The following is a 115343-nucleotide window of genomic DNA, read 5'->3' on the forward strand; positions in this document are numbered from 1 at the left end:
GGCATCATCGGCTTCTGCCTCGGCGGCAGCATCGCCTTTGTCGCGGCGACGCGGCTGAACGGCCTGAAGGCCGCGATCGGCTATTACGGCGGCGCCGTCGTGCGCTTTGCGGATGAGACCCCGAAGGTGCCGACGCAACTGCATTTCGGCGAGAAGGATCAGGGCATCCCGCTCACCGACGTCGAGACCGTCAAGACGAAGCGGCCCGACGTCGAAGTGTTTACCTATCCGGGCGCGCAGCATGGCTTCCATTGCGACGAGCGGCCGAGCTACGACAAGGCGAGTTCCGACATCGCCTGGCCGCGCAGCATGGCGTTCTTTGCCAAGCATTTGAAGTGACGCCACAGGCGTCATCCCGCGAGCGGAAATCGGGTGGCTGCATCACGGCGCGCGGCGATAGAGCTGGCTGACCAAGCCAGTTCACGCCGGGAGATCGTCATGCAGCAGCCCAACACCAACCTCGTCATCCGCAACCCGTTCGGCACCATGGACGTGCCTGATCCCGGCGACGCCGAAGTCATGCACTACGCGGTATCAGCTGCGTTGGCCGGCGATGCCGACGACGTCAATGCGGCGCATTGGGCATCCCTTCCGGCGCTGTCCGACCCGCTCGAGGGCACCTGGGCGAGCCGCTGGAACGGCGGTGCCGATCCGACCATTGCCGGCGATACGCCGGAGAGATGGAAGCAGGGCCGCGCGGAGGTCCGTGTCGTCGGCGAAAGGATCCATCTGCGCTTCGATTGGGACGAGGGCCGACGCCACGGACTGATCGATGCCGTGCGCGACGGCGGCAATGGCCTGATCGGGAAATACATCAACCTGACCAATCCCGCGATCGTCAGGCCATGGATCGGTCTCGTGGTCGATGCCACGCGCATTGACGGCTGCTTTCCGAACGGCCGGCTTGATTTCAGACGCTGAACGAGGCGCGGAAAGCGTCTAGAACCAGCGCTCGCCCACGAACACGGTGTCGCCGGGGCTGACGGGCGTGCCGAGCGGCACGACAGCGCGCATGGCGCCACCGGCTTCGGTGTGAGTCACGGTGACCACGTCGCGCTTGGCGCGCGGCGAGAAGCCGCCGGCGATCGCGACCGCGCTCTCGACCGTCATGTTGGGCACGTAAGGGATATTGGCCGGGCGCTGCGACCTCGCCGAGAATGAAGAACGGGCGATAGGACTCGATCTCCACGGCGACCGACGGCTCGCGGATATAGCCGTTGCGCAGGCGCGCGGCGATTTCACCGGCGAGCCCCGCCGTGGTGCGGCCACGCGCCGGCACCGCGCCGATCAGCGGCATGGTGATGGAACCGCCGGCATCGATGGCGTAGCTGTTGGTGAGACCTTCCTGGCCGTAGACCACCACGCGCAGCTTGTCGCCGGCATCGAGATGATAGGAGGCGTCGTAGCGCACGGGTGCAGCGACCATCGGCGCGGCATAAGCGACCGGCACCGGCGCGGGACCCGCGGCAAAGGAGTTGGCGAGCGCATCGATGGCGCCGCCGCCATTGTTGGCAACCACGGCCGGCTGCGGCGCGCTGTAGGGCTGGCCGTAAGCCATGGTGTCGAGATCGGGACGGGGCGGCATGTACGCGACGGAGCCGGTTGTCTGCATGCAGCCGCCCAGGTTCAGCGCGGCGGACGCTGCCAAGATCGACCATCGAAACGCGCGTGCAACCGGCACCGGACCATCCCTACCGACGAGACGGCTCCAGTGATGCACCGGTTATGGTTAATAAAGGGTTGAAGGGCAGACCGCGGCCGCACCCTCCATGGGAGGGTAAGCACGACGTCGCTTCGACGACTTGCAATTACGCGCTCACGCCCACGCCGATGGGACACGACACGCCGGTGCCGCCAAGGCCGCAATAGCCGGCGGGATTCTTCGCCAGATATTGCTGGTGGTAGTCCTCGGCGAAATAGAACGGACCCGCGGGCGCGATCTCGGTGGTGATGGCGCCGAGGCCCTTTGCGGCGAGCGCTTTCTGATAGAGCGCCTTGGATTCGTCAGCCGCCTTCTTCTGTGCACCGGAATAGGTGTAGATCGCACTTCGGTATTGCGTGCCGACGTCGTTGCCCTGGCGCATGCCCTGCGTCGGGTTGTGGTTCTCCCAGAACGTCTTCAGCAGCTTCTCGTAGGAAATCTTCTTCGGATCGAACACGACCAGCACCACTTCGGTGTGGCCGGTGCGGCCCGAGCAGGTCTCTTCATAGGTCGGGTTCGGCGTATGACCGCCGGCATAGCCGACGGCAGTGGTATGGATCCCCTCGCCAAGCTCCCAGAATTTCCGTTCGGCGCCCCAGAAGCAGCCGAGCCCGAACACCGCCTGCTCAAGGCCATCGGGGTAAGGCGGCTGCAACTTGCTGCCGTTGACGAAATGGAAGCTCGCAGTCGGAATCGGCTGCGTTCGGCCGGGCAGCGCGTCGGCCGCGCTCGGCAACGTGGTGGACTTGCGCATGAACAGCATGATGGGATCTCCGAGAAACGAGCTGGCGCGCGCCTGAACCAGGTGTTCAGGCGGCGTTCTCGCGATCGAGTGGGAATATAGGTCTCTACGGAGGAAGCGGCAGTCTTGTTACGCCGCCATTCGCGAGATCAATCCCGGCGGGAATTGAAGAGATCAATCCCGGCGGGAATTGAGCAGATCAATCCCGGCGGGAATTGAGCAGATCAATCCCGGCGGGAATTGAGCAGATCAATCCCGGGAATAGCCGATCAGCGGCTTGCGCGGGCGGAACACGATCATCAACACGATGCCCAGAATGCCCAGAACGGCGAAAACCGGCTGGTCGAGCACCAGGCGGATCACCGAGGTCCAGAGCCAGGGCGCCTTGGCCTCGACCCAGGTCCGGAAGGCGGATTGGCTGGCCTGGTTGATGTCGTTCCAGAACTGGCCGAACCGGGTGAAGCGCAGGGTCTGGTCGGCCACCCAGCGGGCGCCGTCATAGACCACGAAGAAGAACCCGCAGGCCAGCAGCAACAAGCCAATCAGACGGAAAAAGCCGCGGATCATGCCTCACCCTATATGCCCGCCCGACCGGACGAGCCCTTGGAAATGCCGTCAGCCAATAGCCGGGAGACGGCAGAAATTCAACCTCATCAGGGCGTTACGGCCGCCCTTGGCACGCCCTCGGACCTGCTTTTCCAGCCCCTAAAGCGTTGACGGTGCCAAAGACGCCCTCTATAAGGGCGCCAACTGGCGGTGGGCGCAATCCTGCCGCCGCTGTTCTTTGAGCAGTTGCAGGCTCTTTTGAGCCTCAGAGATGGCCGCAAAGCCATCGCTCATGTTCCGGGGACGGCCCAGCAACCGAACACCCTAAATCCGAGCGTCGATTCCGCGGTCAAGCTGCCGGCGCTATCAGACCAAGACGCGACCGGTACCCGCAAAGGACATTGAGACCATGGCCAACACCACCTCCGCCAAGAAAGCGACGCGCAAGATCGCCCGCCGCACCGCTGTCAACAAGTCGCGCCGCACCCAGATGCGCGGCGCCGTGCGTAACGTCGAGGAAGCGATCAAGACCGGCGATCGCGCCGCCGCCGTCAAGGCGCTCGCCAGTGCCGAGCCCGCGCTGATGCGTGCTGCCCAGCGCAACATCATTCACAAGAACAACGCCAGCCGCAAAGTCTCGCGCCTCACGGCGCAGATCGCCAAGCTCGCGAAGTAAATTCGCGAAGCAAGTTGTTCGCGCGAAGCCGATCTTCATTCGATCGGTTGATGCGAACATCGCGTTCGGCAATCAGCCCGGCTTCGCGCCGGGCTTTTTGTTGCCTGTCACAATTCACGGCTTCTGTCTTTTCGCCAACACGTCATTCCCTCGAAGACTCCTCTCGTCTCCGCCGAGCGGTATCCGTATTTTACCTGTTGCTGTTTTTGCAACACCGGAAACTTCTCATCGCGGTGCAAAAAACCCCTGCGGGGCGGCCTCAAAGTTGAATTCATGCGCGCGCGGTTCTGCACACCGTAGTTTCACCGGATCAGCTTTCGCGCTCGGGTTACCCTTCCAAACGAGACTCAAAAAACGATGGCTCGCTAATCACTTATCGACATAGCAGCGACAAGCATTTGGAAAATTCGCGCGCGCGGCGCGTGCGTGACGATTTTGTAAAAATTTTTTGGCGTGAGGGGAGTCGTTGTCACACGATGCGTGCGATTTTCGATTCTGTGCACGAATCCAAAAACTTGGTCTCAAGCCTGTGAACAACTCGTGCGCGACGTTAACGCTGGTCAAGTTTTTTGACGCCTCAAGTGTGAATCAATTTCGTTGCGAGTCTTTCCGCTTAGTGTATTCCTTAAGTCGTTCGCGGCGCCCACGATCTTGAGACCAGCGCGGTTTAAGAAACGAGGCGAGCGTGCAAATCGGCGGCGGTGTGCACGTAGGCGACGCTTCAACAAGCGATTGTCGGATCAAACCCATAGGAATATGGGAACGGTAGCTCTTTGTCTTGATGTCTCCAAGCGAGATCCTGGTGATCCCGCTCGCGCCTTGTGCAGAAGAGACACATTGGGGCTGCCCCGACACGCGTGATGGCGAAGCCGAACGGACAACGTGTGCAGACGGGCAGGACATCCGCGACTGGAGTACGGCGCGGGAGTTCTTTTACGCAGGACCTTGCCGTGAGCAATCACGGCAGGACGGGGAGGTATCATGTCCTACGGACTCAACGCGGTGTTGACTGAAGTATCATCGTCCAACGGTGCCGTTTCCAATCCGTCCTGCGATCATCCCCCCATTTGTGAGAGCGCGCACAGTACGCGCTGACCTCGCGACCCCTCCATCCCTGACATCGCTGATCTGACCGACGGCGTTCCCGCCGGATCGTTGAGCTATGCCTGAGGATGGACTCGCTCGAGGTCGCGTCACCGCAGAGGTCCTCTTGGGAACTCTGGGTGGCGTCCACCACGCAACCTTATCTCTCAAGAAAAGTTTTCAAATGATGACGACATCGGAACAGGATCGCTGGTCGCGCGTGAAGAATCGCCTGCGCACGAACGTTGGCGAAGACGTCTATACGAGCTGGTTTGCGCGCATGGATCTCGAGGGCGTGCAGGATGAGAGCGTGCGGCTCTCGGTGCCCACCCGCTTCCTGAAGAGCTGGATCCAGGCCCATTATGCCGAGCGCGTGCTGTCGTGCTGGCAGGCCGAGATGCCGGAAGTGCATCGCATCGATCTCACCGTTCGCTCCGCCGTGCGCCCCGTGGTGCAGCCGAAGGAAGCGCCGGCCCCCGTCGAGATGCGCCGCGCGCCTGCGCCGGAGCTGCGTTCGACCGCGACCGCGCCGGTGTCCGCCAATCACGATGCGCTCGGCGGCTCGCCGCTCGATCCGCGCCTGACGTTTGCAAGCTTCGTCGTCGGCCGCTCCAACACGCTGGCGCATGCCGCCGCACGTCAGGTCGCCGAAGGTCGGCGCGGCGATCCCGTGATGTTCAACCCGCTCTACATTCATGCGGGCGTCGGCCTCGGCAAGACGCATCTGCTGCAGGCGGTGACCTGGGCCGGCAATTCCGGCAACGAGCGCAAGGTGCTCTATCTCACCGCGGAAAAATTCATGTACGGCTTCGTCGCTGCGCTGAAGACGCAGACGGCGCTGGCCTTCAAGGAAGCGCTGCGCGGCATCGACGTGCTCGTGATCGACGACCTGCAGTTCCTGCAGGGCAAGTCGACGCAGGCCGAGTTCTGCCACACGCTGAATGCGCTGATCGATGCCGGGCGCCAGGTCGTGATCGCGGCCGACCGTCCGCCGTCCGATCTCGAAAGCCTGGACGATCGCGTCCGCTCGCGCCTCGCCGGCGGCCTCGTGGTCGAGATGGGCTCGCTCGGCGAGGAGCTGCGCCACGGCATTCTCCAGTCGCGCGTCGCAGCCGCCCGCACTCACCATGCGACGTTCGAAGTGCCCGAGGAGGTGCTGACCTATCTGGCGCGCGCCATCACGCATAACGGCCGCGACCTCGAAGGCGCGATCAACCGCCTCTTGGCGCATTCGAAGCTCAACAACCGGCCGGTGACGCTGGAAATGGCCGAGCACGAGGTGCGCGACCTGATCCGCCCCTCGGAGCCGAAGCGGATCAAGATCGAGGACATCCAGCGCGTGGTGGCGCGGCAGTATAACGTCAGCCGCTCCGACTTGCTGTCGTCGCGCCGGACCGCGAATGTGGTGCGGCCGCGCCAGGTGGCGATGTACCTCGCCAAGACGCTGACCCTGCGCTCGCTGCCGGAGATCGGCCGCCGCTTCGGTGGCCGCGACCACACCACCGTGCTGCACGCCGTCCGCAAGATCGAGGCGCTGGTTTCCAAGGACAACGCGCTGTCCGAGGAGGTCGAGTCGCTCAAGCGCCAGCTGCAGGAATAAACGGCCGAGGAATAAACGCCTAAGGCTCCCGCCAATCTGCCGCCGCTCCGGCCACGCCGGGGCGGCGGTGGTGTTTTTGGCTGTAAATCGTGGGGAACCAGCCCCCAATCCCTTGAAACGGATGGCTTTCCGCGCCACTTTACGCGGCCCCGACGGCTTTTCGATCCTCTCCGCGATGATCCAGCTTTTGGGGCCTTCGGTGCCGTGGCGCGCTCTCCTCCGCCCGGCTTTTTCATCTTTGGGGATCGGGCGAGTAGTGCAATGAAGGTTACGGTCGAACGCGCGCAACTCCTGAAATCGCTGGGCCATGTCCACCGCGTGGTGGAGCGCCGCAACACGATTCCGATCCTGGGCAACGTGCTGGTCCGCGCCGAGAACGCGAAATTGTCGCTGAAGGCGACCGACCTCGACCTCGAGGTGACGGAGACGTTTGCAGCGGAAACCGCGACCGCCGGCTCCACCACCGTGCCGGCGCACATGTTCTACGACATCGTGCGCAAGTTGCCTGACGGCTCGCAGATCGTGCTGGAGGCCGACGGCGACCGCGCGGTGCTGGCGATCCGCGCCGGCCGCTCGCGCTTCACGCTGCAGACCCTGCCGGAGAATGATTTCCCCGATCTCGCCGCCGGCGACCTCTCGCACTCGTTCAGCCTCGCCGCCAAGGACGTCAAGCGGCTGATCGACCGCACCCAGTTCGCGATCTCCACCGAGGAGACGCGCTATTACCTCAACGGCATCTATCTGCATGCCGCCGGCACGGCGAAGGCCGCGACCCTGCGCGGCGTCGCCACCGACGGCCACCGCCTCGCCCAGCTCGACCTGGTGCAGCCCAAGGGCGCCGAAGGCATGCCCGGCGTGATCGTGCCGCGCAAGACCGTCGGCGAGGTGCAGCGCCTGATCGAGGACACCGAAGCCGAAATGACGATCGAGCTGTCGCAGGCCAAGATCCGCTTCACGATCGGCAATGTGGTGCTGACCTCCAAGCTGATCGACGGCACCTTCCCCGACTACGGCCGCGTCATCCCGCAGGGCAATGACAAGGAGCTCGTCGTCGACAAGAAGGATTTCGAGAACGCGGTCGACCGCGTCTCCACCATCTCCAGCGAGCGCGGCCGCGCGGTGAAATTGTCGCTGTCGCCAGGCAAGCTGGTGCTGTCGGTGACCAATCCGGATTCCGGCAGCGCCACCGAAGAGATCGAGGTCGAGTACGCCTCCGACGCGCTCGATATCGGCTTCAACTCCCGTTACCTCCTCGACATCGCCGCCCAGATCGAAGGCGACGTCGCAGTGCTCCGCCTCGCCGACCCCGGCTCGCCGACCCTGGTGCAGGACAAGGACGACAAGAGCGCATTGTATGTGCTGATGCCGATGCGGGTCTGAGGGGGGGTGGTCCCTCGCCAGATCCACACCATCGGCCGACCGCCAAGCATCTTCGCCAATTCGCGAAGAACATGCGGCACGAGCCGACAGGTGCGGAAGCAGCTATGTGGCGTCTGCCGGGGGATCGTCGGCTATCCGCCTCCAAGTTTCGCCGACAAGTTCCGATCGAGAATTACGTTCTTGATTTCGTCTGTTTCGACGAGCGCCTCGTGATCGAGTTCGACGGCAGTCAGCATGCGGAATCGCAACGCAGCTCGGCATGCCGTACTTTTCGGTGAGGATTTCTCAATCGCCCGCTATTGGAACAACGACGTGTTGCAGCAACCCGCTTCCGTGTTGGAGGACATTCCTGCAAAGCTTGCCGGGCGGTAAGATACCCCTCGCCCGTCGCCTCACTACGTGAGGCGCCACCCTCCCCCACAAGGGGGGAGAAAAGCAAAGCCCGGCAATGACGAGCCAACATGACCCCCTCCCGCATCCATCGCCTGACGTTGACGCATTTTCGCAATTATCGGGCGGCGGGGCTCGAGACGGCGGCTGACATGGTGGCGCTGGTCGGGCCGAATGGGGCAGGCAAGACCAATTGCATCGAGGCGATCTCGTTCCTGTCGCCGGGACGCGGCTTGCGGCGCGCCACGCTGGAGGATGTCGCCGACAACCAGGGCGATGGCTCCTGGGCCGTGTCGGCTCAGGTCGAGGGCGCGCTGGGGCTGGCCACGCTCGGCACCGGCCTCGAGCCGCCGCGCGCAGATGCCGCGATGAGCCGGCGCTGCCGCATCGACCGCGAACCGGTCAATTCCGCCTCCGCCTTCGGCGACCACATCCGCATGGTGTGGCTGACGCCGGCGATGGACGGCCTGTTCATGGGCGCCGCGTCCGAGCGGCGGCGCTTCTTCGACCGCCTGGTGCTCGCGATCGACGTCGAGCACTCCAGCCGCATCAACGCGCTGGAACGTTCGCTGCGCTCGCGCAACCGCCTGCTCGAGACGCGCAATTACGACGACCATTGGTGTGACGCGATCGAGCGCGAGACCGCCGAGCTCGCCGTCGCGGTCGCAGCAACACGCGGCCAGACCGCAGCGCGCCTCACCGGCATGCTGAATACGCGCGCGCAAGCCTCTGTCTTTCCCTCCGCGCAAATCGCACTCGACGGCTGGATGGAGAATGCGCTGCTGAGCGAGACTGCGACCTCGGTCGAGGACCGCTACCGCCAGATCCTGCGCGACAACCGCCCGCGCGATGCGATCGCCGGCCGCACCACCGACGGCCCGCATCTCACCGATCTTCAGGTGATTTACGCGCCGAAAAGCATGCCCGCGCGCGACGCCTCAACCGGCGAGCAGAAGGCGCTGCTGATCGGGCTGGTGCTGGCGCACGCGACGCTGGTTGCCGAGATGACCGGCATCGTGCCGCTGCTCTTGCTCGACGAGGTCGTCGCCCATCTCGATCCCAACAGGCGCGCCGCGCTGTTCGACGAGCTGCGCAAGCTCGGCGCGCAGGTGTGGCTGACCGGCGCGGATCCGGCTGCGTTTGCCGAGATCGGCGCAGGCGGCGAAGTCTTTGACGTCGAGAGCGGACGCGTTTCCGCGCGGCGATAGCCTGATGCCTTGAACCCCGCTTATTCGGGCCGCGACTAGGACTTTGAGGCCGCTGCCTACGGTGTGGCAGCCGTTGCAATCGCGCGATCGACACGCGCGATATCCCTGGAGAAGAACCATGATGACGGTCAGGCCCGGGACCAAGGTCCCGGCGCGATGGCGGCTGTTCGTGTGCGGCCTCGCTCTGCTCGCGTGCAGCCTCGCCGCGGCAACCACGACCGGATGGATGCCGCATCTGCCGCCGCTGTTCTCGTCCGAGCTCGCGCCGGATCCCGATGCCGCGTTACCCGCGCCGACGAGGACCAGCTATCGCGAGATCGGCACCACAAAGATGCTCGGCAGCGCGACTCCGCTGCGCACCAAGCTCACGGCCCGCATCCCCGCAGGACTTGACGAGGTGCTCGCGTTCTACCGCAGCGAGCTCGGCAAGCTCGGCTGGCAGGAGCAGCACGATGACGCCGTGATCGCCAGCGATCACGTCAGGCTCGCCTTCGTCACGCCGCTGGGACCGGCGGCGCTGGAGCTGGACCGCAAGGAGAGCAGCACCCTGGTCAATCTGGTGCAGCGAAACAAGGAGGCTGCCGCCATGGCGCATGTGATGCCGACGCCCGGCCGCGCGGCGCTGATGTTCACCAATCTCGGCGACAAGGAGGCCGTGCTCACGCTCGACAACCACACCGTCACGCTTCCGCCTCGTGCCGGCAGGGAGCGCCCCGAGGCGCCGCTGTTCAACATGCCGCCGGGCAAATATTCATACGCGTTGAAGGTCGACGGCCGCTCGAACCGCGACACGACGATCGAGCTCGCGGCCGGCGATGCCTGGGAAGTCACGGTCGGTCCCGAAGGCGATTTGTGGTCGCCGCTCCAGCTCTATTGAACCTGCGCCGTTCCCGCCGCGACCAGCTGTCTGGGCCGGGCATGGCGACCGGTACCATCACAGTGGCCGCAGGCGAGGCTTGGTCCCTCAGATTGGGGGAGGACGACAGGAAGCCTGATCAGATCTCCTGAACCAGAGGACCGTTCCCCGCGCCAAGGCGCCTCGGAACAGGCCTCCGGACCCCGTACAAATCCACGCCTTCCAAGGACCGAAAACGGGGTCTCGAATCGGGCTTTTGGCGAGGCTCGGAATCGGCCTTCGCGGGCCTTGAAACCGGGCCCAAAAACCCTATCTGCTCAAAGGGTTGCCGGGAGATACTTTGCGCTAGGCGCAAGCCCTCTTTCATGGCACAAATAGCTTCCAAATCAGCGCCTTTTGCGCCGCTGATTCGGGCGACATTTCGAAGGCCTCTCATGACAGAACCTGCTCGGCAGCCTGCTGCCGAAAACGAGCCCTCCACCGCGAGCGAATACGGCGCGGAATCAATCCGCGTGCTCAAAGGGCTCGATGCCGTCCGCAAGCGTCCCGGCATGTATATCGGCGACACCGATGACGGCTCGGGCCTGCACCACATGGTGTACGAAGTCGTCGACAACGCGATTGACGAGGCGTTGGCGGGCCACGCCACGCGCGTTGACGTGATCCTCAATGCCGACAATTCCGTCACCGTGCGTGACGATGGCCGCGGCATTCCGGTCGACATCCACAAGGGCGAAGGCATCTCGGCGGCCGAGGTCATCATGACCCAGCTGCACGCCGGCGGAAAGTTCGACCAGAACTCCTACAAGGTGTCCGGCGGCCTGCACGGCGTCGGCGTCTCCGTCGTCAACGCGCTGTCGAGCAAGCTTGGCCTGCGGATCTGGCGCGACGACAAGGAGCACTACATCGAGTTCGCCCATGGCGATGCGGTCGCGCCGCTGAAGGTGGTCGGTGATGCGCCGGGCCGGCGCGGCACCGAGGTGACGTTCCTCGCCTCGCTCGAAACCTTCAAGAACGTCGAATATGATTTCGCCACGCTCGAGCACCGGCTGCGCGAACTCGCCTTCCTCAATTCCGGCGTCAACATCGCCCTCTCCGACATGCGTCATGCGGTCGAGAAGCGCGAGGAGATGTACTATTCCGGCGGCGTCGAGGAGTTCGTCAAATATCTCGACCGCAACAAGAAGGCCCTGGTGCCCACGCCGATCATGGTGCGTTCGGAGGCCAACGGCATCGGCGTCGAGGCCGCACTGTGGTGGAACGACAGCTACCATGAGAACGTGCTGTGCTTCACCAACAACATCCCGCAGCGTGACGGCGGCACTCATCTCGCCGGTTTCCGCGGCGCGCTGACGCGCCAGGTCAACGGCTATGCCGAGGCCAATGCCAAGAAGGAAAAGATCGCGCTCACCGGCGACGACTGCCGCGAAGGCCTCACGGCCGTGCTGTCGGTGAAGGTGCCCGATCCGAAGTTCTCGTCGCAGACCAAGGACAAGCTGGTGTCCTCGGAAGTGCGTCCCGTGGTCGAGAACGTCCTCAACGAGGCGCTCCAGGCCTGGTTCGAGGAGCACCCGTCCGAGGCCAAGATGATCGTCGGCAAGGTGATCCAGGCCGCCGCGGCCCGCGAGGCCGCGCGAAAGGCGCGCGAATTGACGCGCAAAAGCCCGCTCTCGGTCTCCTCGCTGCCCGGCAAGCTTGCCGACTGCCAGGAAAAGGACCCGGCCAAATCAGAGCTCTTCATCGTCGAGGGTGACTCGGCAGGCGGCAGCGCCAAGCAGGGCCGCAACCGCGAATTCCAGGCCGTCTTGCCGCTGCGCGGCAAGATCCTCAACGTGGAACGCGTTCGTCCCGACAAGATGCTGTCGTCCGAACAGATCGGCACGCTGATCACCGCACTCGGCACCGGCATCAGCGACGAGTTCTCGATCGAGAAGCTGCGCTACCACAAGATCATCGTGATGACCGACGCCGACGTCGACGGCGCCCATATCCGCACGCTCCTGCTCACCTTCTTCTACCGGCAGATGCGCGACATCATCGACGGCGGCTATCTCTATATCGCCCAGCCGCCGCTCTATAAGGTCAGCAAAGGCAAGTCCGAGCAGTATCTGAAGGACGAGCGCGCGCTGGAGGATTATCTGATCGACGCCGGCCTCGACGACTGCATCTACGTTCCCGGGAGCGGCGGCGACCGCTCGGGACGCGACCTGCGTCAGCTGGTCGACGATGCCCGCGTGGTCCGCAGCATCCTGCGCAACCTCCACAGCCGCTATAACCGCAAGGTTGTCGAGCAGGCTGCCATCACGGGCGTGCTCAACAAGCAGGTCTACGGCAACCCCGAGAACGCCACGGCCGCGGCGCAATACATCGCGACCCGGCTGGACAGCCAGGCCGAGGAGGTCGAGCGCGGCTGGGTCGGGCAGTTCGTCGAGGGCCAGGGCTTCGTGTTCGAGCGCACCGTGCGCGGCGTCAAGGAAGCAGCCGTGATCGACGACGCCCTGCTCGGCTCGGCCGAAGCCCGCAAGCTCGACGAATACGCGCCCAAACTCCAGGACGTCTACGCTCGCTCCGGCAAGCTGCGCCGCAAGGACAGCGAGCATGTGGTGCACGGCCCAACCGATCTGTTCGAGGCGGTCACCGAAGCCGGCCGCAAGGGCATCACGCTGCAGCGCTACAAAGGCCTGGGCGAGATGAACCCGGAACAGCTCTGGGAGACCACGCTCGACACCGACGTGCGCTCGCTGCTGCAGGTGAAGGTCAAGGAGGTCGACGAGGCCGACGACATCTTCACCAAGCTGATGGGCGACGTGGTCGAACCGCGCCGCGACTTCATCCAGGAACATTCGCTCAGCGCGACGATCGACATTTGAGGCTTGCTTGGCCTCTCCCGCTTGCGGGAGAGGCGAAGCGCTCGGCAGCGCAATTGCGCGCCTGAGCGCGGCGGGTGAGGGTTCTTTCCTCCCGGGAATTGTCCCATTGCGGAGACACCCTCTCCCCGGCCCACTCCCGCAAGCGGGAGAGGGAGCCGCACCGTCGCCGTTGCAACCATCACGCTCGAATTGATACCCCGATCAATTCGCTATAGTTTCCGCCTCCAAAGCAGCCCGCCCCACCACACCAGGACGGAGAGATCCACGTGGCGCCCATCCAATACATCGTCGAGGGCGGTCACCGGCTCTCGGGCTCGATCGAGCCGGCCGGCAACAAGAATTCGGCGCTGCCGATCATCGCGGCCGCGCTGCTCACCGAGCATCCGGTGACGCTTCAGAACGTGCCGCGGATTCGCGACACGGAGACGCTGGTCGAGTTGATCCGCTCGGTTGGTGCATCCGCGGAATGGACGGAGCGCAACACGCTTCACATCCACGCCAAGAGCATCCGCGCCGCCGATCTCGATCCCGAGCTCTGCGTCCGCATCCGCGCCTCGATCCTGCTTGCCGGCCCCCTGCTCGCGCGCTGCGGCGAGGTGATGCTGCCGCCGCCGGGCGGCGACGTCATCGGCCGGCGTCGGCTCGACACCCACGTGCTCGCACTGGAACAGCTCGGGGCCAAGGTCACCGCAACCGACCGGCTCGAATTCCGCGCGCCAAAACTCACGGGCGCCGACGTGTTCCTGGACGAGCCGAGCGTCACCGCGACCGAGAACGCGCTGATCGCCGCCGTTGCGGCCAACGGCGTCACTTATCTTCGCAACGCGGCTTCCGAACCGCATGTGCAGGACCTCGCCAATTTCCTGGTCGCGCTCGGCGCGAAGATCGAGGGTATCGGCACCAACACCATGGTGATCCACGGTCCGGCGACGCTGGGGGAAGCAAGCTATTCGATCCAGCCGGACCATATCGAGGTGGGCTCGCTGATCGGACTTGCCGCCGTGACGCGCTCGCCACTTCGGATCGTCCGCGCCGGCGTCGAGCATCTGCGTTCGATCCGCATGGGTTTCGAGCGGCTCGGCATCGTCTGCCGCGTCGAGGGCGACGATCTCATCGTGCCGTCGAACCAGACGCTGAAGATCCAGGACGATTTCGGCGGCCACGTGCCGAAGCTCGAGGACCAGCCCTGGCCGGCCTTCCCCGCCGATTTGATGTCGATCGCGATCGTGACCGCCACGCAATGCGAGGGCGTGATCCTGATGTTCGAGAAGATGTTCGAGTCCAGGATGTTCTTCGTCGACAAGCTGATCGGCATGGGCGCGCGCATCGTGCTCTGCGATCCGCATCGCGCCATCATCGCCGGGCCCAGCCGGCTGCACGGCGCAACGCTGAGCTCGCCCGACATCCGCGCGGGCATGGCGATGCTGCTCGCAGCCGCGTGCGCCGAGGGCACCTCCACCATCAACAACGCCGACCAGATCGAACGCGGCTACGAGCGCATCGACGAACGGCTGAACGCGCTCGGCGCGAAGATCCGGCGCGTCCCGGAACGCAAGGGCTGAGCGCTTTCTTGCTTCTCCCCTCGTGGGAGAAGGTCGAAAGCTGAGCCATGTTTTCGACGCCTGGTCGTGCTATCTCAACCCGCCATGCTCGACAGCGTCCAATCACAACAGCCGCCGCAAGCCGGCGTGCACAGCAGCCATCTCGCGCAGGAATTCGTCGAGACGCTGCGGCTGGCCGTGCCGATGATGCTGACGCAGCTCGGGCAGATCGCGATGATCACGAGCGATCTCGTGCTGATCGGAAGGCTCGGCGAGGATTCGGTGGCGGCTGCGGCACTTGCGCACACCGTCTATTTCGTCAGCTTCACCTTCGGGCTTGGATTGATGGCCGCGGTGTCGCCGCTGGCGGCCCAGGCGTTCGGCGCCGGTGACGGCAGACGCATCCGCCTCTCCTTGCGCGTCGGCCTCTGGGCGGCGTTGCTGATCTCGCTGCCTATGATGGCCTCGCCACTCTATGGCGAGCACATCCTGACGGCGCTCGGACAGGCGCCGCATTCGGCCGCGCTCGCACAGCGCTACCTGAATGGCCTCGCCTGGGGCATCGCGCCGGCGCTCGGCTTCATCGCGATCCGCAGCATGATGAGCGCGGTGAACCGGCCGCAGGCGCCGCTGTGGATCACGCTCGCGGCGATCCCCGCGAATTTCGCGCTGGTCTATTGCCTGATCCATGGCCTGTTCGGCCTGCCGGAGCTCGGCCTGTTCGGCGCGGGGCTTGCGACCACGCTGGTCAATCTGGGCACCTTCGTGGCCGCGCTCGCCATCGCCGCCTGGCGCAAGCCGTTCGCAAACTATCATCCGCTCGCGCATCTGTGGCGGATCGACTGGCCCTTGATGCGCCGGCTGATCGTGATCGGGGCGCCGATCTCGTTTTCACTGCTGCTGGAATACGGCCTATTCTCTTCGGCGGCGCTGTTGACGGGACTGATCTCGACCACCGCGCTTGCCGCGCACCAGATCGCGCTCCAGGTCACGGCCGTGCTGTTCATGGTCCCGCTCGGCATCGGCATGGCTGCAACCGTTCGGGTCGGCCACGCGTTCGGCCGCAACGAGCCGGCCGGCGTCCGACGCGCGGGCCTCGTCGCAGCGGTGCTCGGCATCACGTTCGTCGCAGGCCTGACGATCGCCATCATCCTCGGCCGCTATGAAATCGGCCGGCTGTTCCTCGGCAGCAGCGAGGCCAGCGCGCCGACGGTCGCGTTGACCGCAACGCTGCTCCTGGTCGGCGCAACCTTCTTCGTGGCCGATGCGCTCCAGACCATCATGGGCGGCGCGCTGCGCGGCATCAATGACACAACGATGACGCTGGTGTTCGCGGCGATCGGATATTGGTGCGTCGGCTTCCCGATCGCCTGGATGCTTGCCTTCCATGCCGACCTTGGCGCGGTCGGCGTCTGGATCGGACTGTCGATCGGATCGTTCGTTTATGCCGGACTCCTGATCTTGCGTTTCCGGACGCTGACGCGCAAGATCGCGGGATGACGGGCCCTGTTCGCGAAATCACGCCTGATGTCGAGGCCGGCACCGTGCTGGCAGGCGCGCAATTCATCGACGCGTTTCGCGTCGATATCGGCAAAGCGGCGGTGAACGCCCGCGAAGCCTGCACGAGGATGGTCCTGAACGGGCCGCGCTGGGTCGATGCGCTGGTGCGGCTGCGCAACGTTCTCGTGACGCCGTTCGGGCTCAAGACATCGGGCGAAGGCGCGCCGGCGCCCGGCGGCGTTATCGGCCTGTTTCCGGTGTTGAGCGAGACACCGGAGCGGCTGATCGCCGGCTTCGATGATTCTCACCTCGATTTCCGCATTGTGGTCGATGTGGCCGGGAATGCAGCGAGCCGCCAGGTCACGTTGACCACCCTGGTGAAAACAAACAATCTGCTCGGCCGGATCTATCTCGCGCTGATCACCCCGTTCCACAAGCTCGTGGCCCGCGGCATGATGGCGAGGATCGAGCAGCCGGCGCGATGAGCCGGCTTCTTTGCTGCCGCTAACTCACTTCGCGACCTTCACCGGCCCATCCGCCGCGGCTTCCGACCATTCGCCGACGACGCGATCGAGATCGCACAGGTTCTGGTGCATCTGCTCCAGCGAGAAACCGAGTGCGAAAAAGCGCTCCGCGGTCTCGGCGGGCTGGCCGCGGATCAGGCCGTCCCGGCGCACGGCCGCAACCGCCTCGGAATAATGCCGGAGCGCGAGATGCACGGGATGGATCGGCGGCGCGCCGGCGCCCTCGCGGATGGCTTCGGCGGCCGATTTCAGGAACCGTACGATCGCCGCGCTGACTTCCGCCAGCGGCGCGGCGAGCCTGACCTGCACCTCGACCGGCAGCGGCACCACGGTGGCGCGGCCGATCATCACCACGTCATGGCGTAGCCGCAGGATCGTGCGCAGCAAGGGACCGGTATCAGGGCCGCTCGACAGCCGCGCCGAACGCTCGCGCTCGGCCTCGGTACCGATCGCATTCATGCCCACCATGGCGGTGCCGATGCCGTCCTGGATCCGGTGCAGCGCATCGTTGTCGCGGCCCCGCGTGAGGCCAGCAAGCAATTCGTTGAAAGCCTCCGCGATCAGCTCGAGCAGCTTCGCCGCGCTGGCGCGGATCTGCCTGACGGCGCGCGAGGGCAGTACCAGGAACGAGACCAGCAGTCCGGTGATGGCGCCGACGCCGACCTCGCAGACGCGATCGATCGCCGACGCCATGGGATCGGCATGATGCATGGTCGGAACCAGCAGCACGATCACGGCGGTCACGGTGGCGGTGCTCAGGTTCGGATAGATCGCAGCGACGAAGGCGAGCGGCGCGACGGCCAGCACCAGCAGCCCCAGCAGGCCCGCTTCGCTGGAGTAGGAAAGCGTGATCGCGATGGTGCCGCCATAGATGGCGCCGCCGATCGTGCCGAGCATGTAGTCGCGCGTCGCCTTCAGCGAGCGGCCGACGCTCATCTGGGTCACGATCAGCGAGGTCAGCACCGCCCAGAGCGGCAGCAACAGATGCAGCGCGGTCGCGATCGCATAGGCCGCCACCGCCGCGACCGTGACCCGGATCGCCAGCCCCAATTGTGTTCGCCGCGACCGGATCCGGTCGACCAGCTCCTTTGCGCCTGCCATCGTCTGATGTCCCGATCCTCTCCAAAGCCAGCCGAAAGCATAGCTGATGCCCGCAGCCCCGAGGCCGCTTGAAAGGCAAAATCACCCCGCCTAACTTGCCGGCCAAAACGAGGAAACACGATGGCCCACGAAACCGCAACGCTCGCAACGTATGTCGCCAAGCTGAAATTCGCCGATATTCCGGCGGAGGTGCTGGAGCGCGCCAAGGTGCTGACGCTGGATTTCCTGGGCAGCGCCATCCGCGCGAGGAGCGAAGCCGAATCCACGCCTTCGCTGCTGAAGATGCTGGAAGCGCTGGCGCTCGACACCAAGGGCGACTCCACCGTGTTCGGCGACAGCAAGACCTGGACGCCGGCGATCGCCGCCCTGCTCAATGGCGCGCTCGGCCATTCCCTCGATTTCGACGACACGCATGCGGATTCCTCGCTGCATCCGAGCGCACCGGTGGTTCCAGCCGCCTTCGCCGTCGGCGAGATGGTCGGCGCCTCCGGCCGCGATGTGCTGACGGCTGTCGTCGCGGGCTATGAGGTCTGCTGCCGGCTCGGCAATGCGCTGGATCCGACCTCGCATTATGCGCGCGGCTTCCATCCGACCGCGACCGCCGGCACCTATGGCGCCGCCGCGGCGGCGGCAAAATTGTTTGCCCTCTCCGAGGCGCAGATCATCGCCGCCTTCGGCGTTGCCGGCAGCCAGGCCGCGGGCTCGCTGCAATTCCTCGTCAACGGCGCCTGGAACAAGCGCTACCAGGTCGGCGCCGCCGCGATGAACGGCGTGATCGCAGCGACGCTGGCGCGCAATGATTTCGTCGGCGCGACGGAATCGGTCGAAGGCAAGCACGGCCTGCTCGCCGGCTACACCGATGACGCGCATCCCGACAAGGCGGTGGCCGGGCTCGGCGACACCTACGAGACCATGAAGATCGGGGTGAAGCCCTATCCGAGCTGCCGCTACACCCATGCCGCGATCGACGCGCTGATCGCGATGCGGCGCGAGCACAATCTGACGCCCGACCAGGTCAAGCGGGTCGAGATCGGCCTGCACCGCAACGGCATCACCCTGACCGGCGATGCCGCGACCAAGCGGCATCCGACCTCGATCGTCGGCGGCCAGTTCTCGATGTTCTTCACCGGCGCGCTCGCACTCGACCAGGGCTCGTTCGGCTGGGACGATTACAGGCGCTTGGGCGATGCCGCCATCGACGCCCTCGCCGACAGGTTCGACGTCGTGCAGGACGACCGGTTAGAGGTTGGCCGCACGCATCCTTTCGGCGCGCGCGTCAGCATCACGACTGATGACGGCGTGCACGAGCGGCTCTATGCCGATCCCTCCGGCGAGCCGACCTCTTTCCCCGATGCGCAGACGATGCAGCAGAAATTTCTGACGCTGGCGCGGCCCGTGCTGAATGCGCGGGCCGACAAGTTCGCCGACGCGATCATGACGCTGGAGCGTTTCGATCGCGTGGCGAAGGCGACGGAGCTGGGGCGGCAGTAGAGGCCTAATTCACGTCCGCCAGCTTCGCCTTCTCGCGCGTTGTCGCCACGACCTCGCGCACGAGATCGAACACGCCGTCCGCACCCGGCGGGAAGTTCGGCGAACGGCCGAGGCGCACGATCACCAGCTGCTCCGACGGAATCACGATCGTGTATTGCCCGATCGTGCCCTTGGCAAAGAACGCATCGCGCGGCCAGCCGTGCTCCAGCCGAAACTTCGCGCCAAAGCTGTTGCCCTGATTGGTCCAGAAACCGGCCCCGATGCCGACCCACGCATTTGGCGTGGCTGAAGCCGAGTAGTTCACCCATCCCTCCGGCAGGATCCGCTTGCCGCCAACGACGCCGTCGTTCAGGTAGAGCTGGCCGAAGCGGGCCCAGTCGCGCGCGGAGGCCATCATCTCGCCGGAGCCCTCGATCGTGCCCGAAGCATCGAGCTGAAGCGTGACATGGTGCATGCCGAGCGGCGCGAACAATTCGCGACGCGCGAAGGCCAGCGCATCGGCCGGCTTGCCGCCGGCGGCGCGACGGATCAGATCCGCGAGAATGATGCTGTTGCCGTCGTGATAATTCCACGCCGTGCCCGGTGCCGTCGCAAGCGACGCACGCTCGGCAAAGCTCGCCATATCGTCCTCGGCGTATTTCATGGTGTTGACAGGCTCGAGCACCGAGCCCAGCGAGGCCTGCAACGAGCTTCCAAGCGCAATGCCGGCGGTATGCCGCAGCAATTGGTCGACGGTGATGGCATGACGCGGATCATCAGGATTTTGCCAGGCGGCGACGGGCGCGGGCCCATCGAGCTTCACCCTGCCCTGGCGCACCAGGATGCCTGTCAACGCCGAGGTCACCGACTTGGTCATGGAGAAGCCGAGCAGCTGCGTCTGCGGGCCGATGCCGTCGGCATAGCGCTCGGCAATGATGCGGCCATTCTTCATGACGACAATCGCGCGGGTACGGCGATAAGGCGGCTGGGTTGGCTCGGCGAAGGCGCGGTCGAGCGCCGCCGACAAGCCCTTGCTTTGCGGCGTCACAAGTCCCGGACCGGCGATCTCGGGCAGCAATGCCGGCTGCTTGTCGTCAGGCGGCAGCGCGACGTCGGCGATCCCCTGGCCGTGCTCGAGCGTGCAGCCGAGCCCCTCGCGATAGACGGCATGGCTGCGGCCGATGCCGAACAACGTCACCGTGACGTCCTTGCGGGCGCGATCGATCCGGAGATTCATCGCCCAGGTGAGCAGATCGGCACCCGGCATCGCATCGGTGGTCTCGGCAAGGTCGCGCTTGGGATCGAGCCCGGAGACGAACGTCTCCGAGCAGAGCGTATGCGCGATGAAGCCGGTGGCAATCTTGGGCACGTCACGCGCCCGCGCCGCGCCGAGCGCGAGGCCGGCACAGGCGATGGCGGTCGTAGCGAGCATGATCTTACGGCGACGGGTCACGGGCTTTCTCCAGCTGCGGGGCGAGTGCGGGAGAGCAGGCCGGAAGCGGGCGACACGCGCTCGCCGGATTTGGAAAATGACCTGGTTGAAACTGGTCGAGGCTGGTCGATTCTGGAATTCTTCCGTGATTTCAAAGGGCTGAATATCTAGGCCGCATCGACCTTGAGGCGCCGGTATTCCGTCGGCGTCACGCCCGTGACCGCCTTGAAGGCGCGATTGAAAGGGCCAAGGGACTGGAAGCCGGCGTCCATCGCAATGGTGATGACGGGAACCTCGGCCTGAGAGGGATCAGCGAGCGCGGTCTTGGCTTCCTCGATCCGGTGGTTGTTGAGGAAGACATTGAAGTTGCGATAGCCGAGCCGCTGGTTGATCAACCGCCGGAGCCGGTATTCCGGAATTTTCAGCCGGGTGGCCAGGGCGCCGATGGTGATGTTCTCCTGACGATAGATCCGCTCGTCCGCCATCAGCCGCATCAGGGCTTCGATGAGCTTTTGATCGGCGGAATCATCGGTCGCGGGCCGACTGAAAACATGGGGTGGCGCGGGCTCCGCCTCGGCCGGAAACAAATCCGTCCCGTCGATGCGCATCATGGCATAGACGATCGCCGCGACGGTGCAGGCCAGCACGCCAGCATTGATGGTTTCGGCTGCAGCCCCGACGTGGTGGCCGGCGGTGGCGATCTGGAGCACCGCGTTCAGCCCGCCATAGAGTGCGATGGCGCAGACGATGAAAACGCGAACGCGGCGGCGGCGCTCGACCAGATCGGCCGGCCAGGACGCGATCATCTGCCCGACCGCAAGCGCGATGAAGCCGAGCGAGATCAGATTGACCACTGTCACCGAGAACCGCACATGGCCGCTGGGTGCAATCCAGACGCAGCCCGCGAAGCTGAAACCCGCTACCGGCGCCCAGATCAGGCCGTGCCACCAGCGCAGGCGAAACTCGTCGTGGAACAGGGCGCGGGTGAACAGCCAGAACACCACGATGGTGCCGGTCGATATTGCGACCAGCGGCGCATGCCAGAGCGGGATCGGCGACGTGACATCCAGCGAATAGCTTACAACATGCGCGACCGAGCTCAGCGCGAAGGCCGCACCCAGGCGGGCCGCCGGCACGTTGCGAAAATCCTGCAGCAGCGACGCCGCCAGCACCAGCAGCAGCGCGACGCTGGCGGCGCGAAAGGCGAGGTCGAGGGCGGCGAGGGACATCGAAGACTGCGCGAGTGGGTTTGAGCGGACCGAACATCGTCCGTCAGAACAATTTTTTCAAGCACCCGGGCGCTGTCAGGGTTAGCGGCGCCTCATCACGCGCCTGCGATGGTCTGTCAGGACGACGGCGATGCGAAATCCTGCTACGATCTGACCCACCAATAAAGAAGGAGCCCACCATGAGCTGGCAGCCCTCCAACGATCCCGTGCTCGGCGATCCCATGTCCTGCGATGCGCTCGATCTCGTCATCGTGCCGCGCACCCGCGATCTCGGCGACGGATTCGTCGTCCGCCGCGCGCTGCCGCACGGCAGGCGGCAGATGGTCGGGCCGTTCATCTTCTTCGATCATTTCGGCCCGGTGCAGTTCGTCTCCGGCAAGGGCATGGACGTGCGGCCGCATCCGCATATCGGGCTCGCCACCGTCACCTATCTGTTCGACGGCTCGATCATGCATCGCGACAGCGAGGGCAACGTGCAGGAGATCGCGCCGGGCGCGATGAATTTGATGACCGCGGGCCGCGGCATCGCGCATTCCGAGCGCACCCCGGATGCGCAACGTGCCTCGGGCCAGCAGATGCTCGGCCTGCAAAGCTGGATCGCGCTGCCTGAAGCCTCCGAAGAGATCGATCCCTCATTCCAGCATTATGCGGCGGGCGATCTGCCGATGATCTCCGAGCGCGACTTCACCGCGCGGGTGATTGCCGGCTCCGCCTTCGGCATCACCTCGCCGGTCAAGATGGTCTCGCCCTGGTTCTACACCGAGGTCACCGCCGCCGCCGGCGCGAGCGTGCCGCTCGACCCCGACCACGAGGAGCGAGCGATCTATGTGGTCGACGGCGAGGTCGAGATCGCGAACGAACGTTACGAGGGGCCGCGGTTGCTGATCTTCCGCCCCGGCGACCGCATCACCGTGAAGGCGCTGAAGGCGACGCGGATGATGTTTCTCGGCGGCGATGCCCTGGAGGGCCCGCGCCACATCTGGTGGAATTTCGTCTCCTCCAGCAAGGAGCGGATCGAGCAGGCCAAGCAGGACTGGAAAACCGGCCGCTTCGCGGCGGTTCCGCAGGAACATGAGTTCATTCCGCTGCCGGAATAGGCTAATCCGGTTTTCGGCCGTGCCATCGGGTGCGGCCGGATATCCTTTCCGAAAGCTCTGCCGATGACCACGATGCTCTCCAGCGACCTCCCCCTGACCAAGATCGGCCGCGGCAAGGTGCGCGATGTCTACGCCGTCGACGACGACCGCCTGCTGCTCCTCACCACCGATCGCATCAGCGCCTTCGACGTCGTGATGGGCGAGACCATCCCGATGAAGGGCGCAGTGCTGACCCAGATCAGTGCATACTGGTTCAATAAGCTCGAAGGCATCGTGCCGCATCACATGATCAGCGCCGACACCGACGAGATCATCGCGGCCGTCCCGGCGCTCAAAGCCCATCGCAACGAAATCCTCGGCCGTGCCATGCTGTCGCGCCGCACCACCGTATTCCCGATCGAATGCGTGATCCGCGGCTATCTCTCCGGTTCGGCCTGGAAGGAATATGCGACGAGTGGAACGCTGGCCGGCGAGACGCTGAAACCCGGCCTCGTCGAGAGCGAGAAGCTCGACCCTTCGATCTTCAGCCCGGCGACCAAGGCGGAGACCGGGCATGACGAGAACATCACCATCGCGAAGATGCGCCAGGTCGTCGGCGATGACGTCGCCACCACGCTCGAAAGCATGACGCGTGCGATCTACACGCTCGGCGAGGAACTGGCGCGCGAGCAAGGCATCATCATCGCCGACACCAAGTTCGAGTTCGGCCGCGACAAGGACGGCCGCATCATCCTGATCGACGAAGTGATGACGCCGGACTCGTCGCGCTTCTGGGCCGTCGATGCCTATAAACCCGGCCGGCCGCAAGCGAGCTTCGACAAGCAACCCTTGCGCGACTATCTCGACGTCGAGCGCCGCGCCGGCCGCTGGAACGGCGACGCGCCGCCGCCGCCATTACCGGCGAGCGTGGTGGACGCCACCAGCAAGCGGTACCTGGAAGCGTATCGGCGGGTGACGGGTCGCGAACTCAAGATCTAGGCTCGCATTGCCTCTCGCTCCGACGTTGCGAGCGAAGCGGAGAAATCCAGGATCTTACCTCGGAGACGGTCTGGTTAATTCGCAACGGCGTGGGAAGAGCCCTGTCGTCGTCCTGGACAAGCGAAGCGCATATCCGGACCCACCCATCCAGGCCGAGGTCGACAGCGTGCTCTATGTCTGAACACGGATCAGTTCGATGCGATCTGAGAAAAGCCCCCACGCTCAGCCACAAGCTGCTGATTTCGGCTGACCTTTGCGAACCTGACAATCGCGGCGGCCCTGACGGCTTGTGCCGATAAAGCCTCTGATAGGGCAATTGGCGTGACCCATTGCGCCGCCCTTGGGACAATAGCTCCTGGCCCCGCTTTCCAATATGATCCGGTGTGCCATTGGCACTCGAGCACGACCGGGCGTGCCTCCAATGAACCTTTGCTTGTCAGAATTGCAAGTGCGGCCGCCTGCGCCGAAGGCAAATGGCTTCGGTTGCCGTCGCTCCTGAACCAGCGCGAAGAAGACCGCCAGGGACCGCGCAACGGCCCCTGGACATCGGAAGCGTATTTGGAAGACAGCAATGGAGACGAAACATGACACGTACACGTGCGACAAGAATTGCAATAGCAGTCTCGACGTTCACCTGCGCGGCGCTGTTCTCCTTCGGCTGGTCCGGGGAGCGCGGCGTCTCGGTATCGGTCGACAGCGCACAGGCGCGCGTCGGTCGCCCGCTGACTCCCGTGAGCGTTGCCGGCGTGGCGCGTCGACAGGCGCGGCGAGCCGCGTACGGATACGGTGCCGCCGCAGTCGGGGCGGGCGCCGTAGCCGCTGGCACGGCCGCCGCGATGGCCGCGACGTCACCGGGATGGGGGACCGGCCCCTACACGGGCACGGACTATTATGCGAATAGCGGTCCCTACGCCTCTTACGCCTACTCGCCGGACGAATGGCGCAGGCGAAACGGCATGGTCTGCGAACCCGGGACGATAACCAAGATGGACGACGGCCACATGTATCGCTGTCAGTAAAGGCACAAACGAGAGGAGCAGGAGGCGGCTTTCGGGCCGCCTCCCGCCGATTTAAACCCCCGCCATCATCACGTATTTGATCTCGACATATTCTTCCATGCCGTGGCGCGAGCCTTCGCGCCCGAGACCGCTTTCCTTGACGCCGCCGAAGGGCGCCACTTCCGTCGTGATCAGGCCGGTGTTGACGCCGACCATGCCTGACTCCAGCGCTTCGGCGACGCGCCAGACGCGGCCGATATCACGGGAGTAGAAGTAGGACGCGAGGCCGAACGGCGAGGCATTGCACATCGCGATCACGTCCGCTTCGTCCTTGAATCGGATCACCGGCGCCAGCGGGCCGAAGGTTTCTTCCTGCGATACCAGCGAGTCGGGCTTCACATCAGCCAGCACGGTCGGCTCGAAGAAGGACCGCCCGAGCTCGCTGCGCTTGCCGCCGGTCACGACCTTGGCGCCGCGCTTGACGGCATCCGCAATGTGGCGCTCGACCTTGTCGATTGCCTTCATGTTGATCAGCGGGCCTTGCGTGACACCGGCTTCCGTGCCGTCGCCGATCTTCATCGCCGCGACCTTTGCGGACAGTTTCTTGACGAACTCGTCGTAGATCTTGTCCTGGGCGTAGATGCGATTGGCGCAGACGCAGGTCTGGCCCATGTTGCGGTATTTCGAGACGATCGCGCCCTCGACCGCGGCGTCGATGTCGGCATCGTCGAACACCACGAACGGCGCATTGCCGCCGAGCTCGAGGCCGAGCCGCTTCACACCGACGGAAGCCTGCCGGTAGAGGATCTTGCCGACGGCGGTCGAGCCGGTGAAGCCGACGAAGCGCACTGCCGGATGCTCGCACAGCACCTTGCCGATCGGCGGAGCGTCGCCCGTGATGATGTTGAGCACGCCCTTCGGGACACCGGCTCTCTCGGCGAGCACGGCCAGCGCCAGCGCCGACAGCGGCGTCTCGTTGGCAGGCTTCAGCACCACGGTGCAGCCCGCAGCGAGCGCGGGCGAGACCTTGCGCGTGATCATCGAGTTCGGGAAATTCCACGGCGTGATGGCGCCGCAGACGCCGATCGGCTGCTTGATCGCGAGCAGCCGTGCATCGGGGCGCTGCGTCGGAATGGTCTCGCCATAGACGCGCCTCGCTTCCTCGGCGAAGAACTCGATATAGGCGGCGCCGATATCGACCTCGCCGAGCGCCTCGGACAGCGGCTTGCCCTGCTCGGAGGTGAGGATCAGCGCGAGGTCCTCGCGGCTGGCGACGATCAGCTCGAACCATTTGCGCAGAATGTTGGAGCGCTGCTTGGCGGTATGCCTGGCCCAAGCGGGAAAGGCGCGCTGGGCGGCTTCGACCGCCTTGGTCGTCTCGTCCGCGCCAAGCTGCGGAACTTTCGCGATCTCGACACCGGTCGCGGGATTATTCACGGCAAACACGGGCGTCCCGACCCAGGCTCCGTCGATGTAGCAGGCCTCCTTCAGCAGCGACGGGTCCTTCAACCGGTCACGCAGGGTGGCTGTGGCATGCTGGGCGCGTGCGGCGGTCGGCGTCATGGCGTACTCCTCGGACGATCAGGATCGGCCCGGAATATAGGGACATCGGGTGCACAATGCAGGGTCCCGCAACGCACATCTGCTGAGAGTAAAAATGGCAGCGCTGCCTCTTGCCTCTCCCCGCCGGGCATTGCGGACGCGTGAGCAAATGCCAGCAGCAACTACGCTGCGCCGTTCAGATAGGTCTCGCGCCGGCCGATCATGCGCTCGGCGGCCGCCTTGGCACCGGCCTTCGAGGAGGTCGCGCAGGTCCGGTATTCGAGATCAGGCGCGTCGGAGGTATCGCGGCGGCCGAACCAGGACTTCGATCCCACCGGCAGCAGCGCCAGCGATTGCGCCAGATTGTCGACCGCGCCGAACGAATAAAGCGCACCGGTGCCTGCGATGCGGACCTCGTAAATACCGGGCGAGATCGGCGCTTCCAGATTGTCGCCCCGTCCGGGACGGGGATAGCGCTTCCATTCGCTCCAAGTCGAAATCATCTCAGGTCCCCCGCGGCCGCCAGGCGGTCGCCAAATTTGCTTCAAGTCTTAACGTCAGCCGCCGATCGGGCCATCAGCTCAACGCCGCATCGCACAAAACGTTTCAAGTGCTTCAAACACCCGAAACATACCGCCTGAGCCCATCCAAGGTCATGGTGAGCTGCAGCGATCCACCGCAGATTGTGAAGAAGTGTTGCAGATCAGTCGTCCCGCGCGGAGCGCAGGCGGTCAAGTCACGACATCGCGACCGCAGGATGCATATCGCCACGCTTGCCGCGCAGCGGATGCGGGAGGACAATCGATCACTTCCAACGATAATCAAACCGGAGGAAACGCGATGCAAAGCAAAGCTGAGATCGATCAGATTCTGAGCAAGGCAAGCGACGCCAAGGACATTCCCGGCGTCGTTGCGATCGCCGCCAGCGGCAGCGATGTTCTGTATCAGGGCGCGTTCGGCAAGCGCGATCTATCCAAGCCCGATGCGATGACAATGGACAGCGTATTCTGGATCGCCTCGATGACGAAGGCGGTGACATCGGCCGGCGCGATGCAGCTGGTCGAGCAGGGCAAGCTGTCGCTCGATGCGCCGATCGGTTCGCTGCTGCCCGATCTCGCCAACCCGCAGGTGCTGGAAGGTTTTGACGCCAAGGGTGAGCCGAAACTGCGGCCGGCGAAAAGCGCGATCACGCTGCGCCAGCTCATGACCCACACCGCCGGCTTCGCCTACAACGTGTGGAACGGCGATTGCGCGCAATATCTGGAGAAGACCGGAACCCCGAACATCTTTTCCTGCCAGAACGTCGCGCTGAAGACTCCGATCATGTCCGACCCCGGAACGCGCTGGGAATATGGCATCAACATCGACTTCGTCGGCAAGGCGATTGAGGCCGTGAGCGGCAAACGTCTCGATGCCTACTTGCGCGACAACATCTTCACGCCGCTCGCCATGAACGACACCGCGTTCAAGATCACCGAGGACATGCGCAAGCGGCTGGTCGCCACGCATGCGCGCGGCGAAGATGGATCGTTGACACCGATCCCGTTCGAGATCGAGCAGAACCCGGAATTCCACATGGGCGGTGGCGGCCTTTACAGCACGGCCGGCGACTACATCAAGTTTACCCAGATGATCCTCAACCAGGGCCGCGGCAGCGGCAACCAGCTGCTGAAGCCCGAGACGGTCGCGCTGATGCGCCAGAACCACATCGGCGATCTCACCATCGGCAAGATGACCACCGTGGCGCCCATGTACACCAACGACGTCGATCTCTTCCCCGACATCGTGAAGAAGTGGGGACTGTCCTTTCTGATCAATACGGCCAAGACGCCGGAGGGCCGCAGTGCCGGCAGCCTCGCGTGGGCTGGTCTCGCCAACACTTATTTCTGGATCGACCCGGAGCGCGATGTTTCCGGCGTGATCCTGATGCAGGTGTTGCCGTTCGTCGATGCAAAATGCTTACAGGCGTTCGCGGGATTCGAGCGAGGCGTCTATGCCGGGCTCGATGCGGGCAGCGGCAAGAAGGCGGCCTAACCCCTTAGTATGAGGCGCGCGGCGTCGCGCGCCTTCCCGGCAAGGGATAACCTCGTGCCCGAAGGCCATCGGCTCCAGGGCACGGGGCAATGATTCGAGGAGGCGAACTTGGTCAACGATCTTGCAGGCAAAGCCGACAGCTACGTTTGCGGCCTCTCGGACACGCCGCTGCTCGGCGACACCATCGGCCGCAGTCTCGACCATGCGGTGCGGCGCTGGGGCAGCCGCGAGGCGCTGGTCGCGCCCGGCCACGGCGTGCGCTGGACCTGGACGGAATTCGCCGAACGTGTCGACGCGCTCGCCGCAGGCTTTCTCGCGCTCGGCCTGGAACGCGGCGAACGCATCGGCATCTGGTCGCTGAACCGTCCGGAATGGACGCTCACTCAATTTGCCGCTGCCAAGGCCGGCCTGATCCTGGTGACGATCAATCCCGCCTATCGGCTCAGCGAGCTGGAATTCGCGCTGAAGAAAGTCGGCTGCGCTGCGATCGTGACCGCGACGGCGTTCAAGACCAGCCAATATATGGAGATGCTCAACACGCTGCTGCCGGAGCTCGCGAGCGCCAGGCCCGGGCAGTTGCAGGCGGCGCGGCTGCCGGCGCTGCGGATGGTGATCCAGATCGGCGGACCTTCGGCGCCCGGGACTGTCGCCTTCGAGGACGTCGCGCGCATGGGCGGCGCGAAGCATCGCGAGCAGCTCGCCGCGCTCGGCGCGGCGCTTCAGTTCGACGATCCCGTCAACATCCAGTTCACGAGCGGCACCACGGGATCACCGAAGGGCGTGACGCTGACCCACCACAATATCCTCAACAACGGTTATTTCACGGGACGTGCGATGCGGCTGACCGAACGGGATCGCATCTGCATTCCCGTGCCGCTCTACCACTGCTTCGGCATGGTGATGGGTAACCTCGCCTCCGTCACGCTGGGCGCGACCATGGTCTATCCCGGCGAAGGCTTTGATCCGCTGGCGACGCTGCGCGCGATCGAGCAGGAGAAATGCACGACGCTGTACGGCGTGCCGACGATGTTCATCGCGGAGCTCGATCATCCCGAGTTCAAGAATTTCAATTTGAGATCGCTGCGCACCGGCATCATGGCCGGCGCGCCCTGCCCGATCGAGGTGATGAAGCGCGTCAATACCGAGATGAACATGGGCGAGGTCACCATCGCCTATGGCATGACCGAGACCAGCCCGGTCAGCTTCCAGAGCGCGACGGACGACCCGCTGGAACGGCGCGTCTCCACCGTCGGGCGAATTCATCCGCATGTCGAGGTGAAGATCGTCGATCTCGAAGGCAGGATCGTCAAGCGCGGCGAACGCGGCGAGCTCTGCACCCGGGGTTACAGCGTCATGCTTGGCTATTGGGAGGAGAAGGAAAAGACCGGCGATGTGCTGGATGCCAATGGCTGGATGCACACCGGAGACCTCGCCACCATCGATGACGAGGGCTATTGCAACATCGTCGGCCGCATCAAGGACCTGGTGATCCGCGGCGGCGAGAACCTCTATCCGCGCGAGATCGAGGAGTTTCTGTACCGTCATCCCAAAGTCCAGGACGTGCAGATCTTCGGCGTGGCTGACAGCCGCTACGGCGAGGAGCTCTGCGCCTGGATCCGCGTCAGGCCGGGCGAGACGCTGACCGCGGAGGAGGTCCGCGCTTTCTGCGATGGCCAGATCGCCCACAACAAGATCCCGCGCTATGTGGAATTCGTCGACGAATTTCCGATGACCGTGACCGGCAAGATCCAGAAATTCGTGATGCGGGATGCGGTGGAGCAGCGGCTGGGGCTGAAGGCCGCGAAGACGGCGTGAGGTGGTACGCACACCTGACGCCGCATCGTCGTTGCGAGCGTAGCGAAGCAATCCAGCCTGCCCCGCAGAGACAGTCTGGATTGCTTCGTCGCTTCAGCGCAAAATTGCTTTGCAATTTTGTCGCGAGCTCCTCGCAATGACGAGGAGAGAGACGCGCGCTAGACCGTCAGTCCGCGCTGCTGCGCCAGCTGTTTCAGGGAAACCTGCGGACGCGCGCCGATGTGCTGGATGACTTCGGCGGCCGCAAGTGCGCCAAGCTCGCCGCACTGCTTGTGCGAGAGATCGCGCGAGAGGCCGTACAAGAAGCCGGCGGCGAACAGATCGCCGGCGCCGGTGGTGTCAACCAGCTCCGTGATCGGCGAAGCGGGTGCGGCGACAGCATCCGTCGGCGTCACGACCACGCAGCCCTTCTCGCTGCGGGTGACCACGCCGAGCTTGACGTCGTTGCGCAGCTGCTTGAGCGCGGTGTCGAAATCGGAGGTCTCGTAGAGCGAGTGCAGCTCGGACTCGTTGGCGAACACGATGTCGGCGGTGCCGCCCCGCATCAGCCCCAGGAATTCGTCGCGATAACGGCCGACGCAAAAGGAGTCCGACAGCGTCAACGCCACCTTGCGGCCGGCCTCGTGGGCAATTTTTGAGGCCTTGAGGAAGGCTTCCTTGGCGCCCGGCGGATCCCAGAGATAGCCTTCGAGATAGACGATCTTGGCGGAAGCGATCTCGGCCGCATCGATATCGGCCGGCGACAGATCCTGCGCCGCGCCGAGATAGGTGTTCATGGTGCGCTCGCCATCACCGGTGACCAGGATGTAGGAGCAGCCGGTGGCGGGGCCGTCCTTCGCGGCCGGCGTATTGAAGGCGACGCCCGAAGCGCGGATGTCGTGGACATAGAGCTTGCCGATCTGGTCGTCCTTGACCTTGCCGACATAGGCGGCACGTGCGCCGAGGCTGCCGATGCCGACGATGGTGTTGGCGGCCGAGCCGCCGGAGACTTCCGTCGCCGGGCCCATGTCGGCATAGATCGCGGCGGCCCTGGCCTCGTCGATCAGGGACATGCTGCCCTTGGTCATGCCGTGCTTGGCGAGAAAAGCCTCGTCGGTCCGGACCAGCACGTCGAACAGCGCGTTGCCGATGCCGAGAACGTCATATTTCGCGTCAGCCATTCACCTTGATCCTGTTTGCCGCATTGCGGACCCCACGGAAATCCGCTTCCTGTCGGCCTGAAATCTGGCTCGCGGCCTATCACGACCGGGCCGCCACGGGCAAGCAACGAGCGTTGTCTTCTGACGCGTTTTCTTCACGCGAGCCGGAGACCACTTCGCTCGAAAACGCTATGGTATATCCACGCAATGATCCGCTCCTTCCTGACCGTCTCGACGGGAACACTGGCATCGCGGCTGCTGGGCTTTGCTCGCGATTCCCTGATCGCGGCGCTGCTCGGCACCGGCGTCGTGGCGGACGCCTTTTTGGCCGCCTTCCAGCTCGTCAACGTGGTGCGGCGGCTGCTGAGCGAAGGGGCGTTGAATGCGGCCCTGATCCCGGCCTGGCTGCGCGTCCGGGAGCGCGACGGCGAAGAGGCTGCGTCTGCCTTCGCCGGACGCGTGCTCGGCACGGTCAGCGTGGTTCTGATCGTGATCTCGATCGGCATTGCGCTTGTGATGCCCGTGATCATCATGGTCATCGCGCCGGGCTTCGTCGGAAGCGCCTCGCTCGATCTCGCCGTCCAGAACGGGCGGCTGATGCTGCCTTATCTCGCCTTTGCCGGCCCGGTCACGGTTCTGATGGGGCTGCTGAACGCGCAGGGGAGATTTGCGCTCACGGCGTTCTCGCCGCTGCTGTTCAACATCGCGCTGATCGGGACAATCGCGACGCTGCTTGCCTGGCACGCCGATGCGTCCTTGGCGGCATGGACGCTGGCGGCGACCGTCGGAATTGCCGGCCTGCTGCAGCTCCTGATGCTGCTGTCGCAGCGAAGCGCGCAACTTGCGACGCCGTTGCGCGTGAGTTTCGGCGAGGAGATGCGCGGCTTCTTCGCCAAGGCGATCCCCGGCATGATCGCAAGCTCCGGCCCGCAATGGCTGATGGTATCAGGCGCGATCATCGCCTCGGCCACGCCATCCGCCGTCTCCTGGCTGTATTTCGCCAACCGTCTGATCGAGCTGCCGCTCGGCATTGTCGGCGTCGCCATGGGCACGGTGCTGGTGCCGGAATTGACGCGCGCGGTGGGGAGCGCCGACCGCGCGGCCGTCGCGCATGCGGAATCGCGCGCACTGGAACTCGCAGCCGGGCTCGCACTGCCCGCTACGCTCGGCCTCGCCGTGCTGGCCGAACCGATCGTGCGGCTGTTGTTCGAGCATGGCGCCTTCGGCGCGGAGGACAGCGCGGCGACCTCACGCGCGCTGATCTGGCTGGCGCTGGGTCTGCCGGCGCACGTGCTGATCAAGGCGCTGTCGCCCGCCTTCTTTGCCCGCGGCGACACGATCGCGCCGCTGCTCGCAACCGCCAAAGGCCTGGTGGCGGCGATCGCGCTCGCCGTCGTGCTCGGGCATTTCTTCGGCGCGAGCGGGATCGCCGCGAGCATCGCCGCCGGCGCCTGGAGCAGCGCCGTCTCGCTGCTCCGGAGAGGCACCAGCGAATTCGGCTTCTCAGTCGATGCCGACGCCCGCGAGCGGCTGCCGCGAATCGTGCTTGCCGCAGCCGCCATGGGTGCCCTGCTCTGGCTGACCACGGGGCTGATACCCTCAGAGACCCACCGCCTCGCCCGCTTCATCGTGCTGGTCCTGCAGATCGCGGCCGGGATCACCGTCTATGGCCTGCTCCTGCAAATCCTTGGCGCCGCCTCCCTGCGCGCGGCGGTCAACGCCCTGAAACGGCCCACTTAGCGAATTGCCCTTGACGGGGCAGCGCCGCTGTTGGAAACGACGGCCGACCACCTATGGGAAGGCGTGCCATGCCATTCGTTGAACGGGTTTTTTCGGGCGTCCAGCCGACGGGCAATCTGCATCTCGGCAATTACCTCGGCGCGATCGTCAACTTCGTAAAGATGCAGGAAACCCACAACTGCATTTATTGCGTCGTCGACATGCACGCGATCACGCAGGGCGTGGACGTCTGGGGCGGGCCGACCGAGCTCGCCCGTGTTACCCGGGAGGTGACCGCTGCGTTCATCGCCAGCGGCATCGATCCGAAGAAGCACATCGTGTTCAACCAGAGTCAGGTCGCGGGCCATGCCGAGCTTACCTGGATCTTCAACTGCGTCGCGCGCCTCGGCTGGCTGAACCGCATGACCCAGTTCAAGGAGAAGGCGGGCAAGGATCGCGAGAACGTTTCCGTCGGGCTCTACGACTACCCCGTGCTGATGGCTGCCGACATCCTGCTTTACCGCGCCACTCACGTTCCTGTTGGCGAGGACCAGAAGCAGCATCTCGAGCTCTCGCGCGACATCGCGCAGAAGTTCAACAATGATTTCGGCGACTCGATCCGTAGCCACGGCGCCAGTGATGGCCTGTTCTTCCCGCTGCCGGAACCCTTCATCACGGGGCCGGCGACGCGGGTGATGAGCTTGCGCGACGGCACCAAGAAAATGTCGAAGTCGGATCCATCCGACAATTCGCGCATCAACCTGACCGACGACGCCGACACCATCGCGCAGAAGATCCGCAAGGCGAAGACCGATCCGGAGCCGCTGCCCTCAGAGGAAAAGGGCCTGGAAGCGCGCCCCGAAGCGGACAATCTCGTCGGCATTTTCGCCGCGCTCGCCAATCGCTCCAAGGCGGACGTGCTGCGCGAATTCGGCGGCGGTCAGTTCTCCAGCTTCAAGAACGCGCTGGCGGAGCTGTGCGTCACCAAGCTCGCACCGATAGCCGGCGAGATGAAGCGCCTGGTCTCCGACCCCGGCCACATCGACACCATCCTGAACGACGGTTCCGACCGGGCCCGCGCCATCGCCGAGGAGACCATGAACCTCTCCAAGGACATCGTCGGCTTCATCCGCCGACGCTGAGGACGCCATAACCTGCTGAAATCCTTGGGCGAACCTCGATTCGCCCCTTGATCGTGCGTTCCCCGTCGCCATCTGCTACTGGATGGAGCACGCGCCGGCCTTGAACCGGCGACGTCTGGAGAAAGCCATGTTCATTCAAACCGAAGCGACCCCCAATCCCGCCACGCTGAAGTTCATTCCGGGCCGCGCCGTGTCCGACGGCAGCCCGATGGAGTTTTCGAGCCGCGAAGCCGCAACGCGTTCGCCGCTCGCGGAAAAGCTGTTCGATGTGCCCGGGGTCACCGGGGTGTTCTATGGATCCGACTTCATCACCGTGACCAAGGCTGATGGTGAATGGCAGCAGCTCAAGCCCGCGATCCTGGGTGCCATCATGGAGCACTACATGTCCGGCGCGCCGCTGCTCGCCGGCGGCGAAGCGCAGGGCGACACCGATCTCGACGACGAAGACGAGTTCTTCGACGAGGCCGACGCCGAGACGGTCGACATGATCAAGGACCTGATCGAGACGCGGGTGCGGCCGGCCGTCGCCAATGACGGCGGCGACATCACCTTCCGCGGCTTCAAGGACGGGATCGTCTATCTCAACATGAAGGGCGCCTGCTCCGGCTGTCCGTCATCGACCGCGACGCTCCAGCACGGCATCCAGAACCTGCTGAAGCACTTCGTGCCCGACGTGGTCGAAGTCCGGCCGATGTAACCAGTGGGCGAATGGTGAGTAGCGAATGGCGAATGGCATTCCGATCGGCTAGACTATTCGCCATTCGCCATCAGCCATTCGCTTTTTCATGTTGATTCTTGCCATCGATACCGCGCTGGAGGCATGCGCGGCCGCCGTGCTTGATACCGACGCCGGCGAGCTCCTTGCGCGGGAGCAATCGCTCATGAAGCGCGGCCATGCCGAGGCCCTGATGCCGATGATCGCGCGCGTCATGCAGTCGGCCGATCTCACTTTCACGTCGCTCGACCGCATCGCGGTCACCGTCGGCCCTGGCAGCTTTACCGGCCTGAGGGTCGGGATCTCGGCGGCCCGCGGTCTCGCGCTTGCGGCCAAGCGCCCGGCCGTCGGGCTGACGACCTTGTCGGCCTTTGCGGCCCCCATCGTCGGCCGGAGCGGACCCGCGCCGGTGATCTCGGCCATCGATGCGCGGCATGATCACGTCTATTTCCAGATCGTCGGCGGCGACGGCAGTCTGCTGGTGCGGCCGAGCGTTGCTGCCATCGACGAGGCGATCGCCGCTTCGCAATTCGGCGCGCCGCATCTGGTCGGCAACGCCGCCAAGATTCTCGCCGATCGCTGGCCGGCGGATGCGCCGCGACCCGTCGCGGTCGACGCGCAGCCCGCGCCCGACGTCAGCTGGGTGGCATGGCTCGGCGCCGCGGCGAATCCGGACACGACTCCGGCACGGCCGTTCTATCTGAAGGCGCCCGACGCAAAGCCGGCGGCCCAACCGCTGTTCGCAGCTCCAGCCGCCACCTCATGATGAAATGGCTGTCTGAATGGTGGCGCGGCGGCACGGCCGCCGTCGAGCCCGCGTCGGCGCGCGACGCGCAGCGGCTGGCGCAGCTTCACGGCGCCTCTTTTGCGCAGGGCTGGGGCGAAAGCGAATTCGAGGCCATGCTGAGCGAACGCAACACGCTCGTTCATCGCTTGCGCCTGGGGCGCAAGATCATCGGCTTTGCGGTGTCGCGGATCGGCGCGGACGAAGCCGAGATCCTCTCCGTCGCGGTCGACCCGTCCCATCGCGGCCGCGGCCTCTCCCGCACCCTGCTGATGACCCATCTCGGTCACCTTGCAGGACGCGGGGTGCGAACGATATTTCTGGAAGTCGAAGAGAACAACCAGCCGGCGCGACGGCTCTATGACAAGGGCGGATTCGTGGTGGTCGGCCGCCGCGAACGCTACTATAAGCAGGCCAACGGGGAACAATTGAACGCGCTTCTGATGCGACGTGACTTGTCGTAACATCGGTGGCGGACAGCGCCCCGTCAGGCGGACACGATATGACTGGACTTAAACCTTCTTCCGCATCCAAGGCCACAGGCATCGAGGCGCGTTGTGCCGCCACCGGCATGCGCATGACCGAGCAGCGCCGCGTCATCGCCCGCGTGCTTGCGGAAGCAGTCGATCACCCTGACGTCGAGGAATTGTACCGGCGCTGCGTCGCGGTCGACGACAAGATCTCGATCTCGACGGTCTATCGCACGGTCAAGCTGTTCGAAGATGCCGGCATCATCGAACGTCACGATTTCCGCGAGGGCCGCGCGCGCTACGAGACAATGCGCGACAGCCATCACGACCATCTCATCAATCTGCGCGACGGCAAGGTGATCGAGTTCACCTCCGAAGAGATCGAGAAACTTCAGGCCGAGATCGCCCGCAAGCTCGGCTACAAGCTGGTTGATCACCGGCTCGAGCTCTATTGCGTCCCGCTCGACGACGACAAGCCGACGTCCTAAGCCTCGTGCCGATAGATCTCATCATCTTCGATTGCGACGGCGTGCTCGTGGACAGCGAAGTCATCTCCTGTCGCGCACATGCGGAGGTGCTGACCCGGCATGGTTATCCGATCACCTCCGAGCAGGTGTTGGTGCGCTTCCTCGGTGTCTCCGAGAAAGACGCGCGGCGGATAGTCGAGCAGGAAATCGGTCGCGATCTTCCCGATGATCTGGAACAACAGGTAAATGCTGCCACGCTGCAGTGTTACGCGAGCGATCTGCAACCGATCACCCATGTGGCCGCGGCGATCGGCGCAATCGATTTACCCAAATGCGTTGCATCGAGCAGCACACCAAACAAGATCCTTCACGGCTTGACCTGTGCCGGGCTGCACGACCTGCTCGCTCCGCACATCTTTTCGGCAAGCCAGGTCGCACGCGGCAAGCCCGCACCCGATCTGTTCCTGTTTGCCGCTGGCCAGATGAAAGCCGCACCGGAACGGTGCCTCGTGATCGAGGACAGCGTCCCCGGAGTGACAGGCGCGCACGCAGCCGGAATGACGGTGCTCGGCTTTCACGGAGGCAGCCACTGCCCGCCGGGTCACCCCGAAAGGCTGCGCGCCGCGGGGGCAGCCGTGACGTTCGACGACATGCGGCAATTACCCGAGCTGGTCCGACGGGCCGGAGCGGGCGCTCTGGCGGGGTAAACGTCGCGGTCATTCCCGGGCAATTTAGCATTGCGCCCGGAATCTCGCCGAAAACCTTCCGATTCCGGGTTCGCTCGGGCTGCGGGCGCCCCGGAATGACCTTATGACCCCCAATCGCTGGATTTTCGGCCCCTCAGCCTATATTTGAGAGCCGTCCTCCACCTCACCTCCGGGTTCCATGACGCCGCCGCGCAAGCTGCACATCAAATCATATGGTTGCCAGATGAACGTCTACGATGCCCAGCGCATGGTGGATACGCTGGCGCCGGAAGGATTCGTGGAGACTGCCAGCGCCGAAGACGCCGATCTCGTCATCCTCAACACCTGCCACATCCGGGAGAAGGCCTCCGAAAAGGTCTATTCCGAGCTCGGCCGCCTGCGCGTCGCCAAGGACGGGGCCGCGCGCGAGGGCCGCGCCATGCAGATCGCCGTGGCGGGCTGCGTGGCGCAGGCCGAGGGCGAGGAGATCGTGCGGCGCGCGCCCACAGTCGACGTCGTGGTGGGACCGCAGAGCTACCATCATCTGCCGGAACTGCTGAAGCGCGCCGGCCATGAAGGCCGCGCGATCGAGACCGAATTTCCCGCCGCCGACAAGTTCGGCTTCCTTGCGCAGCCCAAGCCCGATGCGATCCGCGCGCGCGGCATTTCCGCTTTTGTCACGGTGCAGGAAGGCTGCGACAAATTCTGCACCTTCTGCGTCGTGCCCTACACGCGCGGTGCCGAGGTCTCGCGCCCCGTCGCGAAGATCGTGGACGACGTGAAGCGGCTTGCCGAGAACGGCGTGCGCGAACTCACGCTGATCGGGCAGAACGTCAACGCCTATCACGGCGATGGACCAGACGGGAAAACCTGGGGCCTCGGCAAGCTGCTGGAGCACCTGGCCAAAATTCCCGGCATCGCGCGGCTGCGCTACTCGACCAGCCATCCCCGCGACGTCGATGACAGTTTGATTGCAGCCCATCGCGATCTCGAGACCCTGATGCCGTTCGTGCATCTGCCGGTGCAGTCGGGGTCGGATCGGATTCTCGCCGCCATGAACCGGAAACATACCGCCGATGATTATCGCGAGGTAATCGACCGTTTCCGGTCCGCTCGCCAAGACATTGCTTTTTCATCGGATTTTATCGTCGGCTTCCCCGGCGAGAGCGAGCAAGATTTTCTCGCCACCCTCGCGCTTGTCTCGCAAATCGGCTACGCTGCGGCGTATTCGTTCAAATACTCCGCCCGGCCGGGAACGCCGGCGGCGGATATGCAGGAGACGGTGTCCCCCGCCGAGATGGACCAGCGATTGGAGCGGCTCCAGGAAGTGATCGACAGCCAGCAATCGGCCTTCAACAAGGCTGCGATTGGCTCAACGGTCGACGTGCTGTTCGAACGCCCGGCGCGCAAGGACGGCCAGATCGTCGGCCGCACCGCCTTCCTCCAGCCCGCACACGTCATGGCCTCTCCCGACATCATCGGCAAAATCCTGCCTGTCAGGATCGACAGTCTCGAGCGTTACAGTTTCCTCGGCGAGCTCGCCACGCCACGCGGTGCGCGCGAGCCCGCTTTATCATCCATCGCCACGGGAGCCTGAACCCTTGCCCAAAAGCGCATCGGATTCGTCTTCTATCGCTCCCAGCCGCAAGTTTGATCGCGACATGCAAGTTCCGCCCGAGACCCAGGTCGTCATCGACTTCGACGACAATCGCGCCGCATCCGCGCTGGTCGGGCCTTATGGTCAGAACCTGGCGCAGATCGAGCGGCGGCTCGGCGTCGTCGTGGACTCCAAGGGCAACCACATCACCATCGGCGGCACCCGTGACGGCTGCGACGCGGCACGGCGCGTGCTGGAGACGCTCTACGCGCACGCGGTGAAGGGGCAGGATGTCGACCAGGGCGAGGTCGAAGGCGCGATCCGTGCCGTGATCGCGCAAGGGTCGCTGTTCGAGTTCGACGCCAAATCGGCCAAATCGGCCTTCGACAGCATCAACTTGCGCAAGCGCCCGGTGCGTGCGCGCACGGCTGCGCAGGATTCCTACATCCGCGCGCTGAAGCGCCATGAGCTGGTGTTCGGCATCGGCCCGGCCGGCACCGGCAAGACCTGGCTCGCGGTCGCGCATGCCGCGCAATTGTTCGAGCGCAAGGAAGTCGACAAGATCATCCTGTCGCGTCCGGCGGTCGAAGCCGGCGAACGGCTCGGCTTCCTGCCCGGCGACCTCCGCGAGAAGGTCGATCCTTATCTGCGTCCGATCTACGACGCGCTTTACGACCTCATGGACGCGCGCATCGTCGAGCGCGCGCTGCAGACCGGCGAGATCGAGATCGCGCCGCTCGCCTTCATGCGCGGCCGCACCCTGACCAATGCCGCGATCATCCTCGATGAAGCGCAGAACACGACATCGATGCAGATGAAGATGTTCCTGACCCGTCTCGGCGAGAACAGCCGCATGATCGTGACGGGCGATCCCTCCCAGATCGACCTGCCGAATGGCCAGACCTCGGGTCTGGCCGAGGCGACCAGGCTGTTGAGCGGCGTCGAGGGCATTGCGCAAGTTCATTTCAAGGCCGAGGACGTGATCCGCCACGAGCTCGTGGCGAGAATCGTCGCCGCCTATGAAGGGTCGCCGCAGCGGGCGCCGGCCGGCAACAAATCCTGACGTGACAACATCAGGACCAAGCGGGCGCTGACACTGCGCCTTATCGTTCCGAACAAAGCCATGTCACATCCCAACCTTCCCACCACAGAGGTCCTCGTCGTCGCCGATTGCTGGCAAAGCGAGCCTGACGCCGAAGCCGTGATCCAGCGTGCCGTTGCAGCCGCCGCTGAATCTGTCGGCGAAGACGTCGCCGAGGCAGAAGTGGCCGTGATGCTGACCGATGATGCCGGCATCCGCACCCTCAACAACAATTGGCGCGGCATGGACAAGCCGACCAATGTGCTGTCGTTTCCCGCGCTGCAGCCCGAAGGCGAGTGGAAGCCGGGCGATGCGCCGCGCATGCTTGGCGACATCGCGATCGCCTACGAGACCATGCGGCGCGAGGCGGACGAGGAACACAAGCCGTTCGATCATCATTTGAGCCATCTCGCGGTGCACGGTTTCCTGCACTTGATCGGCTACGATCACGAGAACGACGACGACGCGGAGGAGATGGAAGCGCTCGAAACCGCGATCCTGGCGCATCTCGGCATTCCCGATCCCTATGCGGACCGCGCGGGGACGCACTGAGATGCCGGATTCCGAGCCTATTCACGATAATCCGCGCAACACGGCCAACCTGCCGGCCGTGGTGGCGCCGGGCGAGGTCATGCGCCCGACGGCGGACGGCTGGCTGCTTCGCGCCATCCGCTCGCTGTTCGGCTGGAAGGCGGGCTCGGTGCGCGACGATCTCCAGGTCGTGCTCGACGCGTCGACGCCCGATGACACCGGCTTCTCCGCGGTCGAGCGCACCATGCTGCGCAACATCCTCGGCCTGCACGAGCGCCGCATCGCAGACGTCATGGTGCATCGCGCCGACATCATCGCAGTGAAGCGCGACATCCCGCTCGGCGAGTTGATGGACCGCTTCGAGAGCGCAGGCCATTCGCGCCTCGTCGTCTACAATGAGACGCTCGACGATCCCGTCGGCATCGTTCACATCCGCGATTTGCTCGCCTTCATGACGGCGCGCGCGCGTGTGTCGGAGGCTACCAAGACCAAACGCAAGAAGCCGCTGCCGGCCGGGCTCGATTTGCGCGCCGTCGATCTCGCGCTGCCGCTGCAGGACGCCCGCATCATCCGCAAGCTGCTCTATGTGCCGCCGTCGATGCGGGCGATCGACCTGCTCGCGCAGATGCAGGCCACGCGCATTCACCTGGCGCTGGTCGTCGACGAATATGGCGGCAGCGACGGCCTGGTTTCGCTCGAGGACATCGTCGAGCAGATCGTCGGCGAGATCGACGACGAGCACGACAGCGACGAGCCGCCGTCGATCGTCCGCCTGGGCGACAACGCCTTCATTGCGGACGCCCGCGCCAGCCTCGACGACGTCCGCACCGTGATCGGCGAAGACTTCGTCACCGGCGAGGCCGGCGAGGAGGTGGAGACGCTCGGCGGCTATCTCGTCAGCTTCGTCGGCCGCCTGCCGGTGCGCGGCGAGGTGATCTCGGGCCCCGGCAATTACGAGGTCGAAGTGCTGGATGCCGATCCGCGCCGCGTCAAGCGGCTGCGCATCTCGACACGGAAGGAACGTCCCGCCCCGCGCACCCAGCGCGAGAGAAGCCGCCGCGAGGCCGCGCCGGATAGCGGCCAGCCGTCGGCCGGCGACACGCCGGCCCCGCCGCCCGGCGAGGGGACCGGTTCGCAGTGAACGCGTTCCAGCGATTTCGGCAGATCGCGCTAGCCATCATCCTGACCTGGGGATGGAAGCGCGCGCTCCTGGCGATGGCGTGTGGCGCGTTATCCGTTCTCGCGCTCGCACCGTTCAATGCGTGGCCCGTGCTGTTCATCACCTTCCCCGTGATGGTCTGGCTGATCGACGGCGCCGGCGCGGGGCGCTATGGCGGCGTCCCCGCTGCGGCGCTGACCGGCTACTGGTTCGGGCTCGGTTATTTCGTCCCTGGCCTGTACTGGATCGGCAAGGCTTTCTTCGTCGAGGCGGACGTGTTCGCCTGGCTGACGCCGTTCGCCGTGCTGGGCCTGCCCGCCTATCTCTCGATATTCACTGCGATCGGCTTCGGGCTGGCCCGCCTGCTCTGGACCAGGGACGCCACCCGCATTCTCGCGCTCGCCGCGAGCCTCACCATCGGCGAATGGTTGCGCGGGCACGTGCTCACGGGCTTTCCCTGGAACGCCTTCGGCTATGCGCTGTCGGAGCCGCTGCCGCTGGCGCAGACGGCGTCCCTGATCGGCCAATGGGGCATGACGTTCCTCACGATTGCGATCTTCTCGGCGCCGGCGGTGCTAATCGACCGCACGCGCAATCGGAGCCTGCCCTGGCGCGTGCCGGCCGCTGCGCTCGCCCTGCTGGTCGTCATGGGTATCTTCGGCGCGATCCGCCTGTCGCTGCATCCGACCACGATGGTCGCCGGCACCAGGCTGCGCCTGATGCAGCCGGACCTGCAGCAGGATGCGAAGTTCAACTACTCCGCCAAGGCGGAGGTGATGAAGAAATACCTCGCGCTGTCGGACCGCGCATCTGGCCCCCAATCGACCGGTGTGCGCGATGCCACCATCCTGATCTGGCCGGAATCCGCCTTTCCGTTCTTCCTGACCCGCGAAGCCGATGCGATGGCCGAGATCGCCGAGTTGCTGCCCAAGGGCACGGTGCTGATCACCGGATCGGTGCGTGCGCCCGATCTGCCACCGGGCAGGCCGATCACGCGCGCCTACAATTCGATCTATCTGATCGACCATGACGGCAGCGTGCTCGCCGTCTACGACAAGCTGCATCTGGTTCCGTTCGGCGAATATCTCCCGTTCCAGGACACGATGGAGAAGCTTGGCTTCGAGCAATTGACGCGGGTCCGTGGCGGATTCATTCCCGGTACGGTGCGGCACGTGCTGCCGGTGCCGGGCGCACCGCCCGCGCTGCCGCTGATTTGCTACGAGGCGATCTTCCCCGATGAGGTCGGCACGCGTGACGAGCGCCCGGGCTGGATGGTGAACCTCACCAATGACGGCTGGTTCGGCATCTCGACCGGTCCGTACCAGCATCTGGAGCAGGCGCGGATGCGCGCCGTCGAGCTTGGACTGCCGCTGGTCCGCTCGGCCAACACCGGCATCTCGGCAGTGATCGATCCGGTGGGACGCACGGTGGCCAGCCTCGGCCTCGGGGTCGAGGGCATTTTGGATGCAAATCTGCCCACGGCAATCCCGCCCACGATCTATGCGAGGATAGGCGACATCCCCGCAGCCATGCTTGTCGCACTGGCCGTCATTCTGGCGGTGCGACGACGTTTCGCCAAACGGCTCCCCTGATCACACCGAGATCGGCGCAGCGGCCGGAATCCCTTGAGAACGGCAGTCCCACGGTTGACAGACTGCACGGCGGCTCCCCATTCTGCACCGGCTGCACAAGTCAGCGGTGCATTGCTAAATTTCTCCGCAATGTTTCCCCAATCAGGGTGAAGTTTTGACGTCGCTGTCGCCTGAGGCAAACGTTTTGATTGCGCCGCGGGTGGTGTTTGGAGGGCTGAGGACATGTCGAAAGCGCCCAACCCTGTTGACAAATATGTCGGCAGTCGCGTGCGTATGCGCCGCATCATGTTGGGCATGAGTCAGGAAAAGCTCGGTGAAGCTTTGGGCCTGACCTTCCAGCAGATTCAGAAGTACGAGAAAGGCACCAACCGCGTCGGCGCCAGCCGCATCCAGCAGATTGCGGAGATTCTGCAGGTGCCGGTGTCGTTCCTGTTCGAGGGCGGACCGAGCGGCGTCGCCGGACCGGACGGTTTCGCCGAAGGTGCTTCGCCCTCCTATGTCTCGGACTTCCTCGCGACCTCAGAAGGGCTCGCACTGACCAAGGCGTTCACCCGAATCACCGATTCGAAGCTGCGCCGTTCGATCGTCGATCTCGTCGAGCAGATTGCCGCCCGCGAAGGCCCGGACAAGCGCTGACGCTGTTTCATTCCGATTTGAGGCTGCGCCAAATCTGGCCTATGTCGTCATTTGCGGATGCGCTTTGCGCCGCCTCCGCTTAAGTGATGCGATTCGAAGGCACAGAGACCTCCATGGCGAACTCCAATCCGTTCGATTGCCAAACTATCCTCGCTGGTATCCGCCGCTGGGTGGAGATCGAGACGCCGACCGAAGTGCCAGAGCAGGTCAACAAGCTGACCTCCGTGGTTGCCGATCATTATCGCGATCTGCCCGTGACGCTCGAACGCGTCGCCGGCGTCGATGGCTGCGGCGATCATCTCCTGGTGCGGTCGACCTGGGGTCAGGACCGGCCTGGTATCCTGGTGCTCAGCCATCTCGATACCGTGCATCCCATGGGCTTCATTGCGCGCCTGCCTTTCAAGATCGAAGGCGACAGCGCGTTCGGCCCGGGGATCTACGACATGAAGGGCGGCGCCTACATCGCCTATCATGCCTTTCGCGAGCTTTGCGCTGCACCCGAGCGGCCACCGCTCGGCATCACCCATTTGTTCACGTCCGACGAAGAGATCGGCAGCCCCACCTCGCGCGCGATCATCGAGCAGGAGGGGCGCAAGGCCAAATACGTGCTCGTGACGGAGCCGGCGCGCGACGGCGGCAAGATCGTCACCGGGCGCAAGGGCGTTGGACGATTCGAGGTGTTCATCAAAGGCGTGCCGGCGCATGCCGGCTCCCGCCCGGAAGACGGCCGCAGCGCCATCCGCGAGCTCGCCAATGTCATCCAGACGCTGGAAGGGATGAACGACCTGAAGCGCGGCGTCACCGTCAATGTCGGCGTGGTGCGCGGCGGCACGCGGCCCAACGTGACGCCGGAAGAGGCCTATGCCGAAGTCGATCTGCGCGTGCCTGGCATCGGCGACGCGGAGGAATTCGTCGGAAAGATTCTGGGGCTGACGTCGAAAACCGACGGCGTCACCGTCACCGTCACCGGCGAGCTCAACCGCCCGCCTTACGAGAAGGGCAATGCGGGCGCCGCGCTGTTTGAGCATGCGAAAACGCTCGCCGCGGAGATCGGCTTCGAGCTGATCGACACCCGCACTGGCGGCGGCTCCGACGGCAATTTCACGGCGCCGCACACCGCCACCCTCGACGGGCTCGGCGTCGACGGCAAGGGCGCACACACCCATTATGAGCAGATCTACGTTTCATCGCTCGAGCCGCGCGCACGGCTGCTCTATCGCCTGTACCAGACGCTGCGATGAGCGAACGCAAATCAGATCCCGATCGCGCGGACGGCGAGCGCGCCTTCTTCGGACGGCGCAAGGGCCACAAGCTCAGGCAGCACCAGGCCGAGCTGGTCGACGGTCTGCTGCCGCATCTCGCGCTCGACATCACGAGCGAGAAGCCGGCGACCGCCGCCGATATTTTCGACCCCGCAGTGCAAGATGTCCGGCTCGAGATCGGCTTCGGGGGCGGCGAGCATCTCGCGGCGGAGGCGCAGAGCTTCCCCACGACCGGCTTCATCGGCTGCGAGCCCTATGTCAACGGCATGGCAAAGATTCTCGCGCAGATCGAGGCCGCGAACATCGCCAACATCCGCCTGTTCGCGGGCGACGCCGCCGAGCTGCTGGCCTGGCTGCCTGATGCCTCGCTGTCGCGGATCGATCTGATCCATCCCGATCCCTGGCCGAAGCGGCGGCACTGGAAGCGGCGCTTCGTCCAGGACAGAACGATCGCCGCCATGGCGCGCGTGCTCAAGGCCGGCGGTGAATTCCGCTTCGTCTGCGATATCGACGATTACTGCGCCTGGACGCTGTCGCATCTCGCGCGCGCGCCGGATTTCCTGTGGCTTGCGGAACGCGCCGATGATTTCCGTCAGCCCTGGCCCGGCTACACCATGACACGCTATGGCCGAAAAGCCGCGCGCGAGGGCCGCAAGGCGGCTTATCTACGCTTTCGCAGGCGCTGAAGCGCGATGAGATCGGGCCGAATCGTCATCGCGCTTTAGCTGCTTGTTGCAGCATGATCTCTTCGGAAAACCGCTTCACACTTTTCCGGATCATGCTCTAGATCGTCTGCCGGTTGCGCCAGAAATTCACGACGCGCTCGGCCGTGGTCGGCATCAAGCGGGTGAAGTTCACACGCGCCTGCTCGAGATCGGCATCGGCCGGCGTGCGATTCGGGCCATTCCACATCAGGATGAGCGCGCGCACCGTGGGCCAGCCGAGGTTCAGCAACCGCCCCAGGATCAGGATCGGGTCGTAGCGATCGCCCGAGATCAAACGGTCAAGGATCGGGAGCCTGACGCCTGACATCGCCGAGAGCGTTGCGACCGATTCCTCGTATTTGTGCGCCTTGGCGAATCCGAGCAGCGCGCTCTCGCCGAGATGGCCGCCGCGATGCAGGCCAAGCACGGTGCGTTGTGCGGCCGAGAAATCGCGCCGCGGGCCGTCCGTCAGTGCGGCTTCCTCGATCGCGATCATGGCGCGCTTGATCTCGGCCTGGCGCACCGGATTGGCCAGGGTGGAGAGCCGGCGGCGAATGACGTCGAGCGTGCCGTCCAGAAGCTCCTTGAGATGCTCGCCAGAGAGATCCTTGCGCTGGCCGATCTTGAGCGTCAACACGCCGTCCTGGCCGGCGCGCTTGATCAATTCCGAATAACCGCCGGCTGAGAACGTCGCACCGGCATTGCCGGCCGCCCGGCGTACGACGTCACGATCGCCGCGTTCGACCAGCACGTCGGTGACGTCGGCCGACAGCGTCGGCCGCTCGGTCATCGCGAGCAAATGGCCCTGGCCCTTCAGCCGGGCAATCTCGACGAGCGCGGCGTCGTCGAGCACGGGCGAGCGGCGTAACACCGGCGCCGCCACCATGATCTCGTTTTCGCGGGCGAGCTGGCGGACAAGATGAGGCGGTGCATTGTCCAGCAGCGAGAAACGCTCGGCGAGATCGACGCGCGAGGCAAGCTCCGCATGCGGCACGAGATCGATCAGGAGATTGTCGAACAGATCGATCAGCTCGGGACGGAGCCTCGCGGCGTCCTGAAAGAACAGCGCCGCGATGGCGCTCGCGATCTCGCCGCGACGCCGTGGATCGCCGCGTCTGACGATATCGTCCAGTCCGGGAATGAGTGACGTGGCAACGGTCATGAAACGCAACTCGAATCTGGCACGCCGTGGGCGCGCCATGCCTCGAGCCGCCCCACGAGCGCGGAATTTAGGCCCGCTTTGTGAACGAAGCGTTGCTCCTCGGGGCGCCTGTCGGCGCACCCAGGGGGCGCCGACTGAGGTGCAAAAAGCGCGCATCGGCCTGCGAGGGGGCCTTGTCCGGGCCGGCGGAAAGAGCTATATCAGCGCCAATTCATCTTCTCATACGATCCGCGTAGTGAGAGTGGGCCCGAAAGGACCCGCTCTTTTTTATTACCTGAACGCGGCGTGGCGGAAGAGACGGCCCGATGCAGTCGGGAAAGTTCCGAAGCGGCCATGCAGTCTTAATCAAGCCTTAACCCAAGCTCCAACCAACGCGCGCCTTGACCCCTGATATGACCGAACCGACCGCAGGTTCCACCGATGCCGAGTTGCTGGCCGAGCCGAGGCTCGTGGTCGAGCCGGGCGTGGCGGCACGGGTGTCGGCGGTCGCAGGCCCGGTGCTCGAGGGCATGGGCTACCGCCTCGTGCGGATCCGCATCTCCGGCGAGGCTGGCTGTACCGTGCAGATCATGGCCGAGCGGCCGGACGGCTCGATGCAGCTCGAGGATTGCGAGGCGATCTCGCGGGCCCTGTCACCCGTGCTCGACGTCGCCGATCCCATCGACCGCGCCTACCGGCTGGAAATCTCCTCCCCCGGGATCGACCGTCCGCTGGTGCGCCGCTCTGATTTCGAGCGCTATTCCGGGCATCTGGTGAAGGTCGAAATGGCCGTCGCCCATGAAGGCCGCAAGCGGTTCCGTGGCACGCTTGGCGCCGTCGAAGGCGACCGCGTGCACCTGCATCGCGATGACGCCAAGGCGACCGACAACGCCGATGTGCTGCTGACGATGGAAGATATCGGCGAGGCACGGCTGGTGCTGACTGATGAGCTGATCGCGGAATCCATGCGCCGCGGCAAGGCCGAGGAGCGCCGGATGCGGCGGGATCTCGGTATCGAGCCGCCGCAGGCGCCCCACGCCGAGATCAGCGCGAAGACCACCAGGAACACCAGGCCGCAAAAGCAGAAGAAGCCGGCCCCGACCAATACGAAGAAACATCGCCTTGCCGCCGAACGCGCGCGGCGCGGCGAGATCGAGCCTGACGAAGGAGACTAGCCATGGCAGTCAGCGCCAATCGACTTGAATTGCTCCAGATCGCCGACGCCGTCGCTCGCGAAAAATCGATCGATCGCGGCATCGTCATTGCGGCGATGGAAGATGCCATCGCCAAGGCAGCGCGCGCCCGTTACGGCAGCGAGACGGACGTTCACGCAGAGATCGATCCGAAGAAGGGCGAGCTGCGGCTGTCGCGGCACATGCTGGTGGTCGACAAGGTCGAAAACCATTCCAACCAGATTTCGCTGGTCGACGCGCAGCGTGCCAACCCCGGCGCCCAGGTCGGCGACACCATCGCCGACACCCTGCCGCCGCTGGAATACGGCCGCATCGCCGCGCAGTCGGCCAAACAGGTGATCGTGCAGAAGGTGCGCGAGGCCGAGCGCGACCGGCAATATCAGGAATTCAAGGACCGCATCGGCGACATCGTCAATGGCGTCGTCAAGCGCGTCGAGTATGGCAGCGTGATCGTCGATCTCGGCCGCGGCGAGGCCATCATCCGCCGCGACGAGATGCTGCCGCGCGAAGTGTTCCGCAATGGCGACCGCGTCCGCGCCTATATCTTCGATGTCCGCCGCGAGACCCGCGGCCCGCAGATCTTCCTCTCCCGCACCCATCCGCAGTTCATGGCGAAACTGTTCGCGCAGGAGGTGCCTGAGATCTACGACGGTATCGTGGAGATCAAGGCGGTGGCCCGCGATCCGGGCTCGCGCGCGAAAATCGGCGTGATTTCCCGCGATTCCTCCGTCGATCCGGTCGGCGCCTGCGTCGGTATGCGCGGCTCGCGCGTGCAGGCCGTGGTGAACGAATTGCAGGGCGAGAAGATCGACATCATCCCCTGGTCGCCGGACATCGCGACCTTCGTGGTCAACGCGCTGGCGCCGGCCGAGGTCTCCAAGGTCGTCATCGACGAGGACCGCGAGCGCATCGAGGTCGTGGTGCCCGACACCAACAACCAGCTCTCGCTGGCGATCGGCCGCCGCGGCCAGAACGTGCGTCTGGCCTCGCAGCTGACCGGCTGGGATATCGACATCCTGACCGAGCAGGAGGAATCGGAGCGCCGCCAGGCCGACTTCGAGAACTCCACCCGCGTCTTCATGGAATCGCTCAATGTCGACGAGGTGGTCGGCCAGCTGCTCGCCTCCGAAGGCTTCACCTCGGTCGAGGAACTCGCGATGGTGGACCTCAAGGAACTCGCGGGTATCGAGGGTTTTGACGAGGAGACCGCGCAGGAACTGCAGAGCCGCGCCCGCGAATATCTCGATCAGCAGGAAGCCGAGATCGAGGCCAAGCGCAAGGAACTCGGCGTCGAGGACGCCGTCAAGGACGTGCCCGGCGTGACCTCGAAGATGCTGGTGAAGTTCGGTGAGAACGACATCAAGACGGTCGAAGACCTCGCAGGCTGCGCCACCGACGATCTGGTCGGCTGGACCGAGCGCAAGGACGGCGGCGAGCAGGCCAAGTTTGCCGGCGCGCTCGACGGCCTCGGCATCTCCCGCGACGACGCGGAAGCCATGATCATGCAGGCCCGCGTCAAGGCCGGCTGGATCACCGAGGCTGACCTCGCCAAGCCGGCCCAAGAGGCTGACGCCGCCGAAGATCAGCCGGCTTAAGGACGAAGGAGAATGTCGCCCGGATGCTTGCCAGCACTGACAACGAACTTGACCATGGACCGCGGGCCGAAAGGTCCGCGACCATGCGCATGTGCGCGGTCAGCCGCGAAGTCCGGCCGATCGACGAGCTCATCCGCTTCGTCGTATCGCCCACCGGGGATATAGTTCCCGATCTCAAGCGCAAGCTGCCCGGACGGGGCATGTGGGTCACGGCGTCGCGGCAAGTGGTTGCGGAAGCGGTCCGGCGTCACCAATTTACCAAAGCCTTCAAACGCGACCTGCGCGTTTCTCCGACGCTTCCCGCCGACATCGAGGCGCTCCTGGTCCGGAGCGTGACCGAAGCCCTTGGGATCGCCGCCAAGGCGAGGCAGATCGTCGCCGGTTTCGGCAAGGTCGAAAGCGCCTTGCGGGAAGGCACGGCCGAGGTCCTGATCCATGCCAGCGACGGGGCCGGGGACGGAATCCGCAAGTTGGACATGCTGGCGCGGCAAAAAGCCGGAAATGACGGGGTCCAGCCCTCGATTCCGGTCATCACCGCATTGAAATCTGAAGAATTGGATTTGGCACTTACCCGGTCAAATGTGATACATGCTGCCCTGCTCGCAGGCCCGGCGAGCAAGTCATTCCTGTCGCGTAGCCAGATGCTGGTCCGATACCGGATGGCGGACGCTGACAAGACTGCCGAAAAGCCCGGCCAGGATTTCTGAGAGACACGACGACCCGATAGGACGGTGCGGCAACGCACAACACTGAATAAATCAGGATTAGGACTGCTGAATGGTTGATACCAAGACCCCAGACGACAAGAAGCTGAGCGTTCCGAGCAAGACGCTATCGCTCAAGCCGCGCGTCGAAACGGGCACTGTGCGCCAGAGCTTCAGCCATGGCCGCAGCAAGCAGGTCGTGGTCGAGAAGCGCGGCAAGCGCCGTATCGACGGCAGCCCGGAGCCGCAGGCGCCCGCGGCTGTCGCGAAGCCGGCGCCGGCCGCGCCGACACCCGCTCCCGCGCGCCCGGCTCCGCCCCGCAACTCCGGCTCCGGCGTCGTGCTCCGAACGCTGACCGAGGACGAACGCTCCGCCCGCGCCAGTGCGCTGGCCGATGCCAAGGTGCGCGAAATCGAAGAGCGTCGCCAGGCCGAGGAAGAGGCGCAGCGCCGCGCCGTCCGCGAGGCCGCCGAGCGCGCCGAGCGCGAAGCCGCTGAATCGCGCCGCAAGGCCGAGGAAGAGCGCCACCGTCACGAGGACGAAGCCAAGCGCAAGGCCGAGACAGAAGCCAAGAAGCGCTTTGGCGAAGGCGAGCAGCCGGCATCGGCCGCGCGTCCTGCGGCAGCCGCCCCGGCAACCCCCAGCGCTCCGCGCCCGGCGCCGACCACCACCCGACCCGGCGCGACGACCACCGCCCGTCCGGCAACCACCCCCGCGAGGCCGGGAGGCCCTGTGGGTCGCACGCCGGCCGTCGCAGCCGGACCGGACGAGGACGATGGTCCGCGCCAGATCCGCCGTGGCCCCGGCGGCGCCGCACGTCCCGTGGTCGCCCCCAAGCCCACGCACAAGCCCGGCCCGCAAAAGGAACGCGGCCGCCTCACGGTCGTGACCGCGCTCAATGCCGACGAGGTCCGCGAGCGTTCGATCGCCTCGTTCCGCCGCCGCACCCAGCGCCTGAAGGGTCATGCCGCGAACGAGCCGAAGGAAAAGCTCGTCCGCGAGGTGGTCATCCCGGAAGCGATCACCATCCAGGAACTCGCCAACCGCATGTCCGAACGCGCGGTCGACGTCATCCGCATGCTGATGAAGCAAGGCGCGATGCACAAGATCACCGACGTGATCGATGCCGATACCGCGCAACTGATCGCCGAAGAGCTCGGCCACACCGTCAAGCGCGTCGCCGCGTCGGACGTTGAAGAAGGCCTGTTCGACGCCGTCGACGATTCCACCGACACCGAGACGCGTTCGCCCGTGGTGACGGTGATGGGTCACGTCGACCACGGCAAGACCTCGCTGCTCGACGCGCTCCGCCATGCCAACGTTGTCTCCGGCGAAGCCGGCGGCATCACCCAGCATATCGGCGCCTATCAGGTGCTGTCGCCCGAAAGCGGCAAGAAGATCACCTTCATCGACACGCCCGGCCACGCCGCGTTCACCGCGATGCGCGCCCGCGGCGCCAAGGTCACCGACATCGTCGTGCTGGTGGTTGCGGCCGATGACGGCGTCATGCCGCAGACCGTCGAGGCCATCAACCACGCCAAGGCGGCCCGCGTGCCGATCATTGTTGCCATCAACAAGATCGACAAGCCCGACGCCAAGCCCGAGCGCGTGCGCACCGAGCTGCTCCAGCACGAGGTGCAGGTGGAATCCTTCGGCGGCGACGTCGTCGACGTCGAAGTGTCCGCCAAGAACAAGACCAATCTCGACAAGCTGCTCGAGATGATCGCGCTGCAGGCCGACATCCTCGAGCTGAAGACCAATTCGGAGCGTCCGGCCGAAGGTACCGTGATCGAGGCCAAGCTCGACCGCGGCCGTGGTCCGGTTGCGACCGTGCTGGTCCAGCGCGGCACGCTCCGCGTCGGCGACATCATCGTCGCCGGTGCCGAGATGGGCCGCGTCCGCGCGCTGATCTCGGATCAGGGCGAGACGGTGCAGGAAGCCGGTCCATCGGTGCCGGTCGAGGTGCTCGGCTTCAACGGTCCGCCGGAAGCCGGCGATCGTCTCGCGGTGGTCGAGAACGAAGCCCGCGCTCGTCAGGTCACCAGCTACCGCGCGCACCAGAAGCGCGAGAACGCGGCTGCTTCGATCTCCGGCATGCGCGGCTCGCTCGAGCAGATGATGTCGCAGCTGAAGACGGCGGGCCGCAAGGAATTCCCGCTGATCATCAAGGCCGACGTGCAGGGCTCGCTGGAAGCGATCCTCGGCTCGCTGGAGAAGCTCGGCACCGACGAGGTCGCTGCCCGCATCCTGCATGCCGGCGTCGGCGGCATCTCGGAATCCGACGTGACGCTCGCGGAGGGCTTCAACGCCGCGATCATCGGCTTCTCGGTTCGTGCCAACAAGGAGGCGGCGGCCGCCGCCAAGCGCAACGGCATCGAGATCCGTTACTACAACATCATCTACGACCTCGTGGACGACGTGAAGAAGGCGATGAGCGGTCTGCTCGCGCCGACCTTGCGCGAAACCATGCTGGGCAATGCCTCGATTCTGGAGATCTTCAACATCTCCAAGGTCGGCAAGGTGGCCGGCTGTCGCGTCACCGACGGCACCGTGGAACGCGGCGCCAATGTGCGCCTGATCCGCGACAACGTCGTCGTGCACGAAGGCAAGCTGTCGACGCTGAAGCGCTTCAAGGACGAAGTGAAGGAAGTCCAGTCCGGTCAGGAATGCGGCATGGCCTTCGAGAACTACCACGACATGCGCGCAGGCGATGTCATCGAGTGTTATCGCGTGGAGACGATCCAGCGCTCCCTGTAAGTCCAAATCTTACCGAAGCGTCCGGATCTTTTTGAGCTGAAATTGCGGGAGTGCGATGGCCGGATTTTATCCGGCCATCCGCGCCTCATTCGTTTCACAGGACAAACGACAATGCTCGTGTCCCAACGCGGGCACGACGAGGTGATTTTCGACCATGCCGCGCCATCATCAGAAAAAGACTTCCGCGCCCGGCGGCTCGCAGCGTCAGCTGCGCGTCGGCGAGCAGGTTCGCCACGCGATAGCCGAGATTCTGGCGCAAGGCAGCGTGCATGATGCGGACCTCGAAGGTCACATCATCACCGTGCCGGAGGTGCGGATGTCGCCTGATTTGAAGCTCGCGACAATCTACGTGATGCCGCTTGGTGGCCGCGACACCGAGCTCGTCATCGCTGCGCTCGAGCGCAACAGGAAATTCCTGCGCGGCGAGGTCGCGCGGCGCGTTAACCTGAAATTTGCACCTGACATTCGCTTCCGCGTCGACGAGCGATTCGACGAAGCGGAACGGATCGAGAAGCTTTTGCGAACACCTGCGGTGCAGAAGGACTTGGACAAGAATCCGGAACAGGATCCAGAGACGGATCGGGAAGAAGAGCAATGATGATGGACCCCGCTCACGGCGCGATCGACAGCGACGAGGCCGATACGCGCGACCTGCAGCGAAATAATTTTGCAGATGCCGGGGGCAATGCTCAACCGCATCACGAGACGCGTCGCGTCAACAACGATCCGCGCGCGGGCAAGCCGAAGGGCAATCAGCCGCGCCGCGACCGGCGCGACGTGCACGGCTGGGTCGTGCTCGACAAGCCGATCGGGATGACCTCGACGCAGGCCGTTGCCGTGCTCAAGCGCCTGTTCAACGCCAAGCGCGCTGGCCATGCCGGCACGCTCGATCCGCTCGCATCAGGTGGCCTGCCGATCGCGCTCGGCGAAGCCACCAAGACTGTTCCCTTCGTCATGGACGGCCGCAAGCGCTACCGTTTCACCGTGTGCTGGGGCGAGGAGCGCGATACCGACGATACCGAGGGCCAGGTCACCGCAAACTCGGACCAGCGCCCGACCCGTGAGGCCATCCTCGCCCTGCTGCCTCGATTTACCGGTGTGGTCGAGCAGGTTCCGCCGCGCTATTCGGCGATCAAGGTCCAGGGCGAGCGGGCCTATGATCTCGCCCGTGACGGCGAGGTCGTGGAGCTGGCTGCGCGTCCGGTCGAAATTCACCATTTAACCCTTGTAGATCAACCAGATAACGATCGAGCCGTATTCGAGGCCGAGTGCGGCAAGGGGACTTATGTCCGCGCGCTGGCCCGCGATATGGGCCGGATTCTTGGCACTTTCGGCCATATCTGTGCGCTCAGGCGAACCCTGGTCGGCCCGTTTGACGAAAATGACATGATTCCGCTGGATCAGTTGGAGGCTTTGTGCGATAGAGCCGCGTCCGGTGAGGGAAACCTCGCCGACGCGCTGATGCCTGTTGAGACCGCGCTGGACGACATCCCGGCACTGGCCGTCACTCGGGCTGATGCGGCAAGGCTCCATCGGGGCCAAGCCGTTTTGTTGCGCGGACGGGATGCGCCCACAAGTAGCGGCACAGTCTATGTCACGGTGGCAGGCCGTCTTTTGGCGCTTGCCGAAGTTGGCAATGGCGAAATCATCCCCAAGCGTGTGTTCAACCTGACCGGCTTGACTGCCTCAACCGGTCGCAACGAGAGAAATTGACGATGTCGATTGCCGCAGAACGCAAAAGCGGAAGTCATCAAGACGAATGCCACCAAGGCCGGCGACACCGGCTCGCCGGAGGTTCAGGTCGCGATCCTGTCGGAACGCATCAACAACCTGACCAACCACTTCAAGACCCACGTGAAGGACAACCATTCGCGTCGTGGCCTCCTGAAGCTGGTCTCGACCCGCCGTTCGCTCCTCGACTACCTGAAGAAGCGGGACGAGGCGCGGTACAAGGCGCTGCTCGAGAAGCACAACATTCGTCGTTAAGAGTTCTTGCGCGCGCCACCGGCGCGCGTTTTAGCGCGTGGTTTCGAGCGAAAGCGCTTGTTTTAAGGTTTTTGATCGAGGCTCACGCGTGCGTCCGGAGCGGGCCAATGAGGCTCCGCATCCGGGGCATGATCAGCGAAGACCGCGGTTCGGTGTTCGTGAACGTGCCGACTGACAGTCCAGCAGCAATCCGGCGGCTGGGCGCAACGGGCAAGGTGCCCGTATGACCCGAAAGGATGGACGCCATCCGACATCCAAAAACCATGGCAGGATCGCAGGACGCTGATCGCCCGCTCCGATCAGCGTCCTGCAATCTTGACATGGTTTTTGTTTTTCGAGCCGTCCCTTCTTTCGAGAACCCATGAAAGAAGACCTCTATGTTCAATAAGCATTCAGTCGAGATCGACTGGGGCGGACGCCCACTCAAGCTCGAAACCGGCAAGATCGCACGCCAGGCCGACGGCGCCGTCATCGCCACCTATGGCGAGACCGTGGTGCTCGCCACCGTCGTTGCGGCGAAGGCGCCGCGTGAAGGCGTCGACTTCCTGCCGCTGACCGTCGATTACCAGGAAAAGACCTACGCAGCTGGCCGCATTCCCGGCGGCTATTTCAAGCGCGAGGGCCGTCCGACCGAGAAGGAGACGCTGGTCTCCCGCCTGATCGACCGTCCGATCCGTCCGCTGTTCGTCGACGGCTGGCGCAACGAGACCCAGGTGATCGCCACCGTGCTGTCGCACGACATGGAGAACGATCCCGACATCGTCGCGCTGGTGGCTTCCTCGGCCGCGCTGACACTGTCGGGCGCGCCGTTCAAGGGCCCGATCGGCGCCGCCCGCGTCGGCTTCGCCAACGACGAGTTCATCCTCAACCCGACGCTCGACGAGATGGTCGACACCCAGCTCGACCTCGTCGTCGCCGGCACCGCCGACGCCGTGCTGATGGTGGAATCGGAAGCCAAGGAGCTGAACGAAGACATCATGCTCGGCGCCGTGATGTTCGGTCACCGCCACTTCCAGCCGGTCATCAAGGCGATCATCGAGCTCGCCGAGAAGGCCGCCAAGGAGCCGCGCGAGGTCACCGTCATCGACAATTCCGCGCTCGAGAAGGAAATGCTCGGCCTCGTCGAGCAGGAGCTGCGCTCCGCCTACGCCATTCCGGTCAAGCAGGATCGCTACGCGGCGGTCGGCAAGGTCAAGGAAAAGGTGATCGCCCACTACTTCCCCGAAGGGCAGGAGCCGAAATACGACAAGCTGCGCATCAGCGCCGTGTTCAAGGAGCTCGAGGCGAAGATCGTTCGCTGGAACATCCTCGACACCGGCAAGCGCATCGACGGACGTGACTCGAAGACCGTGCGCAACATCGTCGCCGAAGTCGGCGTGCTGCCCCGCGCCCACGGCTCGGCGCTGTTCACCCGCGGCGAGACCCAGGCGATGGTCGTGACCACGCTCGGCACCGGCGAGGACGAGCAGTACATCGACGCGCTGTCGGGAACGTACAAAGAGACGTTCCTGCTGCACTACAACTTCCCTCCCTACTCGGTCGGTGAGACCGGTCGCCTCGGCGGCACCAAGCGCCGCGAGATCGGCCACGGCAAGCTCGCCTGGCGCGCGATCCACCCCGTGCTGCCGCCGCATCACGAATTCCCCTACACCACGCGGGTGGTGTCGGAGATCACCGAATCGAACGGCTCGTCCTCGATGGCTTCGGTCTGCGGCGCCTCGCTCGCGCTGATGGATGCCGGTGTGCCGTTGAAGCGGCCGACCGCGGGCATCGCGATGGGCCTGATCCTCGAAGACAAGCGCTACGCGGTTCTCTCCGACATCCTCGGCGACGAGGATCATCTCGGCGACATGGACTTCAAGGTCGCGGGTACCGAACAGGGTATCACCTCGCTCCAGATGGACATCAAGATCGAGGGCATCACCGAGGAGATCATGAAGGTCGCGCTGGCCCAGGCCAAGGATGGTCGTATCCACATCCTCGGCGAGATGGCCAAGGCGCTCACCAACGCCCGCGCCGAACTCGGCGAATACGCGCCGCGCATCGAGACCTTCAAGATCGCCACCGACAAGATCCGCGAAGTGATCGGCACCGGCGGCAAGGTGATCCGCGAGATCGTCGAGAAGACCGGCGCCAAGGTCAACATCGAGGACGACGGCACCGTGAAGGTCGCCTCCTCCGACGGCGAAGCGATGAAGGCTGCGATCAAGTGGATCAAGTCGATCGCTTCCGATCCGGAAGTCGGCCAGATCTATGACGGCACCGTCGTCAAGGTGATGGAGTTCGGCGCCTTCGTGAACTTCTTCGGCTCCAAGGACGGTCTCGTCCACATCAGCCAGCTCGCGGCCAACCGGGTGCAGAAGACCTCCGACGTCGTCAAGGAAGGCGACAAGGTCAAGGTCAAGCTGCTCGGCTTCGACGATCGCGGCAAGACCCGCCTCTCGATGAAGGTCGTCGACCAGACCACCGGCGAAGACCTCGAAGGCAAGGACAGGGGCGGCGAGGGCGAGAAGGCCCCGCGCGAAGCGGCCGGCGAGTAGTCGCTCAAAGCCAACTCAGAAGCACGAAGGGCGGCCGAGAGGCCGCCCTTTTTGTTTGTGTTCGCTGAGAGAGCTGTGCTCCCTCTCCCGCTTGCGGGAGAGGGTCGGGGAGAGGGTTTCTCCGCGGAGCGATTCCCGATGAGGAAAGAAACCTCACCCGCCGCGCTTCGCGCGTCGACCTCTCCCGCACGCGGGAGAGGTGGAGCAACACCTCACGCCGCGAGGTCGAAGCGGTCGAGGTTCATCACCTTGGTCCAGGCCTTGGCGAAGTCCTGCACGAACTGCTGCTTGGCATCCGACGAGGCATAGACCTCGGCGAAGGCGCGGAGCTGCGAGTGCGAGCCGAAGATCAGATCGGCGCGCGAGCCGGTCCATTTCACCGCATTGGTCTTGCGGTCGCGGCCCTCATAGGAGCCGTCGGCAACAGGTGTCCACGCCGTGCCCATGTCGAGCAGGTTGACGAAATAGTCGTTGGACAGCGTGCCGACCTTGGAGGTGAAGACGCCGTGCTTCGACCCGTTCGCATTGGCACCGAGCACGCGCAGGCCGCCGACGAGCACCGTCAGCTCGGGACCGGTGAGCTTGAGAAGCTGCGCGCGATCGACGAGTGCTTCCTCTTCCCGCATGAACTGATGCTTCTTGCCGACATAGTTGCGGAAGCCGTCAGCCCGCGGCTCCAGCGGCGCGAAGGAGGCGGCGTCAGTCTGCTCCTGCGACGCATCCATGCGGCCCGGCGTGAAGCCGACTTTCACGTCGACGCCGGCATCCTTGGCGGCCTTCTCGACCGCGGCAGAACCGCCGAGCACGATCAGGTCGGCGATCGAGACCTTCTTGGCGCCTGAAGAGGCGTTGAAGTCCTTCTGGATCGCTTCGAGCTTGCCGAGCACCTTGGCGAGCTGGGCCGGCTGGTTGACCTCCCAGTCCTTTTGCGGGGCAAGGCGGATACGCGCACCGTTGGCGCCGCCGCGCTTGTCCGAACCACGGAACGTCGAGGCCGACGCCCAGGCGGTCGACACCAGCTCGGGCACCGAGAGGCCCGAACCCAGGATCTTGCTCTTGAGCGACGCGATGTCCTGATCGGAGACCAGCTCGTGATCGACCTTCGGGATCGGATCCTGCCAGATCAGCGTCTCCTTCGGCACCAGCGGGCCGAGGTAGCGTTGGACCGGACCCATGTCGCGGTGGGTCAGCTTGAACCAGGCGCGGGCGAACGCGTCCGCGAACTGGTCGGGGTTTTCGAGGAAGCGGCGCGAGATCTTCTCATAGGCCGGATCGAACCGTAGCGAGAGGTCGGTGGTCAGCATCGTCGGGCGATGCTTCTTCGACTTGTCGAACGGATCCGGAATGATCGCCTCGGCACCCTTGGCCACCCATTGGTTCGCACCACCGGGGCTCTTCGTCAGCTCCCATTCGTACTTGAACAGGTTCTCGAAGAAGTTGTTGCTCCACTTCGTCGGCGTCGTCGTCCAGGTCACTTCGAGACCGCTGGTGATGGAATCGCCGGCGAGGCCCGAAGCATGCTTGCTCTTCCAGCCGAGGCCCTGATCTTCCAGCGCGCCGGCTTCCGGCTCGGGTCCGACCAGCGACGGATCACCCGCGCCATGGGTCTTGCCGAAGGTGTGGCCGCCGGCGATCAGCGCGACGGTTTCCTCGTCGTTCATCGCCATGCGGAAGAAGGTCTCGCGGATGTCCTTGGCCGCGGCGACCGGATCCGGCTTGCCGTTCGGGCCCTCCGGATTGACGTAAATGAGACCCATCTGCACGGCGCCGAGCGGTTCGGCGAGCTGGCGTTCGCCGCTGTAGCGCTCATCGCCAAGCCAGGTGCCTTCCGGACCCCAATAGAGCTCTTCCGGCTCCCAGACGTCGGCACGGCCACCAGCGAAGCCAAAGGTCTTGAAGCCCATCGATTCCAGCGCGACGTTGCCGGCCAGCACCATCAGGTCGGCCCAGGAAATCTTGCGGCCGTATTTCTGCTTGATCGGCCAGAGCAGCCGGCGCGCCTTGTCGAGGTTGGCATTGTCGGGCCAGGAGTTGAGCGGCGCGAAACGCTGCTGACCGGCACCGGCGCCGCCGCGGCCGTCGGTGATGCGATAGGTCCCCGCGCTGTGCCAGGCCATGCGGATCATCAGGCCGCCGTAATGACCGAAATCGGCGGGCCACCATTCCTGCGAATCCGTCATCAGGGCGGTGAGGTCCTTGATGACCGCGTTCAGGTCGAGCGTCTTGAATTCCTTGGCATAGTCGAATTCCTTGCCCATCGGATCGGACAGGCTGGAATTCTTGTGCAGCATCTCGATGCTGAGATTGGTGGGCCACCAGTCGCGGTTTGCTGGCACGCGTTTGCCGCCCGAAAACGGGCACTTCGAAGTGTCGTCCATGAATACCTCCTCTGGTGCGCCGCATCAGCGCCATTGACCAGGTCGAACCACTCTAGGCGCCGCCTTCGATCAGGGGAAGTTGACTTTAATGATCGCTGCGATAGGTTTTTCTGATGATCAATCTGACGCTGCGCCAGCTGCGATATTTCGACGCATTGGCGCGCCATGGCCATTTCGGCCGCGCGGCGGAGGCTTGTTCCATCTCGCAGCCGGCGCTGTCGATGCAGATCAAGGAATTGGAGGAGGCGCTCGGCGGGCTGCTGCTGGAGCGCAGCGCGCGCCAGGTGGCGCTGACCCGGTTCGGCGAGGAGCTCGCCCAGCGCGTCCGCGATATCCTGCGCTCGGTCGATGAGCTCGGCGACTTTGCCCGCGCCTCGCAGGACCGTTTTGCGGGCCGGCTGCGCATCGGCATGATCCCGACCATCGCGCCGTATCTCCTGCCCAAGATCACCAAGAACCTCACGCGCATGCATCCGGAGCTCGACATCCGGGTGCGCGAGACCATGACGCCGCGGCTGATCCAGGAACTGTTGGAAGGCCGGCTCGATACCGCGATCGTCGCGCTGCCGGTCTCCGAACCCTCGCTCACCGAGGTCGCCCTGTTCGAGGAGAAATTCCTGCTGGTGCGGCCGGGCACGGACGCCGGCACGCCGGCGCCATCACGCGAGATGATGCGTGAGATGCGGCTGTTGCTGCTCGAAGAAGGCCATTGCTTCCGCGACCAGGCGCTGTCGTTCTGCAACATGCAGTCGGCGCCGCCACGCGAGATGCTGGATGCGAATTCGCTGTCGACGCTGGTCCAGATGGTCAGCGCCGGCATCGGCGTTACGCTTATTCCCGAGATGGCGGTGTCGGTGGAGACGCGATCGGCCTCGGTCTCGCTGTCGCGCTTCCGCGACCCCGAACCGTCGCGCACCATCGGCATGGTCTGGCGCAAGACCAGCCCGCTGGCCCGCCAGCTGCTGCAAATCTCCGAAGTCGTATGCCTGTCGGCCGGCAAGGCACGCCCGCGCCACGCCGTGCGCAGCCAGAAGGCTTGAGAGACCACGATGTCGGATCCGATCATCCGCCCCGCCCGCAGTGAGGAATATGACGAGATCGGCCGCGTCTGGATGGAAAGCTGGGTCTCGACCGGGCTCGCCGAGGCCAGCCAATTCCTGCTGGCCAATTTGCGTGCGCGCATCCGGCGCGAGATCGAAAACGGCTGGAGCCTGTTCGTCGCCGACGATCACGGCACCATCGCCGCGATGCTCGCGCTGCATCTGCCGAAGCTCTATCTCGACATGCTGTTCGTCGGGCCGGTCTATCAGGGACAATCGCTCGGACGAAAACTGCTTGCCTTCACGCGCACGCAATTGCCCGACGAGATGTATCTGCGCTGCGTCCGCGAGAACGAAAAGGCCTGGCGCTGGTACGAGCGCGAAGGCTTTGTGTTCGAGAAGGAAGAGCTCGAGCCGTCGAACGGGTTCATGATGAAGTGCTACCGGTGGAAGAGGAAAGGCCCGCTCCCATGATCAAGCTCTATTGGTCGCCCCGCTCGCGTTCGTTCTCGACGCTCTGGCTGATGGAAGAGAGCGGCCTGCCCTACGAGCGGGTGCTGACCGACATTTCGACGGGTGCGCAGAAGGCCCCGGATTATTTGAAGGTCAATCCGATGGGCAAGGTGCCGGCGCTCGCCGACGGCGAAGCCGCGCTTGGCGAGGCCGCCGCGATCTGCGCCTATATCGCCGACCGTTACCCCGAGACGAAGCTCGCGCCCGCAATCACCGATCCGCGGCGCGCGCGCTATCTGCAATGGCTGTTCTTCTCGCCCAGCTGCATCGAGCCGGCGATCATCCAGATCTTCACCAAGATCGAGGTGCCGACCTCGACTGCGGCCTGGGGCAGTGCGACGCAAGTGTTCGATGTCCTGGAGGCCGCGCTCGAAAAGGGGCCGTGGATTCTCGGAGAGGAATTTTCCGCCGCCGACGTCACGATCGGATCGGGGCTGAATTTCGCGGTGCGCCTGTTCAAGATGGTGCCGACGCGGCCGGCCTTCGACGCCTATATCGCGCGTTGCATGGCGCGGCCCGCCTTCCAGCGCGCGGAGACGATCGCGGCGGGTTAACCTTCCGCCTTCAAATCGTCCGGCCGCGGCATCAGCACGATGTTGTAGCCGGAATCGACATAATGGATCTCGCCGGTCACGCCGCCCGAGAGATCAGACAGCAGATACAGCGCCGAGCCGCCGAGTTCGTCGAGCGTGACGCCGCGGCGCAGCGGCGAATGCTTCTGCATGAACGCGAACATCGCGCGCGCTTCGCCGATGCCGGAACCGGCGAGCGTACGGATGGGGCCCGCGGAGATCGCGTTGACGCGGATGCCGCGGGGCCCGAAATCGGAGGCCAGATAGCGCACCGACGCTTCCAGCGCCGCCTTGGCCACGCCCATGACGTTGTAATTCGGCATCGAGCGTTCCGAGGCGCCGAAGGTCAGCGTGATCATGCTGCCGCCGTCCGTCATCAGCTCGGCCGCGCGCTTCGCGACCTCCGTGAACGAGAAGCAGGAGATCACCATGGTGCGCGAGAAATTCTCGCGGCTGGTGTCGGCGTAGCGACCCTTCAGCTCGTTCTTGTCTGCAAAGCCGATGGCGTGGATGACGAAATCGAGCTTGCCCCATTTTTCACGCAAGACGTCGAACGTCGCATCGACGCCGGCAATGTCCTCGACGTCACAAGGCAGCACCAATTCCACGCCGAGCGATTCCGCGAGCGGCTTGACGCGCTTGCCGAGGGCCTCGCCCTGGAAGGTGAAGGCAAGCTCGGCGCCGTGAGCATGCAGCGTCTTCGCCATGCCCCAGGCGATCGAATGATCATTGGCGATGCCCATGACCAGACCGCGCTTGCCTTTCATCAAACCTTCCATCTCGGGATCACCTCCGCTTTCGGCATGCCCAAGCAGAAGCGCGAAGACGCGCTTCGCGCTTTTGCCGGCTATGACGAGAAAATCTACGATGCGCCAACGACGCCGTCACACGTCCATCCGGCTGAACACCAGCGTGGCGTTGGTGCCGCCGAAGCCGAACGAGTTCGACAGAACGGTGCCAATCTTGACGTTGTCGATGCGCTTGCGCACGATCGGCATGTCCGCGAACACGGGATCGAGCTCCTGGATGTGCGCGCTCTCGCAGATGAAGCCGTTGTTCATCATCAGCAGGGAGTATATGGCCTCCTGCACGCCGGTGGCGCCCAGCGAGTGGCCGGTCAGCGCCTTGGTCGCCGAGATCGGCGGACACTTTTCGCCGGCGCCGAATACCCGACGCAACGCGTCGATCTCAGGCGGATCGCCGGCCGGCGTCGAGGTGGCGTGCGGATTGATGTAGTCGACCTTGGTCTTTACCGTCGACATCGCCATGCGCATGCAGCGCTCGGCGCCTTCGCCCGACGGCGCGACCATGTCGTAGCCGTCCGAGGTCGCGCCATAGCCGACGATCTCGCCGTAGATGCGTGCGCCGCGCGCCTTGGCATGCTCGAACTCTTCCAGCACCAGCACCCCGGCGCCGCCGGCAATGACGAAGCCGTCGCGGTTGAGGTCGTAGGGACGCGAGGCGGTGGCGGGCGTGTCGTTATACTTCGAGGACATCGCGCCCATGGCGTCGAACAGCACCGACAGCGACCAGTCGAGCTCTTCGCACCCGCCGGCGAAGATCACGTCCTGCTTGCCGATCTGGATCGTTTCATAGGCGTTGCCGACGCAATGGTTCGACGTCGCACAGGCCGAGGAGATCGAATAGTTCACGCCCTTGATCTTGAACCAGGTCGCGAGCGTCGCCGACGCGGTGGACGACATCGCCTTCGGCACGGCAAAGGGACCGACGCGCTTCGGCCCCTTGGTGCGGGTGATGTCAGCGGCTTCGACGATGGTGCGCGCCGAAGGGCCACCGGAACCCATGATGATGCCGGTGCGGATGTTGGAGACCTCGTCGGGCGACAGACCGGAGTCCTGAATCGCCTGCTCCATCGCGACATGATTCCACGCGGCGCCCTGACCGAGGAAGCGCATCGCGCGGCGGTCGACCACTGTCGAGGGATCGAGCGTCGGCGCACCTTGCACCTGCGAACGGAAGCCAAGCTCGGCATATTTCTCGGCTCGTGAAATCCCGGACTTCGCCTCGTGAAGGCTCGCAAGCACTTCCTGGGTGTTGTTTCCGATCGACGAGACGATACCCATCCCGGTGACCACAACCCGCCTCATGACACCCTCGCCTCTATCGTTGTCTTCTTGGTGATGCGCGTTAGCCCAGGCTCGTGCCCTGCTTGAACAGGCCGACCTTCAGATCCTTCGCGCGATAAATAATCTGGTCATCGACCGAAAGCCATCCATCGGCGATGCCGAGCACGAGCTTTGAGCGCATCACGCGCTTGATATCGACGTTGTACACAACCTTGCGGGCCTCAGGCAGCACCTGGCCGCTGAACTTTAATTCGTTCAAACCGAGTGCACGGCCTCGACCTTCGCCTCCGGTCCAGCCCAGATAGAATCCGACCATTTGCCACAACGCATCGAGGCCGAGGCAGCCGGGCATGACGGGATCGTTCTTGAAGTGGCAGCCGAAGAACCAGAGGTCGGGTTTCACGTCGAGCTCGGCGCGCACCACGCCCTTGCCGAACTCGCCGCCATTGTCGTTGATTTCCGTGATGCGGTCGAACATGAGCATCGGCGGCAGCGGCAGCTGAGCATTGCCCGGCCCGAACATCTCGCCGCGAGCACACGCCAGCAAATCCTCGTAGTCGTAACCGTTGCGCCTGTTCAGCATGCGGAAGCCTCTGTTCTAACCCCGATCGCGTGGCGTTTCTGGCAAAATGAGCCCCGTGCTGCCTGGAGGCAACACCAATTGCCGAGGCGCCAGTCCCGAGAGCCGGATCGACCGGTGGCCGGACACCCAATACCTGGCTGCGCCAAATCGGTTAGGCGGAACCGCGCGCTCTCTAACACAGGCCTTTTCGGGTAGCAAAGCCGTCCCATGAAGGTAGAATGAAGGCAGGTACGAGCGGTTCCCCTCGGGTTAGAACCGCTCTAGTTGCGAGAAACTTGCATCTGCATCTATCTGTCCATATATTGCGGACAGATAGTGTTCACGCGTGCCCGAATTCTGGAAATGAGCGAAAACAACGCGATCCATCACGACGAAGACGCCCATGCGGCCCTTCTGGCGGGCCGTCAGCCGGCCCTGACCGGCTGCCCCTGGCACGACGTCAATGAAATGCTGCAGTCTGCCGGCCTGCGCCCGACGCGCCAGCGCATGGCTTTGGGCTGGCTGCTGTTCGGCAAGGGTGCACGCCACCTCACGGCTGAAATGCTCTACGAGGAAGCGACGCTGGCCAAGGTCCCGGTCTCGCTCGCGACCGTCTACAACACCCTGAACCAGCTGACCGATGCCGGCCTGCTGCGCCAGGTCAGCGTCGATGGCACCAAGACCTATTTCGACACCAACGTCACCACCCACCACCATTACTACCTCGAGAACAGCCATGAGCTGGTCGATATCGAGGATCCGCATCTGGCGCTGTCCAAGATGCCGGAGGTGCCTGATGGTTACGAGATCGCGCGTATCGACATGGTCGTCCGCCTGCGCAAGAAGCGCTGAGATTCGCCGAAATCTGAGATCGTGATGGCCGGACCAAAGCGGTCCGAAGGACGAGCTGCGCTCGCCCATGCCCGGCCATTGTCGTTTCAGGCCGTCAATTCACCTGCTCGTCCGCATAGACGCCCCACAGGCGTTCCTGCTGGATCCAGCCGTCAAAGCCGTTGCCGGTGACGTGGCACCAGCTGGTGGTGCACTTTTTCACCTGCGTGACGACGCCGGCCTGGAGCTTTGCGGCCACTGCACTGTCGGCATCGGCGCGGTCATAGATCGGCGCGAGCTCGTCCTTGTGCTTCATGGTGACGACCGCAGTGCGGCGGCCCGACAGCAGCGAATGATAGACCCAGCCTTCGGCACCTTCGGAATCGCGCACCCGGCGCCAGTTCTCGAACTCGGCGGTAATTTCGACCGGCAGGCCTGCGCGGGTATAGACCCACGCCACGTCATTGTCCTTGGTTGGACCGGCCCGGACATTCACGTGATCCGATTTGAGGCTGACATAGCGCGGCACCGGCAGGCCGCTGGCGGTCTGGGGCGTCGCGGCGTCCTTCGCCGAATGCCCGGGGCCGACCGAGGCGCTCCACCAGGTGCAAACGAGCGCCATCACCGAACAAAAACGCCCCAACGCCATCAACCTGTCTCCCGTCGAGGAACCGGCTAAACCAGGTCCTCACCCCGAATTCCAAAACCTGCCGCGCAATTCCCTCCCGCCCACGCGGGTGTTCCCTAAGCCAACTTGTCTTGGCCCGGCCTTCTGCTAGAGAGGACGGACATCTGAACAACCAGTTTGCCCCGATTTTCCCGCCGGAAAGTAGGGGACAGCTTGAAGGAAACGCCGGGGACGACACGGCCAGGACAGTGTCGAACAACCGGGTTAATGAGGCCTCAACGGCCGGCCTTTGGCGACAGAGGCGGCCTGCAACGCCTCATGAGGGCAGGACATGTCGGTGAAGAAAAAGCCCCTCGTCGTGGTGACGCGCAAGCTGCCGGACTCGATCGAGACCCGGATGCGCGAGCTGTTCGACGCACGCATCAATCTCGACGACACACCAATGTCGGCCGAGCAGATCGCCGAAGCCGCACGCACCGCCGACATCCTGGTTCCGACTGTTACCGACCACATCGGCGCCGAGATCGTCAATCAACCCGACTGCAGGCTCCGCCTCATCGCCAATTTCGGCAACGGCGTGGACAATATCGACGTCGAGGCCGCGCATGCTCGCGGCATCACCGTCACCAACACGCCGAAAGTCCTGACCGAAGACACGGCCGACATGACCATGGCGCTGATCCTGGCCGTGCCGCGCCGGATGATCGAAGGCGCCATGGTGCTGACGGAGGGAAAACCCTGGGCCGGATGGTCGCCGACCTGGATGCTCGGCCACCGCATCGGCGGCAAACGCCTCGGCATCATCGGCATGGGCCGCATCGGCCAGGCGGTCGCGCGCCGCGCCCGCGCCTTCGGCCTGCAGATCCACTATCATAACCGCCGTCCCGTGGCGCCCGTCATCGCCGAAGAGCTTGGGGCGACCTACTGGGAAAGCCTCGACCAGATGCTGGCGCGGATGGACATCATCTCGGTGAACTGTCCGCACACGCCGGCGACCTATCATCTGCTCTCGGCGCGTCGGCTGAAGCTGATCCGGAAAGACGCCTACATCGTCAACACGGCGCGCGGCGGCGTGACGGACGAAGACACGCTGATCAAGCTGATCGAAGGCGGCGAGATCGGCGGTGCCGGCCTCGACGTCTACGAGCACGAGCCTGCGGTCAACCCAAAGCTGGTGCGGCTTGCGAAAGCCGGCAAGGTGACGCTGATGCCGCACATGGGCTCGGCCACGATCGAAGGCCGCGTCGAGATGGGCGAGAAAGTGATCATCAACATCCGCACCTTCCTCGACGCCCACAAGCCGCCGGATCGCGTGCTGCCGAGCATGCTCTGAGGGTGCGCAAAGACCTGTCGCGCTCAGGTGCGATGGGCCGTGAGATCTGACATCACCGGCCCATCGCCATTGAGCGGATTGGCCGGATCGCGCGCGTAACGCAGCGTCTCGAAGCGCATCGCGCGCGCGTCGATCATCAGGAGGCGGCCGACCAGGCCGTCGCCGAAACCGACGATCTCGCGGATCGCCTCCAGCGCCATCATCGATCCCATCACGCCGGCAAGCGCGCCCATGACGCCGGCCTCCGCGCAGGCCGGCACGGCACCCGGGCGGCGGCGCTTCCGGAAACAGGCAACGATAGGTCGGATTGAATTCGCCCTGTTCGTCCTTTTCATGCGCACGGATGGTGGTGAGTGAACCATCGAAGGTGCCGAGCGCCGCCGTGATCAGCGGCCGTTTCGCGAAGAAGCAGGCGTCGGAGGCCAGATAGCGCGTCGAGAAATTGTCGGACCCATCGAGCACGAGATCGTAGTCGCCGATCAGGCTCAGCGCATTGTCGGCATTGAGCCAGGTGGCGTGGCCGACGAAGCGGACATGCGGATTGAGCGCCGCGATCCGCTCGGCCGCGCTCTCGACCTTGTGCCGGCCGATATCAGGTGTCGTGTGGATCACCTGGCGCTGAAGGTTGGACAGCGACACCACGTCGTCATCGACCACGCCGAGTGTTCCGACGCCGGCGGCCGCCAGATACATCAGAGCAGGCGCGCCGAGCCCGCCGGCGCCGATCACCAGCACCGAGGCCCGCTTCAGCGCGGCCTGGCCGGGGCCGCCGACATCGCGCAGCACGATATGGCGGGCATAGCGTTCGAGTTCGTCCGGGCTCAGCACCTTCTCTTACTCCTGAACCACCCCAACATTGTTCGCGACCAACGAGATGTGCTTCAATCGCAGCGCGTTCAATGGGCCGACTGGATTTGTCATGAGATCGATGCTTGCGGCAACACTGATGTTGGCATCTGCCACAGGCGCCAGCGCCCAGATGACGGCGCCACAGATCCCCGGCACCAGGCCGAAGGTCGTCCAGACCGTTCCGATCAAGCCGCCCGCCCTGCAAACGCCGTCGGAAACGGCCGACGCGATGGCGCAGGCCGAGCGGCTGTCGCTGCAATCCGACCTCGCCTGGGTCGGCGAATATAACGGCGCCATTACTGGCGATGTCAGCTCACGCATGGTCGACGCCATCAAGGAGTACCAGAAGGCCAAGGGCGGCAAGCCGACCGGCGTGCTCAATCCGCAGGAGCGCGCGGCGCTCGCCGAAACGGCGCGGCGCAAGCAGGACAGCGTCGGCTGGAAAATCGTGACAGAGATGACGAGCGGCGCGCGGCTCGGCATCCCGTCCAAACTGGTGCCGCAGCAGGTCACCGACGCCAACGGCTCGAAATGGACCTCGCCGACCGGCACGGTGCAGGTGCTGCTGAGCCGCCACAAGGAGGCGAACCCGTCCACGGCAAAGCTCGCCGAAACCGAAAAGAAGGAGCCGGCCGGCCGCAAGGTCGACTACACCGTGGTGAAGCCCGACTTCTTCGTGCTGTCGGGCTTGCAGGGCCTGAAGAAGTTTTATGTGCGCGGCACCTTCAAGGGCGACGAAGTCCGCATCATGACGATCCTGTACGACCAGGCGACCGAGAACACGGTCGAGCCGGTCGTGATCGCGATGTCGAGCGCGTTCAATGCGTTTCCATCGGGCCCACAAGCCGGACCGCCGCCACGCAAGACCGTCGAATACGGCACCGGCGTCGTCGTCAGCGACGACGGCGCGATTCTGGCGGATCGTCTCGTCACCGATTCCTGTCTCGCCATCACCATCGGCGGCTACGGCAATGCCGACCGCATCGCCGAGGACAAGGAGCACGATCTCGCGCTGCTGCACATCTATGGCGCCCGCCGCCTGACGCCGCTCAGCCTCGCCGGCGGCGCGGCGAAGACCGTTGTCGATGTCGTCGGCATCGCCGATCCGCAAAACCAAGGCGGCGCAGCCGGCGTGTCGAGCATCACAAGCGCGCTGGCGCAGGTGACATCCAGCGATTCCGCGCTGTCTCCACCGCCGGCCGTCGGCTTCTCCGGCAGCCCGGCCATTGACGGCGACGGCAAGTTCGCCGGCGTCGCGCTGTTGAAGCCGGCGATGGTCGCAGGTCCTGCGACCGCCGCGCCCGCGTCACAAGCGGTGATGGTGTCCGCGGACACGGTGCGCGATTTCCTGAAGGCGAACGCGGTCACCGCAAACGGCACCTCGACGGATGCAAAGGCCGCCGTGGTGCGCGTCATCTGCGTGCGAAAGTAGGTTGAGCGCCACCACACGCGCAATTACCGGTCCAGTATTGGTACGGATTAGCCGGCATTCCCGATTCTGCCATCATCGTATCAGTTGATTCGGACATCCGCGGTCCCCTTTGGATCGGGCAGGGCACGTCCTGAGCGAGAAGAGCTCAGCATCGAAATTCGATGCACGTTCGCGTGGCGTTACCCTTTTAAGACCCAAGCACTCCAAAGGATTCGATTTTCCATGCACACGATCGTACTGGCCACCCAAAAGGGTGGTAGCGGCAAGAGCACGCTTGCCATCGGCCTTGCGCTGGCGGCCAAGCAGGCCGGCTTCACCGTCCGCCTGATCGAGACCGATCCGCAGGGCACCCTCTCCAGCTGGCAGCGCCGCCGCAACAATGACGATGTCGTCGTCGAGCCGATCTATCACGCCGCCGATTTCGCACCGCGGCTGAAGATGCTGGCCGAAAGTGGCCTGCAGCTCGCGATCGTCGACACCGCGGCCGGCCTTTCCGCCGCGACCACCGCCGCGATCCGCCATTCCGATCTCTGCCTCATCCCGGCACGCCCGAGCGTCGCCGACATCGAGGCGACCGTCTCCACCGTCAGCGTCGCGCGCGCCTGGAGGCGCCCCTTCAGCTTCGTGCTGAACCAGACGCCGATCCGCGGCCAGCGCATCGACAACGCCGCCAACACGCTCGCCGAGGAAGCCGCGCTCGATCTCACTGAGGTGCTCGCACGCCCGCTGATCGCGATGCGCAACGACCACCAGGACTCGCTCGCCTCCGGCCTCGCCGTCAGCGAGTTCGCGCCGAACGGCAAGTCGACCGAGGAGATCCGCGGCCTGTGGCGCTGGATCGAGGCGCGCCTCGAGCTTTCCGCCGGCCATCTCCCGATCGATCAGGGTCTGTCGGCGGCCGGCGGAATGCTGCATGCGGCCGGCGAGCTTTCGGCCGACGAGACCAGCGTTCTTCCGTCCTGAACGGGGCGATCGCTCTGGCTGGGAGAGGGCTCTTCGCTATCCGGTGAACGCCTGGGCGATGAAGCCATCCGGCCGGCAGCCCGGCCGGATCGCTTCGCTTCGCGTTTTTTGAAAACAACCCCATGCACAGTAGACGCGCTTCCGAGCCATGGCGGCCGGTGGCGACATGCAGGCATTTGTCTCCTCGTGCGAAAACGGCCGTGCGACGAAAACGGCTTCGTTCATGTCGAATTTCGTCAAGCTCTGGGCCGGGCCTCACACCCTGCCGCGCAACCAAGCCTCACGCCGCACGATCCAACGCTCGGATCTCGACTGTCCGCCGTGATGCGGCAGCTCGATGAAGCCGACGAACTCCGCGCCGGTCTTCTGCTTGACCCGGCGCGAGGCTTGGTTGGTGGCGGCGTTGCAGACGTAGAAATGATCGAGGCCGAGGGTGAGGAAGGCGAAATCGTTCACCGCGGCGATCGCCTCCGTCATCAAGCCGCGCCGCCAGTAGGGCTCGGCCAGCCAGAAGCCGCGATTGCCTTTCAACCCTTCGGCGCCGGGCCGCAGGTGTATGTTGCCGATCGCCTCGCCGTCGCCGCCCTTCAACACCAGCACCCAGAGATGAATCTCCTCGCCGGCCGAGACCTTGTCGAGCTGCAGCTTGATGAAGGCCTTCGCCCCGTCAGCTGGATAAGGCCAGGGCACGACGGTCGAGAGATGCCGGATGATGTTCCAATTGTCGAAATGGCGCTGGATCGCAGGCGCGTCGGACAACGCGAGCGGACGCAGGATCAGCCGTTCGGTCTCGAGCTGCGGCGTCTGCATGGCCTGCTACTTCTGACACTTCGAACACCAGAAGGTCGACCGGCCGTTCTGGGTGAACCGCTTGATCGTGCCGCCGCAGCGCGGCGTGGTGCATGTCTCGCCCTCGCGGTCATAGACCTTGAATGAATGCTGGAAATAGCCGAGCTCGCCCGAGGTCTGGCGGTGGTCGCGCAGTGACGAGCCGCCGGCCTTGATCGCATCGTTCAGCACGGTGTGGATGGCGCCGACCAGTCGCTCGGCATGATCCGTCGGCTCGCCCCCGGCAACGCCCTTGCGTTGTCCGGCCCTGGTCGACAGCGTCGCGGCGATCCGGCGCGGCGACAGATGCGAGCGGTGCAGGGCTTCGCAGACATAGATGTTGCCGAGGCCCGCGACAACGCGCTGGTCGAGCAGTGCTGCCTTCAGGCTTGTGGCCTTGTCCCGGCAGGCGCGCGCCAGCATCGCCGCGTCGAATTCGTTGCCGAGCGGCTCGGGGCCGAGCCCGCGCAACAGCGGCTCTTGCTCGAGCGCATCGCGCGCGATCACTTTCATGTAACCGAAACGGCGCGGATCGTTGAAAATAATGTCGGCGCCCGAGGACATCCGAAACAGCACGTGGTCGTGCGCGGAGTCTTTGCCCCTCGGATAGTGAAACTCGCCTGATACGGCCTCGTTGTCGGGCTTGATGACGCGAAACGAGCCCGACATGCCCAGATGCATCAGCAGCACGTCGCCGGAGGCGAGATCGGCCATGAGATATTTTGCGCGGCGGCCGAGCCCCGTGACGATCTGTCCCTGGAGCCGGGCGACGAAATCGGGCTGGAACGGAAAGCGAAGATCCGGCCGGCGGGCCTCGGCCGCCACGATCTTCGCACCCTCCATGACCGGCTGAAGGCCGCGGCGAACGGTTTCGACTTCGGGCAATTCAGGCATGGTCAGGCATTCACCTTATGAGGGCGGTGTGATAGCGCCATTGCGGCGGGCGGGCTATGGTCCGCCCAGTGGAGTAGACTAATGGATCGGCCGGGCGAAACCACGCATTTTGGCTTCAAGGACGTTCCCCTGGGGGACAAGCAGACGCTGGTAAACGATGTGTTTCACAGCGTGGCGTCCCGCTATGATTTGATGAACGATTTGATGTCCGGCGGCCTGCACCGGGTCTGGAAGGACATCATGATCAACACGCTGGCCCCGCCCCGCGGCGACCGGGCTTTTGCGTTGCTCGACGTCGCCGGCGGCACCGGCGACATCTCGTTCCGCGCCGCCAAGGCGGCAGGCGCGGGCTTCCACGCCACCGTCTGCGACATCAATTCCGACATGCTGGCGGTGGGCCGCGAGCGTGCCGCCAAGCGCCATCTCGAGACGCAGGTCGATTTCGTCGAAGGCAACGCCGAAGCGCTCGCCTTCGCCGACCGCAGCTTTGACGCATATACGATCGCTTTCGGCATTCGCAACGTCCCTCAAATCGACAAGGCGCTGCGGGAGGCCTATCGCGTGCTCAAGCCCGGGAGCCGCTTCCTGTGCCTGGAATTCTCCACTGTGGAGATGCCCGGCCTCGACAAGCTCTATGATCTGTTCTCGTTCAAGGTGATCCCGCCGCTCGGCCGCATGGTCACGGGCGATGCCGAATCCTACCGATATCTCGTCGAATCGATCCGCAAGTTTCCGAAGCCGAACGCCTTCGCCGACATGATCCGCGCCGCCGGCTTCTCGCGCGTGAGCTTTCAAACCCTGACCGGCGGCATCGTCGCACTGCATTCGGGCTGGCGTTTGTGATCTCTGCCATCACCCACATTTCGCGCCTGATCCGCGCCGCGTTCGTTTTTGCGCGCGAAGGCGTGTTCGGCTCCGTCGACCCGAGCCTGGTGCCGCCGCCCGGCCAGCTTGCGCTGAAGCTTGCGCGCCTCGTCGAGCGGCGCGGTCCGAAGCATGGTCCGCGGCTGTCGCGCGCCCTGACCCGGATGGGCCCGGCCTATCTCAAGCTCGGGCAATTCCTGGCGACGCGACCCGACGTCGTCGGCGTCGTGATGGCGCATGACCTCGAAAGCCTGCAAGACCGCCTGCCGCCGTTTTCGCAAGCGGAAGCCGAAGCCGCCATCGCAACGTCGCTGGAACGGCCGCTGAACGATGTCTTCGTCAGTCTCAGTGCGCCCGTAGCGGCCGCGTCGATCGCACAGGTGCATCGTGGCGAGGTGATGCGCGACGGCATCCGCAAGCCTGTCGCGGTCAAGGTGCTCAGGCCGAACGTGTCCGCCCGCTTCCGCCGCGATCTCTCCGATTTCTTCTATGTCGCGCACAAGGCCGAGGCTTATTCCGCCGAGGCGCGGCGGCTGCGGCTCGTCGAGGTCATCAACACCATGTCGCGCTCGGTCGCGATGGAGATGGACCTGCGCCTCGAAGCTGCCGCGCTGTCGGAGATGGCGGAGAACACGCGCGACGATCCTGATTTCCGCGTGCCCGAGGTCGACTGGGATCGCACCACGCACAACGTGCTGACGATGGAGTGGATCGACGGCATCGCGCTGAACGATCACAAGCGCCTGGAAGAAGCACAGGTCGATCTGCCCGATCTCGGCCGCAAGGTGATCCAGAGTTTCCTGCGCCACGCGCTGCGCGACGGCTTCTTCCACGCCGACATGCATCCGGGCAATCTGTTCCTGGACGATGCCGGCCGCCTCGTGGCGGTCGATTTCGGCATCATGGGCCGGCTCGGCATGAAAGAGCGACGCTTCCTCGCTGAAATCCTGCTGGGGTTCATCACCCGCGACTATCGCCGCGTCGCCGAAGTGCATTTCGAGGCGGGCTACGTCCCCTCGCATCACTCGGTCGAGAACTTCGCGCAGGCCATCCGCGCCATCGGCGAGCCCATTCACAACCGCACCGCCGAGGAAATCTCGATGGCGCGGCTATTGACGCTGCTGCTCGAGGTCACCGGCCTGTTCGACATGACGACGCGGCCCGAGCTGATCCTGCTGCAGAAGACCATGGTGGTGGTCGAAGGCGTGGCGCGTGGCTTCGATCCCAGGCTCGACATCTGGAAGGTCGCCGATCCCGTGGTGCGCGAATGGATCGAGCGCAATCTCGGACCTGTTGGCCGCGTGCAGGGCGCGCTCGCCGGCGGTGGCGATCTCGCCAAGGTGCTGATGCGCCTGCCCGATATCGCGCAGCGCTCGGTCGCGGTGCTCGAGCAGCTGGAGACCATGACGCGGGAAGGCTTAAGGCTCTCGCCGGAGAGCATCGCGGCCATGGGGCGCAGCGAGGGCCGCAAGAACCGCTGGCGCACCGTGGCGGTCTGGATCATCGCCGTGACCTTCATCGGCATCCTGATCGCTGTCCGGAATCTATGACGCCAAAAGTTTGATTGCACTGCAAGCATGTCAGTGATAGCATCGCTATCATTCCGTGCTGGAGGGCGCCATGGCAAGCCTGACCATCCGCAAGCTCGACGACGCCGTCAAAACCTATTTGCGGCTGCGCTCGGCCAGGAACCACAGGTCGGTCGAGGAAGAAGTCCGGGTCATCCTCAGGGAGCTGATCGAGGGCCGCGAGCAGGCGCTGACGCCGTTTGCGGTGCCGCCCGAGGCATCGCCTGCTCCTGCGACCCTACGCCCAGGCGCCGTCCCCGAGGCCAGCATCACACTGATCATCGGCGGCGGCATCGCGGCTTTCAAGTCGCTCGACCTGATCCGCAGGCTGAAGGAGCGGCGCATCGAGGTGCGCTGCGTGCTGACCAAGGCCGCCGCGCAGTTCGTGACGCCGCTCTCGGTCAGCGCCCTCTCCCATGAGCGCGTCTACACCGATCTGTTCGATCCCCAGAGCGAGTTCGACGCCGGCCACATCAGGCTGGCGCGCGACTGCGATCTGATCGTGGTGGCGCCTGCCACCGCCGATCTGATGGCGAAGATGGCGAACGGCCATGCCGATGATCTCGCCAGCGCGATCCTGCTCGCGACCAACCGCAAGGTGCTGCTGGCGCCGGCGATGAACCCGCTGATGTGGAACAATGCCGCGACCCGCCGCAACCTCGCACAGCTGCAGCGCGACGGCGTTCTGCTGATCGGGCCGAACTCCGGCGAGATGGCCGAGGCAGGCGAGGCCGGAATCGGACGCATGTCCGAGGCGATCGAGATCGCCAATGCGGCCGAGAAACTGCTGCGGCCGCCGGTGCCGCGCCCGCTCGCCGGCAAGCGTGTTCTGATCACCGCAGGCCCGACCCACGAGCCGATCGATCCGGTGCGCTACATCGCCAACCGCTCCTCGGGCAAGCAGGGTTTTGCCATTGCCGCCGCAGCACAAGCCGCAGGCGCCGAAGTGATCCTGGTGAGTGGCCCGGTGGATCTCGACGATCCCGCCGGCGTCAAGGTCAAGCGCGTCGAATCCGCGCGGCAGATGCTGGAGCAGGTGCAGGCAGCGCTTCCCGCCGACATCGCCATCTTCGCCGCCGCGGTCGCGGACTGGCGCGTCGCCAATGAGGGCGAGCAGAAGCTGAAGAAGACGTCGGCCGGCATGCCGCCGCTTCAGCTGGTCGAGAACCCCGACATCCTCGCGACGATCTCGAAGCTCGCCGAGAAGCGCCCGCCGCTGGTGATCGGCTTTGCCGCCGAGACCGAGCACCTCATCGACAACGCGAAGTCAAAACTCGCGCGCAAGGGCTGCGACTGGATCGTCGCCAACGACGTCTCGCCCGCGTCAGGCGTGATGGGCGGCGACCGCAACACCGTGCACCTCATCAGCAAGAATGCTGAGAACAACGGCGAGATCACAGTTGATTCCTGGCCTGTCATGACCAAGGAACAGGTCGCCATCGAACTGGTCGCGCATATCGCCGAAAGCGGGACCGACAAATCCGCCGACAAACCCTTGGACAAACCCTTGGAGCCCGCCTCTTGAGCAGCAAAGTCACGGTCGAACTGCAGCGCCTGCCCCACGCCGAAGGCCTGCCGCTGCCGGCTTATCAAACAGCCGAAGCCGCCGGCCTCGATTTGATGGCGGCGGTGCCGGAGGGCGAGCCGATGACGCTTGCAGCAGGCCAGCATGCGCTGGTGCCGACGGGGCTGGCAATCGCGTTGCCGCCGGGACACGAGGCCCAGGTGCGGCCGCGCTCGGGACTTGCCGCCAAGCACGGCGTCACGGTGCTGAACTCCCCGGGCACCGTCGACGCCGACTACCGCGGCGAGATCAAGGTGATCCTGATCAATCACGGCCCCTCGCCCTTCGTGATCAAGCGCGGCGAGCGCATCGCGCAGATGGTGATCGCGCCGGTGCTGCAGGCCGCGCTGGTTCCGGTGGCGACGCTGTCCTCGACCGATCGCGGCGCCGGCGGGTTCGGCTCGACGGGGCGATAGCGCGGACAGACGTCGCGTCGAATCGATCCACAGCGGCGCTCTTTCCGTTCCCTCCCCCCTTGTGGGGGCAGGGAACACACCGGTGTTGGAGCGCGATCGAGTCTCGTCCGTCAGCAGCTGACGCGCCTTCTCACCCGCAGAACGACTGTGACGGGAACCCCGCGCTCCGCATTTTTTTGGGACCGCGTTTGCGTTCACGATCTGGACTCTTACCGGTGGAGTCGCGGTGAGGGTATTGTCGTTTGATTCGCGCGCGACGGGGGTCGCCGCGCGCGTCAATTCGTGCGGTCTTGGGGCAACTATGTCAGGCGTGATCGTGTCGATGCGTCGGACGCTGCTGTCATGCACATCCTTGGCGCGGAACAGCTTGTTGGGAGGCGCTCTCGCAGCGCTACTGCCGGCTGAGCCGGCTGATGCCGCCGACCTCGTCGACACACTCTCGATATTGCTGGATTTCAACCGGCAGGAACTCGCGGTGCTGGCCACCGCGCTGGCTCTGCTCGGCTTCACGGTCGTGGCCGCGATCCTCTTGATGCGCACGCGGGTCCGTACCGCGAAGAACGAAGCGGCGCTGCTCGGGCGAATCAGGGAACTTCAGCTGCAGGCGGACCGCTTTGGTGCGCTGCTGTTTGCCGAACCGCAGATCCTGATCTCCTGGCCCGCCGGCGACGATCGCGCGCAGATCTCGGGTGACATCTCCATGGTGCTGCCGCGCGATTCGTCGCCGCAGCGCGTGCTTGCCTTCGGAACCTGGCTGCCGCCGGAACCGGCGCTGCAGATGGATCACGCCGTCGATAGCTTGCGCGAACGCGGCGACGGCTTCCAGCTCACGCTGAGCACGGCCAACGGCCATACGCTGGAAGCGCTCGGCCGCGCCATCGGCGGCCAGGCCATTGTCCGGATCCGCGAACTCTCCGGCTTGCGGCGCGATCTGGCTGAAACCAATCTGCGCTACAGGGCGCTTTCCGACGAAACCGAGATGCTGCGCGGCTTCGCTTCTGCCGCGCCGTGGCCGATCTGGGCCAAGGGCGAGAACGGCGCGCTGACTTTTGCCAATCCGGCCTATGTGCGCGCCACGGAAGCGACCAGCATCATCGATGCCCAGGAGCGCAAGCTCGAGCTGCTCGACAGCGCCGACCGCGCCGCCATGGAACGCAGCCTGAAGGACACCGCGGGCTTCACCTCGCGCCTGCCGATCGTGACCGGCGGCGAGCGGCGCATGTACGACGTACGCGCCGTCAATGTCGGCAACGGCAGTGTCGGCGTCGCGATCGATGCCAGCGAGGCGGATGCGCTGAGCGCCGCGCTGGTGCGGATGGCGGAGGCGCATCGCCGCACGCTCGACCAGCTCTCCTCAGGTGTGGCCGTGTTCGACGGCCAGCGGCGGCTCGCCTTCTACAACGATTCCTACCGGCGGCTGTGGGACCTCGACCGCAGCTTCCTGGACGCCAATCCAGACGATTCCAGCGTGCTCGACCAGCTTCGCGCCGCGCGCAAATTGCCGGAGCAGCCGGACTTCCGCGCCTGGAAGGCCAAGCTGCACGAGGCCTACCGTGCCGTCGAGGCCGCCAAGGACACCTGGTACCTGCCCGACGGCCGCGCCCTCTCCGTCGTCACCACGCCGAACCCCGAAGGCGGCGTCACCTATCTGTTCGACGACGTCACCGCGAGCCTCGAGCTCGCCCGCCGCTTCGACGGCATGATCCGGGTCCAGCGCGAGACGCTGGACAGCCTCGCCGAGGGTGTCGCCGTGTTCGGCAGCAACGGCAGGGCGCAGCTGTTCAATCCGGCCTTCCTGCGGATGTGGAAGCTGTCCAACGATTCGATGCGCGAGCAGCCGCATATCCAGACGGTCGAAGGCTGGTGTCATCAGCTGTTCGACGACCCGGTGGTCTGGCGCCAGATCCGCGAGGCCATCACCTCGATCGAGAACCGCGCCGACGTGCCGCTGAAGCTGGAGCGCAAGGATGGCAGCGTGCTCGACGGCATGATCCGTCCGCTGCATGATGGCGCGACCATGCTGACCTTCCTCGACATCACCGACACCGAGAATGTCGAGCGCGCGCTACGCGAGCGCAACGAGGCGCTGGAGACGGCCGACCAGATGAAGGTGGATTTCGTCCATCACGTCTCCTACGAGCTGCGGTCGCCGCTCACCACCATCATCGGCTTCGCGCATTTCCTCAGCGACCCCTCGACCGGACCGCTGACGCCGAAGCAGGCCGAATATCTCGACTACGTCACCAAATCGACCAATGCGCTGCTGGCGCTGACCAACAACATCCTCGATCTCGCCACCATCGATGCCGGCGCGATGAAGCTGGAGCTAGGGCCGGTCGACGTGAGCAAGACCATCGAGCTCGCCGCCGAAGGCATCCAGGACCGCCTCGCCACCGACCGCATCCGCCTCAAGGTCGAGATCGCCCCCGATGTCGGCAGCTTCGTCGGCGACGAGAAGCGCGTGGTGCAGGTGCTCTATAACCTGCTTGCGAATGCCGTCGGCTTCTCGCCGCAGGATTCCACCGTCGGGATCAGCGCGCGCCGCACCGAGCGCAGCGTGGTCTTCATTGTGACAGATTCCGGACCTGGAATACCCGCCGACATGAAGGACAAGGTGTTCAACTGGTTCGAAAGCCGCTCCCAGGGCTCGCGTCATCGCGGCGCCGGGCTCGGATTGTCGCTCGTGCGCTCCTTCGTCGAGCTGCATGGCGGCAAGGTGCAGGTGGATTCGGCCGTCGGCAAGGGCACGGTCGTGATCTGCGACTTCCCGACCGACCAGGCGGCGCACCGCGACGCCGCCGAATGAGCGAACCGGCCACATTCTCCGTCGCGCTTGTCGACGAGACGGCCACCGCGCAATTGATGGCCGATCTCGCGCTGCTGGTCGGGCCGGGCGATACCATCACGCTGACAGGTGATCTCGGCGCCGGCAAGACCGCCGCGGCCCGTAGCCTGATCCGCTATCTCGCCGGCGACGACGAGCTGGAAGTGCCGAGCCCGACCTTCACGCTGGTGCAGAGTTACGAGCTGCCGGCCTTTCCCGTGATGCATGCCGATCTCTATCGCGTCGAGGACGAGAGCGAGCTCGAGGAGATCGGGCTCTCGCCGTTGCCGGAGGCGACGCTGGCGCTGATCGAATGGCCCGAGCGCGCGCCGTCGGCGATGCCCGCCGACCGCATCGATATCGCGCTGACGCATCGCCCGGCGCTGGGCGCGAATGCGCGGGCCGCCGACATCACCGGCCATGGCAGGGCCGCTGTCGCCATCGCGCGGCTGAAGGCGTTACGCGAATTCCTCGACTTCTCGGGTTACTCGGATGCGACGCGCAAGCGCATGCCCGGCGACGCCTCGACACGCTCCTATGCGCGGCTGATCCGCGACGATGGCGTCGTCATCCTGATGAACTCGCCGCAACGCCCCGATGGCGCGGCGATCTACAACGGAAAGTCCTACAGCGCCGCGGTGCACCTTGCCGAGAACGTCAAGTCCTTCGTCGCCATCGACGAAGGCTTGCGCGCGGCGGGAATCTCGGCGCCCGCGATCCATCATTGCGACCTCGAGCACGGCTTTCTGATCTCGGAAGATTTCGGCAGCGAAGGCGTGATCGAAGGCGATCCGCCGCGCCCGATCGCCGAGCGCTACCAAGCCGCAACCGACGTGCTGGCCGTGCTGCACGGCAAGACCCTGCCGGAGACGCTGCCCGTGGACGGGCAGACCTACACCATTCCCGCCTTCGACACCGAGGCGCTGCTGATCGAGATCGGCTTGATGCCGGAATGGTACCTGCCCGACCGCAACGCGCCCCTGAGCGACGAGACGCGCGCGGAATTTTTTGCGATGTGGCGCGAGCTCTTGAAGAAGCCGCTGGCCGCGCCGAAGACCTGGATCATCCGTGACTATCACTCGCCGAATCTGATCTGGCTTGGCGATCGTAGCGGCGTGGCGCGTGTCGGCGTGATCGACTTCCAGGACACCGTGCTCGGGCCGCACGCCTATGACGTGGTGTCGCTGCTGCAGGATGCACGCATCGACGTGCCTGAGACCCTCGAGCTGACGCTGCTGTCGCGCTACATCAAGGCGCGCCGGGCAGGCGATGCGAGCTTCGATCCGGCCGGCTTTGCCGAGCTCTATGCCATCATGTCGGCGCAGCGCAACACACGCCTGCTCGGCACCTTCGCCCGGCTCAATCGCCGCGACGGCAAGCCGCATTATCTGCGTCACCAGCCGCGGATCTGGACCTATCTCCAGCGCTCCCTGGCGCATCCGGCGCTCGAACATTTGCGCGACTGGTATCTCGCCAACGTCCCGCCGCCGCGATCCTGAGTGGGAGCGGTTTACCGGCTGTTAGCCATCACACCGGTATCATCGCCCGCGGGCAGCCGGACAAATACGGGGCTGGAGCAAGGGCGGATGGCGGTCAAGACGGACCAGCGCGGGAACAGCCGGGTTGTTTTCGAACGCGGGATTTCGGCCCAGATGATGGGCATCGACGGCACATGGCGGCGCGAATGCACCATGGAGGACGTCTCCGAGACCGGCGCCAAGCTGACCATCGACGGTTCGGTCGAAGGCCTGCACCTGAAGGAATTTTTCCTGCTGCTGTCGTCCACCGGGTTGGCGTACCGGCGCTGCGAACTGGCCTGGGTGAATGGCGACCAGATCGGCGTCAATTTCCTCAAGCCGGGTGACAGGAAGAAAACGGCGCGTTCCACAGCCGTCGAGGCGTGAGGGCAACACACGTCGTACAACCGTCACGGCGGGCGGCTAAGGCGGTCGAGAGGCGGTGCGGCCCATCCGTGATCGTGCTAGGGTTGCTGCAAACGCGAAATCAGAGGTTTCGAGAAAGCTTTAGGATGTCCGTCAAACCGACCAAAGCCATGGTGCTCGCCGCAGGGTTCGGCCTGCGCATGCGGCCGCTGACGGACAAAATGCCGAAGCCGATGGTGCCGGTGGCCGGCCAGCCGCTGCTCGACCACGTGCTCGACAAGCTCGGTCGCGCCGGCGTCACGGAGGCGGTCGTCAATGTGCACTATCTGCCCGACCAGATCATCAATCACACCGCAACACGCCAGCATCCGCGCGTGACAATCTCGGACGAGCGCGACCAGGTGCTCGGCACCGGCGGCGGCGTCGTCAAGGCGCTGCCGCTGCTCGGCGATGCGCCGTTCTTCCACGTCAATTCCGACACGCTGTGGATCGACGGCGTGCGCTCCAATCTGACGCGGCTCGCGGAAAATTTCGATGCCGCACGCATGGACATCCTGCTGCTGATGGCGCCGACCGCGACCAGCATCGGCTATAGCGGCCGCGGCGATTACGGCATGCTGCCCGACGGCGCCTTGCGCAAGCGCAAGGAAAAAGAGATCGTTCCGTTCGTCTATGCGGGCGCGGCCATCCTGTCGCCGACGATCTTCGACGGCGCACCGCAAGGCGAGTTCTCGCTGACCAAGATGTTCGACCGCGCCAATGAGCAGGAGCGCCTGTTCGGCCTCCGCCTCGACGGAGTCTGGATGCATGTCGGCACGCCCGATGCGGTGCATGCCGCGGAAGAGGCGTTTTTGGAGAGCGTGGCGTAGGGCAGCGAACAGCGGGGACGATTTCATCCCCACCCATGACCATTCGAGCGCGCCTGCCTATATTGCCCTGATCCCCGAATCAGGCGGCCCATGCGCGTCTTCAGCGTTCCCCTTTCAGTTCCCTTCCTGCGCACGATCGTCGCAAGCCTGCTCGACGGCCGGCTGGTCGAGGGATTCGAGGCGCGCAAGGAACCGGCGCGGCTGGCGGATGCCACGCTCTACCTGCCGACGCGGCGCGCCATGCGCGTCGTCCGCGAGATATTTCTCGACGAGATGGCGGCGGATGCCGTGGTGCTGCCGCGCATCGTGGCGCTCGGCGACATCGACGAGGACGAGCTCGCTTTCGCGGACGAGGGCGAACAGTTTTCCGGCGCAACGCCGCTCGACATTCCGCCGCGGCTCGGCGAGCTCGAACGGCGGCTGACCTTGGCGCAGCTGGTCGCGGCGTGGGCCAAGGGCCCGGTGCTGGCGCCATTGGTGGTCGGCGGCCCCGCCTCGACGCTGGCGCTGGCCGGCGACCTCGCCCGTCTGATCGACGACATGGTGACGCGCGGCGTCGAATGGAGCAAGCTCCGAGGACTGGTGCCAGATCAGCTCGATCAATATTGGCAGCATTCACTCGAGTTCTTGAACATTGCCAGCGAGACATGGCCGAACCATCTCGCCGAGATCAACCGGATCGAGCCCGCGGCACGGCGCGACCTGCTGATCGCGGCGGAAGCGAAGCGCCTCACCGCGCATCTCCACGGGCCCGTGATCGCAGCGGGCTCGACCGGCTCGATGCCGGCTACCGCAAAATTCCTCCACGCGGTGGCCTCCCTGCCGCATGGCGCGGTGGTGCTGCCGGGCCTGGACACCGATCTCGACGAGGATTCCTGGCGCAGCATCGGGGGGGTGCGCGATTCGCTCGGCAAGTTCGCGGAGCATCCGGCGTCGAACCATCCGCAATACGCCATGCATGCGCTGCTGGATCGTCTCGGCATCAAGCGCGGCGATGTCGAGATTCTCCAGCCGCCCGCCGAAGGCGGCCGCGACCTGCTCGCATCCGAATCGATGCGGCCGTCGGCGAAGACCGAAGTCTGGCACGACCGGCTCAAGCGACCGGATGTCGCTGCAAGGATATCGGGCGGGATGAAAAATCTCGCGGTGGTCGAAGCACCAAACCCTGAAATGGAAGCGCTCGCGATCGCCATTGCCATGCGCGAGGCGCGGCATCTCGACAAATCGGCGGCGCTGGTGACGCCCGACCGCGCGCTGGCGCGACGGGTGATGGCCGCGCTGACGAGATGGAATCTCGCATTTGATGATTCCGGCGGCGACGTGCTGATGGAAACCGCCGCCGGTGTGTTTGCTCGCCTCGCAGCGGAAGCCGCAACCAAGGGGCTGGAGCCGCCGACGCTGCTGGCGATCCTGAAACATCCGTTGTGCCGGCTCGGCCGCGCACGCGGTGCATGGAAGGCCGCGATCGAAGACCTCGAGCTTGCGGTGTTGCGCGGTACACGCCCTCCCGCGGGCACCGGCGGTCTTTTGCGGGAATTCAATCGCTTTCGTGAAGAACTGACGAAGCTGGGGCGCGGCGAAGCCTCCGCGCTGCACAAGGCCGAGCCGCGCGCACGTCTCAGGGCCGAGGATCTCGACCGCGTCCAGGCGCTGATCGACGCGTTACGGCAGGCCTTGGCGCCGATCGAGAGCCTCGCATCACCAAAACCGTTCGACTTCGCCGAGCTCGCGCACCGGCATCGCGAGATCATGATCGAGCTGTCGCGCGACGAACAGGGCATTCCGCTCGCCTTCGAGGAGCGCGAAGGCATCGCGCTCGCCGGCGCCTTCGACGATCTCCTGCGCGGCGGCACGACCAGCGGGCTCATGGTGACGTTGCCTGATTATGCCGAGACGTTCCAGACCGCGTTCAGTGATCGCGCGGTGCGGCGACGCGACAAGCCCGGCGCGCGCCTGCAGATCTATGGCCCGCTGGAATCGCGCCTGATGCAGGCCGACCGCATCATCATCGGCGGGCTGATCGAGGGCGTCTGGCCGCCGGCGCCGCGCATCGACCCCTGGCTGAGCCGGCCGATGCGGCACGAGCTCGGCCTCGACCTGCCGGAGCGCCGCATCGGCCTCTCCGCCCACGACTTCGCGCAGCTGCTCGGCGGCGACGAGGTGATCCTCACGCATTCCGCCAAGGCCGGCGGCGCGCCGGCGGTGGCCTCGCGCTTCCTGCATCGGCTGGAGGCGGTCGCCGGCGACGAGCTCTGGAAAGCGGCTGTCCGCGCCGGCGAAAAATACGTGCAATTCGCGGCCGCGCTGGACCAGCCCGCCGAGGTCAAGCCGATCAAGCAGCCCGAGCCGCGCCCGCCGCGCGCCACCCGGCCACTGAGAATGTCGGTGACCGCGATCGAGGACTGGCTGCGCGATCCCTACACGATCTACGCCAAGCACATCCTGCGGCTCGATGCGCTCGATCCCGTCGACATGCCGCTGTCGGCGGCGGACCGCGGCTCGGCGATCCACGAGGCGCTCGGTGAGTTCACCGAGACTTTCGCCGCACATCTGCCTCCCGATCCCGCCCGCGTGCTGCGCGCGATCGGCGAGAAGCATTTTGCGCCGCTGATGGAGCGGCCCGAAGCGCGCGCGCTGTGGTGGCCGCGCTTCCAGCGGATCGCGCACTGGTTCGCCGAATGGGAGACCGCGCGCCGCGACGCGATCGAGGCGATCACGGCGGAGACCCGCGGCGAGATCTCGATCCCGCTCGATCACGGGCGCAGCTTCCGCCTCTCCGCCCGCGCCGACCGGATCGAGCGGCGCCAGGGCGGCGGCTACGCCATTCTCGATTACAAGACCGGCCAGCCGCCGACCGGCAAGCAGGTCCGCATGGGCCTGTCGCCACAGCTGACGCTGGAAGCCGCGATCCTGCGCGAGGGCGGCTTTCCCGGCATCGATGCCGGCGCGTCGGTGAGCCAGCTCGTCTATGTCCGGCTGAGCGGCAACAATCCGCCGGGCGAGGAACGCATCCTGGAGCTCAAATACAAGCAAGGCGATGAGCCGCAGCCGCCGGACACCGCAGCCGCCGAAGCGCGGGCCAAGCTCGAGGCGCTGATCCGCGCCTTCGAGGACGAGAACCAGCCCTACACCTCGCTGAACCTGCCGATGTGGACCAACCGCTACGGCGCCTATGACGATCTCGCCCGGATCAAGGAATGGTCCGCGGCCGGCGGTCTGGGGATCGAGGAATGGTGAAGCTGCCCCGTCCCATCCCCGACGAGGTGCGCGCGCGGCAGCAGCGTGCGTCCGATCCGACCGCGTCGGCCTTCGTGTCGGCCAATGCGGGCTCGGGCAAGACCCATGTGCTGGTGCAGCGGGTGATCCGTCTGCTGCTGTCCGGCGTGCCACCGGAAAAGATCCTCTGCATCACCTTCACCAAGGCAGCCGCCGCCAACATGGCCGAGCGCGTGTTCACCACGCTTGGCCATTGGGTCACGCTTGACGACACCGGACTCGATGCCGCGATCCGCGCCGTCGGCATCTCGCATCCCAATGCAAAGCTGCGCCGCGATGCGCGAAAGCTGTTCGCCTGCGCGCTGGAGACGCCGGGCGGCCTGAAGGTGCAGACCATCCACGCGCTGTGCACCCGCTTGCTCCAGCAGTTCCCGTTCGAGGCCAATGTGCCGGCGCGGTTCGCCGTGATGGACGACCGCGACCAGTCCGAGATGATGGAGCGCGCCAATCTGAAGGTATTGCTGGAGGCCGCGCGCGATCCGGACAGCGTCACCGGCCGCGCGCTGCTGACCGCGATGGCGAGCGCCGCCGACGTGACGTTCAAGGAGGTCGTGCGCGAAGCGTGCCTGAGCCGCGACCATTTCATGGCCTGGACCGATGAAGCCGGCAACGCAGGCGCGGCAGCCGAGCAGATGGCGGCCGTGCTGGGCGTCGATGCGGGCGACCGCATCGACGATGTGGAGGCCGAGATTCTCGACGGCCCTTATTTGCCGCGCTCGCGCTGGGACGACATCGCCTTTGCGCTGGAGGACGGCAGCAAGTCCGACAACGACCAGGCGAGCCGGCTCCGCGAGGCAAAAGCGTTTTCCGGCGCGGCGCAGGTCGACGCTTACCTCGGCGTCTTCCTCACCGACGAAAAGCTGCCGCGCAAGGCCGTCCTGACCAAGAAGTTCGGCGAGCACAATCCGTCCGTCGCGCGCCTGTTCGACAATGAGGCATCGCGCCTCTGTGGACTGGTCGAGAAGCGCCGCGCGGTGACCATGCGCGACCGCACCGCCGCGCTGCTGCATATCGCGACCGCCGCCGCCGCAAACTACCGGCGCGAGAAGCTGGAACGCGGCCTGCTCGACTATGACGACCTCATCGACAAGACGCTGGCGATGCTGAACCGCATCTCCTCGGGCTGGGTGCATTACAAGCTCGACCGCGGCGTCGATCACGTCCTGATCGACGAGGCGCAGGACACCAGCCCGCGGCAATGGGACATCGTCGCGCACATCATCTCGGAATTCACGACCGGAGAAGGCGCCCGCGAGGGACTGAACCGCACCGTGTTCGCCGTCGGCGACGAGAAGCAGTCGATCTTCTCGTTCCAGGGCGCGGCGCCCCACGAGTTCGATGCGCGCCGGCGCGAGTTGCACCGCAAGTTCACCGCGGCCGGGCTGAAATTCGATCCGGTTGCCTTCACCTATTCGTTCCGCTCGGGCGCGGCGATCCTGCACTCGGTCGACCACGTCTTCCGCGAGCCCGCGATCTACAAGAGCATTCATTCCGTCGAGATCGGCCATCCCCTGCACAATGCGCTCGCCGATGCCGGCCCCAGTGTGATCGAGCTTTGGGACCTCGCCGAAGCCGACGACCGGCAGGAGATCGAGGGTTGGCGCGCGCCGTTCGACGGCGTCGCCGTCACCAGTCCCGAAGTAAAACTCGCGCGCCGCATCCAGGCCGAGATCAAGCGGCTGGTCGAGAGCGGCACGCTGACCGGGCACGAAGGCGAACGCCGCCCCCTGCGCTACGGTGACATGCTGATCCTGGTGCGCCGGCGCGGCAATGCCTTCGACGCGGTGATCCAGGCACTGAAGCACGCCGGCGTCCCCGTCGCCGGTGCCGACCGGCTGAAGCTGACCGAACACATCGCGATCATCGATCTGATGAACCTCGCCGACGCGCTGCTGCTGCCGCAAGACGACCTCGCGCTGGCGGTGGCGCTGAAGAGCCCGCTGTTCGGTCTCGATGACGACGATCTCTTTACGCTTGCCCATGACCGCAAGGGATCGCTGCGCCGGGCGCTCGGCGAACACGCCGCGGACAACGAAAAATTCACGGCCGTGCTGCGGCGCCTGGAAGCTTGCGAGATTCGCGCACGCGAGGAGACGCCGTTCGCCTTCTATGCGTGGCTGCTCGGCGGCGATGGCGGTCGCGCGCGCATCCTGCGCAGGCTCGGCCACGAGGCCAATGACGCGCTCGACGAGTTTCTGGAGCTGGCGCTGAATTGCGAGCGCAAGGCACCGGCCTCGCTGCAGGGCTTCATGGCCTGGCTGCGTTCGGCCGACACCGAGGTGAAGCGCGACATGGAGATTTCGCGCGACGAGGTGCGCGTGATGACCGTGCACGGCGCCAAGGGCCTGGAAGCTTCCGTCGTGTTCATGGTCGACACCACATCGTCGCCCGCGGACTCGCAGCGTGTCAGGCTGATCCACGTGCCGCGCGGCAATGGCGGCGAAGTCGTGGTCTGGGCCGGGCGCAAGGCTGATGATCCCAAGCCGGTCGCCGACGCGCGCAGGGCGATGCTGGAGGAGACCGAGGATGAATATCGCCGCCTGCTCTATGTCGCGATGACGCGCGCGGCCGACCGGCTGATCGTCGGCGGCTGCCTGCCGGGCAACATGCGCTCGGTCCGCAAGCTGAGCTGGTATGACCTCATCGACACCGGGCTATCAGGCTCCGGCCTGGACAAGCAGACGATCGAGACGCCGCTCGGCAAGGTGACCCGCTTCACCCGGCCGGAAGATGTCGTAGCGCTCGGCACGCCGGCGACTTCCGTCGACCACACGGTCACGCTGCCGGATTGGCTGCGGACACCGGTGGCGCAGGAGACGGTCGACGACGATCCGGTGCGCCCGTCCGGCCAGCCGGCCGAGGAAGGCCGCAGCGTGCGATCGGGCGAATCGGTGCAGTCGCGCGCGCTGGCGCTGCAGCGCGGCACGCTGGTTCACCGGTTGCTGCAGTCCCTCCCTGATATCGCCATTGAGCGGCGGCGTGCGGCCGCGCTCGGCTTTATGAGCCGCAATGCCGCCGCATGGCCGGAGGCCGATCGTGCCGCGCTGGCCGACAAGGTGCTCGCCCTGATCGCCGAGCCGCGCTTCGCAGCCGTCTTTGCCGCCGGCAGCCGGGCGGAGGCCGCCATCGTCGGGCGGCTGGAGCGGCCGGGCCGCGCCCCGGCGCTGGTGTCGGGACAGATCGACCGGCTGGTGGTGACGCCGGACGAGGTTCTGATCGTCGATTTCAAGACCAACCAGACCGCGCCGAAGAGCGCGGCCGAGGCGCCCGCTGCTTATGTCAGGCAGCTTGCGCTGTACCGGGCGGTGCTGTCGCGGCTTTATCCCCAAAAGACCATCCGTGCCGTCCTGCTCTGGACAGAGGCCCTTGAATATATGGAGATTTCTGCCCCCGCGCTGGACGCGGCGCTGGCATCCCTTCATCTCGGTGTGAGCGTCCTTGACCCGGCAAGGGGCCGTTCATAGGTTGACGGCATGATCCCGGGCGCGATTCCCATGCGCCGATTCTTTCAAGCGAGTGAGGTACTCCAATGGCCGTTGGCAAGGTTTCTGACACCGATTTCGAAGCCGAAGTGCTCAAGGCGAACGGCCCGGTCGTCGTCGATTTCTGGGCCGAATGGTGCGGCCCCTGCCGCATGATCGCACCCGCGCTCGACGAGATCGCCGGCGCGATGGGCGACAAGGTCAAGATCGTGAAGCTCAACGTCGACGAGAGCCCGAAGACCGCGTCGAAATACGGCGTGATGTCGATCCCGACCCTGATGATCTTCAAGGGCGGCGAGATGGCCTCCCGCCAGGTCGGCGCCGCACCGAAGGCGAAGCTTCAGCAGTGGATCACCTCGGCGGTCTGATCCACGCGGCGCGACGAAGTGTTCTGAACGGCCGGCTCATCGCCGGCCGTTTTGCTTGCCCTACTCGATCCAGCCCGTCGCCAGCGCGTTCGCGAGCTCCGGCTGATTGTTGCTGCGTGCCAGCGCGGCCATCGTCTCGTGATCATAGGCGACGTTGCGGAACGTGACCTGCCAATTGCCATTCGTCAGCTCCAGAATCGCATAGCGCGCGTGCGGCGTGCCGGCCTCGACGACATGCGGAAACGGATGCGTGTCGCGATAGCCGGGGCTGCCGACACTGCCGGGATTGACGATCATGCGGCCATCGCGAAGCCTCACGGCGCGGGCGAGGTGCGTATGGGCGCAGAGGATCAGCGATTGCGTGATGCCTTGCGCGAACTGCTCGATCCGGCCCGGCGGCGATAGCGCGACCGTGCCGTCAGGGTGCACCGTCTCGAGCCAATAGACCTCGTCATCCCCGGGCGTCGCGTGACAGAGAAAGACCTCGTCACGGAACACACGCGTCATCGGCTGCGCACGCAGCCAGTCGAGCTGCGTCGCATTGAGCTGCGCATGCGCTGGGCGATCCCAGGAGCCCATCTTCTCCGGTGGGCGATCGAGCAGATAGCGATCGTGATTGCCGAGCACATGCATGGTGTCGAGCGGCATCAGGATCTCGATGGTGCGCCGCGCGTCGAGCGGGCCGCTCAGCATGTCGCCGAGATTGACGATGTCGGAGATGCCGAGTGCGCGGATGTCTGATAGCACCGCCTCCAGCGCGAGATAGTTTCCGTGGACGTCGGCAATCGCGGCAAAGCGCATTGTTGCTCTCCCCCTCTCGTGCCCCTGATGCGGCGCAGCACGCAGTAATGCGCCGCAGAGCAGGGGCCCATGCGGCTTCCGGGTCCCGGCTCGCGCTTTGCGCGTCCGGGACACGCGAGTCATGCAGGAGGCGTGCCGTTGAGACCCAAAACGTGGCCGGCGAGATAGAGCGAGCCAGTTATGAGGATGCGCGGCGGCACCTCGTAGGCGAGCTTCGACAATGCGCGCAGTGCGGCCTCGATGCCGGGCGCGATCTCGACGCGCATGCCGAGGCTGCGCACGGCATCCGCAAGGCGGTCCACCGGCATCGCGTTTTCGGCATCCGGAATCGGCACGGCGATGATGTGACGGGTGAGACCTGCGAAATTGGCGAGAAACGCCTGCGCGTCCTTATTGGCCATCATGCCCGCGATCACGACCAGCGGTCGCGACACCCGCTCCTCGAGATCGCCGAGCGCGGCGGCTGCGACGCGGCCGCCTTCGGCATTGTGCCCACCATCGAGCCAGATTTCGCTGCCCTGCGGACCGAGAGCGAGCAGCTCACCCGAAGTGAGGCGCTGCATCCGCGCCGGCCATTCGGCGCCGACGATGCCGGCTTCGAAGGCAGCCTGATTGACCCGGAACGCCTTGACCGCGCGCAGCGTCGCGATCGCAAGGCCGGCATTGTCGAACTGATGGCGGCCGAACAAGCGCGGCGCGGCGAGATCCATCAGGCCATGCTCGTCTGAATAGACCAGACGCCCATGCTCGACATTGACGTGCCAGCTTTCGTTTGCGGTAAACAGCGGGGCTCGCATCTGCTTGGCCTGCGCCTCGATAACAGCCATCGCCTCTGGCGACTGCTCGGCGCAAATCACGGGCACGCCGCGCTTGATGATTGCGGCCTTCTCGGTGGCGATCGACGCCAGCGTGTCGCCGAGGAAATCCATGTGGTCCATGCTGACAGGCGTGATCACGCAGGCCGCAGGCATATCGACCACATTGGTCGAATCGAGCCGGCCGCCGAGGCCGACTTCGAGCAGAACCGCATCGGCAGGATTTTGCGCGAACAAGAGGAACGCCGCCGCGGTCTTGAGTTCGAACAGTGTCGCGGGCTCGCCGGCATTGACGCGCTCGACCTCTTCAAGCGCCGCGCGCAATTCATCGTCGGAGACGAGCACGCCGCCGCCGGCGCGGCCGAGCCGGAAACATTCGTTGATCCGGACCAGATAGGGCGAGGTGTAGGCGTGGACGCGCAGGCCAGCGGCCTCCAGCGTCGCGCGCAGATAGGCCACCGTCGAGCCCTTGCCGTTGGTGCCGGCGACATGGATCACCGGCGGCAGCTTGCGTTCGGGCTGGCTGAGCCGCTCGAGCAGGCGGTACATCCGCTCCAGCCCGAGATCAATGCGCTTGTGATGCAAGGCCGACAACCGCCCGATCACCTCATCGAGCGACTGCCTTGTGCTGTCCGAGGTCGCGTTCACGCGTGGGGCGCAGCCGGCGCCGTCTCAGCCGCCGAGACGCTCTGCGCGGGGCTGACGACAGGCTGCGTCGGCCTGGACGCGTTCTCATGCGCCGGCGCCCTGGTCAGCAGGCGGCAAAGTCGCGCCAGGGTCGGACGCAGTTCATGGCGATGCACGACCATGTCGACCATGCCGTGCTCTTTGAGATACTCGGCACGCTGGAAACCCTCGGGGAGCTTCTCGCGGATGGTCTGCTCGATCACGCGCGCGCCGGCAAAACCGATCAGCGCGCCGGGCTCGGCGATCTGCACGTCGCCCAGCATCGCATAGGACGCCGTGACGCCGCCCGTGGTCGGATTGGTCAGCACGACGATGTAGGGCTGCTTGGCTTCGCGCAGCATCTGCACGGCGACCGTGGTGCGCGGCATCTGCATCAGCGACAGGATGCCTTCCTGCATGCGCGCACCACCTGAGGCGGCGAACACGATGAAGGGCGACTTCTTCTCGACCGCAAGCTCGAGACCGCGCACGAGGGCCTCGCCTGCGGCCATGCCGAGCGAGCCGCCCATGAAATCGAAATCCTGCACGGCGACGACGACACCAGCGCCTTCGAGCTTGCCGTAGCCAACCTTGACCGCATCGTTCAGATTGGTGCGGGCCCGCGCATCCTTGATGCGATCAACGTACTTCTTCTCGTCGCGAAATTTGAGCGGATCCGGCGTGACATCGGGCAAGGCCACGTCGAACCAGGTCTCGTTGTCGAAGATCGACTTCAGCCGCGCCACCGCGCCCATGCGCATGTGGTAGTTCGAGCCGGGGATGACGAACTGGTTGGCCTCGACGTCCTTGTAGAACACGAGCTGTCCGGAATCCGGGCACTTGATCCACAAATTCTCCGGCGTCTCCCGCCGCAGCATGTTGCGGATCTTCGGCCGCACCACATTGGTAAGCCAGTTCATGGTTTGCTCCGATGTGCTGACCCGCTGGGGGGCCGCCTGAAGAGATATATGGCGGCCGGGCTGCTACCCGGCAAGCCGCCGTGTCGTCCGCGTTAGAGCATGATCCGGAAAAGTGTGAAGCGGTTTTCCGACAAGATCATGCTCAACTAAAGAGCTAAAGCGGAATTATGGCCTATTCGGCCGCCTGTTTCGCAGCCCTCACGCCCTGGGCCAGGGCCGCCGTCAGCTCAGCCACCGCGTTAACGGTTTTGGCGGTCGCCCGCCCTTCCGCATCGAGACTGTTGTTGAGCGCATCGACCAGCGCGGTGCCGACCACCGAGCCATCGGCCTTCTCGGCAATGGCGCGCGCCGCCTCCGGCGTGCGGATACCAAAACCAACGCAGATCGGCAGCTTGGTATGCTGCTTGATGCGGGCGACGGCTTGGCCGACGGTATTCGAGTCCGCCGCCGCTGCACCAGTGATGCCGGCGATGGAGACGTAATAGACAAATCCTGATGTGTTCGCGAGCACCGCAGGCAGGCGCTTGTCGTCAGTGGTCGGGGTCGCCAATCGAATGAAGTTCAGCCCCGCCTTCAGCGCGGGAATGCAGAGCTCATCGTCTTCCTCAGGCGGCAAATCGACGATGATGAGGCCGTCAACGCCTGATGCGTTCGCATCAGCCAAAAACTTGTCGACGCCGTAAATGTAGATCGGATTGTAATACCCCATCAACACCAGCGGCGTGATGTTGTCCTCCTTGCGGAAGTCGCGCACGAGATCGAGCGTCTTCTTCAGCGTCATGCCGACCTTGAGCGCGCGAAGTCCGGCAGCCTGGATCGACGGACCATCCGCCATCGGATCGGTGAAGGGAATGCCGAGCTCGATGATTTCGGCGCCCGATTTCGAGAGCGCCTTGACGATCTCGAGCGACGTCGCGGGATCGGGATCGCCGGCCATCACATAGGTGACGAAGGCCGCGCGGCCTTGCTTTTTAAGCTCGGCGAAGCGGGTGTCGATACGCGTGGTCATGTTTTCGCGGCCGCTGTGCTAATACCTCGCCCCGCCGGGGAGAGGTCGGCTGCGAAGCAGCCGGGTGAGGGGGATGGAAAGATTCAAGTCTAGAGCGCGAAGGCTCCGCGAGTCGCAGACGAGCGCGGAAGCAAAGCTTTGGCAGGCGCTCCGCAACCGGCAGCTCGCCCGGTGGAAGTTTCGCCGCCAGCATCCGGTCGACCAGTACGTCGTCGATCTCGCGGCCCTCGACGGAAAGCTCATCATTGAGGTCGACGGCGTGACGCATTCCAGCCCGTCCGAGATCGAGCGCGATGAAGCCGGGACCAAAGTGCTTGAGGCCTGCGGCTTCCTCGTCATTCGCGTCTCGAACACGGATGTGTACGAAAATCTTGAGGGCGTCCTCGAGCTCATCCAGACATCGCTAAGGTTCGAATGAGCGGAAAGACCCCTCACCCGGCTGCTTCGCAGCCGACCTCTCCCCGACGGGGAGAGGTGAAGAAGGCGCGACACACTCCTCACTTGCTCTTGCCCTTCAGGATGTCGCCGACCTGGGGGACGTCCTTGTCGCCGCGGCCGGAGAGATTGACGACCATCAGGTGGTCTTTCGGCCGCTTCGGCGCGAGCTCCATCACCTTGGCAATGGCGTGGGCGGGCTCGAGCGCGGGAATGATGCCTTCGAGTTTCGAGAGCAGCTGGAATGCGGCGAGCGCTTCGTCATCGGTCGCGGAGAGATAATTGACGCGGCCGACCTCATGCAGCCAGGAATGCTCGGGGCCGATGCCGGGATAGTCGAGGCCGGCCGAGATCGAATGGGCGTCCTGGATCTGGCCGTCGGCATCCATCAGCAGATAGGTGCGGTTGCCATGGAGCACGCCGGGGCGGCCGCCCGCGATCGAGGCTGCATGCAGCTGCGTGAGCCCGTGGCCCGCGGCTTCGACGCCGAAGATCTCGACGGAGGGATCGTCGAGGAACGGGTGGAACAGGCCCATGGCGTTCGAGCCGCCGCCGATGCAGGCGACCAGCGAATCCGGCAGGCGGCCCTCGATCTCCTGCATCTGCGTCTTGGTCTCGTTGCCGATGATCGACTGGAAGTCGCGGACCAGGGTCGGATAGGGATGCGGACCCGCCACCGTGCCGATGCAATAGAAGGTGTTGTGCACGTTGGTGACCCAGTCGCGCAGCGCCTCGTTCATCGCGTCCTTCAGCGTGCGCGTGCCCGACTGCACCGGGACCACCGTCGCGCCCAGCATCTCCATGCGGATGACGTTGGGCTGCTGCCGCTCGACGTCGACGGCGCCCATGTAGACGACGCATTCGAGACCGAAGCGCGCGCACAGCGTCGCAGTGGCGACACCGTGCTGGCCGGCGCCTGTTTCGGCGATGATGCGCTTCTTGCCCATGCGCCGCGCCAGCATGATCTGGCCGAGTACATTGTTCACCTTGTGCGAGCCGGTGTGGTTGAGCTCTTCGCGCTTGAGGTAAATCTTGGCGCCGCCGAGATGCTCGGTCAGGCGTTCGGCGAAATAGAGCGGCGAGGGCCGGCCGACATAGTTCTTGAGATAGCCGTTCATCTCGGCCTGGAACGCCGGGTCGGCCTTGGCCGCGGTGTAGGCCTTCTCCAGATCGAGGATCAGCGGCATCAGGGTTTCGGCGACGAATCGTCCGCCGAAGATGCCGAAATGGCCGCGCTCGTCGGGGCCGCTGCGGTAGGAATTTGGTTTGGCGATGTTCATCGAACGCTCAACTCTTGGGTGGCGCGCGCGGCGCGAATGAAGGCCTTGATCAGCTCCGGATCCTTGACGCCCGGGGCGCTCTCGATGCCGGAGGACACGTCGACGCCGCCGGCGCGCGTGACGCGGACGGCTTCCGCAACGTTGTCGGCGTGAAGCCCGCCCGAAACCATGTAGGGCAGTTTCAGATCGAGATTTTCCAGCAGGTGCCAGTCGAAGGGGGCGCCCAATCCGCCGGGACGAGTTGCGTCTTTCGGCGCGCGCGCGTCGAACAGGAGACGGTCGGCGAGTGCGGCGTAGCCAGGCAGCACGGCGAGATCGGAGGCTGATGCGACCGGCACGGCCTTCATCACCGGACGGCCGAACCTCTGCTTGATGTCGCGCAGCCGCGCCACGCTCTCCTGCCCGTGAAGCTGGAAGATGTCGGGCGACAGCGCGTCCATGATGTTGTCGAGCGTGGCATCGTCGGCGTCGACGGTGAGCGCCACTTTGTGCGCGCGTCCCTTCACCTGGCGGCCGAGCTCACGCCCCGTCTCCAGCGATACATGCCGAGGCGACGGCGGAAAGAACACGAACCCCACCATGTCGGCACCCGCGTCGAGCGCCGTTTCGAGCGTCTCCGACGTGGACAGGCCGCAGATCTTGACGAGCAGGGACATGGTCTCAATGCAAATGGAGGCCGCAAATGGCGGCCAGGAAACGGGCTTTTCGGTTGGGGCCGCTTCTACAACGTCGCGCGCTGCTTGTCTCGCCCGACAGGCCCATAAAGGCCCATCCCGGAGGGTACCGGGAGACGCTGGGCCTCGGGCTTGGCCGGGGCCGCCTGGGCCCGCAGATCGGCCAGTTCGACCCGGGCAGCCCTGGCATCCGCCTCATGCCGGCGCGCAGCGCGCCGCCAGTGCCGCTGGCCGAACCAGACGGCACAGCCGCCGACGATGACACCCAAGGCAGCCACCACGATCAGGAGGAGGAACAACGGGATGGTGCGCGACAAGGCCGGATCAGCCGCCATGAAGGGATCAAACGAGACCGTGACGTCATGCCTGTTGGCGACTGCAAAGGTCACCAGGATCAGGGCCAGCGGAATCACGATCAGCGCGGTCAGGAACTTTCGCATCGCGAGCGCTCGTCTTGAATCAAGCTTGCTGCCGCATCTTGCGGCCATCAGGTAAAGCCCGGACGGCAGCGTTAGTCCGGGGCGCCCGGATCCGGATGGTCCCGGTTGAGGCGCTCGCGCATTTCCTTGCCGGTCTTGAAGAACGGAACGCTCTTCTGATCGACGGGGACATGGGCGCCGGTGCGTGGATTGCGGCCGGCGCGCGCGGGGCGGTGCTTGACCGAGAAAGCGCCGAAGCCGCGCAACTCGACGCGGTCGCCGCGCGCGAGTGCCGCTACGATCTCCTCGAGAATCGCATTCACAATGTTCTCGACATCCCGCTGGTACAGATGCGGGTTGTGCTCGGCGATACGCTGAACAAGTTCGGATTTGATCATCGAGAGATAGGACCCGGAAGCGTGCGGATGACCATTTCCGTGAAAATGCCTTGATCTGTCAAGTCGCTAAATGAACGCCCGGCGTCGTGAAAATGCGTGACAAATGCCGAAAAAGCAGGCTGCACGGCCACCCGCTGAACGGGAAAAAGGTCGCGAGCTCGCGCGGTTCCAAATTTTTCGGTCAGTTCGACGCGGCCGGCTGCCACAAAGCCAGCATTCCATCCAGCCCGGCGCGATCGACCGCCTGCGCAACGCCGGTTTGCTCGATCTGATGCGCAATCGCACTGAATCCAAGCGCTTCCAGCGTCACTGAGGCCGCCGCCTTGATGAACGGCAGGTCGCCAAAGCGCGGCTCGAGCTTGTAGTCGCGCACGGAAAGACCCTTCTTGACGCCCTTCTGGTCCTCGAGCCAGGTCACCGCGGTTTTCTCGTCGCCGAGCTGATCGATCAGCTTGAGATCGATCGCCTGGCGGCCGGTGAAGACGCGGCCGTCGACCACTTTTTCGAGCTGCGTGTCATCCATGCCACGGCGCTGCTTCACCAGATCCTTGAACCAGGCATAGGAATCCTTCACCAGCGCATCCAGCGCGGCCCGGGCTTCCGGGCTGGTCGGCTCATATCCGTTGGGCGCGGCCTTCAGCGGCGTGGACTTCACCTCCTCGACCTTGACGCCGATCGTCTTCAACAGCTCGCTGAAATTGGGGAACTGGAACAGCACGCCGATCGAGCCCACCAGCGAGCTCTGCTGGGCGATGATGTGGTCGCTCGCGATCGCGGTGATGTAGCCGCCGGACGCGGCAAGGCCTTCGACCACGACGACCAGCGGCTTCTTCGCCTTCAGCCGCATCAGCGAGTCGTAGAGCTGCTCGGAGCCGGCGGTGGTGCCGCCAGGCGAATTGACGTGAACGATGACGGCCGCAGCCTGCGAATTCTCCAGCCGCTCCAGCGCCCGCGTACGTTCGGCATCGCTGCGGATCAGGCCGTCGATCTGCACACGGGCGATGGCGCCAGCGGAGGCGAAGGTACCGCGCGCACCTGGCGTGGCGACCAGCGCAAAAGCCGCGACCGCAGCGATCGCGATCAGCGCGGCCACGACGCGCCAGAACGTCAGCTTGCGGCGAATCCTGCGGCGATCGACGATGATGTCCGAATCGAGCGACATCGAGATATCTCCAGGTGAAGGGACCGCTTGGGTCGTGCCGTCACGACGTGACCAACGCTCGTCTGGATACACCAATTGCGGCGCAATTTGAAGAAAACAAGGCCCCGCGCAGCCCCTTGCGAGCCGCAACAAAAAAGCCCCGGCGCAGGCCGGGGCTTTGATGTCGGCAAAACGTGCGTTTCGCTTACTTGTTGTCGCGGTTCTTGAGCGCTGTGCCCAGGATGTCGCCGAGCGTAGCTCCGGAATCGGAGGAGCCGTACTGCGCGATGGCTTCCTTCTCTTCGGCGACTTCGAGCGCCTTGATCGACACCTGGACCTTGCGGGCCTTCTTGTCGAACTGGATCACGCGGGCATCGACCTTCTCGCCGACGGCAAAGCGTTCGGCGCGCTGGTCGTTGCGGTCACGCGCGAGCTCCGAGCGCTTGACGAAGGTGGTGAAATCGGTACCGGCGATCTTCACCTCGATACCGCTTTCCTTCACCTCGAGCACTTCGCAGGTCACGACCGCGCCCTTCTTGACATCGCCCGGCTCGGCGAAGGGGTCGCCTTCGAGCTGCTTGATGCCGAGCGAGATACGCTCCTTCTCGACGTCCACATCGAGCACCACGGCCTTCACCATGTCGCCCTTCTTGTAGTTGTCGATCACCTGCTCGCCCGGAAGCTTCCAGTCGAGGTCGGAGAGGTGGACCATGCCGTCGACGTCGCCCTCGAGGCCCAGGAACAGACCGAACTCGGTCTTGTTCTTGACTTCGCCCTCGACCACCGAACCGGTCGGGTGCCCTTCGACGAAGACCTCCCACGGGTTGCGCATGGTCTGCTTGAGGCCGAGCGAGATGCGGCGCTTGACGGAATCGACTTCCAGCACCTGCACGTCGACTTCCTGCGAGGTCGACACGATCTTGCCGGGGTGCATGTTCTTCTTGGTCCACGACATCTCGGAGACGTGGATCAGGCCTTCGATGCCCGGCTCGAGCTCGACGAACGCACCGTAGTCGGTGATGTTGGTGACACGGCCGGTGAAGCGGGCACCCAGCGGGTACTTGGCTTCGATGCCCTGCCACGGATCGTCCAGCAGCTGCTTCATGCCCAGCGAGATGCGGTGCGTCTCGTGGTTGATCTTGATGATCTTGACCTTCACGGTCTGGCCGATCGAGAGCACCTCGGTCGGGTGGTTGACGCGGCGCCACGCGATGTCGGTGACGTGCAGCAGGCCGTCGATGCCGCCGAGATCAACGAACGCACCGTAATCGGTGATGTTCTTGACCACGCCGTCGATGACCTGACCCTCTTCGAGATTCTGCACCAGCTCCTGACGCTGCTCGGCGCGGGTCTCTTCGAGAACCGTACGGCGGGAAACGACGATGTTGCCGCGGCGACGGTCCATCTTGAGGATCTGGAACGGCTGCGCGTTGTTCATCAGCGGCGCAACGTCGCGGATCGGACGGATGTCGACCTGCGAACGCGGCAGGAAGGCCACGGCACCGTCGAGGTCGACCGTGAAGCCGCCCTTGACCTGGTTGAAGATGACGCCCGTGACCTTCTCGTTGTTCTGGAAGGCCTTCTCCAGCTTGCCCCAGCTCTCTTCGCGGCGCGCCTTGTCGCGCGACAGCACGGCTTCGCCGAGCGCGTTTTCGATGCGGTCGAGGAACACTTCGACCTCGTCGCCAACCTTGATCTCGCTGTCACGGCCGGGGCCGGAAAATTCGCGCAGCGCAACGCGGCCTTCGGTCTTCAGGCCGACGTCGATGACGGCCATGTCCTTTTCAATTGCAACCACCTTGCCCTTGACGACGGAGCTCTCCTGCAAGTTGCCACCTGCGAAGGACTCGTCGAGCATCGCGGCGAAATCGTCACGCGACGGGCTATAGGTATCAGCGGAAGTCGAAGCCATTTGTTCTCCAGTTGCGGATGTCTTGCCGGCCGTTGGGTTCATGGGCGTATCGCGCGCGCAGTGTCGGAAGGTCCGCAAGACCTTCGAGCGACCGCTCGCTGCTCGATCTTGCGACCGAAACAGCGGAAGCGGGCCGGCTGGGCCCGCACGTTCGATACGTTGAAATCTATCGTCCGGAACCTGGATCGCGTCGGCCCCAAACAGGGACCGAGAGTATCGACCTTAAAGAGCGGGAGCGGGCACTTCCTCCAATGACGGCAGCGGCTTAACCCCGCAACCGGCCCGCTCGGACGGCCTCGATAATGTCGATGGCGGCCCGGACGCCGCCTTCTATATCCAGTTGGGAGTTATCTAGCAAGTAAGCATCCGCGGCCGGCTTCAAAGGCGCTATCGGCCGATTCTTGTCCCGTTCGTCGCGCTGAATGATGTCGGCGAGCACGGCCGCCTCATCCGCCTCCTCACCCCGCGCCTTGGCCTCCATGGTGCGGCGGCGGGCACGCACCTTGGGATCGGCCACGACGAAGATCTTCACGTCGGCATGGGGACAGATCACCGTTCCAATGTCCCGGCCATCAAGCACGGCGCCCGGCGGATCGGCGGCGAATTGCCGCTGGAAATTGAGCAGGACCTCGCGGACCCTTGGGATCGCCGAGACGATCGAAGCGCCCTCGCCGGCTGCTTGCGTCTTCAGCGCGGGATTGCCGAATTTTTCCGGGTCGAGTTCCAGCGCAGCCGCGACCGCCGCCGCCTCGTCCCGGAGATCCCGGCCGGACTGCATCAATTCGTACGCGACGGCGCGATAGATGACGCCGGTATCGAGATGACGATAGCCGTAATGATGGGCCAGGCGCTTGCCGAGCGTGCCCTTGCCCGAGGCCGCGGGTCCGTCGATGGCGATGATCATGAGAACTCGGCCCCAAGCGAACGCATCATCGGAATGAAATCCGGGAAGCTGGTGGCGATGAAGGCGGTGTCGTCGACCGTCACCGGCTGGTCGGAGGCGCAGCCCATCACCAGCGCGGACATCGCGATGCGATGGTCCATATGCGTGGCGACGGTGCCGCCACCAGGCACATGGCCGCGGCCTTCGACGATCAGATCGTCGCCGGAGATCGTCACCTTCACACCATTGACGCGAAGCATGTCGGCGGTGGCTTCGAGACGGTCGGATTCCTTGACGCGCAGCTCCTGCAGGCCGCGCATGATGGTCGTGCCTTCGGCAAAGGACGCCGCAACGGCCAGCACCAGATATTCGTCGATCATCGACGGCGCGCGCTCCGGCGGCACGTCGACGCCGCGCAGCTTCGAGGCGCGCACGCGCAAGCGCGCCATCGGCTCGCCGGCGTCGCCACGCACTTCGCTTTCCTCGATGGAGGCGCCCATTTCACGCAGCGTCGTGAAAAGGCCGGTCCGCAACGGATTGGTCATGACGTCTGAGAGGACGACATCTGAGCCTTCGACGATCAGCGCCGCGACGATGGGAAATGCCGCAGATGAGGGATCAGCCGGCACGATGACGGTGGCGCCATGCAGCTCGGGCTGACCCGCGAGCGTGATGCGCCGCCCGTGCTGGCCTTCCCGGACCGAGGTGATGTCAGCGCCAAAATGTTTCAGCATCAGTTCGGTGTGGTCGCGGCTGGCCTCGCTCTCGATCACGGTCGTGGTGCCCGGCGCGGCGAGGCCCGCCAGCAGCACCGCCGACTTGATCTGGGCCGAGGCAACCGGGGTCTTGTAGCTGATCGGCAGCGGATCGCGCGCGCCCTGCACGGTCAGCGGCAGCCGGCCGCCCTCGCCGCCGGACACGACCCTGGCGCCCATCTTCTCGAGCGGATCGAGGATCCGGCGCATCGGTCGGCTGCGCAGCGAGGCATCGCCGTCGAACACGGCCGAGATCGGGCAGCCGGCGACGGCGCCCATGACCAACCGGCAGCCGGTGCCCGAATTGCCGAAATCCAGCGCTGCCTTGGGCTGGGCAAAGCCGCCGACACCGACGCCCTGGACCCTCCAGGCGAAATCGCCGGTGCACTCGACCTTGGCGCCGAGGGCCTGCATGGATTTGGCGGTGTTGAGGACGTCCTCGCCCTCGAGCAGGCCGGTAATCCGGGTCTCGCCGACCGCGAGCGCGCCCAGGATCAGGGCACGATGGGAGATCGACTTGTCCCCGGGCACCCGTACTTTTCCGGTCAGGGGACCGCTTGAGCGCGATTTGAGCGGCGCCAGCTTGTCGGAATGGGTCAAGATTGTGTCCTTGGATACGCCTGATAGCGGCTGCGGGCAGGTACCACATGCCCTTCCCGCCGTCACGAGCATGTCTTTCTCTCGTAATGCGCTATTGACAGCGGGCCGCCAACTAGCCAAGTGAAGCACCGCTTTTCAGACATTCCCAGGATTCCTCTGCCGTGGCCAAGTCCGAACTCGGAACCAAACGTATTTGCCCGACCACGGGCAAGAAGTTCTACGACCTGAACAAGAATCCGGTGATCTCGCCCTATACCGGCGAGGTGGTGCCGATCGCGCCCCTTGCGCCCGCCCGCGCCGGACGCGGCGCCGAGGCCCGCCACGCAGCCGCCGCGGACGCCACGCCGGAGCCGGCCGAGGTCGAAGAGGTCTCGCTCGAGGAGGCCGATGCCGAGGAGAACACCGGCAAGGTGAAGGCTGTCGTCCCCGAATCCGAGGACGATATCGAGGTCGACGATACCCTCGACGACGACGATGACGATGATTCGACCTTCATTGCCGACGAAGAAGAGGGCGATGAGGACGTGACCGACATCATTGGTGACGTCGGAGGTGATGAAGAGACTTGAGATCAGCCCTGATCTGTGAAAAAGGGTGCACCGCGCGAGTCGCTTGGACGGCTCGACGGCCGGGACGGATCCCCCCAGGATCGTCCCATCTGGACTAAAGGGGCCATAGCTCAGCTGGGAGAGCGCTTGCATGGCATGCAAGAGGTCGGCGGTTCGATCCCGCCTGGCTCCACCACGCTTCGCCCTTCGGGGTTACGCGTGGCGCAGCCACGAGGAGCCTGAAGGGCGAAGCGTGGTGTCCGGCGAAGCCCGCAGGGCGAAGACGGACTGTTTCAGCTTCTATTTTCCTTGCGGCTCTGCTAGCCCCCTACGCCCCAATCACCGCATTCAACCGGTCCCTTAAGGCCACGATCTCGTCCTTCATCGCGACCAGTTCCGACACCGAGCAATCCGACGCCGCCAGGATCGACTGCGGCACGCTGCGCGCCTTGTCTTTCAGCGCATGGCCTTGCGGAGTCAGCGCGATGAGCACCTGACGCTCGTCCTCGCTGCTTCGCGTTCGCTTGACCAGATGGGCTGCTTCCAGCCGCTTCAAGAGCGGCGTCAGCGTGCCGGAATCCAGAAACAGCTTTTCACCGATGTCCTTGAGCGGGACGTCATCGCGCTCCCACAGCACCAGCATCACCAGATATTGCGGATAGGTCAGTCCGAGGCGGTCGAGCAGCGGCTTGTAGACGCGATTGAAGGCATGCGCGGCCGAATAGACCGCGAAGCAGATCTGGTTGTCGAGGCGTTGCGGATCGAGGGTCGATGATTTCCGGGCCATGCAGAATCTCGCGAGACTGACCCGCATTGTGGGGCCGGGCCGGCGGACATTCAATTGCAAACAATTAAATGTGAGGCATGCGAATATCGATTGTGCACAATCTAATTGTTTGCAATATACATCGCACGCCAACCCGAACATCCCAAGGAAGACGAAAATGTCCGTGAACGTGCTCTACAAGACCAGCGCAAAAGCCACCGGCGGCCGCGACGGCCATGCCGCGACCCTCGATGGCGCACTCGACGTCAAGCTCACCACGCCGAAGGAACTCGGCGGTGGCGGCGGCGCCGGCAACAATCCCGAGCAGCTGTTTGCGGCCGGCTATGCCGCCTGCTTCATCGGCGCGATGAAGTTCGTGTCGTCGCAGGGTGGCCCGAAGGTTCCCGCCGACGCCTCCGTGACCTCGACCGTCGGCATCGGCCCGCGCTCGGCCGGCGGCTTCGGCCTGGACATCGATCTGGCCGTCTCGCTGCCGGGCCTGTCCCGCGCGGACGCCGAGGCGCTGGTCGAGAAGGCGCATCAGGTGTGCCCGTATTCCAACGCGACGCGCGGCAATGTCGACGTCCGCCTGACGGTCGTCTGATCCGACGATGGAATGGCTGGCCCGGGATCCCCGCGCGAGGTCCCTTGGGCCGGCCGCTTCCGCCCGTTTTTGCCGTGCCGCGGGATGCGGCGCGCGCGTGCATATCCCCCTCCGCAGCGAGGCATTGCTGGGGCGCACGAAGCTCGCTAGGCCTGTGGCCAACATCGACACAGGGGATGCGAAGGCATGACTGAAGCCGTTTTGGGCGCAATGAGCGGACTGCGCGTCGTCGATCTCACGCGCGTGCTCGGCGGCCCCTACTGCACCCAGATCCTCGCCGACCATGGCGCCGACGTCATCAAGGTCGAGCCGCCCGCAGGCGACGAGGTGCGCGACTGGGGCCCTCCCTTCCACGAGGAGGACGCCGCTTATTTCGTCGGCATTAACAGAAACAAGCGCTCGATCGGCCTCGACCTCGCCTCCGAAGGTGGCCGCGTCGTGCTGCTCAGGATGCTGGAGACGGCCGACGTCCTGATCGAGAATTTCAAGCCGGGCACGCTGGAGAAATGGGGCATCGGCAACGATGTGCTCAGCCAGAAATTCCCGCGCCTCGTGCATTGCCGGATCTGCGGCTTCGGCGCCGACGGCCCGCGCGGCGGCAATCCCGGCTATGATGCCATCATCCAGGCCATGACCGGCATGATCGCCGCCACCGGCTCGCAAGAGAGCGGCCCGATGCGGATCGGCGTGCCCTTGGTCGACATCACCACCGGGCTCTATGCCGCAATCGGCATCCTGATGGCGCTGTCGGAGCGGCAGCGCTCGGGCAAAGGCCAGTTCCTGGAGACGACGCTGTACGAAACGGGCCTTGCCATCATGCATCCGCACACCGCGAATTATTTCATGCATGGCAAGCCGCCCTCGCTCACGGGCAACGAGCATCCCAACCTCGTGCCTTACGCGATCTTCCCGACCAAGACCGACGACATCTTCATCGGCGTCGGCAATGACGGCACGTTCCGCAAGCTCTGTAAGGAGATCGGCAAGGTGGAGCTCGGCACCGATCCGCGCTTCGCCCGCAACAAGGACCGCATCGCCAATCGCGAGGCGCTGCGCGCCGAGCTTGCCGCCGTGTTCAGCCAGCACGAGGCCGAGCCGCTGTGCAATCGCCTGCTCGCGGCCGGCCTGCCCGCGGGTCCCGTGCAGAGGATCGACCAGGCGTTGACCAACCCGCACACGATCGCGCGCGGCGATGTCATCGAGAAGGACTGGTACAAGGGCGTGGCTTCGCCGATCCGGCTCGATCGCAGCAAGCCGAGCCTGCGCCGCCTGCCGCCGAAATTCAGCGAGCACGCCCAGGAGGTGCTGGCCGAGTTCGGCTACTCAAAGGCAGAGATCGGCGCGATGGTCGAGAAGGGCACGGTCTGCGGGTCCGAGCGCAAGCGCTGAGTGGTGCGCTCCCTCTCCCGCGCGCGGGAGAGGGTCTCGCCGCAGCGGCCTTGAGGAGAAAGCCCTCACCCGGCGCTTCGCACCGACCTCTCCCGCAAGCGGGAGAGGTTTTCGAGCTGCTCGATTTCGACTCACGTCATCCAATGCCGCAGTGCGGCGCATGCACGCATGTGCACTGCGAACAGAGGAGGCTGCCCAACCGCCTCTTCGCCTATTTGATGGCTTCCCTTCTGCAGCGCTTGCCGCTTTCGTTTCGGCCGCTTACACAGTCATGTGAACGTCATGTGGCGCTGCTAGCGCAAGCGCTTCTTTTTGACGCCTGAGGGAGGTTTTCTAGATGGCTCTTCGACATTTTGGAGCGGCTGCCGCATTTGCAGTCACGGTTGGCATGGGCGTCTCGCCGGCGCTTGCCGTCACTGAAATCCAGTGGTGGCACGCCATGACCGGCGCGAACAACGACGTCATCGTCAAGCTCGCCAACGACTTCAATGCATCGCAGAGCGACTACAAGGTCATCCCGACGTACAAGGGCAGCTACCCTGATACGATGAACGCCGGCATCGCGGCATTCCGCGCGGGCAACGCCCCGCACATCATGCAGGTGTTCGAAGTCGGCACCGCGACCATGATGGCTGCGACCGGTGCAGTGAAGCCGGTCTACAAGCTGATGGCCGACGCCGGCGAGAAATTCGATCCCAAGATCTACCTGCCGGCGATCACCGGCTACTACTCGACCTCGAAGGGCGAGATGCTGTCATTCCCCTTCAACTCGTCGTCGACAGTCATGTGGGTCAACCTGGACGAACTCAAGAAGGCCAATGTCGAGATCCCGAAGACCTGGCCTGAAACCTTCGAGGCGGCCAAGAAGCTGCACGACAACGGCCATCCGACCTGCGGGTTCTCGAACGCGTGGGTCACCTGGGTCAATCTCGAGCAGCTGTCGGCCTGGCACAACGTGCCGCTCGCCAGCAAGGCCAATGGCCTTGACGGCTTCGACACCGTGCTGAAGTTCAACGGGCCGGTCCAGATCAGGCATCTGGAGAAACTGATCGAGCTGCAGAAGGACAAGACCTATGACTATGCCGGGCGCACCAACACCGGCGAAGGCCGCTTCACCTCCGGCGAGTGCCCGATCTTCCTGAGCTCCTCGTCCTTGTTCGCCAACATCAAGGCGCAGGCCAAGTTCAACTTCACGGCCGCGCCGATGCCCTATTATCCCGACGTCAAGGACGCACCGCAGAACTCGATCATCGGCGGCGCTTCGCTCTGGATCATGGGCGGCAAATCGGCCGACGAATACAAGGGCGTGGCGAAATTCCTGACCTTCCTGTCGGACACCGATCGCCAGGTCTGGATACACAAGGCCTCGGGCTATCTCCCGATCACCAAGGCGGCCTATGAGAAGGCCAAGGCCGAAGGTTTCTACAAGGACCAGCCCTATCTCGAGACGCCGCTGCTCGAGCTGACCAACAAGGAGCCGACCGAGAACTCCCGCGGCCTGCGGCTCGGCAACATGGCGCAGCTTCGCGATGTCTGGGCGGAAGAGATCGAGCAGGCGCTCGCCGGCAAGAAGACCGCCAAGCAGGCGCTGGACGCCGCCGTCGAGCGCGGCAACACGATGCTGCGCCAGTTCGAAAAGACCGCCGTCAAGTGAGGCGATGAGTGGCGGGCCGGGACGCCGGCCTGCCACTCGGCTCAGATCATGCAAAAGCAAGCCATTTTCAAATCAAAGCTATTGCCCTACGTGCTGGTTGCCCCGCAACTCGCCGTCGTCCTGATTTTCTTCTATTGGCCGGCGCTGCAAGCGGTAATCCAGTCCTTCCTGCTGCAGGATGCCTTCGGTCTATCAACGAGCTTCGTCTGGTTCGATAACTACATCGAGCTGTTCAAGGACCCCGCCTATTTCGAGTCCATCGTCCGGACCTTCTTCTTCTCGTTCGCGATCGCGGTGTCGTCGCTGTCCTTTGCGCTGCTGCTCGCCGTCATGGCGGACAAGCCGCTGCGCGGTGTGATGCTCTACCGCACGCTGCTCATCTGGCCCTACGCGGTGGCGCCGCCGGTCGTCGGCGTGCTCTGGATCTTCATGCTGCATCCCTCGCTCGGCGTGATCTCGCGTTATCTGCGCGCCGCCGGGATTGACTGGAATCCGCTCCTCGACGGCAATCAGGCTGCGGCGCTGATCATCGTCGCCGCGGCCTGGAAGCAGATCTCCTATAATTTCCTGTTCTTCCTCGCCGGGCTGCAGGCCATCCCGAAGAGCGTGTTCGAGGCCGCCGCAATCGACGGTGCGCGCCCGATGCGGCGGTTCTGGACCGTGACATTTCCGCTGCTGTCGCCAACCATCTTCTTCCTGCTCGTCGTCAACATCGTCTACGCCTTCTTCGACACCTTCGGCATCATCGACACCATGACCCGCGGCGGCCCCGGCACGTCGACGGTGACGCTGGTCTACAAGGTCTACTCCGACGGCCTGCTCGGCGGAAATCTCGGCAGTTCGGCGGCCCAATCGGTGATCCTGATGATCCTGGTCATCGTGCTCACGGGAATCCAGTTCCGCTTCGTCGAACGCAAGGTGACCTACTGATGGTCGAGCAGGAGGGCCTTCGACGCTACGTCGCTCACGTCATCCTCTGGATCGGGATCGCGATCGTCGCATTCCCCGTGTACATCGCGATCGTCGCCTCGACCCAGGACAACGCGCTGATCGCCAACGGGCAGATGTCGCTGCTGCCCGGCGGCCATTTCTTCGAGGTGTACTACCAAACCATCTTCGTCGGCACGAGCGGCTCGACCCGCGAGCCCGTGGCCAACATGATGCTGAACTCGCTGATCATGGCGCTCCTGATCGCGGTCGGCAAGATCGCGATCTCGATCATCTCGGCCTATGCGATCGTCTATTTCCGCTTCCCGTTCCGGATGGCGATCTTCTGGATCATATTCATCACGCTGATGCTGCCGGTCGAGGTGCGCATCTATCCGACCTACAAGATCGTCGCGGACCTGCACATGCTCGACAGCTATGCGGGCCTCGCGCTGCCGCTGATCGCGTCGGCGACGGCGACGCTGCTATTTCGCCAGTTCTTCATGACCGTGCCGGATGAATTGCTGGAGGCCTCGCGCATCGACGGCGCCGGACCGCTGCGCTTCTTCTGGGATACGCTGCTGCCGCTGTCGCGCACCAACATGGCGGCACTGTTCGTGATCCTCTTCATCCTCGGCTGGAACCAATATCTCTGGCCGCTGCTGATCACCACGCGCGACGACATGCAGACCATCCAGGTCGGCATTCGCAAGATGATCACCACCACCGATGCGCTGACCGAATGGCCGATCGTGATGGCGACCGCCGTGCTGGCCATGCTGCCGCCGGTGTTCGTCGTCGTCGCCATGCAGAAATTGTTCGTGCGCGGTCTGGTCGAGACGGAAAAGTGAGGAGGCGAGTGGTGAGTAGCGAATGGCGAATGGAAAGCCCTTTGAGCGCTCTCGCATACGCAACTTCCCTGTTCGCCACTCCCCATTCGCTATTCGCTGGAAAAACCCATGGCTAACGTCACCCTGCGCAACGTCCGCAAGACCTACACCGGCGGCTTCGAGGCGATCAAAGGCGTCAACGTCGAGGTCGGCGACGGCCAGTTCTGCGTGCTGGTCGGTCCCTCCGGCTGCGGCAAGTCGACGCTGCTCCGCATGGTCGCGGGGCTCGAGACCATCACCGGCGGCGAGATCGACATCGGTGGCCGTATCGTCAACCAGGTCGAGCCCGCCGACCGCGACATCGCGATGGTGTTCCAGAACTACGCGCTCTATCCGCACATGAGCGTGTTCAACAACATGGCTTACGGCCTGCGCAACCGCGGCATGAAGGAGGCCGAGGTCAAGTCTCGCGTCGAGGAAGCCGCGCGCGTGCTCGAGCTCGCACCGATGCTGGAGCGCAAGCCGCGCCAGCTCTCCGGCGGCCAGCGCCAGCGCGTCGCCATGGGCCGCGCCATCGTGCGTCAGCCCAAAGTGTTCCTGTTCGACGAGCCGCTGTCGAACCTCGACGCCAAGCTGCGCATCGCGATGCGCGTCGAGATCCGCAAATTGCAGCGCCGGCTCAACACGACGTCGATCTACGTCACCCATGACCAGCTCGAGGCGATGACGCTCGCCGACGTTCTCGTCGTGATGAATGGCGGCCAGGTCGAGCAGGTCGGCAATCCCCTCGCGATCTACGAGAAGCCGGCCACGACCTTCGTCGCCTCGTTCATCGGCGCGCCGCCGATGAATCTGATGTCGGCGCGAGCGGACGAGATCAAGTCGCAGCTCGGCAATGCGGGGGACGCCGGCATTCTCGGCATCCGTCCCGAAGACTTCGTCATCACCGACCAGACACCATCAGGCGGCGTTGCGCTGCCGCTGGCGGTGGAAGCGATCGAGCGTGTCGGCGCCGAGACCTTCGTTTACGGCTCACGCGCGCAGGACGCGCAGCGCGTCGCCGCCACTCCGGGCGAACTGCCGCCCGGTGACATCATCGTCCGCATTCCCGGAACCGAGGCGCCTGCCATCGGCCAGAAGATCCGCGTCGCCGCAGTCCGCTCCAAGCTGCATTTGTTCAGCGGCGACGGGCGGAAGCGGATCGAGGCCTGACCGGTTCCGAAAGGTCCTGCAGCCCAGGCCGCGAAAACAACCCCATGCACAGGAAAGCGGGCTCTGTTTTCATTGGGAAAAATCGCCCGGAAAATTCACCATCGCAACGCGACCCGCAAGAAGTGAATCCACCGCCCTGGGCTAGCTGCTTGAACCCCCACCGCGATATGCCCATATTGCTGACCAAGGGGCGCCACCGCGGGCCCCGACACACCAAAGTCGCTTCGAGAGGACTTTGTAAACTATGTCTCGTGTTCCAACGCTTTCCAGTCCGTTCCTTCTGGGCTTCGACGAAATCGAGCGCGTGCTCGATCGCGTCGTCAAAGGCGCCGACGGTTACCCTCCCTACAATATCGAGAGGTGTGAACGATCGGACGGCCAGCCCGAGCGGTTGCGCATCACGCTGGCGGTCGCCGGATTCACCCGCGACCAACTCGATGTAACCATTGAGGAAAACCAGCTCGTGATTCGCGGGCGGCAGCAGGACGACAAGACCCGGCAATACATCCATCGCGGCATCGCCGCGCGCCACTTCCAGCGCACCTTCGTGCTGGCGGAGGGGATGCTGGTGCTGGGTGCGGATCTGAAGAACGGGTTGTTGTCGGTCGACCTGGCCCGGCCTGAACCGGAGAGGATCGTTAAGACAATCGCTATCAATGAGCACGAATAATGGAACGAGTAGCGGACTCGACCGCTTAGATTTCCTGAAGGAGTCGAGACCATGAGTGAAGGTCAAGTTGTGTTCGAATATGAAGCCAGGAACGCCTCGCCCGAGACGCTGGCGAACCTCGGCGAAGGCCACATCGCCTATGTGAAGCAGATCCGCTCCGAGGATGTGCCCGGCCTGTTCCCCGAAGCCCCGAAGATCGCGCCCGGCCTCAAGCTGTTCGCACTCCATGCCGCCGACGGCACGCCGATCATGCTGACCGACAGCCGCGAAGCCGCCATCGCCAACGCCTGGAGCAACGAGCTGCAAGCCGTCAGCGTGCACTGAGCGCTACAAGCGTCGCACGAAGAGAGTTTCAAGCGGGCACGCCTTCCACCGAAGGCGTGCCCGTCTTCATTTGAGAGATGATGTTCCGCACCTCTGCTGATGGGCCCCGCCTTGGCTGACGAAGGCGATGCCAGCCATCTCGTCCTCGTCTCGCCCAATCCCGAGACCGCACGCAACCGGCCAGCGGAACGCGGGGAGCACCGCTTCGAGTCGGGGCGGCCTCGGCTCATGCGCGCACGAGACCGTCATCGGTCCGTGATTTGACATTTCATTCACGTTCGTCAAATCTGACAAAATGCAGGCCAAGGCTCCTCCCAGGACCCCTCCCCAGGACCGTATCCTCGACGCCGCCATGCGCGTGTTCCGGCGCCACGGTTTCCGCCGTTCCTCGATCGAGCAGGCGGCGGAGGAAGCCGGACTGACGCGGCAGGCGCTCTATCATCACTTCGCCTCCAAGGAGGCGCTGTTTCGCGCCGTGCTCGAGCGCCTCTACGAGCAGGGACTCGCTGCGGAAATCGCGGCAGCAAAGGCGGCGGAAGAAGCCGGCCTCGAGCTTGCCGACATCCTGGTCGCCGAGATCGGCGCGCGGATGCAGTCGCTGCTCGCCTCCCTCAAGGACTCGCCCCACATCGAGGAGCTGTTTTCCGAGCACCTCGCGCAGGCGCGCGACCTCTACCAGAGCTACGCCAGCCGTTTCGCCGACGAGATCGCAACCACGATCGCGCGGGTGTGCCGCAAGCGAAAGCTCGCGCTCGAAAGCGGCATCACGGTGCGCGAGCTCGCGCGCTGCGTCGAGATGGCGATCCACGGCACCAAATCCGCTTTCCCTGCCATGCAGCCGGTCGACGCGTTCCTGAAACAGCTCGAGACCATGCTGCGCATGCTGATCGCCGGCGCGATGGCGCTGCCTGCGAAGAAGTCCCCACGCAAAACGGGAGTTCGGAAATGACCACCACGACCGTCAATGGAACGCCCCTGGTGCTGCCCGACGATCCGGAGGCGCTGTTGATCGACGTGATCCGCGACGGCGGCCTCACCGGCACCAAGCTCGTCTGCGGCTCCGGCGTCTGCGGCGCCTGCACCGTGCTGCTCGACGGCATGCCGGTCGTGAGCTGCCTGTTGCCGGCGCAGGCGGCCGCCGGCAAATCGCTGACGACCATCGAGGGGGTCGGAGCAACCGGATTGCATCCGGTGCAGAAGGCGTTCATGGCGCACGACGCCCTGCAATGCGGCTTCTGCACGCCGGGCTTTGTCGTCGAAGCCACCGCCTTCCACGACAGCTGGCGCGCGACCAAGGGCACGGCGACGCCCTCGCGCGAGGAAATCGCCGCCGCGCTCTCGGGACATCTCTGCCGTTGCGGCGCCTATGAAGGCATCTATCGCGCCGTCGCCGAAGCATGCGCGGGCCGCTTCGACGGCAACGATCCGGTCGCGCCTCGGCTCGAAGCCCGCGACAAGGTGACGGGGCTGGCCCGCTACACCGTCGACATCCACCATGACGGCCAGCTCGAAGGCGTCATCCTGCGCGCGCACGTCGCGCATGCGAGGATCACCGGGCTCGATCTGGCGCCGGCGCGCACTATTCCCGGCGTTGCCGCGGTCGTTCCGCTGCTCGACGATGACAACATGATCCGGTTCGTCGGCGCGCCGATCGCAGCCGTCGCGGCCAGGGATCGCCGCACCGCACTGAAGGCAATCGCCGCGATCACCTTCAGGCCCGAGCCATTACCGGCGGTGATCGGGCTCGATGCAGCGCGAGGCGACGATGCGCCCGTGGTGTTCGAAAAGCAGGACCGCAAGCGTGCCGGCAACGTCTCCGAGGGCGCCGGCGGCGCTCCGGTGTCGTGGAAGGGCAATGTCCGCGGGCCTTCGGCGCCGTTCTCGCAGAAAGCCAGGCAGGCCAGGCACTGGCTTGACGAGGCGCGGGCGCAACGCAATCCGCTGCTGGTCGAGGAAACCTTCCGCGTCTCGACGCAACAGCACGCCAGCCTCGAACCCCATGCCGCCGTGGCCAGGTTCGATGGCGATCAACTCACCGTGCACATCTCGACCCAGGCCATTCACGAGAGCATGGAGAAGATCGCCAAGCGCTATGGCCTGCCGCACGACAAGGTGCGTGTGATCGCCGATCATGTCGGCGGCGGGTTCGGCTCCAAGGGCAGCGTTGGGCTGGAGACCATCGCCGCGATCGAGCTCGCGCGCGCCGCGAAGGCGCCGGTGCGTGTCGCCTTCGATCGTGAAGAGGAGCTTTCCGTTACAGGCTATCGTCCGGCCGCCGAGCTGAAGCTGTCCTTGCTGCCTTCGGCGGAAGGCCGCCTCAAGGCGCTGTCGCTCACCGCCCATGCCGATACCGGAGCCGCCGTGAACTCGATGATCGCCGGCCTGGCCCGGCTGATCTATCCAGCCCAGGCAAAAGAGCTCGTCGACTTCGACGTGCTCAGCAACCTGCCGCCGGGCGCGCCGTTCCGCGGCCCCGGCGGTCCGCCGATGTCGTTTGCGCTGGAGCAGGCGGTCGACGAGGCGGCGCTGCGCATGAAGGTCGATCCGATCCAGTTGCGCAAGCGTTGGGATACCGACCCAAACCGCCAGCGACTGTACGACTGGGCCGCCGGCCTCGAGGTCTGGAAGAACCGCATGCCGGCCGGCTCGCAAGAAGGCCGCTACCGGCGCGGCGTCGGCGTCGCCACCGGCTACTGGCTCTATCTCTGGCAGACCGGCTCCTCGGTCGAGCTCGCGGTCAAGGGCGGCCGCATCGTCGCAAGCTGCGCGGTCCAGGATATCGGCACGGGCACGCGCAGCGTGATCGCGAACACCGTCGCGAAGGCGTTCGATCTCGAGCCGCAGGACGTGGACGTTCGCATCGGCCGCTCGAACCTGCCGCGAGGGCCGGGGTCCGGCGGCAGCCGCGTCACCGCCTCGGTGCTGCCGCCGACCCTGCTCGCGATCGACAGGCTGAAAGCGGAAATCAAGCGCACCGCGTCGCGCACACCTGCTCCGGGCTCGAACGCGCCGTGGCGCGAGATGATCGCGGCGTCTCCTGACATCGCCGTGTCGGCGAGACGCCAGGAGGACGGCAAGCCGCCGCCCGGCGTCAGGCCCGCTCTGCACGAGGCGGGCATCTTGGGCCGGGTGTTCGGTTGGGTGCTGCGCCTGATGAACCACATGGTGGTCGGCGCCGGCGTGCCGAGCTCGGTGCAGGTAATGGAGGTCGAGGTCGATACCTGGCTCGGCCATGTGCGCGTGCTCAACGCCTATACGGGCCTCGCGATCGGCAGGCTCGCCGCGCCCATGCTGGCGCGAAGCCAGGCCGCAGGCGCCGTGATCCAGGGCATCGGCTACGCACTCTATGAGGCGCGGGAGACCGATCCTTCGAGCGGCCACATCCTGAGCGGCAGCATGGAGGATTACCGCATTCCGGGCATCGGCGACATGCCGAAACTGGAGGTGCATTTCGACGAGGCCGGTTTCGAGCACGTGCCGGGCGGCAGCGTCGGCATCGGCGAAGTCGCCACCGTGCCGACCTCGCCCGCGATCGCCAACGCCATCCGCGATGCGATCGGCGTGAGACTGACCGAAATTCCGTTCCGGCCCGATCGCCTGCTGGCCGCGCTGAAAGGGAGGGATGCAGCATGAGTGTCGCCGTCACGAGCGCCGAGCCCACGCCTGAATTCCGCGCCGGAGGCACCGACTTCAGCGAACGCCGCCGCAGCGGCGTGTCGCAGGGCATGCTGATCGATATCTCGGCCAGCGGCTCCAGGGCGATTACCTGGGA

The 115343-nt window shown here is 65.0% G+C and carries 100 protein-coding genes, 1 tRNA gene and 4 pseudogenes (2 of these 105 only partly in view); 73 read left to right on the forward strand and 32 right to left on the reverse strand.

The genetic code is table 11. The annotated features are described in order from the left end of the window. Both ACVWZ4_RS10820 and ACVWZ4_RS10825 read left to right on the forward strand, forming a co-directional pair. Positions 1-339, forward strand: the 3' portion of a protein-coding gene (locus ACVWZ4_RS10820) for a dienelactone hydrolase family protein (RefSeq protein ID WP_456700647.1). 333 nt of this gene lie to the left of the window's left edge; 339 of the gene's 672 nt are visible here — the last part of the coding sequence; the start codon falls outside the window, past its left edge; its stop codon occupies positions 337-339. 99 nt (positions 340-438) lie between these two features. After that, positions 439-921 (forward strand): hypothetical protein, encoded by a 483-nt coding sequence (locus ACVWZ4_RS10825; protein ID WP_456740274.1) that lies wholly within the window; start codon positions 439-441, stop codon positions 919-921. A gap of 18 nt (positions 922-939) precedes the next feature. Here the strand turns inward: ACVWZ4_RS10825 and ACVWZ4_RS10830 are convergent. The 3 genes and pseudogenes from ACVWZ4_RS10830 to ACVWZ4_RS10840 all read right to left on the reverse strand — a co-directional run bounded on the left by ACVWZ4_RS10830 (position 940) and on the right by ACVWZ4_RS10840 (position 3011). Further along, positions 940-1681, reverse strand: a pseudogene (locus ACVWZ4_RS10830) (polysaccharide biosynthesis/export family protein). Positions 1682-1808: 127 nt separating this feature from the next. Next, a complete protein-coding gene (msrA, locus tag ACVWZ4_RS10835) occupies positions 1809-2465 on the reverse strand; it encodes a peptide-methionine (S)-S-oxide reductase MsrA (protein WP_456700644.1) in 657 nt (218 codons plus the stop codon). A gap of 228 nt (positions 2466-2693) precedes the next feature. Then, positions 2694-3011, reverse strand: a complete 318-nt coding sequence (locus tag ACVWZ4_RS10840; protein WP_092231981.1) for a hypothetical protein — start codon at positions 3009-3011, stop codon at positions 2694-2696. Positions 3012-3399: 388 nt separating this feature from the next. Here ACVWZ4_RS10840 and rpsT point away from each other — a divergent pair, with 388 nt between their 5' ends. The 10 genes and pseudogenes from rpsT to ACVWZ4_RS10890 all read left to right on the forward strand — a co-directional run bounded on the left by rpsT (position 3400) and on the right by ACVWZ4_RS10890 (position 16579). Continuing rightward, positions 3400-3666: a 30S ribosomal protein S20 gene (gene rpsT / locus ACVWZ4_RS10845; RefSeq protein WP_084808323.1), complete on the forward strand. Its 267-nt coding sequence runs from the start codon at positions 3400-3402 to the stop codon at positions 3664-3666. A gap of 1270 nt (positions 3667-4936) precedes the next feature. After that, the gene (gene dnaA, locus ACVWZ4_RS10850; RefSeq protein WP_456738261.1) at positions 4937-6349 is read left to right on the forward strand and encodes a chromosomal replication initiator protein DnaA; all 1413 of its coding nucleotides are present in this window, start codon (positions 4937-4939) and stop codon (positions 6347-6349) included. 261 nt (positions 6350-6610) lie between these two features. Continuing rightward, a complete protein-coding gene (gene dnaN, locus ACVWZ4_RS10855; protein ID WP_456736689.1) occupies positions 6611-7729 on the forward strand; it encodes a DNA polymerase III subunit beta in 1119 nt (372 codons plus the stop codon). Further along, positions 7726-8101, forward strand: a pseudogene (locus ACVWZ4_RS10860) (endonuclease domain-containing protein). Before dnaN ends, ACVWZ4_RS10860 begins: the two are co-directional and overlap by 4 nt. 89 nt (positions 8102-8190) lie before the next feature. Further along, the gene (recF, locus tag ACVWZ4_RS10865) at positions 8191-9327 is read left to right on the forward strand and encodes a DNA replication/repair protein RecF (protein ID WP_456736690.1); all 1137 of its coding nucleotides are present in this window, start codon (positions 8191-8193) and stop codon (positions 9325-9327) included. A gap of 118 nt (positions 9328-9445) precedes the next feature. Then, positions 9446-10204 (forward strand): hypothetical protein, encoded by a 759-nt coding sequence (locus tag ACVWZ4_RS10870; protein ID WP_456736691.1) that lies wholly within the window; start codon positions 9446-9448, stop codon positions 10202-10204. A 413-nt stretch (positions 10205-10617) separates the two neighbouring features. Continuing rightward, complete coding sequence (gene gyrB / locus ACVWZ4_RS10875; protein ID WP_456736692.1) at positions 10618-13053, forward strand: DNA topoisomerase (ATP-hydrolyzing) subunit B; 2436 nt, start codon at positions 10618-10620, stop codon at positions 13051-13053. A gap of 266 nt (positions 13054-13319) precedes the next feature. Then, complete coding sequence (gene murA / locus ACVWZ4_RS10880) at positions 13320-14615, forward strand: UDP-N-acetylglucosamine 1-carboxyvinyltransferase (RefSeq protein ID WP_456736726.1); 1296 nt, start codon at positions 13320-13322, stop codon at positions 14613-14615. Positions 14616-14699: 84 nt separating this feature from the next. Then, positions 14700-16094, forward strand: coding sequence for an MATE family efflux transporter (locus ACVWZ4_RS10885; RefSeq protein WP_456700638.1), 1395 nt, complete (start codon positions 14700-14702; stop codon positions 16092-16094). Beyond that, entirely contained in the window at positions 16091-16579 is a 489-nt protein-coding gene (locus tag ACVWZ4_RS10890) for a DUF2867 domain-containing protein (RefSeq protein WP_456736727.1), read from the forward strand. The genes ACVWZ4_RS10885 and ACVWZ4_RS10890 overlap by 4 nt, the downstream gene beginning before the upstream one ends. Positions 16580-16603: 24 nt before the next feature. Here the strand turns inward: ACVWZ4_RS10890 and ACVWZ4_RS10895 are convergent, their stop codons facing one another. Then, positions 16604-17719 carry an FUSC family protein gene (locus tag ACVWZ4_RS10895; protein WP_456740276.1) on the reverse strand — a complete coding sequence of 372 codons (1116 nt, stop codon included), beginning with the start codon at positions 17717-17719 and terminating at the stop codon, positions 16604-16606. Positions 17720-17839: 120 nt separating this feature from the next. Here ACVWZ4_RS10895 and ACVWZ4_RS10900 point away from each other — a divergent pair, with 120 nt between their 5' ends. Next, positions 17840-19210: an MmgE/PrpD family protein gene (locus ACVWZ4_RS10900; RefSeq protein ID WP_456700635.1), complete on the forward strand. Its 1371-nt coding sequence runs from the start codon at positions 17840-17842 to the stop codon at positions 19208-19210. 4 nt (positions 19211-19214) lie between these two features. On the opposite strand, the gene ACVWZ4_RS10905 is transcribed toward ACVWZ4_RS10900, so the two are convergent. Beyond that, positions 19215-20642: a serine hydrolase domain-containing protein gene (locus ACVWZ4_RS10905; protein ID WP_456740277.1), complete on the reverse strand. Its 1428-nt coding sequence runs from the start codon at positions 20640-20642 to the stop codon at positions 19215-19217. A 146-nt stretch (positions 20643-20788) separates the two neighbouring features. Further along, positions 20789-21850 (reverse strand): helix-turn-helix domain-containing protein, encoded by a 1062-nt coding sequence (locus ACVWZ4_RS10910; protein ID WP_456740278.1) that lies wholly within the window; start codon positions 21848-21850, stop codon positions 20789-20791. Positions 21851-22029: 179 nt separating this feature from the next. Between ACVWZ4_RS10910 and ACVWZ4_RS10915 the strand changes: the two genes are divergently transcribed. The 3 genes from ACVWZ4_RS10915 (at position 22030) to ACVWZ4_RS10925 (ending at position 24944) form a co-directional block, all read left to right on the forward strand. After that, on the forward strand, positions 22030-22947 hold the full coding sequence (locus tag ACVWZ4_RS10915) for a pirin family protein (protein WP_456700632.1): 918 nt from the start codon (positions 22030-22032) through the stop codon (positions 22945-22947). Positions 22948-23010: 63 nt separating this feature from the next. Next, positions 23011-23925 carry a phosphoribosylaminoimidazolesuccinocarboxamide synthase gene (locus tag ACVWZ4_RS10920; RefSeq protein WP_456740279.1) on the forward strand — a complete coding sequence of 305 codons (915 nt, stop codon included), beginning with the start codon at positions 23011-23013 and terminating at the stop codon, positions 23923-23925. 584 nt (positions 23926-24509) lie between these two features. Beyond that, positions 24510-24944: a hypothetical protein gene (locus ACVWZ4_RS10925; protein WP_456700630.1), complete on the forward strand. Its 435-nt coding sequence runs from the start codon at positions 24510-24512 to the stop codon at positions 24942-24944. 51 nt (positions 24945-24995) lie between these two features. Here ACVWZ4_RS10925 and ACVWZ4_RS10930 read toward each other — a convergent pair whose 3' ends face one another. Further along, entirely contained in the window at positions 24996-26486 is a 1491-nt protein-coding gene (locus ACVWZ4_RS10930; protein ID WP_456700629.1) for an NAD-dependent succinate-semialdehyde dehydrogenase, read from the reverse strand. A 161-nt stretch (positions 26487-26647) separates the two neighbouring features. After that, positions 26648-26968, reverse strand: a complete 321-nt coding sequence (locus tag ACVWZ4_RS10935; RefSeq protein WP_456700628.1) for a hypothetical protein — start codon at positions 26966-26968, stop codon at positions 26648-26650. A 337-nt stretch (positions 26969-27305) separates the two neighbouring features. On the opposite strand from ACVWZ4_RS10935, the gene ACVWZ4_RS10940 reads away from it, so the two are divergent. Both ACVWZ4_RS10940 and ACVWZ4_RS10945 read left to right on the forward strand, forming a co-directional pair. Then, the gene (locus tag ACVWZ4_RS10940) at positions 27306-28499 is read left to right on the forward strand and encodes a serine hydrolase domain-containing protein (RefSeq protein ID WP_456700627.1); all 1194 of its coding nucleotides are present in this window, start codon (positions 27306-27308) and stop codon (positions 28497-28499) included. 108 nt (positions 28500-28607) lie between these two features. Beyond that, positions 28608-30314 (forward strand): AMP-binding protein, encoded by a 1707-nt coding sequence (locus ACVWZ4_RS10945; protein WP_456700626.1) that lies wholly within the window; start codon positions 28608-28610, stop codon positions 30312-30314. A 158-nt stretch (positions 30315-30472) separates the two neighbouring features. On the opposite strand, the gene ACVWZ4_RS10950 is transcribed toward ACVWZ4_RS10945, so the two are convergent. Further along, positions 30473-31474, reverse strand: coding sequence for an adenosine kinase (locus tag ACVWZ4_RS10950; RefSeq protein ID WP_456700625.1), 1002 nt, complete (start codon positions 31472-31474; stop codon positions 30473-30475). Between the two features lie 186 nt (positions 31475-31660). Between ACVWZ4_RS10950 and murJ the strand changes: the two genes are divergently transcribed. The 15 genes from murJ to trmB all read left to right on the forward strand — a co-directional run bounded on the left by murJ (position 31661) and on the right by trmB (position 45980). Beyond that, positions 31661-33193, forward strand: coding sequence for a murein biosynthesis integral membrane protein MurJ (murJ, locus tag ACVWZ4_RS10955; protein ID WP_456740280.1), 1533 nt, complete (start codon positions 31661-31663; stop codon positions 33191-33193). A 68-nt stretch (positions 33194-33261) separates the two neighbouring features. Continuing rightward, a complete protein-coding gene (trpS, locus tag ACVWZ4_RS10960; protein WP_456700623.1) occupies positions 33262-34314 on the forward strand; it encodes a tryptophan--tRNA ligase in 1053 nt (350 codons plus the stop codon). Positions 34315-34441: 127 nt separating this feature from the next. Next, a complete protein-coding gene (locus tag ACVWZ4_RS10965; protein ID WP_456700622.1) occupies positions 34442-35011 on the forward strand; it encodes a NifU family protein in 570 nt (189 codons plus the stop codon). An 88-nt stretch (positions 35012-35099) separates the two neighbouring features. Then, the gene (gene tsaB, locus ACVWZ4_RS10970; protein WP_456736735.1) at positions 35100-35795 is read left to right on the forward strand and encodes a tRNA (adenosine(37)-N6)-threonylcarbamoyltransferase complex dimerization subunit type 1 TsaB; all 696 of its coding nucleotides are present in this window, start codon (positions 35100-35102) and stop codon (positions 35793-35795) included. Next, positions 35792-36277, forward strand: coding sequence for a ribosomal protein S18-alanine N-acetyltransferase (gene rimI, locus ACVWZ4_RS10975; protein ID WP_456700620.1), 486 nt, complete (start codon positions 35792-35794; stop codon positions 36275-36277). The genes tsaB and rimI overlap by 4 nt, the downstream gene beginning before the upstream one ends. 38 nt (positions 36278-36315) lie before the next feature. After that, on the forward strand, positions 36316-36771 hold the full coding sequence (locus ACVWZ4_RS10980; protein WP_057746941.1) for a Fur family transcriptional regulator: 456 nt from the start codon (positions 36316-36318) through the stop codon (positions 36769-36771). A 5-nt stretch (positions 36772-36776) separates the two neighbouring features. Continuing rightward, positions 36777-37457: an HAD family hydrolase gene (locus tag ACVWZ4_RS10985; protein ID WP_456736737.1), complete on the forward strand. Its 681-nt coding sequence runs from the start codon at positions 36777-36779 to the stop codon at positions 37455-37457. Positions 37458-37635: 178 nt separating this feature from the next. Further along, positions 37636-39033: a tRNA (N6-isopentenyl adenosine(37)-C2)-methylthiotransferase MiaB gene (miaB, locus tag ACVWZ4_RS10990; protein WP_456700618.1), complete on the forward strand. Its 1398-nt coding sequence runs from the start codon at positions 37636-37638 to the stop codon at positions 39031-39033. Positions 39034-39097: 64 nt separating this feature from the next. Continuing rightward, complete coding sequence (locus tag ACVWZ4_RS10995) at positions 39098-40096, forward strand: PhoH family protein (RefSeq protein ID WP_456700617.1); 999 nt, start codon at positions 39098-39100, stop codon at positions 40094-40096. Between the two features lie 60 nt (positions 40097-40156). Continuing rightward, entirely contained in the window at positions 40157-40666 is a 510-nt protein-coding gene (gene ybeY / locus ACVWZ4_RS11000; protein ID WP_092236831.1) for an rRNA maturation RNase YbeY, read from the forward strand. Between the two features lies 1 nt (position 40667). Further along, positions 40668-41786, forward strand: a complete 1119-nt coding sequence (locus ACVWZ4_RS11005) for a hemolysin family protein (RefSeq protein WP_456700616.1) — start codon at positions 40668-40670, stop codon at positions 41784-41786. Next, positions 41783-43396: an apolipoprotein N-acyltransferase gene (gene lnt, locus ACVWZ4_RS11010; protein WP_456700615.1), complete on the forward strand. Its 1614-nt coding sequence runs from the start codon at positions 41783-41785 to the stop codon at positions 43394-43396. Before ACVWZ4_RS11005 ends, lnt begins: the two co-directional genes overlap by 4 nt. Before the next feature lie 222 nt (positions 43397-43618). Continuing rightward, entirely contained in the window at positions 43619-44032 is a 414-nt protein-coding gene (locus tag ACVWZ4_RS11015) for a helix-turn-helix domain-containing protein (RefSeq protein ID WP_057746952.1), read from the forward strand. Positions 44033-44145: 113 nt separating this feature from the next. After that, positions 44146-45273 carry a M20 family metallopeptidase gene (locus ACVWZ4_RS11020; protein WP_456740281.1) on the forward strand — a complete coding sequence of 376 codons (1128 nt, stop codon included), beginning with the start codon at positions 44146-44148 and terminating at the stop codon, positions 45271-45273. After that, positions 45270-45980, forward strand: a complete 711-nt coding sequence (gene trmB, locus ACVWZ4_RS11025; RefSeq protein ID WP_456736741.1) for a tRNA (guanosine(46)-N7)-methyltransferase TrmB — start codon at positions 45270-45272, stop codon at positions 45978-45980. The genes ACVWZ4_RS11020 and trmB overlap by 4 nt, the downstream gene beginning before the upstream one ends. A 97-nt stretch (positions 45981-46077) precedes the next feature. Here the strand turns inward: trmB and ACVWZ4_RS11030 are convergent, their stop codons facing one another. Next, positions 46078-47160 carry a DUF2336 domain-containing protein gene (locus ACVWZ4_RS11030; protein ID WP_456740282.1) on the reverse strand — a complete coding sequence of 361 codons (1083 nt, stop codon included), beginning with the start codon at positions 47158-47160 and terminating at the stop codon, positions 46078-46080. 392 nt (positions 47161-47552) lie between these two features. On the opposite strand from ACVWZ4_RS11030, the gene rimP reads away from it, so the two are divergent. From rimP to pnp, 8 genes and pseudogenes are all read left to right on the forward strand, one after another. Further along, positions 47553-48314, forward strand: a complete 762-nt coding sequence (gene rimP / locus ACVWZ4_RS11035) for a ribosome maturation factor RimP (RefSeq protein ID WP_456700611.1) — start codon at positions 47553-47555, stop codon at positions 48312-48314. A 2-nt stretch (positions 48315-48316) separates the two neighbouring features. Then, a complete protein-coding gene (gene nusA, locus ACVWZ4_RS11040; RefSeq protein ID WP_456700610.1) occupies positions 48317-49927 on the forward strand; it encodes a transcription termination factor NusA in 1611 nt (536 codons plus the stop codon). Between the two features lie 23 nt (positions 49928-49950). Then, positions 49951-50634, forward strand: a complete 684-nt coding sequence (locus ACVWZ4_RS11045) for an RNA-binding protein (protein ID WP_456740283.1) — start codon at positions 49951-49953, stop codon at positions 50632-50634. 70 nt (positions 50635-50704) lie between these two features. Continuing rightward, positions 50705-53389, forward strand: a complete 2685-nt coding sequence (gene infB / locus ACVWZ4_RS11050) for a translation initiation factor IF-2 (protein ID WP_456700608.1) — start codon at positions 50705-50707, stop codon at positions 53387-53389. Positions 53390-53543: 154 nt separating this feature from the next. Beyond that, positions 53544-53987, forward strand: coding sequence for a 30S ribosome-binding factor RbfA (rbfA, locus tag ACVWZ4_RS11055; RefSeq protein WP_456740284.1), 444 nt, complete (start codon positions 53544-53546; stop codon positions 53985-53987). Next, on the forward strand, positions 53984-55102 hold the full coding sequence (truB, locus tag ACVWZ4_RS11060; RefSeq protein WP_456740285.1) for a tRNA pseudouridine(55) synthase TruB: 1119 nt from the start codon (positions 53984-53986) through the stop codon (positions 55100-55102). The genes rbfA and truB overlap by 4 nt, the downstream gene beginning before the upstream one ends. Positions 55103-55104: 2 nt before the next feature. Next, positions 55105-55375 (forward strand): annotated as a pseudogene (rpsO, locus tag ACVWZ4_RS11065) (30S ribosomal protein S15). Between the two features lie 377 nt (positions 55376-55752). After that, entirely contained in the window at positions 55753-57915 is a 2163-nt protein-coding gene (gene pnp / locus ACVWZ4_RS11070) for a polyribonucleotide nucleotidyltransferase (protein WP_456700605.1), read from the forward strand. Positions 57916-58127: 212 nt separating this feature from the next. On the opposite strand, the gene katG is transcribed toward pnp, so the two are convergent. Beyond that, a complete protein-coding gene (gene katG / locus ACVWZ4_RS11075; protein ID WP_456700604.1) occupies positions 58128-60293 on the reverse strand; it encodes a catalase/peroxidase HPI in 2166 nt (721 codons plus the stop codon). Between the two features lie 113 nt (positions 60294-60406). On the opposite strand from katG, the gene ACVWZ4_RS11080 reads away from it, so the two are divergent. Genes ACVWZ4_RS11080 through ACVWZ4_RS11090 form a run of 3 tightly spaced genes read left to right on the forward strand, consistent with a single transcriptional unit; the run spans position 60407 to position 62400 of the window. After that, a complete protein-coding gene (locus ACVWZ4_RS11080; protein WP_456700603.1) occupies positions 60407-61333 on the forward strand; it encodes a LysR substrate-binding domain-containing protein in 927 nt (308 codons plus the stop codon). Positions 61334-61342: 9 nt separating this feature from the next. Beyond that, positions 61343-61807, forward strand: coding sequence for an N-acetyltransferase family protein (locus ACVWZ4_RS11085; RefSeq protein ID WP_456740286.1), 465 nt, complete (start codon positions 61343-61345; stop codon positions 61805-61807). Beyond that, positions 61804-62400, forward strand: a complete 597-nt coding sequence (locus ACVWZ4_RS11090; RefSeq protein WP_456700601.1) for a glutathione S-transferase family protein — start codon at positions 61804-61806, stop codon at positions 62398-62400. The genes ACVWZ4_RS11085 and ACVWZ4_RS11090 overlap by 4 nt, the downstream gene beginning before the upstream one ends. On the opposite strand, the gene fabI is transcribed toward ACVWZ4_RS11090, so the two are convergent. The 3 genes from fabI to fabA form a co-directional block, all read right to left on the reverse strand. Further along, positions 62397-63197, reverse strand: a complete 801-nt coding sequence (gene fabI / locus ACVWZ4_RS11095) for an enoyl-ACP reductase FabI (protein ID WP_456700600.1) — start codon at positions 63195-63197, stop codon at positions 62397-62399. The genes ACVWZ4_RS11090 and fabI overlap by 4 nt on opposite strands. 105 nt (positions 63198-63302) lie before the next feature. Beyond that, a complete protein-coding gene (fabB, locus tag ACVWZ4_RS11100; protein WP_456700599.1) occupies positions 63303-64526 on the reverse strand; it encodes a beta-ketoacyl-ACP synthase I in 1224 nt (407 codons plus the stop codon). A gap of 40 nt (positions 64527-64566) precedes the next feature. Continuing rightward, the gene (gene fabA / locus ACVWZ4_RS11105) at positions 64567-65088 is read right to left on the reverse strand and encodes a bifunctional 3-hydroxydecanoyl-ACP dehydratase/trans-2-decenoyl-ACP isomerase (protein WP_092236766.1); all 522 of its coding nucleotides are present in this window, start codon (positions 65086-65088) and stop codon (positions 64567-64569) included. A 342-nt stretch (positions 65089-65430) separates the two neighbouring features. On the opposite strand from fabA, the gene irrA reads away from it, so the two are divergent. After that, complete coding sequence (gene irrA / locus ACVWZ4_RS11110; protein ID WP_456700598.1) at positions 65431-65919, forward strand: iron response transcriptional regulator IrrA; 489 nt, start codon at positions 65431-65433, stop codon at positions 65917-65919. A 94-nt stretch (positions 65920-66013) separates the two neighbouring features. Here the strand turns inward: irrA and ACVWZ4_RS11115 are convergent, their stop codons facing one another. Then, a complete protein-coding gene (locus ACVWZ4_RS11115) occupies positions 66014-66547 on the reverse strand; it encodes an SH3 domain-containing protein (RefSeq protein ID WP_456700597.1) in 534 nt (177 codons plus the stop codon). A gap of 310 nt (positions 66548-66857) precedes the next feature. Between ACVWZ4_RS11115 and ACVWZ4_RS11120 the strand changes: the two genes are divergently transcribed. Further along, positions 66858-67859, forward strand: coding sequence for a 2-hydroxyacid dehydrogenase (locus ACVWZ4_RS11120; RefSeq protein ID WP_456740287.1), 1002 nt, complete (start codon positions 66858-66860; stop codon positions 67857-67859). 23 nt (positions 67860-67882) lie between these two features. On the opposite strand, the pseudogene ACVWZ4_RS11125 reads toward ACVWZ4_RS11120, so the two are convergent. Further along, positions 67883-68687: pseudogene (locus tag ACVWZ4_RS11125) on the reverse strand (HesA/MoeB/ThiF family protein). Between the two features lie 91 nt (positions 68688-68778). Between ACVWZ4_RS11125 and ACVWZ4_RS11130 the strand changes: the two are divergent. Continuing rightward, positions 68779-70140 carry a serine protease gene (locus ACVWZ4_RS11130; protein ID WP_456740288.1) on the forward strand — a complete coding sequence of 454 codons (1362 nt, stop codon included), beginning with the start codon at positions 68779-68781 and terminating at the stop codon, positions 70138-70140. A 222-nt stretch (positions 70141-70362) separates the two neighbouring features. Beyond that, entirely contained in the window at positions 70363-71103 is a 741-nt protein-coding gene (locus ACVWZ4_RS11135) for a nucleotide-binding protein (protein ID WP_456740289.1), read from the forward strand. Between the two features lie 36 nt (positions 71104-71139). Here the strand turns inward: ACVWZ4_RS11135 and ACVWZ4_RS11140 are convergent, their stop codons facing one another. From ACVWZ4_RS11140 to mutM, 3 genes are read right to left on the reverse strand one after another with little or no spacing between them, the layout of a single operon-like run. Beyond that, positions 71140-71328: a hypothetical protein gene (locus ACVWZ4_RS11140; protein WP_456740290.1), complete on the reverse strand. Its 189-nt coding sequence runs from the start codon at positions 71326-71328 to the stop codon at positions 71140-71142. A 30-nt stretch (positions 71329-71358) separates the two neighbouring features. Continuing rightward, a complete protein-coding gene (locus tag ACVWZ4_RS11145; protein WP_456740291.1) occupies positions 71359-71913 on the reverse strand; it encodes a GNAT family N-acetyltransferase in 555 nt (184 codons plus the stop codon). A 6-nt stretch (positions 71914-71919) separates the two neighbouring features. After that, positions 71920-72825 (reverse strand): bifunctional DNA-formamidopyrimidine glycosylase/DNA-(apurinic or apyrimidinic site) lyase, encoded by a 906-nt coding sequence (mutM, locus tag ACVWZ4_RS11150; protein WP_456740292.1) that lies wholly within the window; start codon positions 72823-72825, stop codon positions 71920-71922. A gap of 81 nt (positions 72826-72906) precedes the next feature. Between mutM and ubiE the strand changes: the two genes are divergently transcribed. The 11 genes from ubiE (at position 72907) to trxA (ending at position 89939) form a co-directional block, all read left to right on the forward strand. Further along, a complete protein-coding gene (ubiE, locus tag ACVWZ4_RS11155) occupies positions 72907-73668 on the forward strand; it encodes a bifunctional demethylmenaquinone methyltransferase/2-methoxy-6-polyprenyl-1,4-benzoquinol methylase UbiE (RefSeq protein WP_456763450.1) in 762 nt (253 codons plus the stop codon). Continuing rightward, on the forward strand, positions 73665-75239 hold the full coding sequence (gene ubiB, locus ACVWZ4_RS11160) for a 2-polyprenylphenol 6-hydroxylase (protein ID WP_456700591.1): 1575 nt from the start codon (positions 73665-73667) through the stop codon (positions 75237-75239). The genes ubiE and ubiB overlap by 4 nt, the downstream gene beginning before the upstream one ends. 70 nt (positions 75240-75309) lie before the next feature. Further along, entirely contained in the window at positions 75310-76782 is a 1473-nt protein-coding gene (gene coaBC / locus ACVWZ4_RS11165) for a bifunctional phosphopantothenoylcysteine decarboxylase/phosphopantothenate--cysteine ligase CoaBC (protein ID WP_456700590.1), read from the forward strand. Then, positions 76779-77237, forward strand: a complete 459-nt coding sequence (dut, locus tag ACVWZ4_RS11170; RefSeq protein ID WP_456700589.1) for a dUTP diphosphatase — start codon at positions 76779-76781, stop codon at positions 77235-77237. The genes coaBC and dut overlap by 4 nt, the downstream gene beginning before the upstream one ends. A 301-nt stretch (positions 77238-77538) precedes the next feature. Further along, positions 77539-80043, forward strand: coding sequence for an ATP-binding protein (locus ACVWZ4_RS11175; RefSeq protein WP_456740293.1), 2505 nt, complete (start codon positions 77539-77541; stop codon positions 80041-80043). Further along, complete coding sequence (gene tsaE / locus ACVWZ4_RS11180; RefSeq protein ID WP_456700587.1) at positions 80040-81560, forward strand: tRNA (adenosine(37)-N6)-threonylcarbamoyltransferase complex ATPase subunit type 1 TsaE; 1521 nt, start codon at positions 80040-80042, stop codon at positions 81558-81560. Before ACVWZ4_RS11175 ends, tsaE begins: the two co-directional genes overlap by 4 nt. An 87-nt stretch (positions 81561-81647) precedes the next feature. Beyond that, the gene (locus tag ACVWZ4_RS11185) at positions 81648-81965 is read left to right on the forward strand and encodes a PilZ domain-containing protein (protein WP_456700586.1); all 318 of its coding nucleotides are present in this window, start codon (positions 81648-81650) and stop codon (positions 81963-81965) included. A 125-nt stretch (positions 81966-82090) separates the two neighbouring features. Next, a complete protein-coding gene (locus tag ACVWZ4_RS11190; RefSeq protein ID WP_456700585.1) occupies positions 82091-82813 on the forward strand; it encodes a nucleotidyltransferase family protein in 723 nt (240 codons plus the stop codon). A 90-nt stretch (positions 82814-82903) separates the two neighbouring features. After that, complete coding sequence (gene addB, locus ACVWZ4_RS11195; protein ID WP_456700584.1) at positions 82904-86050, forward strand: double-strand break repair protein AddB; 3147 nt, start codon at positions 82904-82906, stop codon at positions 86048-86050. Then, the gene (gene addA / locus ACVWZ4_RS11200) at positions 86044-89553 is read left to right on the forward strand and encodes a double-strand break repair helicase AddA (RefSeq protein ID WP_456740294.1); all 3510 of its coding nucleotides are present in this window, start codon (positions 86044-86046) and stop codon (positions 89551-89553) included. Before addB ends, addA begins: the two co-directional genes overlap by 7 nt. Before the next feature lie 65 nt (positions 89554-89618). Further along, on the forward strand, positions 89619-89939 hold the full coding sequence (gene trxA / locus ACVWZ4_RS11205) for a thioredoxin (RefSeq protein WP_007598398.1): 321 nt from the start codon (positions 89619-89621) through the stop codon (positions 89937-89939). Between the two features lie 60 nt (positions 89940-89999). Here the strand turns inward: trxA and ACVWZ4_RS11210 are convergent, their stop codons facing one another. The 4 genes from ACVWZ4_RS11210 to trpA all read right to left on the reverse strand — a co-directional run bounded on the left by ACVWZ4_RS11210 (position 90000) and on the right by trpA (position 94150). Then, the gene (locus ACVWZ4_RS11210; RefSeq protein WP_456700582.1) at positions 90000-90740 is read right to left on the reverse strand and encodes a metallophosphoesterase family protein; all 741 of its coding nucleotides are present in this window, start codon (positions 90738-90740) and stop codon (positions 90000-90002) included. 119 nt (positions 90741-90859) lie between these two features. Beyond that, positions 90860-92203, reverse strand: a complete 1344-nt coding sequence (locus ACVWZ4_RS11215) for a bifunctional folylpolyglutamate synthase/dihydrofolate synthase (RefSeq protein ID WP_456700581.1) — start codon at positions 92201-92203, stop codon at positions 90860-90862. After that, positions 92200-93141: an acetyl-CoA carboxylase, carboxyltransferase subunit beta gene (gene accD, locus ACVWZ4_RS11220; RefSeq protein ID WP_456700580.1), complete on the reverse strand. Its 942-nt coding sequence runs from the start codon at positions 93139-93141 to the stop codon at positions 92200-92202. The genes ACVWZ4_RS11215 and accD overlap by 4 nt, the downstream gene beginning before the upstream one ends. Positions 93142-93313: 172 nt before the next feature. Then, positions 93314-94150, reverse strand: coding sequence for a tryptophan synthase subunit alpha (gene trpA / locus ACVWZ4_RS11225; protein WP_456700579.1), 837 nt, complete (start codon positions 94148-94150; stop codon positions 93314-93316). A gap of 73 nt (positions 94151-94223) precedes the next feature. Here trpA and ACVWZ4_RS11230 point away from each other — a divergent pair, with 73 nt between their 5' ends. Further along, positions 94224-94568 (forward strand): endonuclease domain-containing protein, encoded by a 345-nt coding sequence (locus ACVWZ4_RS11230; RefSeq protein ID WP_456740295.1) that lies wholly within the window; start codon positions 94224-94226, stop codon positions 94566-94568. A gap of 79 nt (positions 94569-94647) precedes the next feature. On the opposite strand, the gene trpB is transcribed toward ACVWZ4_RS11230, so the two are convergent. The 8 genes from trpB to aroA all read right to left on the reverse strand — a co-directional run bounded on the left by trpB (position 94648) and on the right by aroA (position 102647). Continuing rightward, positions 94648-95865 carry a tryptophan synthase subunit beta gene (gene trpB, locus ACVWZ4_RS11235; RefSeq protein ID WP_456700577.1) on the reverse strand — a complete coding sequence of 406 codons (1218 nt, stop codon included), beginning with the start codon at positions 95863-95865 and terminating at the stop codon, positions 94648-94650. After that, complete coding sequence (locus tag ACVWZ4_RS11240; protein ID WP_456700576.1) at positions 95862-96521, reverse strand: phosphoribosylanthranilate isomerase; 660 nt, start codon at positions 96519-96521, stop codon at positions 95862-95864. The genes trpB and ACVWZ4_RS11240 overlap by 4 nt, the downstream gene beginning before the upstream one ends. Before the next feature lie 65 nt (positions 96522-96586). Continuing rightward, on the reverse strand, positions 96587-96979 hold the full coding sequence (locus tag ACVWZ4_RS11245; protein ID WP_456700575.1) for a lipopolysaccharide assembly protein LapA domain-containing protein: 393 nt from the start codon (positions 96977-96979) through the stop codon (positions 96587-96589). A 71-nt stretch (positions 96980-97050) separates the two neighbouring features. Beyond that, entirely contained in the window at positions 97051-97356 is a 306-nt protein-coding gene (locus ACVWZ4_RS11250) for an integration host factor subunit beta (RefSeq protein WP_007598410.1), read from the reverse strand. 181 nt (positions 97357-97537) lie between these two features. Continuing rightward, positions 97538-98518: a signal peptide peptidase SppA gene (gene sppA, locus ACVWZ4_RS11255; RefSeq protein ID WP_456740296.1), complete on the reverse strand. Its 981-nt coding sequence runs from the start codon at positions 98516-98518 to the stop codon at positions 97538-97540. Positions 98519-98702: 184 nt separating this feature from the next. Next, a complete protein-coding gene (gene rpsA, locus ACVWZ4_RS11260) occupies positions 98703-100409 on the reverse strand; it encodes a 30S ribosomal protein S1 (protein ID WP_456700574.1) in 1707 nt (568 codons plus the stop codon). Positions 100410-100674: 265 nt separating this feature from the next. After that, positions 100675-101313 carry a (d)CMP kinase gene (gene cmk / locus ACVWZ4_RS11265; RefSeq protein WP_456700573.1) on the reverse strand — a complete coding sequence of 213 codons (639 nt, stop codon included), beginning with the start codon at positions 101311-101313 and terminating at the stop codon, positions 100675-100677. Further along, positions 101310-102647, reverse strand: a complete 1338-nt coding sequence (gene aroA, locus ACVWZ4_RS11270; RefSeq protein ID WP_456740297.1) for a 3-phosphoshikimate 1-carboxyvinyltransferase — start codon at positions 102645-102647, stop codon at positions 101310-101312. The genes cmk and aroA overlap by 4 nt, the downstream gene beginning before the upstream one ends. A gap of 161 nt (positions 102648-102808) precedes the next feature. On the opposite strand from aroA, the gene ACVWZ4_RS11275 reads away from it, so the two are divergent. Continuing rightward, entirely contained in the window at positions 102809-103216 is a 408-nt protein-coding gene (locus ACVWZ4_RS11275; RefSeq protein ID WP_456700571.1) for a TIGR02300 family protein, read from the forward strand. A gap of 99 nt (positions 103217-103315) precedes the next feature. Further along, a tRNA-Ala gene (locus ACVWZ4_RS11280) sits at positions 103316-103391 on the forward strand. Between the two features lie 132 nt (positions 103392-103523). On the opposite strand, the gene ACVWZ4_RS11285 is transcribed toward ACVWZ4_RS11280, so the two are convergent. Then, the gene (locus ACVWZ4_RS11285) at positions 103524-103982 is read right to left on the reverse strand and encodes a MarR family winged helix-turn-helix transcriptional regulator (protein ID WP_456700570.1); all 459 of its coding nucleotides are present in this window, start codon (positions 103980-103982) and stop codon (positions 103524-103526) included. A 157-nt stretch (positions 103983-104139) separates the two neighbouring features. Between ACVWZ4_RS11285 and ACVWZ4_RS11290 the strand changes: the two genes are divergently transcribed. The 11 genes from ACVWZ4_RS11290 to ACVWZ4_RS11340 all read left to right on the forward strand — a co-directional run. Then, positions 104140-104565: an organic hydroperoxide resistance protein gene (locus ACVWZ4_RS11290; protein WP_027531600.1), complete on the forward strand. Its 426-nt coding sequence runs from the start codon at positions 104140-104142 to the stop codon at positions 104563-104565. A gap of 186 nt (positions 104566-104751) precedes the next feature. Beyond that, complete coding sequence (locus ACVWZ4_RS11295) at positions 104752-105954, forward strand: CaiB/BaiF CoA transferase family protein (protein ID WP_456763449.1); 1203 nt, start codon at positions 104752-104754, stop codon at positions 105952-105954. Positions 105955-106291: 337 nt separating this feature from the next. After that, positions 106292-107608: a sn-glycerol-3-phosphate ABC transporter substrate-binding protein UgpB gene (gene ugpB, locus ACVWZ4_RS11300; RefSeq protein ID WP_456700568.1), complete on the forward strand. Its 1317-nt coding sequence runs from the start codon at positions 106292-106294 to the stop codon at positions 107606-107608. Positions 107609-107656: 48 nt separating this feature from the next. Then, a complete protein-coding gene (gene ugpA / locus ACVWZ4_RS11305) occupies positions 107657-108538 on the forward strand; it encodes a sn-glycerol-3-phosphate ABC transporter permease UgpA (protein WP_456740298.1) in 882 nt (293 codons plus the stop codon). After that, positions 108538-109386, forward strand: a complete 849-nt coding sequence (ugpE, locus tag ACVWZ4_RS11310) for a sn-glycerol-3-phosphate ABC transporter permease UgpE (RefSeq protein ID WP_456740299.1) — start codon at positions 108538-108540, stop codon at positions 109384-109386. Before ugpA ends, ugpE begins: the two co-directional genes overlap by 1 nt. 108 nt (positions 109387-109494) lie before the next feature. Beyond that, a complete protein-coding gene (locus ACVWZ4_RS11315; protein WP_456740300.1) occupies positions 109495-110577 on the forward strand; it encodes a sn-glycerol-3-phosphate import ATP-binding protein UgpC in 1083 nt (360 codons plus the stop codon). 244 nt (positions 110578-110821) lie between these two features. Beyond that, positions 110822-111247: an Hsp20 family protein gene (locus tag ACVWZ4_RS11320; protein WP_456700564.1), complete on the forward strand. Its 426-nt coding sequence runs from the start codon at positions 110822-110824 to the stop codon at positions 111245-111247. Positions 111248-111298: 51 nt separating this feature from the next. Next, positions 111299-111571, forward strand: coding sequence for a BQ00720 family protein (locus tag ACVWZ4_RS11325; RefSeq protein ID WP_456700563.1), 273 nt, complete (start codon positions 111299-111301; stop codon positions 111569-111571). Between the two features lie 295 nt (positions 111572-111866). Beyond that, positions 111867-112520, forward strand: a complete 654-nt coding sequence (locus tag ACVWZ4_RS11330) for a TetR/AcrR family transcriptional regulator (RefSeq protein ID WP_456700558.1) — start codon at positions 111867-111869, stop codon at positions 112518-112520. Next, entirely contained in the window at positions 112517-115204 is a 2688-nt protein-coding gene (locus ACVWZ4_RS11335; RefSeq protein ID WP_456740301.1) for a molybdopterin-dependent oxidoreductase, read from the forward strand. Before ACVWZ4_RS11330 ends, ACVWZ4_RS11335 begins: the two co-directional genes overlap by 4 nt. Beyond that, positions 115201-115343, forward strand: the beginning of a protein-coding gene (locus ACVWZ4_RS11340) for an FAD binding domain-containing protein (RefSeq protein WP_456740302.1). The gene runs 778 nt beyond the window's last position; only the first 143 of its 921 coding nucleotides appear in the window; it begins with the start codon at positions 115201-115203; the stop codon falls past the right edge of the window. Before ACVWZ4_RS11335 ends, ACVWZ4_RS11340 begins: the two co-directional genes overlap by 4 nt.

This window comes from Bradyrhizobium sp. USDA 4472 (assembly GCF_054058595.1).

Bases quoted from the DNA above. Each gene is read 5' to 3' on its own strand.
- ACVWZ4_RS11130 (WP_456740288.1), top strand. From the start codon at position 68,779: ATGAGATCGATGCTTGCGGCAACACTGATGTTGGCATCTGCCACAGGC.
- ACVWZ4_RS11030 (WP_456740282.1), bottom strand. From the start codon at position 47,160: ATGACCGTTGCCACGTCACTCATTCCCGGACTGGACGATATCGTCAGA.
- ybeY (WP_092236831.1), top strand. From the start codon at position 40,157: ATGTCACATCCCAACCTTCCCACCACAGAGGTCCTCGTCGTCGCCGAT.
- mutM (WP_456740292.1), bottom strand. From the start codon at position 72,825: ATGCCTGAATTGCCCGAAGTCGAAACCGTTCGCCGCGGCCTTCAGCCG.
- ACVWZ4_RS11080 (WP_456700603.1), top strand. From the start codon at position 60,407: ATGATCAATCTGACGCTGCGCCAGCTGCGATATTTCGACGCATTGGCG.
- ACVWZ4_RS10920 (WP_456740279.1), top strand. From the start codon at position 23,011: ATGACCACGATGCTCTCCAGCGACCTCCCCCTGACCAAGATCGGCCGC.
- ACVWZ4_RS11190 (WP_456700585.1), top strand. From the start codon at position 82,091: ATGTCCGTCAAACCGACCAAAGCCATGGTGCTCGCCGCAGGGTTCGGC.
- truB (WP_456740285.1), top strand. From the start codon at position 53,984: ATGATGATGGACCCCGCTCACGGCGCGATCGACAGCGACGAGGCCGAT.
- gyrB (WP_456736692.1), top strand. From the start codon at position 10,618: ATGACAGAACCTGCTCGGCAGCCTGCTGCCGAAAACGAGCCCTCCACC.
- recF (WP_456736690.1), top strand. From the start codon at position 8,191: ATGACCCCCTCCCGCATCCATCGCCTGACGTTGACGCATTTTCGCAAT.
- murJ (WP_456740280.1), top strand. From the start codon at position 31,661: ATGATCCGCTCCTTCCTGACCGTCTCGACGGGAACACTGGCATCGCGG.
- ACVWZ4_RS10940 (WP_456700627.1), top strand. From the start codon at position 27,306: ATGCAAAGCAAAGCTGAGATCGATCAGATTCTGAGCAAGGCAAGCGAC.
- ACVWZ4_RS11295 (WP_456763449.1), top strand. From the start codon at position 104,752: ATGACTGAAGCCGTTTTGGGCGCAATGAGCGGACTGCGCGTCGTCGAT.
- ACVWZ4_RS11135 (WP_456740289.1), top strand. From the start codon at position 70,363: ATGCACACGATCGTACTGGCCACCCAAAAGGGTGGTAGCGGCAAGAGC.
- ACVWZ4_RS11325 (WP_456700563.1), top strand. From the start codon at position 111,299: ATGAGTGAAGGTCAAGTTGTGTTCGAATATGAAGCCAGGAACGCCTCG.
- ACVWZ4_RS11230 (WP_456740295.1), top strand. From the start codon at position 94,224: ATGGAAAGATTCAAGTCTAGAGCGCGAAGGCTCCGCGAGTCGCAGACG.
- ACVWZ4_RS11145 (WP_456740291.1), bottom strand. From the start codon at position 71,913: ATGCAGACGCCGCAGCTCGAGACCGAACGGCTGATCCTGCGTCCGCTC.
- ACVWZ4_RS10915 (WP_456700632.1), top strand. From the start codon at position 22,030: ATGAGCTGGCAGCCCTCCAACGATCCCGTGCTCGGCGATCCCATGTCC.
- ACVWZ4_RS10885 (WP_456700638.1), top strand. From the start codon at position 14,700: ATGCTCGACAGCGTCCAATCACAACAGCCGCCGCAAGCCGGCGTGCAC.
- fabA (WP_092236766.1), bottom strand. From the start codon at position 65,088: ATGCTGAACAGGCGCAACGGTTACGACTACGAGGATTTGCTGGCGTGT.
- tsaB (WP_456736735.1), top strand. From the start codon at position 35,100: ATGTTGATTCTTGCCATCGATACCGCGCTGGAGGCATGCGCGGCCGCC.
- dnaN (WP_456736689.1), top strand. From the start codon at position 6,611: ATGAAGGTTACGGTCGAACGCGCGCAACTCCTGAAATCGCTGGGCCAT.
- ubiE (WP_456763450.1), top strand. From the start codon at position 72,907: ATGGATCGGCCGGGCGAAACCACGCATTTTGGCTTCAAGGACGTTCCC.
- msrA (WP_456700644.1), bottom strand. From the start codon at position 2,465: ATGCTGTTCATGCGCAAGTCCACCACGTTGCCGAGCGCGGCCGACGCG.
- ACVWZ4_RS11315 (WP_456740300.1), top strand. From the start codon at position 109,495: ATGGCTAACGTCACCCTGCGCAACGTCCGCAAGACCTACACCGGCGGC.
- cmk (WP_456700573.1), bottom strand. From the start codon at position 101,313: ATGATCATCGCCATCGACGGACCCGCGGCCTCGGGCAAGGGCACGCTC.
- ACVWZ4_RS10890 (WP_456736727.1), top strand. From the start codon at position 16,091: ATGACGGGCCCTGTTCGCGAAATCACGCCTGATGTCGAGGCCGGCACC.
- ACVWZ4_RS11045 (WP_456740283.1), top strand. From the start codon at position 49,951: ATGCTTGCCAGCACTGACAACGAACTTGACCATGGACCGCGGGCCGAA.
- ACVWZ4_RS11320 (WP_456700564.1), top strand. From the start codon at position 110,822: ATGTCTCGTGTTCCAACGCTTTCCAGTCCGTTCCTTCTGGGCTTCGAC.
- ACVWZ4_RS10840 (WP_092231981.1), bottom strand. From the start codon at position 3,011: ATGATCCGCGGCTTTTTCCGTCTGATTGGCTTGTTGCTGCTGGCCTGC.
- ACVWZ4_RS11335 (WP_456740301.1), top strand. From the start codon at position 112,517: ATGACCACCACGACCGTCAATGGAACGCCCCTGGTGCTGCCCGACGAT.
- ACVWZ4_RS11085 (WP_456740286.1), top strand. From the start codon at position 61,343: ATGTCGGATCCGATCATCCGCCCCGCCCGCAGTGAGGAATATGACGAG.
- ACVWZ4_RS11115 (WP_456700597.1), bottom strand. From the start codon at position 66,547: ATGGCGTTGGGGCGTTTTTGTTCGGTGATGGCGCTCGTTTGCACCTGG.
- miaB (WP_456700618.1), top strand. From the start codon at position 37,636: ATGACGCCGCCGCGCAAGCTGCACATCAAATCATATGGTTGCCAGATG.
- ACVWZ4_RS10965 (WP_456700622.1), top strand. From the start codon at position 34,442: ATGTTCATTCAAACCGAAGCGACCCCCAATCCCGCCACGCTGAAGTTC.
- ACVWZ4_RS11240 (WP_456700576.1), bottom strand. From the start codon at position 96,521: ATGTCCCTGCTCGTCAAGATCTGCGGCCTGTCCACGTCGGAGACGCTC.
- ACVWZ4_RS11185 (WP_456700586.1), top strand. From the start codon at position 81,648: ATGGCGGTCAAGACGGACCAGCGCGGGAACAGCCGGGTTGTTTTCGAA.
- pnp (WP_456700605.1), top strand. From the start codon at position 55,753: ATGTTCAATAAGCATTCAGTCGAGATCGACTGGGGCGGACGCCCACTC.
- fabB (WP_456700599.1), bottom strand. From the start codon at position 64,526: ATGAGGCGGGTTGTGGTCACCGGGATGGGTATCGTCTCGTCGATCGGA.
- ACVWZ4_RS11175 (WP_456740293.1), top strand. From the start codon at position 77,539: ATGTCAGGCGTGATCGTGTCGATGCGTCGGACGCTGCTGTCATGCACA.
- nusA (WP_456700610.1), top strand. From the start codon at position 48,317: ATGGCAGTCAGCGCCAATCGACTTGAATTGCTCCAGATCGCCGACGCC.
- addB (WP_456700584.1), top strand. From the start codon at position 82,904: ATGCGCGTCTTCAGCGTTCCCCTTTCAGTTCCCTTCCTGCGCACGATC.
- trmB (WP_456736741.1), top strand. From the start codon at position 45,270: ATGAGCGAACGCAAATCAGATCCCGATCGCGCGGACGGCGAGCGCGCC.
- infB (WP_456700608.1), top strand. From the start codon at position 50,705: ATGGTTGATACCAAGACCCCAGACGACAAGAAGCTGAGCGTTCCGAGC.
- rpsA (WP_456700574.1), bottom strand. From the start codon at position 100,409: ATGGCTTCGACTTCCGCTGATACCTATAGCCCGTCGCGTGACGATTTC.
- ugpE (WP_456740299.1), top strand. From the start codon at position 108,538: ATGGTCGAGCAGGAGGGCCTTCGACGCTACGTCGCTCACGTCATCCTC.
- ugpA (WP_456740298.1), top strand. From the start codon at position 107,657: ATGCAAAAGCAAGCCATTTTCAAATCAAAGCTATTGCCCTACGTGCTG.
- ACVWZ4_RS11250 (WP_007598410.1), bottom strand. From the start codon at position 97,356: ATGATCAAATCCGAACTTGTTCAGCGTATCGCCGAGCACAACCCGCAT.
- ACVWZ4_RS11210 (WP_456700582.1), bottom strand. From the start codon at position 90,740: ATGCGCTTTGCCGCGATTGCCGACGTCCACGGAAACTATCTCGCGCTG.
- ACVWZ4_RS10925 (WP_456700630.1), top strand. From the start codon at position 24,510: ATGACACGTACACGTGCGACAAGAATTGCAATAGCAGTCTCGACGTTC.
- katG (WP_456700604.1), bottom strand. From the start codon at position 60,293: ATGGACGACACTTCGAAGTGCCCGTTTTCGGGCGGCAAACGCGTGCCA.
- ACVWZ4_RS10930 (WP_456700629.1), bottom strand. From the start codon at position 26,486: ATGACGCCGACCGCCGCACGCGCCCAGCATGCCACAGCCACCCTGCGT.
- dnaA (WP_456738261.1), top strand. From the start codon at position 4,937: ATGACGACATCGGAACAGGATCGCTGGTCGCGCGTGAAGAATCGCCTG.
- ACVWZ4_RS11245 (WP_456700575.1), bottom strand. From the start codon at position 96,979: ATGCGAAAGTTCCTGACCGCGCTGATCGTGATTCCGCTGGCCCTGATC.
- rpsT (WP_084808323.1), top strand. From the start codon at position 3,400: ATGGCCAACACCACCTCCGCCAAGAAAGCGACGCGCAAGATCGCCCGC.
- ACVWZ4_RS11090 (WP_456700601.1), top strand. From the start codon at position 61,804: ATGATCAAGCTCTATTGGTCGCCCCGCTCGCGTTCGTTCTCGACGCTC.
- ACVWZ4_RS10870 (WP_456736691.1), top strand. From the start codon at position 9,446: ATGATGACGGTCAGGCCCGGGACCAAGGTCCCGGCGCGATGGCGGCTG.
- ACVWZ4_RS11005 (WP_456700616.1), top strand. From the start codon at position 40,668: ATGCCGGATTCCGAGCCTATTCACGATAATCCGCGCAACACGGCCAAC.
- rimP (WP_456700611.1), top strand. From the start codon at position 47,553: ATGACCGAACCGACCGCAGGTTCCACCGATGCCGAGTTGCTGGCCGAG.
- ACVWZ4_RS10825 (WP_456740274.1), top strand. From the start codon at position 439: ATGCAGCAGCCCAACACCAACCTCGTCATCCGCAACCCGTTCGGCACC.
- fabI (WP_456700600.1), bottom strand. From the start codon at position 63,197: ATGGAAGGTTTGATGAAAGGCAAGCGCGGTCTGGTCATGGGCATCGCC.
- rbfA (WP_456740284.1), top strand. From the start codon at position 53,544: ATGCCGCGCCATCATCAGAAAAAGACTTCCGCGCCCGGCGGCTCGCAG.
- accD (WP_456700580.1), bottom strand. From the start codon at position 93,141: ATGAACTGGCTTACCAATGTGGTGCGGCCGAAGATCCGCAACATGCTG.
- ACVWZ4_RS10950 (WP_456700625.1), bottom strand. From the start codon at position 31,474: ATGGCTGACGCGAAATATGACGTTCTCGGCATCGGCAACGCGCTGTTC.
- trpB (WP_456700577.1), bottom strand. From the start codon at position 95,865: ATGAACATCGCCAAACCAAATTCCTACCGCAGCGGCCCCGACGAGCGC.
- ACVWZ4_RS10935 (WP_456700628.1), bottom strand. From the start codon at position 26,968: ATGATTTCGACTTGGAGCGAATGGAAGCGCTATCCCCGTCCCGGACGG.
- rimI (WP_456700620.1), top strand. From the start codon at position 35,792: ATGATGAAATGGCTGTCTGAATGGTGGCGCGGCGGCACGGCCGCCGTC.
- ACVWZ4_RS11020 (WP_456740281.1), top strand. From the start codon at position 44,146: ATGGCGAACTCCAATCCGTTCGATTGCCAAACTATCCTCGCTGGTATC.
- tsaE (WP_456700587.1), top strand. From the start codon at position 80,040: ATGAGCGAACCGGCCACATTCTCCGTCGCGCTTGTCGACGAGACGGCC.
- ACVWZ4_RS11015 (WP_057746952.1), top strand. From the start codon at position 43,619: ATGTCGAAAGCGCCCAACCCTGTTGACAAATATGTCGGCAGTCGCGTG.
- ACVWZ4_RS11140 (WP_456740290.1), bottom strand. From the start codon at position 71,328: ATGAACGAAGCCGTTTTCGTCGCACGGCCGTTTTCGCACGAGGAGACA.
- trpS (WP_456700623.1), top strand. From the start codon at position 33,262: ATGCCATTCGTTGAACGGGTTTTTTCGGGCGTCCAGCCGACGGGCAAT.
- trpA (WP_456700579.1), bottom strand. From the start codon at position 94,150: ATGACCACGCGTATCGACACCCGCTTCGCCGAGCTTAAAAAGCAAGGC.
- ACVWZ4_RS11330 (WP_456700558.1), top strand. From the start codon at position 111,867: ATGCAGGCCAAGGCTCCTCCCAGGACCCCTCCCCAGGACCGTATCCTC.
- irrA (WP_456700598.1), top strand. From the start codon at position 65,431: ATGAGCGAAAACAACGCGATCCATCACGACGAAGACGCCCATGCGGCC.
- ugpB (WP_456700568.1), top strand. From the start codon at position 106,292: ATGGCTCTTCGACATTTTGGAGCGGCTGCCGCATTTGCAGTCACGGTT.
- ACVWZ4_RS10895 (WP_456740276.1), bottom strand. From the start codon at position 17,719: ATGGCAGGCGCAAAGGAGCTGGTCGACCGGATCCGGTCGCGGCGAACA.
- sppA (WP_456740296.1), bottom strand. From the start codon at position 98,518: ATGTCGCTCGATTCGGACATCATCGTCGATCGCCGCAGGATTCGCCGC.
- ACVWZ4_RS11290 (WP_027531600.1), top strand. From the start codon at position 104,140: ATGTCCGTGAACGTGCTCTACAAGACCAGCGCAAAAGCCACCGGCGGC.
- ACVWZ4_RS10995 (WP_456700617.1), top strand. From the start codon at position 39,098: ATGCAAGTTCCGCCCGAGACCCAGGTCGTCATCGACTTCGACGACAAT.
- ACVWZ4_RS10910 (WP_456740278.1), bottom strand. From the start codon at position 21,850: ATGTCCCTCGCCGCCCTCGACCTCGCCTTTCGCGCCGCCAGCGTCGCG.
- addA (WP_456740294.1), top strand. From the start codon at position 86,044: ATGGTGAAGCTGCCCCGTCCCATCCCCGACGAGGTGCGCGCGCGGCAG.
- coaBC (WP_456700590.1), top strand. From the start codon at position 75,310: ATGGCAAGCCTGACCATCCGCAAGCTCGACGACGCCGTCAAAACCTAT.
- ACVWZ4_RS11120 (WP_456740287.1), top strand. From the start codon at position 66,858: ATGTCGGTGAAGAAAAAGCCCCTCGTCGTGGTGACGCGCAAGCTGCCG.
- ACVWZ4_RS10980 (WP_057746941.1), top strand. From the start codon at position 36,316: ATGACTGGACTTAAACCTTCTTCCGCATCCAAGGCCACAGGCATCGAG.
- ACVWZ4_RS10900 (WP_456700635.1), top strand. From the start codon at position 17,840: ATGGCCCACGAAACCGCAACGCTCGCAACGTATGTCGCCAAGCTGAAA.
- ACVWZ4_RS11285 (WP_456700570.1), bottom strand. From the start codon at position 103,982: ATGGCCCGGAAATCATCGACCCTCGATCCGCAACGCCTCGACAACCAG.
- trxA (WP_007598398.1), top strand. From the start codon at position 89,619: ATGGCCGTTGGCAAGGTTTCTGACACCGATTTCGAAGCCGAAGTGCTC.